This is a genomic window from Rathayibacter sp. AY1B4, from assembly GCF_002932815.1.
In the GTDB taxonomy this organism is placed as follows: Bacteria; Actinomycetota; Actinomycetes; order Actinomycetales; family Microbacteriaceae; genus Rathayibacter.
The window spans coordinates 57,095-171,624 of record NZ_PSWN01000002.1 but is presented as its reverse complement, the minus strand read 5'-3'; the positions used below and the strand labels follow the sequence as shown (position 1 = coordinate 171,624).

Sequence of the window (114,530 nt, the reverse complement as noted above, 5' to 3'; positions counted from 1 at the left end):
CAGACGGGCAGATCGAGCATGAGGGCCTTCCGAGTGGGTGGGGGCCGAAAGTCTCTCCCCGGGGAGCGGACGGCCGTGCCGGTCCGCGTCACCCGTCCCGCCCCCGGCACCGCGCAGGGGCGGTGCGTACTGACGGGAGCGGAAAGGCGGGATACTCCCCTTCGCGGATGCGATCCTAGCGCCGATCCGGCGGGATGCGGCCCCGGGGAGGCGGAGCGGGAACGAGGCGATCGGCGCGATGCGTCGAGCGGGTGCCGCGTCGCGAGCACCCGGGTGTTAAACGAGAAGAACCCCCGGTCAGACCGGGGGTTCTTCTCGTGTTGCCGTGGTGACCCCAGCGGGATTTGAACCCGCGTTACCGCCGTGAGAGGGCGACGTCCTAGGCCGCTAAACGATGGGGCCGCGTTTTTGCAACTCGAAGAGTGTTGCACACGGATCCGCATCGATGCAAATCGAGCGCCCGGCCCACCCGGTCTCCGCTCGGCCGGGGCCTTGCCCGCCGCCTGCCGAGGCGGTTGGCTCGGGGCATGAGACTGACGAAACTCGAGCACGCCGCCGTCCTGATCGAGGAGGACGGCGCCCGGCTGGTGATCGATCCGGGGTCCTTCACCCGGCCCGTCGAGGGGACGGCCGACACCGTCGCCGTGGTGCTCACCCACGAGCACGCCGACCACTGGACCCCGGAGCAGCTGCAGCGCCTGCGCGACGCGGCCCCGTCGCTGCGGATCCTCGGCCCGGCCGGGGTCGCCGCCGCCGCCGAGGGCTTCGACGTCGAGACGGTCGCCGACGGCGATGTCGTGACGGTGGGCCCGTTCGAGCTGCGCTTCTTCGGCTCCCGTCACGCGGTGATCCACCGCAGCATCCCCGTGATCGACAACGTGGGCGTCCTGGTGAACGGCCGGGTCTACTACGCCGGCGACTCGTTCACAGTGCCGGAGGGCCTCGATGTCGAGATCCTCGCTGCTCCCTCGGGAGCACCGTGGATGAAGATCGCCGAGGCGATGGACTACGTGCTCGAGCTCGCCCCGCGGCACGCCTTCGCGACCCACGAGCAGGTGCTCTCGGAGGCGGGGCGCTCGCTCGGCCACGACCGGCTCGGCTGGGCGGTGCGCGAGGGCGGCGGCGAGTACCACGCCCTCGAGCCGGGCGACGTGCTGGAGCTCTGACGGCGGGACTCGCCCGCGATCACTCGTACCATCCGGGCGCCCGCTCCTCGTGCCGTGGCTCACCGGACCGGCGGAGCCGCCGTCGCCCGAGCGCGAGAAGCAGCAGGGAGAGGCCCAGAGCGAGGATGCTCGGCGGGACGGCGACGAGGAGCGCCGGGCCCGGAGCGACCGCCTGCAGGACACTGCTCGCGCTCGGCTGCCCGTCGGCCACGCCGACCACGAGCGCTATCGACGGCGACACGACGATTAGGGCTGCCAGCCACGCTGGAACCAGGACGAGGGCCGGAGCGAGCGACGGTGTCGACGTCGATCGCCGAAGTGCCAGCGCCGCACACCGGAGGACGAAGACGAGCGCTCCAGGAAGGAGCCCGACCGCCGCGAGGAAGAGGAGGAGGGAGGCGAAGCCGGGTTCCACGAGCGCTCCGAGTCCCGCCAGCGCCGCCGTCACGCCGACCGGGAGGAGGGAGACGGCTGCGGCCCACCCGAGAACGCGCAGCGCGCGGGGCTCCGCGCCATCGGAGACGTCGATCACGAGGTCCTCGAGGGGGCCGGCGAGCGTCGGCCGCCGGTGAAGCGAGGGGTCGACGACCCCTCACGGCCTGCTGGAGTCCTGGCGGTGCAACGACGACGGCCGGGCCGGGGGCGCGCCCCGGCCCGGCCGTCGATCCGATCCCTCACCGGATCAGTAGTACTCGCCCTGGCGGTAGTCCCAGGAGTTGAACTGCTCGGCGAGGTTCAGCATGATGCGCTCGTAGTCGAGGCCGCGGCGGATCAGCACGGGGCCCGGGGTGATCGAGCGCTCGCCGCCCTGCACGGGGATGAGGGCGCCCGAGGCGTCCACCATCGAGACCATGACGCCCTGCTCGTGGCGGGAGTCCTCGTCCTTGTCCGGCTGGATCGAGGAGACGTAGGAGTCGGCCGAGACGATGACGTCGGCCTCGTTCTCGATCCGCTCGCCGATGTTCGCGACGCGGCCGCGGTTGCCCACGCCCGAGGGGTTGGCCGAGCTGGCGAAGGTGAGGGTGCGGTCGCGCTCCCACATGGTGGCGACCAGCTGCTCGGCCGGGCGGCCGAAGCGGATGACGAAGCAGCTGGTGCCCCGTCCGTCGCGGACCAGCTCGCGGGCGTCCTCGTCGATCAGGTCGACGGCCTCGGCCTTCCACGGGAGGATGCAGCCGAGCAGGACGTCCTGGTCCCAGTGCTTCTGGTAGAAGGCGAGGACCTCCTCGTTGAGCTCGGCGAGCTCGGTGAGCTGCTCGATGCTGGAGCAGAGCACGACGCCCGGCTTGTTGCGGTTGCGCTGCTTGGCCGAGAACTTGCGCTCGAGGCCCGCTCCGTCGGTCGTCATCAGGATGTAGCCGACCTTGGTCGCGCAGACGACCAGTCCACCGGGGGCGTAGAGCGCGTCCACCGCTTCCGCAGGAGCCTGCTCACGCCATTCGATCACCGTCGTGCTGGTCATTCTTTCCCTTTCGTGGTGTCCAGAGACGCCATGGGCGGGGCCCCGGCCGAGCGGAAGCCTAGCGGATCGCCTCCCGTCGTCCGCGGCGGTGATGCCGCGAACGGACGCGCACCGGGCTCCGGATCGACTCCGGTGCCCGGTGCGCGCCCGTCCGCGCCGCGCGCGCCGACGGGACGGCTCAGGCGAGGGCCGTGAGCGAGCCTCGCGCGAGCGTGTTGACGGTCAGATGGAAGCCGACCAGCGAGGCCGGAGTCGACTCGTCGACCGGCAGCGTCGGCACTCCGAGCGCGTGCACCGTGAAGAGGTAGCGGTGCGGGCGGTCACCGGGCGGCGGGGCCGCACCGGCGTAGGCGAGCGACCCGAGGTCGTTGAGCGCCGGGCGCCCCACTTCCGTCGAGCCGGCGGCCAGCTCGGTGACCTCCTTCGGGATGTCGACCAGGACCCAGTGGTGGATGCCGCCGAGGGTCGGCGCATCGGGGTCGAACACGGTCACGGCGTACGACTGCGTGCCCTCGGGGCCGGCGCTCCAGCGCAGGGACGGGCTGGTGTCGCCGCTCCCCTGGGCCTCGGCGAGCCGCTCGCCGTCGGTCACGTCGTCGCTGGACACCTCCAGGGGCGCCGTCGCGGGCAGGAAGTCGAGCGGGTGCGGGGGCGTGCTCCTGGTCAGATCGGTCATGTCGTTCTCCTTCTCTCTCAGTCGGTGACTCGGCCGCGGACGCCGTCGAGCCAGTAGTCGGAGTGGCGGTCCGCGGTCGCCGCGTCGCGGAACGAGTACGTCTTCAGCAGCCAGCGGAAGCGGGTCTTGTCGCGGTCCTGGACGTCGACGAGCTGACGGCTGTGCAGGCCGTCCTGGTTCGCGATGATCAGCAGGTCCGCGTCGCGGATCCGGTGGTACTGCTCGCTGACCTTCGAGAGCGCATCGCGGAACTGCCAGAGCGCCCACAGGTGCGGCAGGTCGTCCGGGTCGGCCGGCACCGTCCGGGTGTCGTAGTAGCGGAAGCTGTGCTCGTTCTCGAGCAGAGCGTGCTGGTCCGACACGATCTGGTTCTTGTTCTGGGCGCGCGAGAGCTCGTCGAACGGGGTGATGTAGACCGCCTCGCGCAGGAGCGCCTGGTTCTCGGGTGAGATGAAGCGCAGGATCTCGCGGCCGTCGACGTACTTCGTGTAGACGAGGTCGGTCTCGGGCGTGCGCAGTCCCAGGAGCGAGATGAAGTCGGCGCGCACCGGGTGCGCGGTCCGCTCGTTGTGCCAGTACAGCTCGCCGTCGGTCTTCTGCGTCTGGGTGTTCGAGAAGCGGTTGTCGGCGTAGACGTCCTGGAAGAAGTCGCCGTTGTTGCGGGTGGCGTACGCGAGCAGCGGCGAGCCGAGGTACTGCGACTGCAGCTCGAGCAGGCCCTCGCCGACGAACGTCAGCTTCTTGCGGTACTTGTCCTCGAGCGCGTCGTCCTGGTCGAGCCAGGGGATCTCGTCGTCGACCGGGTTGTTCGAGATCAGGTGCGCGTAGGTGATCTTCTCGTCGCGCTCGCGCCGGATGCGGGCGAGCGCGTCGACGAAGCCCTGCGGGACGTCGCCGCTGTCGATCAGCGCGGCGATCGCGTCGCGGAAGCGGTCGTAGTCCTTGTAGGGGTCGATGGCGACCGCCAGCAGCGACTGCTGGAGGGTCGATCTGTCGGAATCGGAGAACGTGTAGATGGGCTGCATTGCTTCACTCCTTGCACGTGGATGAGGGACGCCGTCGGCGGGCTCGTCCCGGACTTCCTCTGTCACTCCGCTTCCGCGGTGACGGCCCTCCTCTCCTGTCGTCGCATCGAGACGGCCCCGATCGTCTGCGCGAGGACCGCGAGGACGACGAGGACGATGAGGGTCGGCGCGGTCCCTCCCGTGAGGGGGACGAGTATCCCGGCGCCGACGAGCAGGACGGCCTGGAGGATCCCCTGGTTGCGCTCCAGTCCGCGCATCACCGCGACCCGGGCGCCGTCCTCGAGCGCGTTCATCGCCGGCGCCAGGGCGATCATCGTCGCGGGCCGCACGAAGCCGCCCGCGATCCCGAGCAGGGCCAGGCCGGCGATCGCGGCGCCGAGCACCCCGAGGGTGGTCAGGGCGAGGCCCAGCACCTGGGTGAGCGCCGTCAGCCGGAAGACCAGGGGCGTGCCGGCGATGAGCGGCGAGAGCCGGGCGGCGGCCAGGCCGGCGAGCGTGTAGAGGCCGAGCACCAGGCCGAACGCGGGCAGCGTCAGACGCAGCTCCTGGAACAGCAGCAGCGGGATCACGAAGGTGTAAGCGGCGAGCAGGACGGCGCGGTTCACGGAGTAGTAGAGGGACCAGAAGCGCACCGCGGCGGGCAGGACGGCCGGCCGCACGGCGCGCGCCGCCACTCCCGAGGCGGCGCTCGCGCCGAGCGGCAGGCGGGCAAGGAGCACCACGGCCAGCGCGGCGCACGACACGAGCGCGCTGAGGAGGAACGGCAGCCGGTCCCAGAGCGCGAGCGAGGCGGCCCCGAGCACTCCCGCGCCGAAGGAGGCGAGGAACATTCCGCTCTGCACCCCCGTCTCCTGGCGGCGAGCATCGGCTCCGGCGCGCAGCGAGGAGGCCAGCGCGGCGTCCCGCCCGGCCGTCAGCGAGAAGCCGCAGCCGGCGAGCAGCTGGCTGATCACGACGGCGACCGGATCCGCGTCCAGCACGATCACGACGAGGCCCAGTGCCTTCACGCCCTCGCCGACGACGAGCGCGCCCGCCGAGGACAGGCGGCGTGTGAGCGGCGAGAGCGGGCCGTCGGCGAGCGCCGCCACCACTCCGTAGAGCGCCAGCAGCAGCGCCACGGCCAGGATCGGGTAGCCCCGCGCCAGCAGGAACACCGCGACCACGGGCAGGTGGAAGTAGGCGCGCGAGACGATCCGGTAGACCGTGATCAGCCCGGCGGCGCTGCGGCCGCGCGGGGCGTCCCCGCGCCCGAGGTCAGACAAGGGAGGGCACGACGACGCGCAGTGCGTCGGCGCCCACGTCGCCCTGACGGACGATCGACGCGCCGCCCACGAGGGAGACGATCGTGCTGCTCATCGTGGAGTCGGGGGCGGTGGTGCTGCGGATCAGGTAGTCGCTGTCGCCGCCGAGGTGCTCCGCGGCGAGGTCGAAGTCGACGAGTCCGGTCGACACCGTGCCGCTGATGTTGGCGGAGGTGGCCGCGAGCGGCAGGCCCGCGAATATCGAGAGCAGGTTGATCGGGGCGCTGAGGTTGTGCACGACCGACACCGTGTCCTGGCCCGAGGTGACCCAGTCCGGGACGACGGGCTTGCGGCGCAGGATGACGTTCAGCGGCCCCGGCCAGAACGCTGCGACGAGCGCGTCCATGTCGGCCGTCTCCGGGGCGAAGGCCCAGGTCGCCCAGTCGCGGGGCGCGGAGACGAAGAGGGTGAGCGGCTTCGCGCCGTCCCGCTTCTTCATGTCGTAGAGGCGGAAGCAGGCGCTGCGCGAGAAGGGGCTGGCGAACACGCCGTAGTTCGTGTCGGTCTGCGCGATGACGGTCGCGCCCTCGCGGAGCTCCTGCCCGACGCGCCGGAGCTCGTCGAGATCGGTCGCGTCGATGATCTGTGCCGTCATGGGTAGTGCTCCTGCTGCGCTCGGGCGCGTCCGGGCGGGGCCGGATCGCGTCGCTGTCGTGTGGCCCGCTGACGGCGGCGCCCCACGGAGGGCGCTTGGCGGGTCGGACGGCGGAGGCCGTCCGGATGCCGGTGACCACGGAGGAGAGATGCGGCTGCGTCCTCCCCCCGAGGACGTCTGCCCGGTGAAAGTAGCACCGTGCGCATCCGGCCCGCGTGTTCGCGACGCTGCATGACGAAGGAAGTCGTCGACGTCGGGGAGCAGGGTCGGGGATCGGTATGTTCCGCTGACGCGCCGCATCTCCGCGGCGTTCTCCCGGCTCCGCGGATCCGCGCGATCGTCCGTCTGGCGGCGCACCACGGCCGGGGCTGGACGGCTCGCGGCGACCCGGTCTCCGGGCCCTCCCGCTCCTCGACAGAAGGACCGCCCATGACCGACTACTGGCCCGTGCTCCTCATCCTGCTCACGATCGTGGCCGTCGTGGTCCTGATCGTCGTGCTGAAGGTCGAGCCGGTGATCGCCCTCCTCGTCTCGGCCCTCGGGCTCGGCCTCGTCTCGGGGCAGGGCGGCGAGGGGACGGTGACCGCGATGACGTCCGGATTCGGCGCGGTCCTCGGCGACATCGGCCTGCTGATCGCGCTCGGCCTGCTGCTCGGATCGCTCCTGGAGGCGCTGGGCGTGGCCCCGCTGCTCGCCCGCTGGCTCGTGAAGCGCTTCGGTCGGCGCGCGCTCCCGGTCGCCTACGCGCTGACCCTGGGCGTCGCCTTCCCCTCGATCTACTCCGACGTGCTGGTCGTGATGAGCGCACCGCTGACTCGTCTGGCCTCGCGGGGGCTCGGTGCCGGTGGCTACGGGCTGCTGGCCGGCTCCTCCATCGTCGGGATGATCGTGGGCGTGGTCTTCGTCGTCCCCGGAGCCGCCGCGCTGGCCACGGCAGGCATCGCGGGCGCTCCCCTGCCGTCGATGGTCGCCATCGGCGCCCCGCTGGGCATCGTCACCATCGTGCTGACCGTGCTGGTGTACAGCGCCCTGGTGAAGCGCGGCGGCTGGCGGGACGAGCGCGACCTCGAGGGCGGGGCGGTCCCGGGGCCCGCTCTCGAGCCCGAGGCGGGCGCGGCCACGGGAGGCACGGCGCTCGCGACGCGGCGGGTGCCGCTCGCGCTGGCCGTCGCTCCGATCGCCCTCACCATCGTGCTGATCGCCGCGAACTCGCTCACCCAGCTGGCCGAGCTCGACGTCCCCCTCCTGCGGTTCCTCGGCGACGCGCACATCGCGCTGCTGGCCGGCTTGGTGCTGGCCTACGCGACGGCACTGCGGACGCTCCCGAAGGGCGCCGTGGCCACGGCACTGGGCGGAGCACTGACCCGCAGCGGCCCGATCGTCGTCCTGACCGGGGTCAGCGGCAGCCTCGCCGCCGTGGTCGGAGGAACCGGGGTCGGCGACGCGCTCGCCGGCGCCTTCGACGGGCGGGCCCTCTCGCCGATCCTGCTCACCTGGGTCGTCGCGGCCGTGCTGCACGCGGCGATCGGCTCGGTCTCGACGGCCGCGATCACCGCGGTCGGCATCGTCGCCCCGCTGATCCCCGTGCTCGACGTGAACCCGGCGCTGATCGCCCTGGCCGCCGGCTCCGGCGCGCTCTTCCTCGGGATGGTCAACGCCAACGCGTTCTGGCTCTTCAAGTCCGTGCTCGGCCTCACCGTGCGGGGCACGTTCACCGCCTACTCGCTGACGCTCTCGATCGCCTCGGTGATCTCGCTGCTGGCGCTGCTGGTGGCGGGAACGTTCGTCTGAGCGTCGGCCGGCCCCCACGAGGCCACGCTCGCGAGGTCGGCGCCGAACTCGACCCGGAGGCGCACGGGCGCGCCCCCGCGCAGCACGCCCGGCAGCCACAGGCGCGCGTCGTCCCACATGCGGTCGAAGGGCACCTCGTCGACCGGGACGAACGCGGCGGCGAGCTCGCTCGACTCGGTGACCTCGCCGGCGACCCGGCGGCAGAGGAAGACGTGCGAGCGCTGACTCCACGCCGGCCGGTGGGGGAAGGAGTAGTCGAGCACGCCGCGCGGCTCCAGGTCGGCCGGGAGGGCGACCAGCCCCGCCTCCTCCTCCAGCTCGCGGACGGCCGCGTCGACGGGCGACTCCCCGGGCTCGAGCTTGCCGCCAGGGGCGACCACGCGGCCCTCGCCGAGGCCCCTGCGCTTCCGGCCGAGGAGCACCTCCGCGCCCCGCGGGCCGTCGCGGAGGACGTAGACGACGCAGACCTCGGGCAGCCCCACCGCGCACCTCCGCTCGCCGGGGCCGGGAGCCCGGCACCGCCGTCGTAGGCTAGCCCGGTGACGACGACCGCGCTCGAGCGCTTCCAAGCCCTGCTGCGCGTCGAGACGGTGTCCCACTCGGACGAGACGGCCACCGATTGGAGCCGCTTCGAGGCGTTCCGCACGCTCGTCGCCGAGCTCTACCCGGCACTGCACGCGGCCCTGGACTTCGAGACAGTCGCCGGCCACTCCCTCCTCTGGCGCTGGCGCGGTGAGGAGCCGGGCGAGCCGGCCGTGCTGATGGCCCACTACGACGTGGTCAGCGTGACGGCGGCGGAGTGGTCGCACGACCCTTTCGCGGCCGAGACGGTCGTCGCCGCGGACGGCCACACCTCCGTCGTGGCGCGCGGCGCCCTCGACGACAAGGGCTCCCTCGTCGCCCTCCTCGAGGCGGTCGAGGCGGCCGTCCTGCGGGGCGAGCGGCCCCGGCACGACGTGTACCTCCTCTCCACGCACAACGAGGAGACGGCGGGCGACGGCGCCCCCTCGGTCGTCGCCCTGCTCGGCGCGCGCGGGGTCCGCCCGCGCCTCGTGCTCGACGAGGGCGGGAACGTGCGGCGCGGCATCCTGCCCGGCGTCACCACCCCGATCGCCGTGATCGGCGTCACCGAGCGCGGGATCATGAACCTCGAGCTGACCTGCCGCGACGTCGGCGGCCACGCCTCCGCTCCGCCGCCCCCGCCCGGGCTGCTCGCCACCCAGCGGCTCGCGAGGGCGATCCACCGCCTGACCGAGAACCCGTTCCCCTCGACCCTCCCGGAGCCGATCGCCCAGCTGGTACGCGCGGCGGCCGACCACGCGGACGCGGCCCACGCCGTCTGGTACGCCCGCCCGCACGAGTACCCGGACGCCGTCGTCGGCGCGCTCGCCGCCCACTCCAACCGCTCGGCCGCGATGCTGCGGACGACGGTCGCGATCACCGAGCTGCGCGGCAGCACCGGAGCGAACGTCCTCGCCTCCAGCGCCAGCGCCACCGCGAACGTGCGGATCAACCCGGGCGGCACCGTGGCGGGCGTGGTCGAGCGCATCCGCGCCGTCATCGACGACCCGGAGGTCGAGGTCGAGGTGAAGGTCGCCCACGAGCCCTCCCCCGTCTCCCCCACCGGCGAGCCCGGCGACGGCGGGCCGTACGACCTGCTCCGCGCGGTCGTGCAGGAGTCGTTCCCGGACGCGGTCGTCGCCCCCTACGTGCAGACCGGCGGCAGCGACGCCCGGCACTTCCACGCCATCAGCGACCACGTCTACCGCTTCATCCCGTTCGAGATCAGCCCGCGGCAGCAGCTCGGGATCCACGGGGTCGACGAGTCGGTCGAGGCCGACCAGTTCGAGCGCGCCATCGAGTTCTACGCGCGGCTGCTCGCCCGGCTCTGATCGCGGCGGTCCTCCGGGGTCCGGGAGGACCGCGCAGCGACCGGCAACCTGGGAGAACCGTTCGATGACGCGCCGACCGGTGTTGGCCCGGAGTTCACCCCGCGATGATGGACTGATCGCAGCGGGGTCGCCTCCGCTGGAGCAGTGCGCAAGTGCCGACGCCGGGTCGCGTGATCCGGCTCCCGCCGATCGTGGAACCCGAGGATCATGTCCCTCCGCCAGGCCGAGTACCCCCGGCCCAACCACTTCATCCTTCACCTGAGCGACACCCACTTCATCGCCGGAGACGGCGGCCTGTACGGCTCCGACGTCGACAGCGAGGCCCAGCTGCGGCTCCTGTTCGACGAGCTGGAGGCGTCCGGCGGACGTCCGGAGGCCATCGTCATCACGGGTGATCTCGCCGACAAGGGCGAGCCGGAGGCGTACGCGAAGCTGCGCGCCGTCGTCGAGCCCGCGGCCGCACGCCTCGGCGCCGAGGTGATCTGGGTGATGGGCAACCACGACGACCGCGGCGCGTTCCGCTCGGGGCTGCTCGACCAGCTCCCGACCACGCAGCCGGTCGACCGCGTGCACGACGTCAACGGGCTCCGGATCATCGCGCTGGACTCCACCGTGCCCGGCGCCCACTACGGCGAGATCTCGGACGCGCAGCTCGACTGGCTGGCGGAGGAGCTCTCCAGCCCGGCCCCGCACGGCACGATCCTCGCGCTGCACCACCCGCCGGTGCCGAGCGTGCTCGACCTGTCGGTCCTCGTGGAGCTGCGCGACCAGCCCGCCCTCGCGGAGGTGCTCGAGGGCTCCGACGTCCGCAGCATCATCGCGGGCCACCTGCACTACTCGTCGACGGCGATGTTCGCCGGCATCCCGGTCTCGGTCGCGTCGGCCACCTGCTACACCCAGGACCTCAACGTGCCGGTGGGAGCGACCCGCGCCCGCAACGGCGCCCAGGCGTTCAACCTGATCCACGTCTACGACGGCACGGTGCTGCACTCGGTGGTGCCGATCGGCGCCTCGACCGAGGTGTCCTACGTCTCGGCGAACGAGACGCAGCGGATCCTCGCGGACCACGGCGTCGAGATCGCCGCGGCGACGGCGGCCCCGGTCGCCCGGGACGAGGAGCTCTACCCGCCGCTCGTGGAGCGGGTGGGCGTCAGCGCGTAGCGACGCGTCGGGGCGTCGGGGTCGCCCCGACGCCTCCGGGCGCCGCGTCGACCGCGTCCTCGGACACGGCCGGCGGTGTCAGCGCCCGCCGGCGCGGTCCCGCGCGAACAGCCATCCGGCGAACGCCAGCGCCGCGGCCAGCGCGACGCCCACGCCGACGCCCGCTCCCACTCCGATGCCCGGGAACACGAGCGAGCTCGCCAGGCCGAGAAGCAGCCCGGCCACCGCTCCCCCGACGGCCCAGCCCACGGTCAGTCCTCGCGCTCCCACGGAGCCGGGATCGGGTAGTACTCCTCGAGGAACCCGATGACGGCCTTGGTGCGCGCCTCCGCCGAGATCTCGGGGAAGCTGCCGTCGTTGAGGCAGAAGAAGTCGACTCCGCGGTTCTTGAGGAGCTTGCGCATGTCCTTCAGCCCCTGGTGCATCGTCGTGTCGACGTACTTCACCGAGGCGTTCTCCTGCACGACCGCGCGGCCGGTCATCAGCGCGTAGTAGTGGTAGAGCGAGTTGGTGACGGAGACGTCGCTCGCGGAGCGGAAGCGGCTCGCGGCGGTCGCGGTGAACTCCGGCTCGAACTCGGCCTCGAGCTCGGCCATCACGGTCTTGCGGAGGGGCGTGGCGGCGTGCTCGAGGTGACGGGTCGTCATCGCGCCGAAGCGCTCGCGGAGCAGGCGCCGGTTGACGCGGGCCGCGTTCTCGAAGCCGCTGCGGGAGGCGTTGGAGTCGCCCATGCCGATGCGCGTCGTCGCCTCGATGAACTTCGTGATGCCCCCGGGCGAGAAGAAGATCGACGGATCGACCGGGCGCCCGAAGAACATGTCGTCGTTGGAGTAGAGGAAGTGCTCCGCCAGCCCCGGGATGCGGTGCAGCTGGCTCTCGACCGCGTGGGAGTTGTGCGTCGGCAGCACCGAGAGGTCGCGGAAGTGGTCCTCGCTGCGCACGAGGGTGACGTCCGGGTGCTCGTCCAGCCAGCGCGGGCGCGGGGAGTCGGTGACGATGTAGATGTGCCGGATCCACGGCGCGTACATGTAGACGCTGCGCAGGGCGTACTTGAGCTCGTCGATCTGACGGAAGCGCGCCGGAGCGTCGTCGCCCTCGCCCACCACGTAGCTCGCCATGCGGGCCGCCCGGGCGCGCTGGAACTCCAGGTCGGTGCCGTCGACCCACGAGAAGACGATGTCCACCTCGAAGCGGATGTCGCTGACGAGCGGCTCGAACATGCCCTCGAACGTCGGCCAGGTGCGGCCGTACGCTTCGACGTGGGCGTCGATGGCTTCGGCGACGGGGAGGCTGTTGCGCATGAGCGCGTTCTCGGCGGGAGTGATGATCTCCTCCTCGCCCACCTTCCACAGCTCGAGGCGGACGCCGCTGCGGGCGCCGTAGCGCAGCGATCCCGTGGAGGAGACGCGCGGACGGAAGAGCTTGAAGACGGAGGCGCGCGGATACGGCGCGAGCACGCCCTCGGCCAGGAGCTGGGGCGGGGTGCCCCGCTTGTCGACCGTCTTGGCGTAGAAGGGCTCGGTCGCGAAGGCGCGCGCCAGCAGCGTCGCCAGCTCGGCGCCGAGCACGCGGTCCACCGCGAGGAAGGGCGAGCCGTCGGTGCCGCGGATGAGGCGGTAGGGGAATTCGGCGGCATCGAGGACCTCGCCGATGGCGATCAGGTCCTCGGTCCAGGCCGCGCGGGGCGTCGTACTCGAGTTCACCAGCGAGAACAGGCCGGCATGGACCACGACGTCGTCGCGGTCGAAGTGGCGCGGGCGCAGGAGCGGTGACGGAAGAGCACGGACGGAAGGCATGATTCACATTATCCGCCGTGGATTTCGTCCGTGTGACCGGGCCGTCGGCTTGACAGCGACCGCGGGGCCGCACGGTCAGCGCGAGAGCGACCCCAGACGGTCCCCCGCCTTCTCCGCGGCCTTCGCGGCCCGCCTGGCGCGGTGCCGCTCCTCGGCGGCGACGACCCCCAGCGCGAAGGCTCCCTCCCCGCTGCGATCGGCCTCCTCCAGGATCAGCGCACGGGCGGCGAGCGCGTCGCGCTCCTCCCCCAGGGCGTCGGCGAGGTCCTCGCCCGCCTCGGCGAGCGAGCGGCGCCGGGCGCCGACGGCCTCGGGGACGACCGCCCGCCACGCCTCCACGGTGTAGCGGAGCCGCTTCGCCGCCTTCCGCAGGTCGTGACGAGCCTCGAGCGAGCCGCCGGCCGCCGCGGAGCCCGCCGCGGAGATGCGCGCGAGGTCCTTCGCGACGGAGCGGCGCACCAGCGCCGTCGCGCTCGAGCCGGCCCGCGCGGTGCGGGGCGGATCCGCGAGCAGGGCGTCGAGCGAGGCGAGGAGCGCGAGGTAGCGGCCGCCGCGCAGAGTGCGGTCGACGCGGCGCAGCGCCGAGGCGTGCCGGTGCTCGATCTCCTCCAGCAGGGCGGTGGGGGTGCTCGGGGCACCCTCGACGGCCGCCAGGGAGGTGCGGAACCGCTCGGCGAGCACCTCCTGGTCGCGGGCCGCGCCGAGGACCCCTCCCAGCCACCGCAGCTCGTCCCGCACGGGGTCGGTCGCCGCACGGTCGAGCACGGAGCGGGAGGCGGCGAGGACGGACCGGAGCCGGCGCGCGAGCACGCGCATCCGGTGCAGGGCGTCGTCGGCCTCGAGGCGCACCCGCGGGTCGACGGCGCGCAGCTCTCGCAGGAGCGAGCGGACCGCGGCGAGCGCCGCCTCCCCGCCGTTCCGCGGATCCGGGACCGTCTCCTCGATCGGGCCGCCGGTGGCCCGGGCGAGCTTGGAGGCGCTGGCGGCCGGGCGGGCGCCCGCGGCGAGGAGGCGCTGCTCGATCGCGTCGAGGACCCGCTCGCCCTCGTCCCCAGGGACGTCGACGAGCTCGACCTCCCACTCCCTCCAGCGCCGCTCGCGGCCGGTGCGCTGGTCGCGCGCGGTCACCAGGTCGTCGGCGATCTCGGCGAGCTCCCGCCCGTGGGAGTCGAGGGCGCGGGTGATCGAGCGGACCGTCTCGAGCAGCGCCAGCGGCTCGAGCGGCGCGCGCCCCACCTGCCCGAGCACCGGCTCGCGGACGGCGGACGGGACCGTGCGCGAGGCCGTGAGCTCCGCGTGGATCTCGGTGCGGCCGGAGGAGCCGGGCAGCTTGACGTGCCAGCCCTGGTCGGATCCGCCCTCGCGGCGGCGCATCGTGATCCGCGCCCGGGACAGAGCGCGCTCGGCGGTGTCGAAGTACTCGGCGCGGAGGGTCACCGGCTCCTCGGTGCGGACGCTCGCGACGCTCCCGGTGCCGGTCAGGTCGGGCAGCCGGGTGCCCGCGTCGACGTCGTACTTGCGCTCGACCTCGGTCTGCACTCTCCGCGCACCGCCCGCCCGGGACGTCGCCGACTCGTTCTCCGCACCGCTGGCCATGCTCCATTGTGATCACGCCCGGCGCCGCTGCGGCACCCCGGGGCGGCCAGGGGCGCCCTCGCCCTAGGCTGGAGCGATGACCGCGCCCGTTCCGCCCGTCGCCCGCCGCGTCCCCCTCGAGCGCCGCCACCACGGCGACGTGGTGGTCGACCACTACGAGTGGCTGCGCGAGAAGGAGAGCCCCGAGGTGATCGCGCACCTCGAGGCCGAGAACGCGTACACCGAGGCGGTGCTGGCTCCTCTCGCTCCGCTGCGCGAGCGCCTGTTCGAGGAGATCCGCTCGCGGACGAAGGAGACCGACCTCTCGGTCCCCGTCCGGGAGGGCTCCTGGTGGTACTTCTCGCGCTCCTACGAGGGCCGCCAGTACGCCGTGCACTGCCGAGCGCCGATCAGCGGGCCGGACGACTGGACGCCGCCGTCGATCGCCGAGGGCGGTCCGCTCGAGGGCGAGCAGGTCGTCCTGGACGGCAACGCGGAGGCGGAGGGGCACGACTTCTTCTCGCTCGGCAGCTTCGACGTCTCGGCCGACGGCCGACGGCTGCTCTTCGGCACCGACGTCGAGGGCGACGAGCGCTACACCCTCCGCATCCGCGACCTCGAGACCGGCGAGGACCTGCCGGACATCATCGAGGGCACCGGCGGCGGAGCGACCTTCGGCGCCGACGCGCGCTTCGTCTTCTACCCGACCGTCGACGAGTCCTGGCGCCCCGACACGATCTGGCGGCACGAGGTCGGCGCCGGGACCCCGGACGAGGTCGCCTTCGCCGAGCCCGACGAGCGCTACTGGATCGGCGTGGGCCTCACCCGCAGCCGCCGCTTCCTCGTCATCGAGATCGGCAGCAAGATCACGAGCGAGTGCCTGCTGCTGGACGCGTCCGACCCGACCGGCTCGTTCCGCTCGGTGTGGCCGCGCCGCGAGGGCGTGGAGTACGAGGTCGAGCACGCCGTCGTCGACGGGCGCGACCGCCTGCTGATCGTGCACAACGACGGCGCCCTCGATTTCGAGATCGTCGAGGAGCCGGCCGACCTGTCGCGCGACGCCGACGCCCGGGCCCGCGAGCGCCGCGTGGTGGTGCCGCACCGCGAGGGCCGCCGGATCGAGGGCGTCGACGCCTTCGCCGGGCACGTCGTGGTCTCGTACCGCGCCGACGGAGCCACCCGGCTCGGGCTCCTCCGCGAGGACGGCACCGGAGCGCGGCTCGAGGAGATCGTCTTCGACGAGCCGCTCTACGACGCGGGCCTGGCGGGGAACCCGGAGTGGGAGCAGCCCTCCCTCCGCCTCGCCTACACCTCGTTCGTCACCCCCTCGACCGTGCTCGCGCTCGACGTCGCGACGGGCGAGCGCACGGTGCTCAAGCAGCAGCCGGTGCTCGGCGACTACGACCCCGCGCTCTACGTGCAGCGGAGGGAGTGGGCCGTGGCGGAGGACGGCACGCGGGTGCCCCTCTCGCTCGTCTGGCGCCGCGACGCCGCCGATCCGGACTCGGCCCCCGCGCCGCTCCTCCTCTACGGCTACGGCTCGTACGAGGCGAGCATCGACCCGGGCTTCTCGATCGCGCGCCTCTCGCTGCTCGACCGCGGCGTCGTCTTCGCCGTCGCGCACGTCCGCGGCGGCGGGGAGATGGGCCGCTCCTGGTACGAGAACGGGAAGACGCTGGCGAAGCGGACGACCTTCACCGACTTCGTCTCCGCGGCGCGGCACCTGGTCGACACGGGCTTCACCACTCCCGACCGCCTGGTCGCGCAGGGAGGGTCGGCCGGCGGCCTGCTGATGGGCGCGGTCGCGAACCTCGCCCCGGAGGCGTTCGCCGGCGTCCTCGCGCAGGTCCCGTTCGTCGACGCGCTCACCTCGATCCTCGACCCGTCGCTCCCGCTCACGGTGATCGAGTGGGACGAGTGGGGCGACCCGCTGCACGACGCCGAGGTGTACGCCTACATGAAGTCGTACTCGCCCTACGAGAACGTCCGCGAGGGCGTGCAGTACCCCCGGATCCTCGCGACGACGAGCCTCAACGACACCCGGGTGCTGTACGTGGAGCCGGCGAAGTGGGTGGCCAGGCTCCGCGAGGTCGGCGCTCCCGCGCTGCTGCGCACCGAGATGACCGCGGGACACGGCGGAGTGAGCGGACGCTACGAGCGCTGGCGCGAGATCGCGTTCGAGTACGCCTGGACGCTGGACGTGCTCGAGCTGGCCTGAGCGCCCCGCCGCAAGCCCCTCCGCCCGTCGTCCGCGGCCAGTAGGGTTCGGGGTGCCGACGGAGGGAAGAGCATGAGCGCAGGCCTGTCGATCGACCGCATCGCCGCATGGGTGGCGGACCAGAGGTGGTACGCGAGCAAGGGGCGGCGCCCCGAGCTGGAGGTCCGCGGCGCCTGGTCGCTGCACCCCGGAGAGGCGGAGGTGGTGGACCACCTCTTCATCGACCGGGCAGGCACGAGCCCGGTGCTGTACCAGGTGCCGGTGACCGTCCACGCGGCTCCGGTGCCCGGGCTCGAGGACGCCCTCGTCTACTCCGACGACGCTCACTTCGTGTACGACGCTCCGCGCGACCCGGTGTTCGCCCGCGCCCTGCTCGGGATGATCGCCGACGGCGGCCGCTCCGACGAGGACGGCGCCCAGGGCGGCGCCCGCGCCGAGGGCCACCGGCAACCGGGTGCCGCGATCGGGGCGTTCGCGTCCTCGAAGGTGCTCAGCGGCGAGCAGTCGAACACCTCGGTGATCGTCCGCACCACCGCCGACGACGGATCCGACGCGACCCCGGTGATCGTCAAGGTCTTCCGCGCCCTCCACCACGGCGACAACCCGGACGTGACGGTGCAGTCGGCGCTCAACGCCGCCGGGAGCGCCCTCGTCCCGCCCGTGATCGGCAACGTGACCGGCGAGTGGGACGACGAGGGCGAGGAGACGGGCCGCGCCTTCGGGCACCTCGCCTTCGCGCAGGAGTTCCTCCCCGGGGTCCAGGACGCGTGGCGCGTCGCCCTCGAGGCGGTCGCCGCCGACTCCGACTTCACCGGACCCGCCCGCGAGCTGGGCCGCGCCACCGCCGAGGTGCACGCGAAGCTGGCGGAGGTCATGCCGACCGAGGACACCACGTCCGAGGTCGTCGAGCGGATGGTCGCGGCCATGCGCCGTCGCCTGCGCATCGCCTCGGCAGAGGTCCCCGTGATCGCCGAGGACTCGGAGGCGATCGACGCCGTGTTCCGCGCCGCCGAGACCGCGCCGTGGCCGAGGCTCCAGCGCATCCACGGCGACTACCACCTCGGGCAGGTCCTGTCCGTGCCCGATCGCGGCTGGGTGCTCCTCGACTTCGAGGGCGAGCCGCTGCGGCCCATGCACGAGCGCCGTCTTCCCGACGTGGCCCTTCGCGACGTGGCGGGGATGCTGCGCTCCTTCGACTACGCGGCGGGTGCGCACGAGCAGGCCGAGCCGGGCGCCTCGAGGGCGGCGTGGGCGGCGGCGAGCCGTGCCGCGTTCCTCGAGGGCTACGCCGAGCAAGCGGGCGACGCGGTGACCGCGCACCGGGCGGTGCTCGACGCGTTCGAGCTCGACAAGGCCGTCTACGAGGCGATCTACGAGGCGCGCAACCGGCCGGAGTGGCTGTCGATCCCGGTCGCCGCGGTGCAGCGCCTCGCCGGACGCTCGTAGGGTGGCAGGCATGAGCGACGACACCGACGACAAGAAGCCCCTGGACCCGCTGAGCGACTTCAGCATCCCGGGCGACACCGATCTGCACACGACCGGCGACGCCTCGGGCGCGGACGGCGACGAGGTCGCGGAGCCCGGAGCGGACGAGGACTGAGCCGCCTGCTCTGCGGGGCCGGCCGCCGGCTCGGCTCCGCGGAGCCGGCGGCCGGCCTAGCCCAGCGGGGCGAGCGGCTCGACCGCCGGCCCCTCCAGCACCGTCCCGTCGGCTGCGAAGCGGGAGCCGTGCAGCGGACAGTCCCAGCTGCGCTCCGAGTCGTTCCAGGTGACGATCCCGCCCAGGTGCGGGCACACCGCCGACACCGCGCAGCGCCTCCCCTCCACGGTGGAGACCGCGACGGGCTGCAGGCCGTCGCGGGCGAGCGAGCCCTGGCCCTCCGCCGGCACCACCCCGGCCGAGCGGGGCGCGCGGAGCGCTGCCGACCAGCCGCGGGCGTACCAGGCGCCCACCGCCAGCCCGGCGCCGAGCCCCTCCGCCATCACCCGCGGCAGCGTGGGCCGGCGGTGCAGCGTCCTCGCCCAGGCCGGCGTCCTGCCCTCGAGGTCGGCGACGAGCGTCATCGCGGCCTGCACCGCGTTGGTCATCCCCCACTTGTCGTAGCCGGTCGCCAGGAAGATCCGTCCGCGGCCCCGCGGCAGCCAGCCCACGAACGGCACACGGTGGAACGGCTCGTAGTCCTGGGCGCTCCACTGCGCGACCGGCTCCGCCCCCGGGAAGGACCGCCGCGTCCAGGCGACCAGGTCGTCCACCGCCTCCGAGGTGACGGGCCGGCGCCCCACCGGGTGGCCGTTGCCGCCGATCAGGAGGAGCCGCTCGCCGTCGCGCTCGGCGTCGCGCACCGAGCGGGACGGCTCGTCGACCGAGAGGTACATGCCGTCGGGGATCGGCGCGTCGGTGCGGAACGCGACCGCGTACGAGCGCAGCGCTGCGATCTTGGCGAAGTAGAGGCCGCGGTCGAGGATCGGCGCCCCCGTGAGCAGGTAGGCCCGGTCCCCGGTCACCGGGCCCGCGCTGGTGCGGACCCGGACGGGAGCGGTCGCTCGCATCCCGAGGGCCCGGACGCCCTGCACCAGCGTGCCCCCGGCGGCGCGGAAGTCGGCGGCGAGCGCCGTGAGGACGTCCATCGGGTCGAACTGGGCCTGGTCGTCGAGGGCGACGGCCGCCGTGCTGGGGAACGGCACGTCGAGCTCGCCGACGAGGCGGGTCGCGAGGCCGAAGCGGCGCGCGGTCGCGTGCTCCTTCAGGACGGCGTCCACGCCCTCGGGCGTCTGCGCGTAGCTGTAGGCGGTGCGCCTCTGCACCGGCACGCCCGCGCCCTCGCAGTAGTCGAGCAGCCAGCGGAAGCCCGCGAGGTTCGCCGCGACATAGGCCTCGGTCACCGCGGGGATGTTGCGCTCCGCGATCCGGGAGAGGTGCGCTCCCTGCAGGAGGCTGAGCTTCGCCGTCGTGTTCCCGGTCGTGACCGCGCCGACCTCCCGCGCCTCCAGCACCAGCACGCGCCGGCCGGTCCGCTGCAGGAGGAGCGCGGTGACCAGCCCGGTGAGTCCGGCGCCGACCACGACGTCATCGAAGTGCGCGCCCGGGACGAACTCGTCGGAGGGGATCGGAGCCGCGCCCGCCCGCCAGAGGGAGCGGGGCCGCGGGGCCGTCGTGGTAGTGTCCTCCGGAGTCATCGGGAGTCCCTCCGTTCAGGGGCCGGACGGCCCGCGAGCGACGCTACGCGGAGCCTCCGGGACCGTCACGGTGTTGACACGTCGCGGGACGCGGGCTCAGAGCCAGCCCCACCGCTTGAAGAGCCGGTGCAGCACCACGCTCGAGGCGAGCATCGCCGCGAGCGCCGCCGGGTACCCCCACGCCACGTGCAGCTCGGGCATCACGTCGAAGTTCATGCCGTAGATGCTCGAGATCATGGTCGGCGCGAAGAAGATGGCCGCCCAGGCGGAGATCCGCTTGACCTCGTCGTTCTGCTGGTTGCCCACCTCCGCGAGCTTCTTCATGTCCTCGTTCTGGCGCTGGGCGACGAGGGTCGCGTTCACCGCCAGGATCTCCCGCAGCGTGGTGCGGAAGCCGTCGACCCGCTCGGTGACGAGCGCGACGTGGTCGGCGACGTCGCGGATGTAGCGGCGCAGCTCCACATCCGACTGGAACACCTCGAAGTCGGTGACGAGCCGCCCGAGCATGCCGGTCAGCGGAGCGACCGCACGCTGGAAGTCCAGCACCTCCTGGCTGAGCTCGTAGATGCGGCGGGACACCGCCGGGTCGCCCTCGAAGACCTGCGCCTCGATCTCGTCGATGTCGTTCTCGAGACCGGCAACGACGGGCGAGTACTGATCCACGACGGCGTCGAGGATCGCGTACAGCACGGCGACCGGGCCGACGCGCAGCAGCTCCGGATCGGCCTCCATCCGCCGCCGCACCAGCGAGAGGTCGGGCTTCTCGGAGTGGCGGACCGTGACGACGAAGTTCGACCCCACGAACAGGTGGAGCTCGCCGAAGTCGACCTCCTCGCGCTGGTCGGAGTAGCTGGCGGCGCGCAGCACCACGAACATGTCGCTGCCGTACCGCTCGAGCTTGGGCCTCTGGTGCGCGCTGATCGCGTCCTCGAGGGCGAGCGGGTGCATCGAGAACTCGTCCTCGAGCGCGGCGAGCTCGGCCGCGTTCGGCCGGTACAGCCCGATCCACGCCATCGCGTCGGGCAGCTTCTGCAGGGCGGCGAGCGCCTCCGGGATGCTGCCGGGTGAGACGACCCGGCGGCCGTCCTGGTAGATCGCGTTGTCGACCGTGCTGGTGCGGGCCGGCTCGTCGTCCGGGCGCAGACGCTGGATGGGAGCGGTGTCCTCGGCGGCGGCGCGAGTGCGCGAGCCCAGACCCAGGATCGTCGCGGGGACGCGGGGCAGCTTCACGACCATCTCCTCTGCTCGACCGACGCCCTATTGTGCACCTCCCGGTGAACGGGAGGTGTCCGCTGCGCCGTCGGTGTCGGAGGGCCTCACTAGCCTGGAGTCGCTCCCCCGGACGACGCAGAGGAAGGACGACCGTGAAGCTGCTGCACACCTCGGACTGGCACATCGGCCGCACCTTCCACGGGCACTCCACGACGGCGGCGCTCGCGACCGTGCTCGAGGCCCTGGTCGAGACGGTGCGGGCCGAGCGCGTGGACGCGGTGCTGATCGCCGGCGACGTCTTCGACTCCGCCGTGCCCGCCGCGGAGCACTACACCCTCCTCACCCGCACGCTCGAGGCGATCCGCGCGGCCGGCGCCGAGGTCGTCCTCACCAGCGGCAACCACGACTCCCCCGCCCGGCTCGGCTTCCAGGCCGGGCTCCTGCGCGGAGCGGGCGTCCACGTCCTCACCGACCCCGAGGCGTACGCCGAGCCGGTCGTGCTGCGCGACGCGTCCGGGCTCGAGGTCGGCGTCCACGGCATCCCCTTCCTCGAGCCCGCCCTCTACCGCCACCGGCACCCGGAGGAGCAGCTGCGCCGCCACGAGGACGTGCTCGCCTTCGCGATGGCGCGGGTGCGCGCCGCCGCCGAGGCGGCGGGCCGTCCCTGGGTCGTGCTCGCGCACTGCTTCGCGGTCGGAGCCCCGGCCGCGGTCCTCGAGCGCGACATCACGGCGGGCGGGCTCGACTACGTCTCGGTCGAGCACTTCGCCGCGGCCGACTACGCGGCGCTCGGGCACATCCACGGACGCGCCGAACTGCTGCCGGGAGTGCGCTACTCCGGAGCGCCGCTGCACTACTCGTTCGGCGAGGCGTCGAAGCCGCGCGGCGCCTGGCTGGTGACGATCGGGCCCGAGGGGCTCGAGGGCGTCGAGTGGTCGCCGCTCCCCGTGCCGAGGAGGCTCAGCGTGATCGAGGGCGAGCTCCAGCAGCTGCTGCGCGATCCCTCCCTGGCCGAGGTGGAGGGCGACTGGGTCTCGGCGGTGCTCACCGATCCCGTGCGCCCGCTCGACGCGATGGCGCGCCTGCAGTCGCGCTTCCCCGGCTGCGCCACGCTCGAGCACCGGCCCCCGCACGCCGCGGCCGAGCCGCGCGCGTACGCCGAGCGGATCCGCGGGCGGAGCGACGTGGAGGTCGTCGACGACTTCCTCGCCCACGTCCGCGGCGGTCACGGCGCCACGGAGACCGAGCGCGCCCTCACCCTCGACGCGCTCGCGGCCGTCGAGGCCGAGGCTCTGCGGTGAGGATCCGCCGACTCGCCTTCGCCGGGCTCGGACCGTTCCGCGCCGAGCAGTGCGTCGACTTCGACCGGCTCGAGGACGTGGGCGTGTACCTCATCGCCGGGCGCACCGGAGCGGGCAAGTCGACGATCCTCGACGCGATCGCGTTCGCGCTCTACGGCTCGGTCCCCCGCTTCGACGGCACCGCCTCGCGCCTCCGGAGCGACCACAGCGGCCCCGAGGACGAGACCTTCGCCGAGCTCGAGTTCGAGGCGGCGGGGCGCGTCTACCGCGTCCGGCGCTCGCCCGAGTACGAGCGGCCGAAACGGCGCGGCACCGGCACCACGACCCAGCCGGCGAAGGTCGAGCTGCTGGAGCAGGTCGACGGCACCTGGGTCGGGCTCTCGTCGAGCGCGAAGGAGGTGGGCGCCGACATCGGCCGGATCGTCGGCCTGACGAAGGACCAGTTCCTCCAGGTGATCCTGCTGGCGCAGAACCGCTTCCACGAGTTCCTGCTCGCGAAGAACGACGACCGGCAGCGTCTCCTGCGCACGCTCTTCGCGACCGAGCGCTTCGATCTGCTCCGCCGCCGCCTGCTCGAGCAGCGCGACGCGAGCGCCGTCGGGCTCGAGGAGGAGCGCGCGGCCGTGACGGCGCTCGCGGACGAGGCCGTCCGGCTCCTCGAGGACGGAGCCGAGCCGCCTCTGCCGGACGCCGCCTGGTTCGCCGGGCTGCCGGCGCGGCTCGCCGCTCCGCTCGAGGCGGCCCGGGCCGGCTCCGCCGCGGCCGACGCGGCGCACGAGGCCGCGGGCGCCGCTCTCGACGAGGCCCGGCGCACCGCCCGGGGCCAGGAGCGGCGCCGGCGCGCCCTCATCGAGGCGGAGGAGCTCGTGGTCGCCGAGGCGCACGTCGAGCAGCAGCGGGCCGCGATCGAGCGCGCGCGCCGGGCCGACGGCGTGCTGCCGCTGCTCCGCTCCGCCCGGGCAGCCGCCGAGAAGGAGCGGGCCGCCCGGCAGCAGCGCGACCTCGCGGCCGACGCCTACGGGGACGCGTCCGGGGGCCCGACCGCCGAGACGGCCGAACGGCTCGCCGCTGTCCTCGGCGCCCTCACCGAGGCGCTGGCCGAGGAGCGCCGGCTCCCCGACGCGGAGCGCGTCGCCGAGCGGTCCGCGCGCGCCGAGCAGGCGGCGGCGACCGCGCTCGCCGGGATCGAGGCGGAGCTGCGCGAGCTGCCCGCTCGCGTCGACGCGCTCGCCGGCGAGGAGGAGTCCCTGGCCGGGGAGGCCGCCGCCGTCCCCGCGCGCGTCGACGAGCTCGCCGCGCTCGAGCGGAGGATCGCCGCGGCCCTCGAGCGCGATCTCACTGCGGCGGGTCTGCAGCGGCTCGGCACGGCCTACGCCGACGCGGCGCGCGTCCACGGCGAGCGCGCCGCGGCGCAGGCCGCCCTGATCGCGCGCCGGTTCGCCGGGTTCGCCGGGGAGCTCGCCGAGCGGCTGGAGCCGGGCGAGCCCTGCCCCGTCTGCGGCTCGTGCGAGCACCCCCGCCCGGCCGAGCACGACGGCCCGACGACGGTCGGCACCGACGACCTCGACCGGGCCCGCGTCGCGGTGGAGCGCGCCGCCGCCGCCCTCGACGGCGCCCGCGAGCGCGAGGGAGCCGCGGCTCGGGCTCTCGCGGCGCTCGAGGAGCGTGTGGGCGAGGACGCGGATCCGGAGTCGCTCCGCCCGGCGCACGAGGAGCGGCTCGCCTCGGCGCGCCGCGCCGCCGCCCGCATGGAGGAGCTGCGGCGCGAGCGCACCCGGCTGCGCACCCGGATCGACGCTCTCACGACCGGACGGGACGCCGCTCGCGAGGAGCACCGCGCCCGCGCCGACGAGTCCGCCCTCGCCGCTGAAGCGCTGCGGCTGCTGCGGGAGCGCGTCGAGGCCTTCCGCGACGGCGCGACGAGCGTCGCCTCGCGGGTCGAGCAGCTGAGTGCCCAGCGCCGCCGTGCCGTCGCCCTGGTCGAGGCCGAGGAGGCGGCCGTCTCGCGGTCCGAGGCCGCCGCCGCCGCCCGGGAGGAGCTCGCCGAGGTCCTCGCCGAGCGCGGCTTCACGACCGCCGAGGAGGCCGAGTCGGCCGCGCTCGCCAGCGGGGACCGGGCACGGGCCGAGGCCGTCGTCGCCGAGCACGAGCGACGGCGGAGCGCGACGGAGGCGGTGCTGTCCGACCCGGAGCTCCGCGGACTGCCGGGCACGGCCGTCGACCTCGCCGCCGCCGAGGAGCGCTCGCGCGAGGCCTCCGCCCGTCGCGACGAGGCGCGAGCCGGCCTCTCCGTGCTCGAGCACCGCTCGGAGCGCCTGGCCGAGCTCGCCGCGACGGCCGCGGGCCGCCTCGCCGTGCTGGGTGAGCGTCTCCACCGCCACGAGGAGCTGCGCGCGCTGGCCGAGACCGTCTCCGGCCGGGGGCAGAACACGCGCCGGATGGACCTCGAGGCCTTCGCCCTCGCCGGACGCCTGGAGGAGATCGTGACCGCGGCGAACCTCCGCCTCGACGCGATGACCAGCGGCCGCTACGCACTCGCCCACGACGACTCGCTCGCCTACCGCGGCGCCGCCTCCGGCCTCGGGATCGACGTGCTCGACGCCTTCACCGGCGTCCGCCGGCAGCCCGCCTCGCTCTCCGGCGGCGAGACGTTCCTCGCCTCGCTCGCCCTCGCCCTCGGCCTCGCCGACGTGGTGACGGCGCAGTCCGGCGGCATCTCGCTCGAGACCATGTTCATCGACGAGGGCTTCGGCTCGCTCGACGCCGAGACGCTCGAGACGGCGCTCAGCACGCTCGACGAGCTGCGGTCGGGCGGTCGGACGATCGGCCTGATCAGCCACGTCGACGCGATGCGCGAGCGGCTGCCGATCGGCCTCCGCGTCGCAGTCGGGCCGCGCGGCGACTCGACGATCCTCACCGGCTGAGCGGCCGCTCCCGGGCGAAGGGGCGACGACGGCCCGCTCCCTCCTCTCGCACTGCAGCAGCGAGCGCGCCCGCGCCCGCTGCTAGGGTCGTGCGCAGTGACACGGGGTGCCCGCCAGGGCTGAGAGAAGACCCGTTGAACCTGATCTAGTTCGTACTAGCGAAGGGATGTCGCGAATGAGCATTCGCACGCCTGTCCACCCGACCCTCCCCGCCGACACGGCGCCCGACCCGGCGTCCGTGGGTCGCGATCTCGCCGAGCTCCGCGCCGCCGGGCCCCTGGTGCAGTGCATCACGAACGCGGTCGTCACCGGCTTCACCGCCAACAGCCTTCTGGCCCTCGGCGCCAGCCCGGCGATGTGCGACCTGCCCGGCGAGGCGGGCGTCTTCGCGGGCCTCGCCTCCGCGGTGCTCGTCAACCTCGGCACGCCCGGAGCGGAGCAGCGCGAGGGTGCTCGCGAGGCGGTCGCCGCGGCCGGACGCGCCGGCACCCCGTGGGTGCTCGATCCGGTCGCCGTGGGCCCGCTGCCCGTCCGCACCGCTCTGGCGGTGGAGCTGCTCGAGGCGCGGCCCGCGATCATCCGCGGCAACGCCTCCGAGATCCTCGCCCTCGCGGGAGCCGGTGCGGGCGGCCGCGGCGTGGACGCCGTCGACACCGCCGAGCAGGCGCTCGACTCCGCCCGCGTCCTCGCCCGCCGCACCGGCGGCGTGGTCGCCGTCTCGGGAGCGGTCGACCTCGTCACCGACGGCGAGCGGATCGTCCGGGTCACGGGGGGCCACCCGCTGCTGACCCGCGTGACCGGCGGCGGCTGCGCGCTCGGCGCCGTGATGGCGGCGTTCCTCGGCGCGGGCGCCCGCCCGCTCGACGCGGCCGTCAGCGCTTCCGCGGTCTGGGGCCTCGCCGCCGAGCGGGCCGCCGCCGCGAGCAGCGGTCCCGGGTCCTTCGCCGTCGGCCTCCTCGACGCCCTCGCTGCCCTCCAGCCGGCCGACGCCGAGGCCGGGGCGCGGATCGCATGAGCCTCGACCTCTCGCTCTACCTCGTCACGGACACCGCCCAGTGCGGCCCGCGCGGCGTGCCCGCGGTGGTCGCCGCCGCCGTCCGGGGCGGAGTCACGACCGTGCAGATCCGCGATCACGACGCCCCCGCCGCCGAGCTCGTCGCCCTGACCCGGGCCGTCGCCGCCGTCCTCGACGAGCGCACGACCCTGCTGGTCGACGACCGCGTCGACGTCGCCCTCGCCGCCCGCCTCGCGGGCGCCCGCGTCCACGGCGTCCACCTCGGGCAGTCCGACCTCCCCGTCACCGCCGCCCGCTCGCTGCTCGGACCCGACGCGGTGATCGGGCTGACCGCGAACACCCCCGAGCACCTCGCCGCCGTCCGCGCCCTGCCCGCGGGGACGGTCGACTACCTCGGCGTCGGCGTCATCCGGCCCACCGCGACCAAGCCCGACCACCCCGCTCCCCTCGGTGTCGACGGGTTCGCCGCCCTCGCCGCGGCCACGGCGCTGCCCTGCGTCGCCATCGGCGGAGTCGGAGCCGCGGACGCGGGGCCACTCCGCCTCGCCGGTGCGGCCGGCCTCGCGGTCGTGTCGGCGCTCTGCACGGCCGCCGACCCCGCGGCGGCCGCCCGCCTGATCCGAGCGGAGTGGGACCGGTGACCGCCGTCGCCCGCGTCCCCCGTGTCCTCAGCATCGCCGGCACCGATCCGACCGGCGGTGCAGGCGTCCAGGCCGACCTCAAGTCGATCGGCGCGCTCGGCGGCTACGGCATGGCGGTCGTCACCGCGCTCGTCGCGCAGAACACGCACGGGGTCCGCTCCGTGCACCTGCCACCCGCCGTGTTCCTCCGCGAGCAGCTCGACGCGGTGAGCGACGACGTCACGATCGACGCGGTGAAGATCGGGATGCTCGCCACGGCCGAGTACGTCGGAGTCGTCGCCGAGTGGCTCGACGAGGTCCGCCCGCCCGTCGTGGTCGTGGATCCGGTGATGGTCGCGACCAGCGGTCACCGGCTGCTCGCTCCCGAGGCGGAGGACGCCGTGCGCGACCTGCTCCGCCGCGCCGACCTGGTGACGCCGAACCTCCCCGAGCTGGGCGTGCTGGCCGGAGAGCCGACCGCCTCCGACTGGCCGGCCGCGCTCGCGCAGGGGGCGATGCTCGCCCGCGCCCTCGACGCCGCCGTGCTGGTGAAGGGCGGCCACCTCGACGGCCCCGCCACCCCGGACGCGATCGTCACTCCCGACGGCCTCGTGCGCGAGGTCCCCGGCGAGCGCGTCGCCACCTCGAACACGCACGGCACCGGGTGCTCGCTCTCGTCCGCGATGGCGACGCTCCTGGCCGGGCGCGACGCCTCCTCCGACGCCCTGGTCGAGGCGCTGACGGAGGCCAAGGAGTGGCTGACCGGCGCCCTGCGCGCCGCCGACGCTCTCGAGGTCGGCTCCGGCAACGGCCCGATCGACCACTTCCACCGGCAACGTCCTCCGGCGTTCTGCGCGGACGTCTGGGAGCGGACGCGGACCCTCCGCGACGAGATCGACGCGCTCCCGTTCGTGCGGGCCCTCGGCGACGGCTCCCTCGGGCGGGAGGACTTCGAGTGGTACCTCGAGCAGGACGCTCTCTACCTCACCGAGTACGCCCGCGTCCTGGCCGTGGCGGCGCAACGCGCGCCGACCACCGCCGAGCAGGTCTTCTGGGCCGAGGGCTCGGCGTCCGCCCTCGCGGCGGAGGCGCAGCTGCACCGCGACCGGCTCGGGACCAGGGACGCGACTCCCGCGCCCGTGACCCGCGGCTACACCGACCACCTGCTCGCGGTCGCCGCGGGCGGCGGCTACGGCGAGATCGTCGCCGCCCTGCTCCCCTGCTTCTGGCTCTACGCCGACGTCGGGTCGCGCCTCGCCGCCTCCGGGCACCCCGAGCACCCCTACGCGGACTGGCTGCTCACCTACGGCGACCCGGTCTTCGCGACGGCCACCGAGCGGGCGATCGAGTTCACGGAGCAGGCCGCCCGCGACGCCTCACCGAGGGAGCGCGCCGCGATGAGGGACGCGTTCCTGCGGTCGAGTTCGTTCGAGAAGGACTTCTTCGCCGCACCGCTCGCCCGGACCGGCTGAGCTCTCAGCCGGTCCGGGCGGGTGCGCTCAGCCGATCGCCTCGCGCAGGACGTGCATGAGGGCGTCCAGCTGCACCGTGTCGGCCGAGGCCGTCTCGGCGTCCGCGCCGTCGAGCGCCCGGGCGGCGAGACCGGCCTTGGCGTCGATGAGCTCGGCGATCTTCGCGTCGATCGTGTGCGCCGCGATGATCCTCCACGCCGTCACCGGCTCCTCCTGGCCGATGCGGTGCACGCGGTCGATCGCCTGCGTCTGCTCGGCCGAGGTCCACGACAGCTCGGCGAGCACCACGTTGGACGACGCCTGCAGGTTCACGCCGACTCCCGCCGCGGTGAGCGAGCAGACGGCGACCGAGACGTCGGGGTCCTCGTTGAAGGCGTCGATCTGCGTCTGGCGGAACGCCGCGGTCTGGTCTCCCCGGATCGAGACGGACGTGAGCTCGCGCTTCTCGAACGTGTCCTCCGCCTGGTCCATCACGTCGATGTGCTTCGCGAAGAAGACGACCTTGCCCACCGAGCGGGCCAGCTGCGAGGCGTAGTCGGCGGCCAGCGCCGCCTTGGCCTGGCCGATCCGGCGCACCATGGTGAAGACGTTCTCGCCGGTCTTGGCCGACTTCGACTCCTCGAGCTCGCTCTGCGCCACGATGCGGATGAACCGCTCGCGCTCGTCGTCGTCGAGCTCGTGCGTGATCGAGGAGGTGACCGCCCTGAAGCGCTGCAGCATGCGGGCGCCGAGCTCGCGCTCGGCCTTCTGGATGGAGCGGCCGAGGTCGTCGTCCAGCTCGACGGGCAGATCGACGATCCGCTTCGACGGCAGGTCGGCGGCGACGTCGATCTTCTTGCGCCGGACGATGCCGAGGTCGATCACGGCCTCGCGCGCCTCCGGGTAGAAGCCCGTGTCGGCGGGGGTGAGGCCCGTCTCCTCGAGGCGGCCCATCAGCTCCGGTCCCGGCTTGGTCTCGTCGATCCAGCCGAGGAAGCGCCAGATGGCGCGGAAGTCGTCGACGTCGTTGATCAGCGGGGTGCCGGTCAGCGCGATCATCAGCGGATCGTGCCCCGGAGTGGTCTCGCGGATCCTCGACGCCAGCGCGAGCACGCTCTGCGAGCGCTGCGAGCGGAGGTTCTTGATGAAGTGCGCCTCGTCGACGACCATGCCGCGGAAGCCCAGGCTCCCGAGCCAGCCGATGTGCCGGTCGAGGATGTCGTAGTTGACGATGACAACGTCGGCGAACGCGTCGAGCGTGCCGCCGTCTCCGTGGATCACCGTGGCGCGCCTCTGCGGCGTCCAGTGCTCCACCTCGCGCGCCCAGTTCATCTTGACCACGTTCGGCACCACCGCGAGCAGCGGGTACGCCCCGACCACCGAGGCGGCGAGGAGGCTCTGCGCGGTCTTGCCCAGACCCGGCTCGTCGGCGAGCAGGAAGCTGCGGTGCCCCTCGCGGGCGCTCTCGATGAAGCGCGCCTGGTGCGGCATCAGCTCGCGGCCGCGCGGCGAGACCCGGTCGAGCTTCGGCGGCTCCGGGAGCTCCATGCTCGCGGCCCGTCCGCCCGCTCCGTACTCGAACGCCTTGAAGAGCGGCCCGAGCAGCTCCCAGTCGTCGAGCCGGCGGCGCGGCGCCGGGGCCGAGGCCTCGGCGATCGAGAAGTCCGGCGGGAGGAAGGGGTTCGCCAGCTGCCGGGCGCGCACCGACTGCGGCACGACCTGGTTGACCGGCACCTCGGGCTTGGGCTCCGGCTCGGTCACGATGAGCAGCTCGTCGGGGCTGAGCTCCGCGCCCGCCTCGAGCAGCCAGTCGCGGCGGAGCTTCTGCGCGGCCGCCGTGACGCCGGCCTCCGATTCGAGCAGCGCGATCAGGCTGGTGTCGCGGGCGGCCGTCTTGGCCAGGATCGTGGCGATGCCGTCGAGGCGCTTCATCTCCTCGGCGCGCTGCGCGTCGCTGAGCGAAGGATCGACCTTGACCCGCTTGCGCTCCTCGCGCATCAGGAGGGCGATCACCAGGAACTTCGTCCGGTTGGTCGGCCCGACCTTGCCGGTCTGGGCCTTCGCCTCCACCTCGCGGACGCGGCGGGCGAGGATCGGGATGATCCCCGCGTTGTCCACGCCGCGCGAGCGCGATCGGGGTCGGCTCCCGGCGGCGTTCGACGCTCGTCGCGTCTGACCGGACTGACGCTGGCCGCTGCGAGCCATGCTCCTCCTCGATGTGTGACGGGGGGCGGAGGAGGGGTTCCCGCGCGCTGCCGTCGCCGTGCATCCGCCGGATCGCCTCCGGGGAGGCGTCGGGCGTCGGTGCATCCGGTGGCCGTCGGGAGCTCCGAGCAACGGGTCTGGGACCCGGTCGCAGCATCCCCGGCGTGCGGGTGCGGCGCCAGTCTACTCCTCGGGACGGTCCGGGCGGCGCTCAGACGCGCGGACGGTCGCGCTCGTCGTCATTCCGGGGTCGGGACGCGGATGACGAGGCCCGCCGCCACGAAGACGCCGACCGCGGCGAGGCTCAGCGAGGACCAGATCGCGTCCGGGAACGCGAACGGCAGCACCGGGTTCCACAGCACGAGCACGGGGACGAGCCCGATCAGCCAGAGGAGTGCGCGCGCCTGGATCGCGAACCAGCCGATGACCGCCGCGAGGATCGCGACCGGGTAGCGGATGAAGTCGTAGGCGTCGGAGCCGACGAGGGCGAGCCCGGCCAGCAGCACGATCGCGCCGAGGATCCCGGGCGCGAGCGCCATGCGGGCGCGGTCGCGCGAGGGGTAGCGGGCGGCGGTCGCGCGGGACGGCTTGCGGGTGCTCACCCCTCGATCGTAGGCGGGCGCATACCCCGCCCGGGTACCGCCTGCGGCGCGTAGGCTGGAGGAGTGATCGAGGACCTCAAGAAGCGCTCGCTGCACCGTGCCCGGATCCTGGGCGGCCAGATGCGCGGCCTCGAGCGGATGATCGAGAACGAGGACTACTGCGTCGACATCGTCACGCAGTCCCTCGCGATCCAGAAGTCGCTCGGCTCGCTCAACAAGCTCATCGTCGAGAACCACCTCCGCACGCACATCACCGCGATGTTCGAGGAGGGCGGAGACGCCCGCGAGGCGGCGATCGCCGAGCTCGTGAAGATCTTCGAGCTCTCCAACAACCGCTCGTGACCGCCGGCCTCGTCGCTGCGGCGCGGGTGCGCCCGCTGCTGCTCGACGGGGGCCTGGGCACGGAGCTGGAGGCGCAGGGCGCCGCGGTGGACTCCTCGCTCTGGAGCGCCCGGGTCCTGCTGGAGGAGCCCGGCCGGGTCGTCGCCGCGCACCGCGCCTTCGCCGAGGCGGGCGCCCGGGTCGCGGTGACCGCGAGCTACCAGGTGTCCGCGAGCGGATTCGCAGCCGCGGGGCTGCCCCCGGGCCTCGTCGAGCGCGCCCTCCGGGAGAGCGTCGACCTGGCCCGGCGCGCGCAGAGCGGCTGGGTCGCCGCCTCCGTCGGCCCTTTCGGTGCGAGCCTCGGCGACGGCTCCGAGTACCGCGGCGACGACGGCCTCACCGTCGGCGAGCTCGCCGCCTGGCACCGGCCGCGCCTGGAGACCCTGGCCGCGGCCGGGCCCGACCTGCTCGCCGTCGAGACCATCCCGTCGGTGCGGGAGGTGCGGGCCGTCGTGGAGGCCCTCGCGGGCTCCTCGGTCCCCGCCTGGATCTGCGTGAGCGGCCGTTCGGGCCGCACCGCGGCCGGCGAGCCCCTGGCCGAGGCGTTCGCCGTCGCCGCCGCCTCCGAGGAGGTCGTCGGCGTGGGAGTGAACTGCTGCCCGCCCGGCGACGTCGCCGAGGCGGTCCGCATCGCCCGCTCCGTCACCGGCAAGCTGGTCGTCGTGTACCCGAACAGCGGCGAGGAGTGGGACGCCGTCGAGCGTCGCTGGGCAGGCGACGCGGCCTTCGACCCCGTGCTGGTCGCCTCCTGGCGTGCGGCGGGAGCGGATCTGATCGGCGGCTGCTGCCGCGTGGGACCTGCGGCGATCGCTGCCCTCGGACGAAACCTGGAGGAGGAGTCGTGACCACCCTGAGAGCCGTGCGCGGCGACCTCACCCGCGAGCACGTCGACGCGATCGTGAACGCGGCGAACTCGTCGCTCCTCGGCGGCGGCGGCGTCGACGGCGCGATCCACCGCGCGGGCGGACCGGAGATCCTCGCCGAGTGCCGCCGGCTCCGCGGGACCGAGCTGCCGGACGGTCTGCCCGCCGGCTCCGCGGTCGCCACGACCGCCGGCCGCCTCCCTGCCCGCTGGGTCGTGCACACCGTCGGTCCCGTCCACTCGCGGTCGGAGGACCGCAGCGCCGTCCTCGCCTCGGCCTACCGCGAGTCGGTGCGCACCGCCGTCGGTCTCGGTGCGCGGACGCTCGCCTTCCCGGCCGTCTCGGCGGGCGTCTACGGCTGGCCGATGGACGACGCGGCGCGCATCGCGGTGGAGACGGTCCGCGAGGCGACCGCGGACGGCGCACTCGACGAGGTCCGGTTCGTCCTCTTCTCCGCGGACGCCCTCGCGGCCTTCGAGGCCGCCCTGGCCGCGGAATGACGGAAGGGGAGCCGACCCTGCGGTCGACTCCCCCTCCACGGTGCTCCGCTAGGCCGTCTTCGGCCGCGCGAACTCGTCGTAGGGCAGCGTGATCGGGCGGGTCCGCGGAGGCATCCGCACGACCGCCTCGAGCGCCGGGCCCAGTGCCTCGCGCCACGCGCGGTAGCCGTCCTCGTTGAGGTGCAGGCCGTCCGGCGAGTACTGCTCGAGCAGCCCGCCGTCCTCGCCCGCGAGCACCGGCCACAGGTCGAGGTAGCCCGCGTGCGCCGTGGGCGCGAACTGCCACAGGTGGCGGTTGATCTCGCGGATCTGCGGCGCGAACTCGTGTCCGCGCGGCAGGACCGAGGTCACCAGGATGCGCACGTCCGGGAGGTCGCGCCGGAACGTCGCGACGATCGTCTCGATGTTGCGCACGACGTGCTCCGTCGTGCGGTGCCAGGCGAGGTCGTTGGTGCCGATCAGCAGCACCACCGTGTCCGGCTCCTGCGCGACCAGCTCGGCGAGCCGCGCGACGACGTCCGCCGTGGTGGCCCCTCCGACTCCCTCGTCGACGACCGTCGACTCCGTCAGCCACTCGCCCCAGGCTCCCGCCTGGATGATGCTGTCCCCGATGAAGAGGACCTTCCCCAGCTGGAGTCCGCGCCCCGCGTCCGTACTCGACCGTTCGCTCATCGTGCTCCTCTCGTCGGCGTCCCGGGCGGCCTCGCCGCCGCCGGACCCCTCCATTGTCACCGCTGCACCCGGCGCCCGCCAGGGGAGCGCTCGTCGCCGGAGTCCGGCAGGTCGGCCGCGGTGGCCGTGATGCGGTTGGCCATGCCGTTGAAGATGATGCCGTGGAAGGGCAGGATCGCGAACCAGTAGAGCCTGCCCGCGAGGCCCTGCGGGAAGAACACCGCGCGCTGCGTGTAGACCGAGCCGCCGTCTTCGGAGGGCTCGGCGCGCATCTCGAGCCAGGCCCCACCGGGCACCTTCATCTCGGCGCGCAGGCGCAGGAGCTTCGGCCGCTCGATCTCCTCGACGCGCCAGAAGTCGAGGGCGTCGCCGGCGTGCAGGCGCGCGGAGTCGCGGCGCCCGCGCTGCAGGCCCACTCCCCCGACGAGGCGGTCCATCCAGCCGCGGATCACCCACGCGAGCGGGAAGGAGTACCAGCCGTTGGTGCCGCCGATGCCCTCGATGACGCGCCAGAGCTTGGCCGGGTCGGCCTGGGTGCGGCGCTCCTTGAGGTCCACGTAGACCGTGTGGCCGGCCCACTCCGGGTCGCTCGGCAGCGGATCGCTGGGAGCGCCGACGACCTCCGCGTTCTGCCAGCTCGTCTCGATCTCGCCCGCCTGCATCTTTCCCAGCGCGAGCCGGACGGCGCGGCGGTAGGAGGTCAGCCCGCCCTCGGGGTCGGGGATGAGCGCGCGGATGTCCTGCTCGTGCACGACGCAGTCGTACTGCAGCGAGGCGATGATGGGCACGGCGAGCGAGCGCGGGATCGGCGTGACCAGGTTGACCCACTGCGAGGCCAGCCACGGGGTGAACACCGGCAGGGACGCGATCGGCCGCTGCGGGAGCCCGGCCTCGACCGCGTAGCCGTTCATCATCTGGCCGTAGCGGAGCACGTCGGGCCCGCCGATGTCGAAGGTGCGGTTGAGCGTGGCGTCCTCGAGCGACGCGGAGCCGATCAGGTAGTGCAGCACGTCGCGCACGGCGATCGGCTGGATGAAGTTGCGCACCCACTGCGGCGCGGGCATGTACGGCAGCACGTCGGTGAGGTGGCGCACCATCTCGAACGAGGTCGACCCGGAGCCGATGATCACGCCCGCCTGCAGGGCGATCGTCGGCACTCCCGACTCCATCAGGATCCGGCCCACCTCCGCGCGCGAGCGGAGGTGCTTCGAGAGCTCCTGGCCCTCGGGGTGCAGGCCGCCGAGGTAGACGATGCGGCCGACGCCGGCCGACTCCGCGGCCGTGGCGACGTTGTGCGCGGCGCGGCTCTCGACCTCCTCGAAGTGGGCGTGGTCGTTGCCCGAGCCCATCGAGTGGACGAGGTAGTAGAGGACGTCGACGCCCTCGACCGCGGCCTCCAGCGACTCCGGATCGCCGAGATCGCCCTGGGCGACCTCGACCTCCTCCGCCCACGGCACGTCGACCAGCTTGCGCGGGTCGCGCACCAGGACGCGCACCCGGAAGCCCGCCTCGAGGAGGCGCGGCGTCAGCCGGCCGCCGATGTAGCCGGTCGCGCCGGTGACGAGCGCGAGGGGGCGCGCCGAGTCGGAGGGGGTTTCGCTCATGCGGCCACGGTACGCCGATGGCTCCGGGACCTCTCCCGCTGGTGCGGGCCCGCGGCCCCTGCTAGGCGGCGCCCGGCATCCCGCTCAGTCGATGCCGAGGACCTCGCGGACCTGCACCACGTCGTGGTTCATCTGGCGGATGAGGGGCTCGACGCCCTCGTAGGCGACCTGGCCGCGGATCCGGCCGACGAACGCCACGTCGACCACGCGGTCGTAGAGGTCGAGGGTGTCGAGCGTCTGATCGAGCACGTACGCCTCGACCTGCTTGGGCGGCACCCCGACGAAGGTCGGGTTGCTGCCGACCGAGATCGCGGCGGGATGCGTGACGCCGTCGGTGGTGAGCCGGCCCGCGTAGACGCCGTCGGCCGGGATCAGGCCCTGCGACTGCGGCGAGAGGTTCGCGGTCGGGAAGCCCAGCTCGCGGCCGCGCTTCGCTCCGTGCACGACCACGCCGCGGACGACGGGCTCGTGCCCGAGCAGGCGCGTCGCGTGCTCCACGTCGCCCTCGGCCAGCAGCTCGCGGATCCAGGTGGAGGAGACGCGGCGCCCGTCCTCGGGCCGCACGTCGTCGATCAGCTCCACCTCGAATCCGTGCTGCCCGCCGAGCACGCGCAGCAGGTCGACGTCGCCCGCTCCCCGGGCGCCGAAGCGGAAGTCGGAGCCGACGAGGACCACGCGGGCCTCGAGTGCCTCCACCAGCACCTGCTCGACGAACTGCTCGGGCGAGAGCGCCCGGAACGCCTCGTCGAAGGTGAGCAGCAGGGTCGCGTCCACGCCGGTCCCGGCGAGGAGCTCGAGCTTCTGCTCGTTGCCGACCAGGACGGGCGGGCACTTCTCCGGCGCGATCACGCTGAGCGGATTGCGGTCGAAGGTGACGACGACGGCGGCGAGCCCCTGCTCGCGGGCCCGCTCGTGCAGCCGGCCGATGACGGCCCGGTGCCCGGAGTGGACGCCGTCGAACTTGCCGATCGTGACGGCGGAGGGTCCGATCCCTGCCAGGTCGCCGGGGCGGGTCTCGACGCGCATCAGGCGGCCGCCGGGGCAGTGCGCCGCCCCTGCACGCGGAGCCACCAGAGGCCGAGCACGGGCAGGACGAGCGGGATGAGCAGGTAGCCGGCGCCGAAGGCCGCCCACACCGTCGACTGGCCCCCGAACGGGTCGGCGCTCGCGAGCCCGAGGAGCTGCGGAGCGAGGAGGCTGAGCGCGCCGACCACGAGCACGCCCACCAGCTCGAAGGTGATCGTCACCCACGCGACGCGCTGCCAGGCGCGGCCCGGGACGATCAGGGCGACCGTCGCGACGATGTACACGACGGCCGAGAGCGCCGAGAGCGAGAACGCCAGCGGCGCCTCGTCGAACCGGTCGATGATCTGGAAGACGGAGCGCCCCGTCGCGGCGAGCGCGAGGATCCCGTAGACCACGACCAGGAGGCTGCCGATCCCGCGCGAGCGGGCGGAACGGTTCGGCTCTCCGCTCCCGGGGGCCGAGGGAACTGAGGGGTCGTGAGCGGCCCGTCCGGACGCATCGCTGGCTGGTTTCGACATCGCACGTCCATGCTAGGCGCTCGCCGGGCCGGGCCCGGTGGCGGGCCCGATCAGGCGCTCTGGAAGAACCAGATCTGGTGCATCCGGTAGACCATGACCGCGATCGAGAGGCAGGCGACGCCCAGGATCACGGTGCTCCAGCGGCTCCGCTCGATGAGCGCCCAGAACCCGGCCGCGAGCGGCAGGAGCAGCGCCGAGATCAGGTAGATGTAGTACTCCGGCAGGCTCCCCGACGGGCGGTTGCCGACCAGCGGCGACACGATCGCGACCGCCAGCTGGACGATCAGCAGCAGCTCGACGATCGCCGTCGCGCCGACCGAGACGTCCGAGGGACGGCGGGCGAGCAGCCCGAGCACGAGGCAGAGCAGGCCGGCCGCGACGGCGATCCCCACCTGGAGGATCGTGAACCACTCGATCACGAGGCGGCCGTCCGCAGGTCCTCGGTCGGGAAGTTGACGACGCTCTTGAGCTGGGTGCCGCGCCGCTCGGCGAGGCCGATCAGCCGCTCCCCCGGGCCGACCGCGGCGAGGAGGACCTTCGCTCCCGCCACCGCCTCCGGGGCCGGGATGCGCTTGCCGTTCGCGAGATCGCCCGCCTCCTGGGCGTCGAGGCGCAGCAGGGGGAACAGCTCGCCCGCCACGAGCGTCGGCGGCAGGAGCGCGGCGGGGACGTCGAGCTCGTCGATCTCGCCGGCCTGCGCCACGGAGAAGGGGCCGACCGCGGTGCGCCGCAGCGCGGTCAGGTGGCCGCCGACTCCGAGGGACGCGCCCAGGTCGCGGGCGAGCGCGCGGATGTAGGTGCCGGAGGAGCAGGTGACGCGCACGTCCAGGTCGAGGAACCCCTCGACCGGGCGGCTCGCCAGGACGGCGAACTCCGAGACGGTCACGGGGCGGGAGGCGAGCACGACCTCCTCGCCGTCGCGGGCGCGGGCGTAGGCGCGGCGGCCGTCGACCTTGATCGCGCTGACCGTGCTCGGGACCTGCTCGATCGCTCCGGTGAGGGCCGCGATTGCGTCGGACACCGACTCCGGGGCGAGGGCCGCGACGAGGGCGGGCTCCGCCGAGGCGAGCACCTCGCCCTCCTGGTCGTCGGTGGTGGTGGAGGAGCCCAGCCGGATCGTCGCCTCGTACTGCTTGTCGAGGCCGACGAGGTAGGTGAGCAGGCGCGTCGAGGGGCCGAGACCGAGGATCATCAGCCCGGTCGCCATCGGATCGAGCGTCCCCGCGTGGCCTACCTTGCGGGTCCCCGCGCGGCGGCGGGTCCGCGAGACGAGGTCGTGGCTGGTGATGCCGCCGGGCTTGTCCAGCAGGAGGATCCCGTTCGGAGCCGGGGCGGGGGTCTCGAGCACGGGTGCGAGGATACACGGACGGATCGGGAGTACCCCCGGGGTGGAGCCGGAGCCCTCGCCCGCCCGTCCTAGGCTGTCCGGATGAGGATCGCAGTACTCGGAGCAGGCGCCGTCGGCGGCACCATCGCCGCCCTTCTCGACCGCGCCGGGCACGACGTCGAGGTCACCGCCCGAGGCGACCACCTCACCGCGATCCGCCGGTCGGGGATCCGGCTCGACGGGGCGTGGGGCGAGCACACCGCCTGGGTCCGCTGCGGCGAGTCCCTCGACCTGGTGCCCGATCTCGCCTTCGTCTGCACGAAAGCGCAGGACGCCGAGGACGCGCTGCGCACCAACCGCCGCACGGTCGACGGCACCCTCGTCGTCGTCGTCCAGAACGGACTGGACGGACTCACCGCGGCGGCCCGGCAGGTGCGCGACGCCCGGCTCGTGGGTGCTCTCGCCCTCTTCGCCGCGAGCCACCTCGAACCCGGCCGCGTCACCGTCACGGCTCCTGCCACGACCACGCTCGGCGTCCCCGGCCGCCCGGCCGACGACGACGTCCGACGGGCCGCCGCCGTGCTCGGCGAGGCGGTCCCCACCGCCGTCACCGACGACTTCACCGGAGCGCAGTGGACGAAGCTGCTGATCAACGAGGTCAACGCCCTGCCCGCGATCACCGGGCTCTCGGTCCAGGAGACGATCGACGATCCGGGGCTGCGGCGCGTCCTCGCCCGGTCGATGCGCGAGGCCGCCCGGACGGGCCTCGCGTCGGGCGTCCGCTTCGGCTCGCTGCAGGGACTCTCGAACACGTCCGTCCGCGCCCTGGCCACCGCTCCCCTGCCCCTGGTCGAGTTGCTCCCCCGCCGGATGGCCGCGCGGATGGGCGAGGTGCCGAACCCCGGGTCGACGCTGCAGAGCGTCCGCCGCGGAGTGCCGAGCGAGATCGACCACCTGGCCGGGGCCGTGGTCCGCACCGCTCACCGCGGCGGGCGCGAGGCACCGGTCAACCAGCTGCTGGTCGACCTGGTGCACGAGGTCGAGCGGGCGGGCGCCTTCGTGCCGCCGGCGGAGGTCGTGCGCCGCGCCGCCCTGGTCTGAGCCCGCGGCCCTGTCGGACCGACGCCGCCCGCGGCGGCGGCCTCCGTCCCGAGGCTCAGCAGGAGTCGGCGAAGAGGCGCCGGGGCTGCTCCGGATCGCGGATGTCGACGAGGATCCCCGCCAGCCGGCGCGGGTCCGTCGTGGCGCGGTACGCCGCGTCCACCGGCGGCTCCTGCGTGTCGAGGCGGATGCTGGTGCTCCACGCGCCGCGCAGCTCCGGCCGGAGGGCGAACTCGCCGTCGACGAGCAGCACCGCGTCGCGGCCGGCGGTCCGCCAGCGCGCCTGCCGCGCCTCGTCGCGCACCGCGTCGAAGCCCGCGAGCACGAACCCGGTGCTGCCGCCGAGGGTGAACGGATCGAGCAGCACGCGGCGCAGGAGCTCGTAGTCGTACCCGGCCGCGTAGGAGCGCTGCTCGTCGGGCACGGCGGGGTCGTCCCGATCGGCGCGGGGACGTCGGAAGTCGGCGAGGTGCGCGACGATCGCGTCCTTGCCGGCCCGGCGGAGCGCCTCCGCGAGGTCGAGCGCGAACGCCGCGCTCACCGCGGGGTCGTCGCCGTCGATCCCGACCTTGACCCGTCCGCGCCCGTAGTTGTGCAGCACCTCCGCCGCGAGAGCGTCGAGCACATCGGCCTTCTGCGGAGCCCACCTGGTCATCCGCCCACGATACGCGCCGCCGCCTAGTGTGGGCTGATGCCCTCCGACCCTCTCGCCGACGCGATCACCGCCTGGTTCCGCACGAGCGCCCGCGACCTGCCGTGGCGCCGCGAGGGGTTCCCCGCCTGGGGCACGCTCGTCAGCGAGTTCATGCTGCAGCAGACCCCGGTGGTCCGCGTCGTCCCGCGTCTGGCGGAGTGGCTGGAGCGCTGGCCGACACCCTCCGCACTCGCCGCCGTCCCGCCCGGCGAGGCGGTGCGCGCCTGGCAGTCCCTGGGCTACCCGCGGCGGGCCCTGCGCCTGCACGCCTGTGCCGTGGCGATCGCCGAGGAGCACGGCGACGTGGTCCCCGACGACGTCGAGACCCTCCTCGCGCTGCCCGGCATCGGCGACTACACCGCCCGCGCCATCGCCGTGTTCGCCTACGGGAGGCGGCACCCCGTGGTCGACACCAACGTCCGCCGGGTCCTCGCGCGCGCGGTCGACGGAGCGGCGGAGCCCGGCCCGCCCCGCGCGAGGGCCGACCTCGCCGCGATGTCGGCGCTGCTGCCCGAGTCGCTCTCCGAGGCGGCGGCCTTCAACGCGGGCGCGATGGAGCTGGGGGCGGTCGTCTGCACCGCCCGCGCTCCGCGCTGCGACGAGTGCCCGATCCGCGACCTCTGCCGCTGGCGGGCGGAGGGGTACCCCGAGCACACCGGGCCCGTGAAGGCGAAGCAGAAGCGGTTCGAGGGCTCGGACCGCCAGGTCCGCGGCCTCATCCTCGCCGAGCTGCGCGCCGCGCACGGCCCGGTCACCGCGGCCGAGGTGGAGTCTCTCTGGCCGGACGCCGACCAGCGCGGTCGCGCCCTGGCCGGGCTCCTCGCCGACGGCCTGGCGACGGGCGGCCCGGAGGACGGCTACCTCCTCCCCGGCTCCTGAGGGCCCGTCGACCGCCGTCCGCGTCGGAGGAGGCGGGTAGGGTCGGCGCCGTGACCGGTCGCCGCCTCCGCCTCCCCCGCCCCGACGCCGCCGTCGAGCGCGCCCTCGACGTCGACCTCGCCCAGGACGTCCAGCGCGCCCTCGCCGCGGTCCGCGTCGAGAACGACATGCCCGGCCCGTTCCCGCCGGCCGCGCTGGCCGAGGCCGAGCACGCGGACGCCGGAGCGGACGACGAGGACCGCGTCGACCGGACGGACCTCCCCTTCGTGACGATCGACCCGCCCGGCTCGCTCGACCTGGACCAGGCCCTGCACCTGGAGCGCACGTCGGAGGGCGTCGTCCTCCGCTACGCCATCGCGGACGTGCCCGCGGTCGTCCGCACCGGCGGAGCGCTCGACGCCGAGACGCGCCGCCGCGGCCAGACCTACTACCTCCCGGACGGCCGCGTCCCGCTGCACCCCGCGGTCCTCTCCGAGGGGACCGCGTCGCTCCTGCCGGACGAGACGCGCCGAGCGCTGGTCTGGACGCTGACCCTCGACGAGCGGGCGGAGCCGCGCTCGGTGCACCTCGAGCGGGCGCTCGTGCGCAGCGTGGCCCGGCTCGACTACGAGGGCGTGCAGCGCAGCGTCGACGCGGGCGATCCGCACCCCTCCCTCGCCCTCCTCCCCTGGTTCGGACGCGAGCGCCTGGCGCGCGAGGCCGAGCGCGGAGGAGCGAGCCTGACGCTGCCCGAGGAGGAGATCGTCGCCGCCGACGGCGGCTACCGGGTCGAGCGCCGCGCTCCCCTGGCCGTCGAGGGCTGGAACGCCCAGGTCTCGCTGCTGACCGGCATGGCGGCGGCGACGATGATGCTCGACGCGGGGGTGGGCATCCTCCGGACCATGCCCGAGGCCGACCCCGCCACCGTCGCGGCCTTCCGCTCCCGAGCCGCGGCGCTCGGCGTCCCGTGGCCCGAGGAGGAGGCCTACGGCGCCTACCTGCGCCGCCTCGACACCGCCGACCCCGCCCAGCTCGCCATCATGTACGCCGCGGCGAGCCTGTTCCGCGGCGCCGGCTACACCGCCTTCGACGGCGCCCCGCCGGAGCATCCCGAGCAGGCGGCTCTCGCCGCGCCGTACGCGCACGTCACCGCGCCGCTGCGGCGCCTGGTCGACCGGTTCGGCCTCGCCGTCTGCCTCGCGGTGTCCCGCGGCGGAACGATCCCGTCGCAGCTGCGCGAGGCGCTGCCCCTGCTCCCGCCGCTCCTCGCCGCGAGCGACCGCCGGGCCGGAGCCGCCTCCCGTGCGGCGACCGCGATCGTCGAGGCCGCCGTCCTCCGCGGCCGCGAAGGAGCCTCCTTCAGCGGGATCGTCGTCTCCTCGGCGCGCACCCGCTCCTCGGTCCAGCTGCTCGACCCGGAGATCACCGTCGACGTCCCGGCCCCGCTCACGCCGGGAGCCCGTGTCGTCGTCGTCCTGGAATCGGTCGACGTCGCCACGGGCTCCGCGGTGTTCGGGCTCGGCGCCTAGTCCTCGTCGTCCTCGCGGGGCTTCACATAGGGGTCGGCCTCGCCGGCGTAGTCCGCCTGAGCGGCGAGCGACTGCACCTGCGAGTCCTGGCTGCGCGCGGCGGCGAGCAGATCCTCGATGTGCTTCGCGTTCTCGGGCACCGCGTCGAGGATGAACTCGAGCGACGGCGTGAGCCGGGACGTGATGTTCCTGCCCACCTCGGTGCGGAGCATCCCGGTGGCGGCCTTGAGGGCCGCGGCCGAATCGGCGCGCTCCTCATCGGTGCCGTAGACCGTGTAGAACACCGAGGCGTGCTGCAGGTCGCCGGTCACCTGGACATCGGTGATGGTGACGAAGCCGAGGCGCGGGTCGCGGAGACCGCGCTCGAGCCGCTTCGCGACGATCACCTGGATACGTTCGGCGAGCTTCCTCGCCCGGGCCGGATCTGCCATGGCTGGTCCTCACATCTCTCTCGGCGAACCGTTCAGCTCGCCATTCAACCACTCTCCGCCCGGACGACCGGTCGCGTCCGAGGGGGCCTTGCTTCTGGGGCGTGATGCCCCTCGACCGCGCGTCTGCGACGGCGCGGGTGGGGTGCCTTCTCGCGGCTCCCTGATCCTCGGGGACCGGGGTGGGAAGGCTCAGGTGCTGGATCGGGAGCCGGACGTCGCCCGCAGGCGCGCTGCTCGCGAGCTGCTCGCTCGGCGGGCGCACCGACCGAGACGGGAGCGCCTGATCTTCGACGGTCTCCCACGCCCGGAGGTGCGGAAGCGCCCTCTGGAGGGTGCGCACCTCCGGGACACGGGCGGCCCCCGATTCCTCCCGCAGGGCGCGAGAGGACGAGAGTCCCCTCCCGATCCCGCACGAACAGCGCCGTGAGACGCCGGAAGGCCCGGGCGGACCCGGGCCTTCCAGTGGAGCGGATCAGCCTCGCGGCTTCTCCTTCATCTCGATCGTCTCGATCTCGTCGCCGATCTGGATGTCGTTGTACTTTCCGAGTCCGATACCGGCCTCGTAGTCCGTACGGACCTCCGTGACGTCGTCCTTGAAGCGACGCAGCGACTCGATGGCCAGGTTGTCCCCGACCACGACGCCGTCACGGATGACGCGCGCCTTCGAGTTGCGGGTGATCGTGCCGGAGCGGACGATGACACCCGCGATGTTGCCGAACTTGGAGGAGCGGAACACCTCGCGGATCTCGGCGACACCGGACTGGACCTCCTCGAACTCGGGCTTGAGCATGCCCGTGAGCGAGTTCTCGACCTCTTCGATCGCGTTGTAGATGACCGAGTAGAAGCGGATGTCCACTCCTTCTCGAGCAGCGCGCTCGCGGGCCTTCGGGTCGGGGCGGACGTTGAAGCCCACGATGATCGCGTTGTCGATCGTCGCGAGGTTGACGTCCGACTCCGTGATCGCACCGACACCGCGGTGGATGATGCGCAGCTGCACCGAGTCGTCGACCTCGATCTTGACGAGCGACTCCTCCAGCGCCTCGACGGCACCGGACACGTCGCCCTTGATGATGAGGTTGAGCGACTCGACCTTGCCCTCCTCGAGAGCACGGGTGAAGTCCTCGAGCGAGATGCGCTTGCGGGCCTTGGCCAGCAGGGCGTTGCGCTGAGCGGCTTCGCGCTTCTCGGCGATCTGACGGGCCGTGCGGTCCTCCTCGGTGACGAGGAAGGTGTCGCCGGCGCGGGGCACGGACGAGAGTCCCTGCACCTGCACCGGACGCGACGGCACGGCTTCGAGGACGGCGTTGCCGTTCTCGTCCGCCATCGCACGGACGCGGCCGTAGGCCGTTCCGGCGACGATCGCGTCTCCGACGCGCAGCGTTCCCGACTGGATGAGCACGGTCGCGACCGCACCGCGTCCCTTGTCGAGCTTCGCCTCGATCGCGACTCCGCGCGCCTCCTTGTTGGGGTTGGCGCGCAGGTCGAGACCGGCGTCCGCGGTGAGCAGCACGGCGTCCAGGAGGTCCTGGATGCCGGTGCCCGCGCGAGCCGACACGTCGACGAACATGACGTCTCCGCCGTACTCCTCGGCGACGAGCCCGAACTCGGTGAGCTGCTGGCGCACCTTGGCCGGGTTGGCGTCGGGCTTGTCCACCTTGTTCACCGCGACCACGATCGGCACGTTGGCCGCCTGGGCGTGGTTCAGCGCCTCGATGGTCTGCGGCATGATGCCGTCGTCCGCCGCGACCACGAGGATCGCGATGTCCGTGACCTGGGCACCGCGGGCTCGCATGGCGGTGAACGCCTCGTGACCCGGGGTGTCGATGAAGGTGATCGGGCGCTCGATGCCCTCGTGCTCCGCGACGACCTGGTACGCACCGATGTGCTGCGTGATGCCGCCCGCCTCGCCGGCGACGACGTTGGCGTTGCGGATCGCGTCGAGCAGGCGCGTCTTTCCGTGGTCGACGTGACCCATGACGGTGACGACCGGCGGACGGATCTCGAGGTCCTCGTCCGTCTCGTCGTCGAGCTCCTGCTCGAGGTCGAGACCGAAGCCCTCGAGGAGCTCCTTGTCCTCGTCCTCGGGCGAGACGACCTGGATCTTGAAGCCGAGCTCGGAGCCGAGCACCTCGAAGGTGGCCTCGTCGAGCGACTCGGTGGCCGTCGCCATCTCGCCGAGGGCGAAGAGGACGGTGACCAGGTTGCCGGGGGGCACCGGCACGCCGGTCATGGCCTCGATCTTGTCGGCGAAGTCCGAGATCGACGCGCCGCGGCGCAGACGGATGACCGTCCTGCCGTCGCCGCGGGGGACGCTGACGCCGCCGAGCGACGGGGCCTCCCTGAGCTCGAACTCCTGACGCTTCGTGCGCTTGGACTTCCGGGCCTTGCTCTTGCCGCCACCGCGACCGAAGGCTCCTGCGGTTCCACCGCCGGGGCCGCGACCGCGACCGCCGCCGCCACCGGGACGCGGGGCGAAGCCGCCACCGGCACCGGGAGCGCCGCCGGGGCGCTGGAAGCCGCCGCCGGCCGGACGACCGGCACCGCCGGGACGTCCTGCTCCGCCGCCGGGTCCGCCGGGACGCTGGCCGAAGCCGGCGGGGCGCTGGCCCATGCCGGGTCCGCCGGGTCGGGGCGCGCCGGGGCGCGGAGCAGCGGGGCGGGGGATGTTGCCCGGGGTCGGACGCGATCCCATGCCCTGCGAGCTGGCGAAGGGGTTGTTGCCGGGGCGCGGGGCGGCGGGACGCTGTCCCATGCCCTGGTTGCTGGCGAACGGGTTGTTGCCCGGGCGCGGGGTGCCGCCGGGGCGGTTGGAGCCGCCCGAGGCGCCGCCGGGGCGCGGGGTGTTCGCGGCGGGAGCCGGACGCGGGGTCACGGGCTTGGGTCCGCCGGGGGTCGCGCCGGACGCCGGCTTCTCGGCGGCGGCCGGAGCCGCGGGGGCCTCGGTCGGAGCCGGAGCGGCGGCCTCGGCGGGCGCGTCCTTGGCTGCCTGGGCGCGCTGAGCGGCCGCAGCCTCCTGGGCTGCCTGAGCCTGGGCCTGGCGCTCGGCGACCGACATCGGCGGTGCGGGCGCCGGAGCGGGCGGCTTGGCCGGGCCGGGCGTGGGCGCGGACGGACGGGCGCCGGAGGGGCGCGGGGCCCCGGGACGGGCACCGGCGGCGGGGGCGGCCGGGGTCGCCGACGCTCCCGCGGAGGAACCGCCCTGGCCCTGGAGGGCCTGGCGGAGCTTGCGCGCCACCGGGGGTTCGATGCTCGAGGACGGGCCCTTGACGAACTCGCCGAGCTCCTTCAACTTCGCAAGTGCGACCTTGCTATCGACACCCAGTTCGGATGCGATCTCGTGTACGCGTGGTTTTGCCACTTCTCTCCTGTCTTGGGCCTGCACCCAAGACGGGGGCAGGCGTCACGAACGGACGGGTCTCATTTCGAGCCGCTCATCAGTCTTCGCTCATGATCAGTTCACGGGCCGTTCTGCCTGTTCTCTATGGTGTGATCGTGCGCTGCTCCGGCCCCTCCGGTCGAGGGGCCGAGCCGGTCGGATCGTGCGATGTACTGCTCCAGCTCGCTCGCGTCCACGCTCTCGCGTGTCCGGAACGCTCTTCCGAACGCGCGGCGCTTGACCGCGAGCTCGTAGCAGTCGGCAGTGTCGTGGAGCCACGCTCCCCGACCAGGACGGACGGCACGCGGGTCTACCGCGAGGACGTTCGAGTGGAGGACCAGCCTCAGAAGAGAGGCCCGGGGGGCGCGCAGACGGCAGCCGACGCACGTTCTGACGGCTTCCACTCTACTCCCTCCCCTCCGGGACCGCTCCCCCGCACGGCCGATGCTCGGGGATCACTCCCCGTCCATCACCGAATCGGGCTGGATGTCGATCTTCGCGCCGGTCAGCTTGGCGGCGAGGCGGGCGTTCTGGCCCTCCTTGCCGATGGCGAGCGAGAGCTGGTAGTCGGGGACGAGCGCCCGGACGGCCTTGAGGCTCTGGTCGATCACGAACGCGCTGGTCACCTTGGCGGGCGAGAGCGCGCTGGCGACGAAGGTCGGCAGGTCGGAGGAGTAGTCGACGATGTCGATCTTCTCGTTGTTGAGCTCGGCGGTCACCGCGCGCACGCGCTGGCCGAGCTCGCCGATGCAGGCGCCCTTGGCGTTCACGCCGGGCTCGGTCGCGCGCACCGCGATCTTGGTGCGGTGGCCGGCCTCGCGGGCGAGGGAGACGATCTCCACCACGCCGGACGCGATCTCGGGGACCTCGAGGGCGAACAGCTTGCGCACCAGCGACGGGTGGGTGCGGGACACCTGGACCGACGGGCCCTTGGGTCCGCGGCCGACGCTCGTGACGTAGACGCGGATGCGGCGTCCGTGGCTGTAGTCCTCGCCGGGCACCTGCTCCTCGGGCGAGAGGATCGCCTCGATGGAGCCGAGGTCGACGTGGATCATCCGCGGGTTGGGGCCCTGCTGGATGACGCCGGCGACGATGTCGCCCTCGCGGCCCTTGAACTCGCCGAGCACGTGCTCGTCGGCGATGTCGCGCAGGCGCTGGTTGATGACCTGCTTCGCGGCGAAGGCGGCGATGCGGCCGAAGTCGCGCGGGGAGTCCTCGGCCTCGCCCACGACGGCGCCCTCCTCGTCGAGCTCGGGCACGAAGACCGAGACGTGACCGGTCTTGCGGTCGAGGTGCACGCGCGCGTCGACGGCGGTGGCCTTGTCGGCGTCGTCGGCCTGGCCGATGTGCTTGAGGTAGGCGGTCAGGATCGCCTGCTCGATGATCTGCACGAGTTCCTCGAAGGGGATCTCGCGCTCGCGCTCCATGAGTCGCAGAACGCTCAGGTCGATGTCCACGGGCGGGCCTTTCTCTCTATTCACTTGGATGCCGCGGTGGTGACCGCGGTCGTTCGCCTGCCGGGCTCTCACCCGGATCAGCCCTCAAGGGTACCCGACGCGGCCCGGGGTTCCACCCGCGGATCCTGCCGACGCACGGAGGGCCCCGCCTGCCACGGGAAGCGGTGGCGGGGCCCTCGGCGTGTCGGGTCTAGGCGCCCAGCCGGGCGAGCGCCTCGGCGACCGGGAGCTGCTCGCGCTCGCCGGACCGGCGGTCCCACAGCTCGACGATCCCGTCGGCCGCTCCTCGGCCCGCGATGACGATCACGGGCACCCCGATCAGCTCGGCGTCGCCGAACTTGACGCCGGGCGAGACCTTCGGGCGGTCGTCGATCAGCACGTCGCGGCCGGCGGCCTCGAGGGAGGCGCCGACCGACTCGGCGAGCTCGAGAGCCGCCGCGTCCTTGCCGGTCGCGATGACGTGCACGTCGAACGGCGCGACGTTCGCGGGCCAGAGCAGTCCTCGGTCGTCGTGGGTGGCCTCGGCGATGATGGCGAGGATGCGGGTCACGCCGATGCCGTAGGAGCCCATCGTGACGGTGACGAGCTTCCCGTTCTCGTCGAGCACCTTCAGCCCGAGGACGTCGGCGTACTTGCGGCCGAGCTGGAAGACGTGGCCGATCTCCATGCCGCGGGCGGTCTCGATCGGGCCCGAGCCGTCGGGCGCCTCGTCGCCGGTGCGGACGTCCGCGACCTCGACGGTGGCGTCGCCGTGGAAGTCGCGGCCGGCGACCAGGTCGAGGACGTGCTGCCCGGAGACGTTGGCCCCGGTGATCCAGGCGGTGCCGTCGACCACGCGCGGGTCGAGCAGGTAGCGGACGCCGGTCGCCGACTCCTCGCCCAGGACGGCTCCCTCGGCCGACCAGGGTCCGATGTAGCCCTTGACCAGTCCGGGGTGCTTCGCGAAGTCCTCCGCGGTGGCGGCCTCGACCTCGGCCGGGGCGAAGGCCACTTCGGCGCGCTTGAGGTCGACGTCGCGGTCGCCGGGCAGGCCGACGATCACGAGCTCGCGGGTGCCGTCGAGCGCGGTGAGCGCGAGGACGACGTTCTTCAGGGTGTCGGCGGCGGTCCAGGCGCGGCCGTCGGGGCGGGGCTGCGTCGCGTTCGCCAGGTCGACCAGGGTCTGGATGGTCGGGGTGTCGGGCGAGTCGAAGACGCGCGCCTCGGGCAGGCCCTCGACGGGCAGCGCCGCGGGGACGGGCGTGCGGTACGCCTCGACGTTCGCCGCGTACCCTCCCGCCGACCGGACGAAGGTGTCCTCGCCGACGGGGGTGGGGTGCAGGAACTCCTCGCTCCGGGAGCCGCCCATCGCTCCGGCGTCGGCCTGCACGATCACGTACTCCAGGCCCAGGCGGGCGAAGATCCGCTCGTAGGCGTCGCGCTGGCGCTGGTAGCTCGCGTCGAGGCCGGCGTCGGTGTAGTCGAAGGAGTACGCGTCCTTCATCGTGAACTCGCGGCCGCGCAGGAGGCCCGCGCGGGGCCGCGCCTCGTCCCGGTACTTGTCCTGGATCTGGTAGATCGACAGGGGCAGGTCCTTGTAGGAGGAGTAGAGGTCCTTCACGAGCAGCGTGAAGAACTCCTCGTGCGTGGGAGCCAGCATGTAGTCGGCGTCCTTGCGGTCCTTCAGGCGGAACACGCCGTCGCCGTACTCGGTCCAGCGCCCCGAGAGCTCGTAGGGCTCGCGGGGCAGGAGCGCGGGGAAGTGCACCTCCTGGGCGCCGGCGGCCTCCATCTCCTCGTGGATGATCCGCTCGATGCGGCGCTTGACGCGCAGTCCCAGCGGCAGCCAGGCGAAGACGCCGGGCGCCTGACGGCGGATGTAGCCCGCGCGGACGAGGAGGCGGTGGCCCGCGACCTCGGCGTCGGCGGGATCCTCCCGGAGCGTGCGGACGAACAGATGCGAGAGACGGGTGACCACGAGGGACGATCCTATCCGCTGCGCTCCCCCGGCTCGCGAGGGCGCCGGGAGCCTCAGTCGGGGATCCGCGAGAAGACGACCGCTCCGCCCGTGCCGTCCAGCAGCACGTCATCGGGGGTGCCGCCGATCGTCATCGGGCCGGAGAGGAGCGCCCGGAGCCGGATGGCCTCGGGGCTCGGCGTGTCGGAGCAGGTGTCGGATCCGGTCACCTCGTCGCCGGGGATCAGCACGCCGTCGTCGATCCGGTAGGCGGCGCTGACCACGAGGCAGCCGGTGCCGACGACCAGGGTCGGCGCACCCCCGACGCTCTCGGAGCGGAGGCGGACGCGGGCGTCCTCGACCCAGGCCGTGTACGGGGTCTCCCCCTCGGCCGCGGTCAGCACCCAGCGGTCGCAGCCGAAGGGGTCCTGCGGGCTGCGGCTGTCGATGCACTCGCCGGCCTCGGAGGACGGGCCGCTGCGGAGCGCGGCGACACCGGAGGCGAGGAGCGCGGCGGCGACGACCACGAGCGCGAGGCGCAGTGCGGGGCGGACCACGTCGATCCGCCCCGCGCCGTCAGTTCGCGCCGACGGTGACGACCGGGGCTCCGGTCGAGGTGTCGTCGGCCGGCATCTCGGCGGCCAGGCGGTTGGCCTCCTCGATGAGGGTCTGGACGATCTCGGCCTCGGGGACGGTCTTGATGACCTCGCCCTTGACGAAGATCTGGCCCTTGCCGTTGCCGGAGGCGACGCCCAGGTCGGCCTCGCGGGCCTCGCCGGGTCCGTTGACGACGCAGCCCATGACGGCGACGCGCAGCGGGACGCTCATGCCCTCGAGGCCGGCGGTGACGTCGTTGGCGAGCGTGTAGACGTCGACCTGCGCGCGGCCGCAGCTGGGGCAGGAGACGATCTCGAGCTTGCGCTCGCGGAGGTTCAGCGACTGGAGGATCTGCAGGCCGACCTTGACCTCCTGCGCGGGCGGGGCCGAGAGGGACACGCGGATGGTGTCGCCGATGCCCTCGCCGAGGAGGATGCCGAAGGCGGTGGCGGACTTGATCGTCCCCTGGAACTCGGGGCCGGCCTCGGTGACGCCGAGGTGGAGGGGCCAGTCGCCGCGCTCGGCGAGCTGGCGGTAGGCCTTCACCATGACGACGGGGTCGTTGTGCTTGACCGAGATCTTGAAGTCGTGGAAGTCGTGCTCCTCGAAGAGGCTGGCCTCCCAGACGGCGCTCTCGACGAGGGCCTCGGGGGTGGGCTTGCCGTACTTCTGCAGGATGCTCGGCTCGAGCGAGCCGGCGTTGACGCCGATGCGGATCGAGACGCCGGCGGCCTTCGCGGCGGCGGCGATCTTGCCGACCTGGTCGTCGAACTTGCGGATGTTGCCGGGGTTCACGCGGACCGCGGCGCAGCCGGCGTCGATCGCGGCGTAGACGTAGTTGGGCTGGAAGTGGATGTCGGCGATGACCGGGATCTGGCTCTTCTTGGCGATGATCGGCAGCGCCTCCGCGTCGTCGCGGCTCGGCACCGCGACGCGGACGATGTCGCAGCCGGACGCGGTGAGCTCGGCGATCTGCTGGAGGGTCGCGTTGATGTTCGTCGTCGGTGTGGTGCACATCGACTGGACGCTGACCTGCGCGTCACCGCCCACGAGCACCTTGCCCACCTTGATCTGGCGGGACTTGCGGCGGGGGGCGAGGGTCATGGGGACCTTGGGAAGACCCAGATTCACTGCTGGCACGCGCCCCATCGTACGCGCGCCGCGGGACCCCTCGTCCGCTCGCCGCACCTTCCCAGCCGCCGCCCCTCCTGCGCGCCTCGGAACCCGTCCACCGCACCTGCTCTCAGCCCGAGACCGCACGACGATCCGCGGTCGCCGCACCCCGAGCCGAACCGCCGATCCCGTCCGAGCGATTCACCGCAGACGCTGCCAGCCCGCTCGCTTCACAGAGCGGACCGCGCCACGCCGGTCAGCGACCGCCCTCCCACCCTCGAGGCGAACGGGTGAATCGCGTCCCAGCGATTCGCCCTAGCCGTTCGCACCCCGCTCCACCCACGCCCCCACCCCGAGAAGCCGACCGCGCCACGCCGGGCGAGGCCCGGCGTGGAATCCAACTCAGAACAGCGTGATCGGCTTGACGATGTCGGCGTAGATGAGGAGGGCGCTCATGCCGCCGAGGACGAGGACGACGACGTAGGTGAGCGGGAGCAGGCGGGCGATGTCGACGGGGCCGGGGTCGCGGCGTCCGAAGAGCTTGGCGATCCGGCGGCGCAGGCCCTCCCAGAGGGCGCCGGCGATGTGGCCGCCGTCCATGGGGAGCAGCGGCACCAGGTTGAAGACGAGGAGGGCGACGTTGAGCGAGGCGAGGACGCCGACCATCGTCTGCACCTTCGACACGACGGGGAGCTGGTCGGAGGCGGCGATCTCGCCCGCGATCCGGCCGACTCCGACGACGCTGATCGGGCCGTTGGCGTCGCGCGCCTCCGAGCCGAACGCCGCCTGGGCGACGTCGATGAGGCGCTGCGGCAGGTTGAGGATGACGTGGGCGACGCTGGTGATGTTCGACCAGACCGTCTCGGGCACCGCGGTGATCGGCTGCTGCGCGAGGGCCGATGTGGGCGAGATGCCGATGAAGCCGACCGTCTGCGTCTCGATCGCACCGGAGGCGTCGGTGACGGGGGCGCCGTTCGCGTCGGTCACCGCGACCTCGTTCTCGGCGGGGGTGATCGTGAGGGTCAGCGGGGCGCCGTCGCGCTGGACGGACACGCTGAGCGGGACGCCCGCGGAGCGCTGGATGATCGGGGTCAGGTCGTTCCAGGTGCTCACCGGAGTGCCGTCGATCGCCGTGATCGTGTCGCCCGGCAGCAGGCCGGCCGCGGCTCCGGGTGCCAGCGGGTCGTCGGCGGTGCAGGTCGCGGTCGCGCGCTGCGACTCCGGGACCACGCACTGCGAGACCGCGGCGAGGGTGCTGGTGCTCTGCGGGATCCCGATGCCGCAGAGGAGGACGGTGAAGAGGACCGTGGCGATCACGAGGTTCATGAAGGGGCCGCCGGCCATGACGATCACGCGCTTCCACACGGGGAGCCGGTAGAACGCGCGGTGGTCCTCGCCGTCGCCGATCGTCTCGGCGCTGGCGGCGCGGGCCTCGTCGATCATCGTGGCGTAGGCGCCGCGCCGGGGCTCCTCGAGCTGGGCCTCGGAGGACGCCAGGCCGTTGAAGAAGCCGGTGCTCGACTCCGTGGGCCGGTCCCCCGGGTGCTTCGGCGGGTACATGCCGATCATGGCGATGTAGCCGCCGAGCGGGATCGCCTTGACGCCGTACTCCGTCTCGCCGCGGCGCCGGGAGAAGAGGGTCGGCCCGAACCCGATCATGTACTGCGTGACCTTGACCCCGAACAGCTTGGCGGGGAGGAGGTGCCCGACCTCGTGCAGGGCGATGGAGAGGGCGACGCCGACGGCGATGATGACGACGCCGAGGACGAAGAGCAGCACGGATTCCACCGACACACTGTAGGCCGGGCCCGCCCGTCCACGCTGGGGTGCGCCTGCACGGATCCGATGAACTCCGCGGCCGAGCGGATCAGCGGCGCGACGTCCGCCGACACGGATCCGCGGAGACGGAGCCCGTCCGGATGACCCCTGGTCAGACTCCGGCGATCCGCTCGTCCGCCGTGCGGCGCGCCCAGTCCTCCGCCGCGGCCAGCGACTCGCGGGTCAGCGCGCCGTCGACGCTGTGCGCGTCGACCACCGCCTCCACCGTCTCGAGGATGTCGAGGTAGCCGATCCGCCCGGCGTGGAACGCCTGCACGGCCTGCTCGTTCGCCGCGTTGAACACGGCCGGGTAGGAGGCGCCCGCCTCCCCGACGCGCTTCGCGAGCCGGACCGAGGGGAACGCCTCCTCGTCCAGCGGCTCGAACGTCCAGGAGTGGGAGCGGGTCCAGTCGAGCGGGACGCCGACCCCGGCGACGCGGTGCGGCCAGTCGAGGCCGAGCGAGATCGGGAGCCGCATGTCCGGCGGCGAGGCCTGGGCGATCGTCGAGCCGTCGACGTACTCGACCATCGAGTGGATCACCGACTGCGGGTGCACGGTGACGTCGATCCGGTCGTAGGGGACGTCGAAGAGCAGGTGCGCCTCGATCACCTCGAGCCCCTTGTTGACCAGAGTGGAGGAGTTGGTCGTGACGACCAGGCCCATGTCCCAGGTCGGGTGTGCGAGCGCCTGCGCCGGAGTGACGTCGCGGAGGGAGGCGCGGTCGCGTCCCCGGAACGGCCCGCCGGACGCGGTCAGCACGAGGCGGCGGACCTCGCGGTGCTCGCCCGCGAGGAGGGCCTGGGCGATCGCGGAGTGCTCGGAGTCGACCGGCACGATCTGGCCGGGACCGGCGAGCGAGGTGACGAGCTCGCCGCCGACGATCAGCGACTCCTTGTTGGCGAGGGCGAGCGTCCTGCCCTCCTCGAGCGCCGCGAGCGTCGGGCCGAGCCCCACCGAGCCGGTGATCCCGTTCAGCACGACGTCCGCATCGACCGAGCGGATCAGCTGCTCGGCCTCCTCCGCGCCGAACGCCGTGTGCTCGACGCCGAACGCGGACGCCTGCTCGGCGACGGCCGTCCGGTTCGAGCCGGCGGCGAGGCCGACGACCTCGAACCGCTCGCGGTTCGCGCCGATGACGTCGAGAGCCTGCGTGCCGATGGACCCGGTCGAGCCGAGGATGATGACCCTGCGCATCCGCCCATCCTGGCACGGAGCACCCAGCGCCTCCCGGTCAGCTGATGGCGAGGATGTCGACCACGAAGACGAGGGTGTCGGTCCCGCTGATCCCCGCGTTCTGGTTGCCCTGGTCGCCGTAGCCCTTCGACGGCGGGATGGTGACGAGCACCTGCGAGCCGACGGTCTGGCCGACCACGGCCTCCTTGAAGCCCTCGATCACGTCGCCGGTGCCGAAGGCGGCGGGAGCGGGCTTCCCCCAGCTCTGGTCGAACACCTCGCCGGTGCCCCAGACCACGCCCTGGTACTGCACGATCAGCTGGTCGCCGTCGGCCACGGTCGTGCCGCTCCCCTTCTTGAGGACGGCGAGCTGCAGGTCGGCGGGCGGGTCGGTCGACGGGATGGTGACGGTGGGCGCCCCGTCCTCGGCGAGCGCCACCGTCGGCAGGCCGTCGACCGGGGGCTGCGGCTCGCCGTCGGCGGCGGTCGGCACGATCTGCTCGACGTCGATCACCATGACGATCGAGTCGGTCGCGGCGATGCCGAACTGGCTCTGCCCGGCGTCGCCGAACGCGTCGGCCGGGGGAACGACGGCGACGACGCGCGAGCCGACGGTCGCGCAGTTGACGGCCTTCACGAGGCCGGCGAGGTACTGGTCGGTGTCGACTTCGAAGGCCGCACGGCCACCGGACGCGTAGCTGCTCGCCGAGAACTCGGCACCGCTCGTCCCGTTGTAGAGCGTGTAGTCGACCAGCACGGTGTCGCCCTCGGCGACCTCCTCGCCGGTGCCCTCGATCGCGACGGAGCGCTCGGTGGCGTCCACGCTGACCGGGCTGGGGAACACGGTGACCGGCTTGGTGGCGAAGTCGCCGCTGGTCTGCACCGCGGCGGTCGCCTCGCCCTCGGTCGCGCAGCCGAGCGGGGTGGTGGAGGCGGACGGCGCTGCATCCGGCTCCCCAGGGGTGCAGGCCGCCAGGCTCAGGGAGGCGCCGAGGACGGCGAGGATCGCGAGGGTTCTGCGCACAGGGGCACCTTTCGTGACCGGCGGCGGCCGGTGGACGTTCGGGGATCGCCTCCATCCTGCACGGCGCGCCTCGCAACGCGCTGGGTGCGGGTCCTCGAACGGTCCCAGGCCTACCATCGGGGCATGCGTGAATTCTCGGTCCCCCAGTCCCGAGAGCTCGTCACCGAGCTCCCCGGCCCGCGCTCCGTCGCCCTCCAGGAGCGCCGCGTCGCCAGCGTCTCCCGCGGCGCCGGGACGCTCGCGAACATCTACATGGACCACGCGTCGGGCGCGGTCCTGGTCGACGTCGACGGCAACCGCCTGATCGACCTCGGCTGCGGCATCGGAGTGACCACCATCGGCCACGCGCACCCCGCGGTCGCCGCGGCGGCCGCCGCGCAGGCCGAGAAGCTGACGCACACCCTCTTCACCGTCACTCCGTACGAGAACTACGTCCGGGTCGCCGAGAAGCTCGCCGAGATCACCCCCGGGGACTTCGAGAAGCACTCGATCCTGGTCAACTCCGGCGCGGAGGCGGTCGAGAACGCCGTCAAGATCGCGCGGAAGTTCACCGGCCGCCGCGCCATCGCGACGCTCGACCACGCCTTCCACGGCCGCACCAACCTCACGATGGCGATGACCTACCGCCCCTGGCCGGAGCGCGCGGGCATGGGCCCCTTCCCGGGCGAGATCTACAGCCTCCCGATCAGCTACCCGTTCCGCGACCCCGAGGGCATGACGGGCGAGGAGGCGGCCGAGCGCACCATCGACTACATCACCACCCACATCGGCGCGCAGGAGCTGGCCGCGCTCTTCGTCGAGCCGATCCAGGGCGACGGCGGCATCATCATCCCGGCGCCGGGCTACTTCCGCCGCCTGTCGGAGTTCTGCACCGAGAACGGCATCGTCTTCGTCGCGGACGAGATCCAGGCCGGCATCGCCCGCACCGGCACCTGGTACTCCATCGAGCACCACGGCGTGGTCCCGGACCTCATCACGACGGCCAAGGGCATCGCCGGCGGCTTCCCGCTCGCCGCCGTCACCGGCCGCGCCGAGATCATGGACGCCGTGCAGCCCGGCGGCATCGGCGGCACGTTCGGCGGCAACCCCGTCTCCACCGCCGCGGCGCTCGCGACGTTCGAGGCGATCGAGTCCGAGGGCCTGCTGGAGGAGGCGCAGCGGGTCGAGCGCCTGCTGCAGGCGCGGATCGGCGACTGGGCCGAGCGCTTCGCGGTCGTGGGCGAGGTCCGCGGCAAGGGCGCGATGTGGGGCGTCGAGCTCGTCCACCCGGGCACGAAGAAGCAGTACCCGGAGGCGCTCACGGCGATCCTGAAGCACGCCACCACGAACGGCGTGATCGTCCTCGACGCGGGCAGCTGGGACAGCGTGCTGCGGATCATGCCGAGCGTGGTCATCAGCGAGGAGCTCATCGACGACGCCGCGACGGTCATCGAGGAGGCGCTCGCCCAGTTCGGCTGATCCGCCGCATGACCGGAGCGGCATGGACGCCCCGGTAGCTTCGTCGGAATGCGGATCGACGACGACCACGAGAGGCCGACTCCCCCGGGGATCGGCCTCTCCGCGCGTCTGGCGCGCCTGTCCATCGGCGGCGTCGGCCGGCTGGTCTACCGGCCGATCGTGGAGGGGCGCGACAACGTCCCGGCCGAGGGACGCGTGATCCTGGCGGCCAACCACCTCTCGTTCATCGACTCCCCGGTGCTGACGCTGCTCGCCCCGCGGCCGGTGCAGTTCCTGGCCAAGTCGGACTACTTCACGGGGACCGGCGTGCGGGGCGCCCTCTCTCGCGCCTTCTTCACGAGCGTCGGAGCCGTCGCGGTCGAGCGCGGCGCCGGCCAGGCCGCTCAGGAGGCGCTGGACCTCGGCCGGGCGATCCTCGAGCGGGACGAGGCGTTCGCCGTCTACCCCGAGGGCACCCGCTCCCGCGACGGGCGCCTCTACAAGGGCCGCACCGGAGTGGCATGGCTCGCCCTCACCACGGGCGCGCCGGTGGTCCCCGTCGGCATGATCGGCACGCAGGAGCTCCAGCCGGTGGGCACGAGGGTGCCGCGCCTGCACCGGATCACGGTCCGCTTCGGGGCTCCGCTGGACCTCTCGCGGCACGGCTCCGCCGACTCCGGCCGCGCCCGACGCCACGCCACCGACGAGGTGATGGCGGCCGTCCACGCGCTCTCCGGGCAGGAGCTCGCCGGTGCGTACAACGAGTCGCCGCCGACGACCACGGTCGAGCGCATCCGCCGGGCGCTCCCGCACGAGCGCCGCTGAGCCTCAGCGCGCGGACGCCTCCGGCTCGTGGGCGACGGGGAAGTTCACCGAGTTGGCGATGAAGCAGAGCCGGGAGGCCTCGGCGTGCAGCGTCTGGGCGATCGCCACCATCGACTCCTCGGCGACAGTGACGCGGGGCCGGAGGGTCACCGAGGTGAAGCGGCCGCTCTCCCCCTCCTGCAGCATCGAGCCCACCGCGTCGTCCGTGTAGCCGGTGACGACGACTCCGTTCTTGACCGCCACGTGCAGGTAGGAGAGGAGGTGGCACTGCGCGAGCGCCGCGAGGAGCAGCTGCTCCGGGTTCCAGCGGTCGGCGTCGCCCCGGAAGGGCGTGTCGGCCGAGGCGAGGATGGGCGCCGGGCCCTCCGCCGTGACGGTCAGCTGGCGCCCGTACTCGCGGTAGCCGCTCGTGCCGGTGCCCCGGTCGCCCTCCCAGACGACGGACACCGCGTACTCGTGCTCGGACTTCATCGGGCTCCTCCTCGACGGCGGTGGATCAGGCCGGTCGCGCCGGTCTGGACCCCTGGACGCGGAACCGCCGCGGGTAGACTCCGAGGACCATGACAGACACGCTCGCCCCCCAGGTTCCCACGTCCGCAGTCCCCCAGGAGCGGCGCGTCGCGACCGAGATCCCCGGGCCGCGATCCCGGGCCCTGCACGAGCGCCGCCTCGCCGTCGTGCCCACCGGCGTCGGCACCGCGCTCCCCGTCTACATCGACCGCGCGCACGGCGCGATCCTGGTCGACGTCGACGGCAACAGCTTCATCGACCTCGGCGCCGGCATCGGCGTGACGACGATCGGGCACACCGACGACTCCGTCGTCGCGGCCGCCGCGGAGCAGCTCGCGCGACTCACGCACACCCTCTTCACCGTCACTCCCTACGAGCCCTACATCCGCGTCGCGGAGCTGCTCGCCGAGCACACCCCCGGCGACTTCGCCAAGAAGACCGTCCTGGTCAACTCCGGTGCCGAGGCGGTCGAGAACGCTGTCAAGATCGCGCGCAAGCACACCGGGCGCCCCGGCGTCGCGGTGCTCGACCACGCGTACCACGGCCGCACGAACCTCACGATGGCCATGAACTTCAAGGCGCTGCCCTACGGCCTGGGCTTCGGACCCTTCGCCAGCGACGTCCACCGCGCGCCGAGCTCGTACCCGTACCACGACGGCCTGTCGGGAGCCGAGGCCGCCCAGCGCGCGATCTCGTACCTCGAGAAGACCGTCGGCGCCTCGGCCCTGGCCTGCCTCGTCGCCGAGCCCATCCAGGGCGAGGGCGGCTTCATGGTCCCCGCCGACGGCTTCCTCCCGGCGCTGCAGGAGTGGTGCACGGCCAACGGCATCGTCTTCGTCGCCGACGAGATCCAGTCGGGCATGGCCCGCACCGGCGCCTGGTTCGCCAGCGAGCACCTGGGCCTCGTCCCCGACCTCGTCCTCTCGGCCAAGGGCATCGCCGGCGGCCTGCCGCTCGCGGGCGTGACGGGCCGCGCCGAGATCATGGACTCGGCGCAGGCCGGCGGACTGGGCGGCACCTTCGGCGGGAACCCCGTCGCCGCCGCCGCCGCCGTCGCGGTCTTCGAGCGCATCGAGCGCGAGGGCCTCCTCGCCGAGGCCGACCGGATCGGCGCCCGCCTGGGCGCGGCGCTGCGAGGCCTGCAGGAGCGCTACGACATCATCGGCGACGTCCGCGGCATCGGCGCGATGATGGCGATGGAGCTCGTGCAGCCCGGTACCGCCGGCACCACGAAGGAGCCGAACGCCGTCGCGGTCCAGGCGATCATCGACTACGCCGCCCAGCACGGGGTCCTCGTGCTGAGCGCCGGCACCTACGGCAACGTGGTCCGCTTCCTGCCGAGCCTCGCCCTCACCGACGAGCTGCTCGACGACGCCGTGTCGGTCATCGCCGACGCGTTCGCCACCCTCTAGGCGCGATCCTCCGAAGGCCACCGCGGGCGCCGATGCGCTCCCCGGTGGCCTTCGGCGTCTCCGGGAGCGCGGGACCGGTCGGCGCATCGGGCAGGATGGGGGGATGCCAGCAGGAACCTTCACCGTCGCCGAGTCCGTCGAGCTGGCCGTCGTCGAGCGATCCGGGTTCGTCGAGTCGCGCCACGCCGGCTCCGCCGTCCTCCTCGACTCCGAGGGCCGCGTCGCCCGCAGCCTCGGCACCCCGACGGCTCCCGTCTTCCCCCGCTCCTGCCTCAAGCCGTTCCAGGCCCTCGCGGTGATGACCGCCGGAGTCGAGCTGAACGGCGCGGAGGCGGTCATCGCCACCGCGAGCCACGCCGGCATCCCCCAGCACGTGGCGCTGGTGCAGAACCTGCTCTTCCGGGCCGGCCTGGACCACACCGCCCTGCAGTGCCCGGCCGACTGGCCCGGCGACTCCGGGACCCGCGCTCAGCTGCTGCGGGCGGGCGCGACTCCGGACCCGCTCTACATGAACTGCTCGGGCAAGCACGCGGCGATGCTGCTGGCCTGCGTGCAGAACGGCTGGAGCACCGAGGACTACCTCGAGCGGACGCACCCGCTGCAGCAGCACATCGTCGACACGATCGAGCGCCTCACCGGCGAGCGCGTCGTGGCCTCGGGGATCGACGGCTGCGGAGCTCCCGTGCACGCCCTTCCTCTGACCGCGCTGGCGAAGGGCGTCTCGCGGATCGTGTCCTCCTCCCCCGCCTCACCTTTCGGCCTCTACCGCCAGGCCGGCGTCCTCACGGCCGCGATCCTCGAGAACGCGTGGGCGATCGACGGCCCGGGCCGGGACAACACCGTCGTGATCGAGCGCCTGGGCGTGGTCGCCAAGCTCGGCGCCGAGGGCGTGCTCGTGATGGCCTCGCCCGACGGCACCACCGTCGCCCTGAAGATCCTCGACGGGAGCCTCCGCGCCGCGACCGTGGTCGCGCTGAAGCTCCTGGTCGAGGCGGACGCGGTGGACCGGACCGCGGCGAACGACGTGCTGGTGCGGCTGAACCCGGTCGTGTCGGGCGGCGGGCGCCCGGTCGGCGCGATCCGCGCCTCCTACGTCTGACCGCACCTCCCGGCACGCCCTGAGCTACTGCTCGCGCGCGAGGCGCTTCGCCCGGGCCGCCGCGGAGACCTGCGTGATCACCACCACGAGGATCGCCAGGACGAACACCGCCGATGCGATGACGTTCGCCTCCGCCGGGATGCCGCGCGCCGCCGCGATGTAGATGTACTTCGGGAACGTGGTGACCGATCCGGAGTTGAAGTTCGTGATGATGAAGTCGTCGAAGCTCAGCGCGAACGAGAGCAGCGCCGCGGCGAGGATGCCGGGCAGCAGCAGCGGGAAGGTGATCCGCCAGAAGACCTGGTTCGGCGACGCGTAGAGGTCGCGTCCCGCCTCCTCCAGCTTCGGGTCCAGGCTCGCCACCCGCGCCTTCACGGTGACCACGACGAAGCTGATGCAGAACATCGTGTGCGCCAGCACGATCGTGACCAGCCCCTTCTCGGCGCCCACGCTGAGGAACTGCGCGGCGAGGCCGGCTCCGAGCACCACCTCCGGAGTCGCCATGGGGAGGAACAGCAGCAGGCTGATCGCCGACCGGAACCGGAAGCGGAACCGCACGAGCGCGATGGCGATCATGGTGCCGAGCGCAGTGGCCAGCACGGTGGCGATCACACCGACCAGCAGGCTGTTCCCGAAGGCGGTCATCACCTCCTCGCTGGTCCAGGCCGACACCCACTTGTCGAGGGTGAACCCGCGCCAGGCGAGGTTGCTCTTCCCCGAGTCGTTGAAGGAGAAGACGAAGGTGTACCCGATAGGGATGAGCAGGAAGAGCAGCGCCAGCGCCGTGTAGACGCCGAGCCCGAGGCCCCGGAAGCGGCGGCGGCCCCGGATCGGGGCGGGGGGTGGCGCGCCGAGCGCCTCCTGGGCGCTCGCGAGCGGACGGTCGGCCGTCGCGGTCACAGGAGGTCCTCCGTTCCACTGCGCTTCACGTAGAAGCCGACGATGACCAGGATCACGGCCATCAGCACGATCGAGAGCGCGGCGGCCGCCGGGTAGTTCTCGAGCGTGAGGAAGTTCGCCTCGATCGCGTTGCCCACCATCGAGGTCTGCGACGAGCCGAGGAAGTCCCGGCTCGCGTTGATGTAGTCGCCCGCCGCGGGGATGAAAGTCAGCAGCGTGCCGGAGACGATGCCCGGCATCGACAGGGGGACGGTCACGCTCCAGAACACGGAGGCGGGGTGCGCGTAGAGATCCGACCCGGCCTCCAGGAAGCGCACGTCGAGGCGCTCGAGCGTCGTGTACAGCGGCAGCGTCATGAACGGGATGAAGTTGTAGGTGATGCCGAAGATCACGGCGATCGGCGTCCCCGTGAGGTGGCCGTCGCTCGGCAGGACCGCCACGGCCTTGAGCGCCTGCACGAGCGGGCTCTCGTCCGCGAGGATCTGCTTCCACGCCAGCGTCCGGAGCAGGAAGCTGATGAAGAAGGGCGCGATCACCAGCGTGAGGAGCAGGTTCTGCAGCAGCGGCCAGGGCCGCGCCTTCACTCCGATGAAGTAGGCCAGCGGGTAGCTGATCACCAGCGCGAGCACCGTCGCGATCAGCGCGTAGCCGAAGGAGCGGACCACGTGCGGCCAGTAGTCGCCCATCACCACGAGGTAGTTCTGCCAGGCGAACCCGGGGGCGTACTCGCCGATGTCCCCGTCCGGCACCTCGGCCTGGAACGAGGTGAGCACGAGCGAGATCAGCGGCGCCAGGAAGAACAGCAGCATGTAGGCGATGCCCGGCAGCAGCAGGACGAGCGCGATCGTCGACCGCCGGCGGACCGGAGCGTCCTGAGGATCCGCCTGCCCCGTGGCGAAGGCGGCGAAGGCCATGCCTACGCTCCCCCGCTGCGACCGGCCAGGAGCCCCCGGCGCTGCACGGCGATGGCGCTGGTGGAGTCGTCCGCCTCGAAGCGCGGGACCGAGCCCGGTTCGTCCGCGAGTCCGAAGCCGTGCTCGGTGCTGAAGCCGACCCACACCTCCGCTCCCTCGCCGACGACCGGCCCGAAGACCATGTTCTGCGCGAAGACGACCACCGGGCCCAGGCCCGGCATCCGGATCGTGTACTGGGTGCTGACCCCGCTGAAGGAGACGTCGACCACGCGGCCGGGCCCGAGCACGTTCCGGCCGGAGTCCGCCGGCGGCTCCTGCGTCAGCAGCAGGAGCTTCTCGGGGCGGACGCCGACCGTGATCTCCCCGCTCGTGCGGGCGCAGCGGGCGACGGGCACGACGATCCGGTGCCCGCCCGCGTCGACGGTGAGTGCGCGGTCGGTGCTGACGACCACCTCACCCGTGAAGAGGTTGGACTGGCCGAGGAAGTTCGCGACGAACGCGGTGCGCGGGAGCTCGTAGAGCTCCTCCGGCGCGCCCATCTGCTCGATCCTGCCCTTGTTCATCACCGCGACGGTGTCGGCCATCGTCATGGCCTCCTCCTGGTCGTGCGTGACGTGGAGGAAGGTGAGGCCCACCTCCTCCTGGATCGACTTGAGCTCCAGCTGCATCTGCCGGCGGAGCTTGAGGTCGAGGGCGCCGAGCGGCTCGTCGAGGAGGAGCAGGGCGGGCCGGTTGACGAGGGCGCGCGCGAGGGCGACCCGCTGCTGCTGACCACCGGAGAGCTGCGCGGGGCGGCGCTGGGCGAGGTGGTCGAGCTCGACCAGGCGGAGCGCCTCGTGCGCCTTGCCGACGGGGTCGGCGATCCTCCGCCGCTTCAGGCCGAAGGCGACGTTCTCGAGGATCGACATGTGCGGGAACAGCGCGTACGACTGGAACACGGTGTTGACGGGCCGCTGGTACGTCTTCGTCTCGGTGACGTCCCGCCCGCCGATGAGGATCCGGCCGGCGGAGGGCTCCTCGAGCCCGGCGACCAGGCGCAGCGTCGTCGTCTTGCCGCAGCCCGAGGGGCCCAGCAGGGCGAAGAAGGAGCCCGCCGGGATGGTGAGGTCCAGGGAGTCGATGGCCGTGAAGCCCGGGTACTGCTTGCTGATCCCGACCAGCTGGAGGTCGGCGCCGCTCTCGGCGAAGGTCCCGATCGCCATCAGATGCCCAGGAGCACCTTCTGGAACTCGGCCTGGTACTCCTTCTCCTCCGCGGCGGTCAGGGTCCGGAACACGTGCGCCTGCGCGAGCGTGTCCTCGTCGGGGAAGATCAGCTGGTTCTCGGCCAGCTCCGGATCGATGCTCTCCATGACGTCCTTCGCTCCATCCACGGGGGTGATGTAGTTGACCCAGGCGGCCACCTCGGCGGCGACCTCGGGCTCGTAGTAGTAGTTCATCAGGGCCTCGGCGTTGGCCTTGCGCTCGGAGCCCATCGGGACCACGAAGGTGTCGTTCCAGAGTGCGCCGCCCGAGTCGGGGAAGGCGAACTCCCACTTGTCGCCGGCCTCGGCGTTGATCAGGGTGATGTCACCGGACCAGCAGATCGCCGCGAGGGTGTCCTCGTTCTGCAGGTCGTTGAGGTACGCGTTCCCCTTGATGTTGCGGATCTGACCGGCGTCGACCTGCTCGCGGAAGACGTCGATCGCGTTCATGTACTCGTCGTCGCCCCAGGAGCCGGCGATGTCCGTCCCCTGAGCGAGCATGATCAGCCCGATCGTGTCGCGCATCTCGCTCAGCACGCCGACGCGGCCGCGGAGCGACGGATCCCACAGCTCCTCGATGCTCGAGAGGCCCTTCGGCAGCTTCTCCCTGTTCCAGCAGATGCCCGAGAACCCCGCCTGGTACGGGAGGGAGAGCCGGCGGCCCGGATCGAAGTCGGGGTTCGCCAGCGAGGGGGTGAGGTTGGCGATGTTCGGGATGTTCGCGTGGTCGAGCTCCTGCACGTAGCCGCGGCGGACCAGGCGCGAGACCATCCACTCCGTCAGGCAGACCGTGTCGGCGCCGATGTACTGCCCGAGTGCGAGCTGGTCCTTCACCTTGCCGTAGTACGAGTTGTTGTCGTCGACGGCGACGTTGTAGGTCACCGCGATGCCCGTCTGCTCCTCGAAGCCCTGGAGCGTGGGGTGGTTCCCGTCGTCGTCCTCGTCCATGTAGGCGGGCCAGTTGTCCCACACCAGGCGCGGGTCGCCGGCCGATCCGTCGGCGGCGGCGGTCGGAGCGGCACGGGTCTGCGGGGCGCAGGCGGCCAGGGCGAGGGCACCCGCTCCGAGGCCGATCCCGCCGAGGACCGCCCGACGCGAGAGGACCGCCCGGCGCTCGCGCTCGTGCGAGCGTGCCGCGGCGACGGCCCGGCGGAGGACGGGATCCCTCGGGAGGGGACGGGTCATGGCGGGGGCTCCTGACTGCGTCGGGGCTCGTGCCTCGGGGGCCGAACGTGGGGAAATACTGGCACAGCGCTCATCCGCCTGTCACGGCGAACGGAGGAGAACGCTCATCCGGAAACATGATCGTCACGAATTCCGCACCCGGAGGCCGTGTCGACCGCCGATTCGGTCCCCGGAGGCCGTGCCGTCAGCGGGTGAGGGGCGGGCGTCCCGAGCCGCCGGCGGACCCGTCGACGCGCTCGACCGCCATCTCGACGGAGGAGAGCAGGATCCGGCTGCCGAGCTTCGCGCGGTAGCGGCGGCCGGCCTCGAGCGGGAGCGGCGCCTGGGTCGGCGCGACCAGCACGGACCCGTTGGCCGACCAGCGGTCCCTGACCCAGAGCCCACCCTCGTCGAAGCCGAACTCGAGGTGGGTCTTGGAGAGGGATCGCGACGGATCCGGGATCGCGAGGATGTGCCGGAACGTCTCGTTGGGGTCCGGGAGCGGCTGGCGTCCGATCAGGCCGTTGCCGGTCACGATCGCGTGCTGCCCGGTCGCGAAGCTGAGGCGCACGAGCCCCTGCGAGGGCGGCGCCATCGGTGCGCCGGGGGCGGGACGCCGGTGCCGGCCGGGGGCCAGGCCCGGCAGCCAGGCACGGCGGGACGGGTCGAGGACCGTCGTGTCGCCGGACGACGAGGGGCGGGACGCACCCGTCGTGGCATGCGCCGCCACCGACGAACCGCACTCGCCGCAGAGGATCGCCCCGGGAGCGAGGTTGGAGCCACACGTGCTGCAGATCACCGAGAACGCCCTTCCGCTCACCATCGTACCCAGCGCCGGCGCGGGGAGCCCCGAGCCGGCCGAACCCGACGCGAACCGGCAGGCGCAGGACCGTCGTACGGCCGTTCGGCGCGTGCGGGCGGTCCGGCGGCACCGCGACCGCGGCCGTCCCGTGCCGGAGCGCTGCTCGTCAGACCGGTGCGCCGGCCTCCTCGTCGCCGGTGACCGCGAGGACGTCGACGACGATCACGGTGACGTTGTCGCGCCCGCCGTTGTCCAGCGCGGCGTCGACCAGGGCGTCGGCCGCCTCCTGAGCGGAGCCGGTGCCGCTGAGCAGGTGGCCGACGCCGGCATCGGTCAGCTCCTTCGTGAGTCCGTCCGAGCAGATCAGCAGACGCGATCCGGCGAGGACGGGCACGAGCCGGTAGTCGGGGACGGGCGCCTCGTGGAAGCCGACCGCGCGGGTGATCACGTTGCTGTGCGGATGCACGTCGGCCTCGTCGCGGGAGATCAGGCCCGCGTCGACCAGCTCCTGGACGATGGAGTGGTCCACGGTGAGCTGCACGAGGGTCCCGGCGACGCTCAGGTACACGCGCGAGTCGCCGATGTTGAAGACGGACCAGTAGGGCTCTCCCCCGACCACCGTGAGCGCGATCCCGGTGACCGTGGTCCCGGTGCCGACGTCGGCCGTGTGCGACTGCCGGGCGATGTCCCCGACCGCCTCCCGAAGCGCCCGGTCGATCTCCTCCGCTCCGACGGTCGCGCCGAGCGCCGCGGTGGACAGGCGCGACACGACCGCGTCGCTGGCGACCTCTCCTGCCGCGTGCCCGCCCATCCCGTCGGCGACAGCGAAGAGCGGGCTCTTGGCGAGGTAGCTGTCCTCGTTCGCGCTGCGCACGTGGCCGGTCTCGGTGCGCGCGGCCCAGCCGAGGGTCACTTCGGCCGAGGGCGCGTCGGAGCTCCAGGCGGAGACGGGGACGGTGACGGACGCGCGGCTGCGGCCGATCTGCGTCATCGCTGCTCCTCGCATCCCCGTGGCCCGCGGCCGTCCGGTCCGACGGCCCGCGACCGCCGGCTCCAGGGGTGCCCGGCCGCCCCCCGATGGTAGTCGCTGACGGCCCTCCGCCGAGCCGGCCGCCATCGCTGTCGCCCGATGTCCGTCGCGCAGACGGGACCACGCTCCGACCACCGGATCCGATGCCGGAGCGAGCTCCGACGTGCGGATCCACTTGCCCGGGCCCCCGTGGACTGCCAGAATCGCCGCATGGCCCCGTCTCGCCCACCCTCTCAGCGTCCTGTCCAGCTCGACGAGGTGTCGAAGGCGATCATCGAGCAGCTGCAGGCCGACGGTCGGCGCTCGTACGCCGAGATCGGCAAGGCCGTGGGCCTGAGCGAGGCGGCCGTCCGGCAGCGGGTGCAGAAGCTCACGGAGTCGGGCGTCATGCAGATCGTCGCGGTGACGGATCCGATGCAGCTCGGCTTCTACCGCCAGGCGATGATCGGTGTGCGCGTCACCGGCGACACCCGCGACGTCGCGGACCGGCTCGCCTCCATCCCCGCCGTCGACTACGTCGTGCTGACAGCCGGCTCCTTCGACATCCTCGCCGAGGTCGTGTGCGAGAACGACGACGATCTAATCGCCCTGCTCAATCAGGAGATCCGGTCGCTTCCCGGCGTGCTCTCGACCGAGACCTTCGTCTATCTGAAGCTCCACAAGCAGTTCTACAACTGGGGAACGCGGTAAAAGATGACCACCGAGACAGCCTTCTCGACCTCCGGCCTCGAGTCGGGCGATCCCGTCCGCGGGACCGACGCGCCAGGGGGGATCGACGACGCCTCCCTGCAGAAGAAGGCGAAGGACCACCTCTGGATGCACTTCACCCGTCAGTCGACGATGGACTCCGGCGCGGGCGTGCCGATCATCACGCGCGGCGAGGGACACCACATCTGGGACAGCACCGGGCGCAAGTACTTCGACGGCCTGTCCGGCCTCTTCGTCGTCAATGCGGGACACGGGCGGCGCCGACTGGCGGAGGCCGCGGCGAAGCAGGCGTCCGAGCTCTCCTTCTTCCCGCTCTGGTCCTACGCGACCCCCTCGGCGATCGAGCTGGCCGACCGGCTCGCCGACCACGCGCCGGGCGACCTCAACCGGGTCTTCTTCTCGACCGGCGGCGGCGAGGCTGTGGAGACGGCTTTCAAGCTCGCCAAGCACTACTGGAAGCTGCAGGGCAAGCCGGGCAAGCACAAGGTCGTCTCGCGCTCGGTCGCGTATCACGGCACTCCCCAGGGAGCGCTCGCGATCACGGGCATCCCCGGGATGAAGTCGATGTTCGAGCCGCTGGTGCCGGGCGGCTTCCGCGTCCCCAACACCAACTTCTACCGGGCTCCCGAGCACGGCGACGACCTGGAGGCGTTCGGCCTGTGGGCGGCGAACCGCATCGAGGAGATGATCGAGTTCGAGGGGCCGGACACGGTGGCCGCCGTGTTCCTGGAACCCGTGCAGAACTCGGGCGGCTGCTTCCCGCCCCCTCCCGGGTACTTCCAGAGGGTCCGCGAGATCTGCGACAAGCACGACGTGCTGCTGGTGTCCGATGAGGTGATCTGCGCGTTCGGCCGCATCGGGCACATGTTCGCCTGCGACGAGTACGGCTACGTGCCGGACATGATCACCTGCGCGAAGGGGATGACCAGCGGCTACTCCCCCATCGGCGCGACGATCGTCAGCGATCGGATCTACGAGCCCTTCCGCCACGGTCAGGTCGTCTTCCCGCACGGCTACACCTTCGGCGGCCACCCCGTCTCGGCCGCGGTCGCGCTCGAGAACCTCGACATCTTCGAGGAGGAGGGCCTGAACGAGCGCGTGCGCGAGAACTCGCCCGTCTTCCGGTCCACGCTCGAGAAGCTGCTCGACCTGCCGATCGTCGGCGACGTCCGGGGCGACGGCTACTTCTTCGGCATCGAGCTGGTGAAGGACAAGGCGACGAAGGAGACGTTCGACGAGGACGAGTCGGAGCGGCTGCTGCGCGGATTCCTCTCGAAGGGGCTCTTCGACGCGGGGCTGTACTGCCGGGCGGACGACCGCGGCGATCCCGTCGTCCAGCTCGCGCCGCCGCTCACCATCGGCCCGCGCGAGTTCGACGAGATCGAGCAGATCCTCCGGAGCGTGCTCACCGAGGCCTGGTCGCGGCTCTAGCGCCCTCACGCGGCGCGCTCCCGCCGATCGGCGGCGAGTGCGGCCGCGACTCGGCGCGCACCTGCGTGGTGCGGATCGAGAGCGACGGCCTCGTCGGCGAGCCGTCCGGCCTCGTCGGCACGGCCCTCACCGGCCAGGATCCGGGCGAGGAGGACGAGCACTCCGGCTCGCTCACTCGGGGGTGCGACGACGGCGGCACGGCGGAGCAGCGGGGCGAGCGCTCCCGCCGCGCCGGGGTCACCGCTCCGCGCGGACCGCAGCACGCGGTCCGCACCGCGGCTGCGCTGCACGGCCACGACGAGCGCAGCCAGGCCCGCAGGCCGGACCTCGGGATCGGGACCGGTGAGAGCTCGCCGGACGAGGTCGTCGACGCCGTGCAACAGCACGTCGGGCAGTTCGGCGCGCGGGTGGCGGTCGAGGAGACGGTCGACCGCGGCGGCCACCGCTCGCGGGTCGTCCCGGTCGCCGGCCTCGAGCCCGTCGTCGCGGCCGGACGACGGGAGCACGGCGACGCGGAGGGCGAGGCCGGGGAGCCGGCGCGCACGCTCCTCGAGGGCGGCGACGAGTCCCTCGCACGACTCCGGACCCGCCTCGCCGGGATGCACCAGCGCGAGTGCTCGCTGCACCCGCCCGAACCGGCCGAGCGCACCGAGGCTGGCCCGCGCGATCAGGGACGGATCCGCCCCCGACAGCTCGAAGCGGAGCGAGCCGCTCGGCGCGCCGGCCCGGAACGGGACGAGCACGAGGCTCGCCTCGGCCGCACCCCGCCGGGACCCGTGAGCGGCGTGGAACAGGGCGGCGTCGTCGGGTGAGGCCGGGACACGCGAGGCGGGAGCGGGGTGGAGGAAGATCGCTGAGGAGGTCATGCTGCGATCCTGCCGACCCTCGCACCCGCCGGGAGCGACGGCCCTCGGGATCATCGGAAGGATCTCGAGATCGCCGCCTGTGGAGGGAGAGGTCCCATCGACACCGAATCGCCGGCGCACGGATGGCGCCCTCCGGCCCCCAGGAATTCCTCCACAGGGACCGATCGGCCGAGTTCTGCACCGGTGTCCGATTCCCGCCGGTCGGTGGGGAGTCCCGCGGATACTCTCGACGCATGAGAACGACTCCCCTTCACGTCCGACGGACGACGAGCCCCCTCGGCCGCATCGAGGTGGGCAGCGACGGCGATGCGATCGTCTCGCTCGCCATCGAGCAGGCCGGTCTGCTCCCGCACGAGCACCTCCCGGAGTCGGACCTCCCGGTGCTCCTGCGGGCCGTCGAGCAGCTGGACGAGTACTTCGACGGGACCCGCCGCTCTTTCGATCTGCCGGTCGCTCTGCGCGGCACGCCCTTCCAGCTCGAGATCTGGCAGCGGCTCCAGGCTCTGGGCTTCGGGGAGATCACCTCCTACGGCGCACTGGGCACGGCCGCCGGTCGCCCCCGAGCGGGCCGGCCGATCGGCGGAGCGGTCGGTGCGAACCCGGTGCCGATCATCGTGGGCTGCCACCGCGTCCTCGCGAGCGACGGACGGATCACCGGCTTCAGCGCGGGCGAGGGCGTCGCCACGAAAGCCTGGCTTCTCGATCACGAGGGGATCCCCCACCGATGAGCACGGCCGACGGACTCGTCGAGGGAGAGGACGGCCTGGTCCGCTGCGCCTGGAGCGGCGCGGATCCGGAGTACCGCCGCTATCACGACGAGGAATGGGGCACCCCGCTGCACGGAGATCGCCTGCTGTTCGAGAAGATCTCCCTCGAGGCGTTCCAGTCCGGCCTCTCCTGGATCACGATCCTCCGCAAGCGGCCGAGGTTCCGCGAGGCCTTCGACGGCTTCGATCCGGCCCGGGTCGCCCGGTACGACGACACCGATGTCGAGCGGCTGATGGAGGACAGCGGCATCATCCGGAACCGCGCGAAGATCATCGCCACCCGGGACAACGCCCGGGCCGTGCTCGCGCTCCTCGAGCAGAGAGGCGAGGGCGCGCTCGACGAGCTCGTGTGGTCCTTCCACGATCCGGACGTCGAGGACCGGGTGGTCCGAGCCGCCGACGTCCCTGCGACGACGCCCGGGTCGACGGCGCTCGCGCGAGCGCTGAAGGCCGCGGGGCTCCGCTTCGTCGGACCGACCACCGCGTACGCGCTGATGCAGTCGGCCGGAGTCGTCGACGATCACCTCACCGGCTGCTGGCGCCGACGCTGACGCCTACGACTCCGGCACGACGAGGTCGAGCTCTCCCGTGTGCCGGTTCTCGGCGAGCAGGAACCCGCGCCCGGCCGCCCACGCCGAGAGCTCGCCGAGTGACTCCGTCGCCACCCGGTCCTCCGCCAGCGCCCTGACGAAGCGCCCCTTGCCCTGCTTGTTGAAGTGGTTCAGCGACCGGAGGGCGCCGTCGGCCCCGCGCGAGCGGACGCGGACGAAGAACCGCCCCTCGCCCGCGGGAACCGGTCCGAGCGCCGCGTACGCCTCGCTCCGCAGATCGAGGACGAGCCCGTCGAGCGCGCTCAGCACCCGCCCGGCCTCCGCTGCCCACCAGCGCTTGAGCGGCCTCCCCGGGAGACGGGAGTCGTGGGACAGACGGTAGGCAGGGATCAGGTCGAGGGCGCGGATCGGCCCCCAGAGCGCGGACTGCACGATCGCCGTCCGACCGAGCACCTCCCGTGCACCGGGATCGAGGCTGCGCGCGTCGAGCGCATCGAAGAGCACCCCGTCGAAGCGGTCGACCGCGGGGAGGCCTGCCGCGGTCGCGAGCGCCGCGTTGCGATCGATCTCGCCGAGCTGACGCGGACCGAGCTTCAGCGCCCGGGCCGAGAGCTCGCGGTCCCCGGCCAGCGCGATCAGCGCCTCCGCCAGCTCGCGCCGCTTCGGGTGGAGCTCGGGGAAGGCGAGCGACTCGAGCACGAACGGCTCGTCGCCGCCGTCGCGCTTCGTCTCGGACGGTGGCAGCAGGACGTGCACAGGACTCCTTCGGAGAAGAGGGACGGGCGGCACGACGAAGGGGCCGGACGATCGCGATGATCGTCCGGCCCCTCCGTGCCGCGGTGAGCGGCGGTGTACTAGACCAGCGATGCCTGACGGGCGACCACGGTCACCACGTCGTTCTCGACGGACAGGAAGCCGTCGTCGGCCTGCGCGGTGAGACGCGTTCCGTCCAGGGCCGTGACGCGAACCTCGCCGGTGGCGAGGATCGCGAGCATCGGCTCGTGGCCGGCGAGGATGCCGATCTCGCCCTCGACGGTGCGAGCCGTGAGCTGCTTCGCCTCTCCTGACCACACCTCGGCGTTCGCGGACACGACGCTGACCTTCAGGGTCCCGGCCATGATCAGCCGTTCTCCTTCTGGATCTGGGTCCACTTCTCCTCGACGTCCGAGATCGAGCCGACGTTGAAGAACGCCTGCTCGGCCACGTGGTCGAACTCGCCCTTGGTGATCGCGTCGAACGACTCGATCGTGTCCTTCAGCGGGACGGTCGATCCCTCGACACCGGTGAACTTCTTCGCCATGTAGGTGTTCTGCGAGAGGAACTGCTGGATCCGGCGCGCACGCGACACCGTGATCTTGTCCTCCTCCGACAGCTCGTCGACACCGAGGATCGCGATGATCTCCTGCAGCTCCTTGTTCTTCTGCAGGATCTGCTTCACGTTCGTCGCCACACGGTAGTGGTCGGCGCCCAGGTAGCGGGGGTCGAGGATTCGCGAGGTGGACGTGAGCGGGTCGACGGCCGGGTAGAGGCCCTTCGACGCGATCTCACGGGAGAGCTCGGTGGTCGCGTCGAGGTGGGCGAAGGTGGTCGCCGGCGCCGGGTCGGTGTAGTCGTCGGCGGGGACGTAGATCGCCTGCAGCGAGGTGATCGAGTGTCCGCGCGTCGAGGTGATGCGCTCCTGGAGCACACCCATCTCGTCGGCGAGGTTCGGCTGGTAGCCCACCGCGGAGGGCATGCGGCCCAGGAGGGTCGACACCTCCGAGCCGGCCTGCGTGAAGCGGAAGATGTTGTCGATGAAGAGCAGCACGTCCTGCTTCTGCACATCGCGGAAGTACTCCGCCATGGTCAGGGCCGACAGGGCGACGCGCAGACGCGTTCCCGGCGGCTCGTCCATCTGGCCGAAGACGAGAGCGGTCTTGTCGAAGACGCCCGCCTCCTCCATCTCGGCGATGAGGTCGTTGCCCTCACGGGTGCGCTCGCCGACGCCGGCGAACACGGACACTCCACCGTGGTCCTGCGCGACGCGCTGGATCATCTCCTGGATGAGGACGGTCTTGCCGACGCCCGCTCCGCCGAACAGGCCGATCTTGCCGCCCTGCACGTACGGAGTGAGCAGGTCGATGACCTTGATGCCGGTCTCGAACAGCTCGGTCTTGGACTCGAGCTGGTCGAACTGCGGGGGCTTGCGGTGGATGGGCCAGCGCTCGGTGATCTCGAACGACTCTCCGTTGATCTTCCCGTCGGCGTCGGCGTTGAGCACCTCGCCGATCACGTTGAAGACCTTGCCCTTGGTCACGTCGCCGACCGGGACCGAGATCGGCAGGCCGGTGTCGTGGACCTCCTGGCCGCGGACGAGTCCGTCGGTGGGGTTCAGGGAGATGGCCCGGACGAGGTCGTCGCCGAGGTGCTGCGCGACCTCGAAGGTCAGCTTGCTCGAGACGCCCTCGACCTCGACGTGCGTGTAGAGCGCGTTGTAGACCTCGGGGATCGCGTCGTGGGGGAACTCGATGTCAACGACGGGGCCGGTGACGCGGGCGATGCGGCCGATGGCCCCGCCCGACGTCCCGGTCGCCGCCTCAGGTGCGGTCAGTGTCATTGCTACTTCCTTCTGTGGTCTCACCGCTCCCGGAGGGCGGAGTCGAAACTGTGTGGAGCGGAGCCCTCTTACTTGGAGGAGGACAGGGCGTCGGCGCCGCCGACGATCTCGGCGATCTGCTGCGTGATCTCGGTCTGGCGGGCGTTGTTGGCGAGACGGGTGTAGGTCTTGATCAGCGTGTCCGCGTTGTCGCTCGCCGACTTCATGGCCTTCTGGCGTGCCGCGTGCTCCGAGGCCGCCGACTGCAGCATCGCGTTGAAGATGCGGCTCTCGACGTACACGGGCAGGAGGCGGTCGAGGACCGTCTCGGGGTCGGGCTCGAACTCGTAGAGCGGGTACAGCTCGCTGTTCTGCTCCTCGGCGCCCTCGACGACCTCGAGCGGCAGCAGCCGGACGACGGTCGGCTGCTGGGTGACCATGCTGACGAAGCGGTTGTAGACGAGGTGGATCTCGTCCACGCCGCCCTCCTCGTCATCGAGGTTGTACGACTCGACGACCGCGTCCGCGATCTCCTTCGCCGTCTCGAACACGGGCTGGTCGGTGCCGCCCGTCCAGACGCGGACGCTGGCCCGCTTCCGGAACGAGAAGTACGCGTTCGCCTTGCGGCCGACCAGGTAGAAGACGACCTCCTTGCCCTCGCTGCGCAGCAGCGCGGCCAGCTCCTCGGCCTCCTTGAGCACGCTCGAGGAGAACGCGCCGGCGAGGCCGCGGTCGGAGGTGAAGATCACGATCGCGGCCGTGTCCAGCTTCTCGCGCTCGGTCGTGAGCGGGTGCTCCACGTTCGAGTAGGTCGCGACAGCGGACACGGCGCGCGTGATCGCGTTCGAGTACGGCGCCGCGGCAGCGACGCGGTTCTGCGCCTTCTGGATGCGCGAGGCCGAGATCAGCTCCATGGCCCGAGTGATCTTCTTGGTCGTCTGGGCCGAGCGGATCTTCGACCGGTAGACCCGGAGTTGCGCTCCCATGTGTCTCCTGTTGTCCTAAAAGTGGCGAATCGACGGGGTGCCGCTGGTCAGCGACGGCCCTTGACGATCTTCTCCTGGCCGACCTCGTCGGCCGCGATGGCCTGATGCTCCTCGCGCCCGACCGAGGCGAGCGGCTTGCCCTCACCGGTCTGGAACTCCAGCTTGAAGCCGTCGACGGCACGGTTGAGCTCGGCGACGGTGTCGTCGGAGAGCACGTTGGTGTCGCGGAGGGTGTTCAGCACCTGGGTGTTGCGGCCCAGGTAGTCCAGGAGCTCGCGCTCGAAGCGCAGCACGTCGGGGACCGGAACCTCGTCGAGCTTGCCGTTCGTTCCGGCCCAGATCGAGACGACCTGCTCCTCGACGGGGTACGGCGAGTACTGCGGCTGCTTGAGCAGCTCGGTGAGGCGGGCGCCGCGGGCGAGCTGACGGCGCGAGGCGGCGTCGAGGTCGGAGGCGAACATCGCGAAGGCCTCGAGCGAGCGGTACTGCGCCAGCTCGAGCTTCAGCGTGCCGGAGACCTTCTTGATCGACTTGACCTGCGCGTCGCCGCCGACCCGCGAGACCGAGATGCCCACGTCGACCGCGGGACGCTGGTTGGCGTTGAAGAGGTCGGACTGGAGGAAGATCTGGCCGTCGGTGATCGAGATCACGTTGGTCGGGATGTAGGCCGAGACGTCGTTCGCCTTGGTCTCGATGATCGGGAGACCGGTCATCGAGCCGGCGCCGAGCTCGTCGGACAGCTTCGCGCAGCGCTCCAGCAGACGGGAGTGCAGGTAGAAGACGTCACCCGGGTACGCCTCGCGTCCCGGCGGGCGGCGCAGGAGGAGCGACACGGCGCGGTAGGCCTCGGCCTGCTTCGACAGGTCGTCGAAGATGATCAGGACGTGCTTGCCGCCGTACATCCAGTGCTGGCCGATGGCCGAGCCGGTGTAGGGGGCGAGGTACTTGAAGCCGGCGGGGTCGGAGGCGGGGGACGCGACGATGGTCGTGTACTCCATCGCTCCGGCGTCCTCGAGCGCGCCCTTCACCGAGGCGATGGTCGAGCCCTTCTGGCCGATGGCGACGTAGATGCAGCGGACCTGCTTGTTCGTGTCGCCCGACTCCCAGTTGGCCTTCTGGTTGATGATCGTGTCGATCGCGATGGCCGTCTTGCCGGTCTGGCGGTCGCCGATGATGAGCTGGCGCTGGCCGCGGCCGACCGGGATCATCGCGTCGATGGCCTTGATGCCGGTCTGCAGCGGCTCGTGGACCGACTTGCGCGACATGACGCCGGGAGCCTGGAGCTCGAGGGCGCGGCGGCCCTCGGAGGCGATCTCGCCGAGTCCGTCGATCGGGTTGCCGAGCGGGTCGACGACGCGGCCGAGGTAGCCGTCGCCGACGGGGACCGAGAGGACCTCGCCGGTGCGGGTGACCTCCATGCCCTCCTCGATGCCGGAGAACTCGCCGAGGACGACGACGCCGATCTCGTTCTCGTCGAGGTTCTGGGCCAGGCCCAGGACACCGTTGGAGAAGCGGATGAGCTCGTTGGCCATGACGCCGGGGAGGCCCTCGACGTGGGCGATGCCGTCGGCGGCGTCGATGACGTAGCCGACCTCGGTGGTGGAGGCCTTGCCCGGCTCGTACGACGAGACGAAGTCCTTCAGCGCGTCGCGGATCTCATCCGGGCTGATGGTGATATCTGCCATGGGAATTCCTATTCGTTGGGTCCGTGCGAGCCGAAGAGGTCGTCGGGGCCTGACCTGGATGGTGCGGGGGTCGAGGGCAGTGCCCTCTGAGGATACGTGCGCCCGTCAGGACGCGAGCTGGAGCTTCAGGTCGGACAGCCGTGCGGAGACGGTTCCGTCGATGACCTCGTCGCCGACGTGCAGGCGCATCCCGCCCAGGAGGGAGGGATCGACCACGACGTTGACGGAGACCGGTCGGCTGTACTGGCGCGTGAGCGCCGAGCGGAGCCGGTCGAGCTGCTCGGGGGCGATCGGTGCGGCGACCGAGACCGTGGCGAGGATGAACCCGCCCTGGTCGGCGACCACGCCTGCTGCGAAGCGGACGAGCTCCGGGATGCGGCGACCGCGCGGGTGCGCGATCAGCTGCCGGAGGATCGCCAGCGTCTCGGCCGCGGCCTTGCCCTCGAGGAGGCGCTGCACGAGCGCGACCTTCGAGTCGGCGGCGGCGAGCTTGCTGCCGAGCGCGAGCTCGAGCTGGGCGTCGGAGGCGACGACCTCGCCGAAGGAGTGGAGCTCCTTCTCGAGGTTGACGCCCTCCGGAGCGGACGACGCGATCGCGCGGACCCCGACCTCCTCGACCCCGGCGACCATGTCGCTCGGGCTCGACCAGCGGTGGCCGACGATCACGGTGAGCAGGCGCTTGGCCGGCTCGCCGAAAGGACCGAACACGCGGGCGACGAGAGCCTGCTTGCTGCTCGAGTCGGCGCTCGGGTCGGCGAGGGCCGCGCGCAGCTGCGCCTGGCCGTCGATGACCCGTGCGGCCTCGAAGAGCTGCTGGGCCGTGTCGAGGGACGCCTGACCGGCGAGGGCGGAGAGCTCCGCCTTCGCCGATGCGAGTGCCTGCCTGGACGCGCTGCCCATCAGTTGTTCGCCTTCTCCGAGGCCTCGAGGTCGGCGAGGAAGCGGTCCACGATCGCGGACGCCTTCGCGTCGTCGTTGAGGCTCTCGCCGATCACGCCGGAGGCGAGGTCGATGGCGAGGGTTCCGACTTCGGAGCGGAGCGAGACCACGGCGGCCTGACGGTCCGCCTCGATCTGGGCGTGCGCGTTGTGGAGGATGCGCTCGGCCTCGACCTGCGCCTGCTCCTTCTTCGCCGCCACGATCGCGTTGCCGTCGGCGTTCGCCTTCTCACGGATCGCTCCGGCCTCGGCGCGGGCCTCGGCCAGCTGGGCGGTGTACTTCTCGAGGGCGGCCTCGGCCTGTCGCTGGGCCTCGTCGGCCTTCGCGATGTTCCCCTCGATCGCGGCGGAGCGCGCGTCGAGCATCTTCTGCAGGCGCGGCAGGACCAGCCTCCAGAAGAAGAACAGCAGGATGAGGAAGATCACCCCCGACCAGAAGAAGTCGTAGAACTCCGGGATCAGAATGACCGCGGGGACGTCACCTTCTTCCGCAGCGATGTTCACAGCGGTGCTGAACACGACTACGCCGCGAAGATGAAGTAGGTGGCGAGGCCGATGAGCGCGAGCACCTCGGTGAACGCGATGCCGAGGAACATCGTGGTCTGGAGGCGGCCCGCCATCTCGGGCTGGCGCGCCATGGCCTCGACGGTCTTGCCCGCGACGATGCCGACACCGATGCCGGGGCCGATCGCTGCGAGGCCGTAACCGACCGTCGCGATGTTGCCGGTGAGTTCGGCGAGAACGGTGACTGAGTCCACGAGTGGGTCCTTTCAGTGGGGTGATCGTGAGAACGGGCGGGAGCCCGTGAGTAGTGGGGTCAGTGCTCCTCGGCGACGGCCAACTGGATGTAGACCGCAGCGAGGAGGGTGAAGATGTAGGCCTGCAGCACGGCGACGAGGAGCTCGAAGAGCGTGAACGCACCGCCGAAGGCGAAGGTCACGACGCCGAAGAGCTTGAAGCCCGGGTCGATCTGGGAGCTGAAGAGGAAGAACTGCGTGGCCGAGAAGCACAGCACCAGCAGGAGGTGGCCGACGATCATGTTCATCACAAGCCGCAGTGCGAGCGAGAGCGGACGGATGATGAACGTCTGCAGCAGCTCGATCGGCGTGAGGATGAAGTAGATCAGGAACGGCGCTCCGGGCGGGAACAGGGCGTTCTTGAAGAAGCCCATCCCCCGGTCCTTGATGCCCGCGTAGATGAACGTCACGTAGGCGACCAGGCCGAGGAAGAGCGGCATGCCCACCACGGAGGTGCCCGCGATGTTCAGGAACGGGACGATGCCGGTCAGGTTCATCGAGATGATCGCGAAGAAGATCGTCACGAGGATCGGGAGGAACCGGCGCGCGTCCTTCTCGCCGAGGATGTCCTTGGCGATGGTGACGCGGACGAAGTCGAACGCGAGCTCGACGACGTTCTGGAAGCGGCCGGGGACGAGGCGCAGCTTGCGCGTCCCGAGCCAGAAGAACAGCATCAGTGCGATGACCGCGATGAAGCGGACCAGCATGACGCGGTTGATCTCGAAAGGGGTTCCCTCGAAGAGGAAACCAGGCGGGAAGAACTCGGAGATCGACGGGGTGTGGAAGTCACTCTCACCGGTCGAGGACGAGACCAACAGGGTCACAGCGTTAGCAAACAGCGCTAGCTCCTGGAATTCGGGGCGTGGCACGTTGCAGCCGACCGAATCGAATCATTCGGACGCAACGCTCTCGCGACGACGAAAGGTGGGGTTTTCCGCTCGGACGGCGATCGTGCTCGACGACCGCCATCAACGATGAGACGATCTGAGGACACGTTCGCCTGCGGGATTCGTCCCTACTGTAGCAACAGAACGGCCTGAGAGCCGAATCGTGGTCCTCTCAGGAACCGTTCGGCTCGTCCTCATCGAGCGATGTCGCTGACGTTCGGCATGCGCGAGCGCGAGACGACGAGGACGTCGATCACCAGGGACCCCAGGACGGCGACGATGATCGTGACGAACATCGCGATGCTGTTCAGCCACGGCTGATCGCGCAGGACCAGGGCGGCGATCACGAACAGCACGAACTTGGCGAGCCACGTGCCGAGGACGACGGCGAAGAACCCGCCGATGTCGAGGCGGTTGGCGACGAGGATGCTCGCGGCGGTGAGGAGCACCATCACGCCGCCGACGATCGCGCCGAGGAGGGCTCCGATCGCGCCCTCTCCCCCGGCGGCGATCCCGCCGACGACGGTGCCGAGAACGGCCAGGGCGAGCACGAAGAGGCCGCCCACGACCAGCGCGCGGCGCAGGACGGGGACGGACGCGGGCTGCGGACGGGGGGTGGCCGGGGAGGCTCCGGTCATGATGCTTCCTTCCGCGCCGTGGTCGGCGCTGTCGTGTCCCGGTCGATCGGGAGTCCGGCCGGCGGACGGAGCAGCTCCGTCGAGGACGCGCGGTCGAGGGGGTCGAGGACGGGTGAGGCCTCCGCGGACTGCGCCGCCGCCTCGAGCCGCTTGCGGCGGCTGAGCGGGGCGAGCGTGACGACGGTGCAGAGCAGCAGACCGACTCCGAGGAAGACGAGCGGGACCCACAGCACGTCGACCACGAACATCAGCAGGCAGCTGACGGCGACGACGGCGGTCCACGCGTAGAAGATCAGCACGGCGTGCAGGTGGGAGTGCCCCATGTCGAGCAGGCGGTGGTGCAGGTGCTTCCGGTCGGCGCTGAACGGCGACTTTCCCGCGCGCAGGCGCCTGATCACGGCGAGGCCGAAGTCCATCAGCGGCACCACGAGGATCGCGAACGGCAGGATGATCGGGATGAACGCGGGCAGGAGCTCCTTCGCCGCGAGCTGGGCCGGGTCGATCTGGCCGGTGACCGCGATCGCCGAGGTGGCCATCAGCATCCCGATCAGCAGTGCGCCGCTGTCGCCCATGAACATCCGCGCCGGACGCCAGTTGATGGGGAGGAATCCGGCGCAGGCGCCGACGAGCAGGACCGCGATGAGCGAGGCCAGGTTGAAGTAGTCGGTGGGCGAGGTCTGCTGCACCAGCAGGTAGCTGTAGAGGAAGAAGACCCCGTTGGCGATCAGGGCGACGCCCGCCACGAGGCCGTCGAGGCCGTCGATGAAGTTGAGAGCGTTGGTGACCAGGACTATCGCGAGCACGGTGATGATCAGCGACATCCACGGCGAGCCGACGGTCAGGCCGCCGATCGGCAGGGAGACGATCTGCACGCCCTTCCAGGCGATCAGGCCGGCGGCGATCAGCTGACCGGCCAGCTTCGTGGTCCAGTCCAGGTCCCAGATGTCGTCGGCGACGCCGATGAGGACGATGAGCAGGCTCGCGCCGAGGATCGCGAGGATCGGCTCGGGATTGGCGAACACCAGCCGGAAGTAGGGCAGCTGGGAGGCGATGCCGAAGCCGACGAGGATCCCGAGGAACATCGCGATGCCGCCCAGGCGGGGGGTCGGCCGCGTGTGCATGTCCCTGACGCGGATCTTCGGGTAGAGCCGGTACTTCAGGCTCAGCTTCCAGATGACCCACGACAGCGCTCCGGTCACGAGCGCGACCGCGAGCGAGACGAGGGCGAAGGTGATCACCGGTTACTCACCCGGAGCGGCGTCGGTGCGGGCGGCGCCGGTGCCGGTGTTGGGCGTCGGCGCGTTCGTGCTCGACGAGCCCGTGTCCGGCGCATCGGCGGAATCGACGGGAGCGGAGTCGTCCTGCAGGCGGGCGCCGGAGGCCCAGTCGGGGCGCGCTGTCGGGGTCCGCTCGAAGGCGTACGGGTCGCTGCCGGTCGCGGTCTCGGCGGGCTCCTGCTGGTCCCCGGCCTGCGCCGCGCCGACCGTGGAGGCGTCCGGCTCCGACGTCTCGGCGCGGGGCGCGTCCGGATCCGGCAGCAGGTCGCCGACGACCTCGCGGATCCGCTCGGCCGACACGACGCCCTGGCGCAGGATGCGCAGGGTGCCGCCCTCGAAGCTCAGCGCTGTCGCGTCGACGATCGTGGAGGACTCGCTGGCGCCCGCGGGGCGGTCGCTGTAGCGCGATCCGGCGGCGCCGGCGTCGAGATAGACGTCGACGGAGTCGCCGAGCTGGTCGAACGCCTCCTGTGCGGTCGTGGCCGAGGGCTGCCCGGTGCGGTTGGCGGAGGAGACCGCCAGCGGGCCGGTCTCGGCGAGGAGCTCGATCGTGACCGGGTTGTCCGGCATGCGCAGCGCCACGGTCCCGCGCGTCTCGCCCAGGTCCCAGACGAGTGAGGGCTGGGCGTGCAGGACGATGGTGAGCCCGCCGGGCCAGAACTCGCGCGCGAGGTCACGCACCGCCTCCGGCACGTTCTCGGCGAGGGCGTCGAGGGCGGCCACGTCCCCGATCAGGACGGGCGGCGGCGACTGCCTCGTCCGTCCCTTCGCGTCGAGCAGGCGCTGGACCGCGGCGGCGTCGAACGCGTTGGCCGCGACGCCGTAGACGGTGTCGGTGGGGATCACCACGAGCTCGCCGCGGCCGATGGCCGTCCGCGCGAGACGGGTGCCGGTCAGGAGGTCCGTGTCGACGGAGCAGTCGTAGATGCGTGCCATAACGGGTCGATGATACCGGCGCGGTCCGTGTCCGGACCGGCTGCGGCGCGGCGGTCGCGTCAGCGCCGCCCGAGGCCGGGGCTCGGCGGCCGTCGCAGCGGCGCCCGACCCGCGCCGGCCGAGGCCGCCGGAGCGCTTCCGTGAGGCACTCGGCCCGGCGTGGCGGGCGCCTCCGCCGACAGGACGCCCACGAGCGCCACGGAGACGGCGAGCGTCGCGAGCGAGTGCTGATCGCCGAACCATGTGGTGTTGTCGGCCATCCCGTGCAGGAACGTCCAGAGTACGGCGACGGCGAGCGCCCCGACGGCGACGGCCTCGTTCCGGGCGACCCGGAGGAGCAGGCGCACGACGGCGACGGTGGCGAGGAGGAGGAACGCGAGGACGGGGAGCGCGATCAGGAGCCCGCCGTTGGTCCACGCGGTGACGAGGAGGTTGTGAGGCGGGCGCGGCTCGCTGTGCTGGGTGAACTGCGACCCGCGCGCCAGCCACAGCTCCTGCCATCCGCCGTACCCCAGCCCCAGCAGCCAGTTGTCGGGGAACGCACTCGCAGCCAGGCGCAGGAAGTCGCCGCGGGCCCCGAGCGTGAGCAGGCCCGCCTCCGCCAGCTGAGGGAAGGACACGGCGACGGCGTACACGGCCGTGATCCCGGAGGGGATGGTGATCATCCAGGCGACCGGACCGAGGCTGCGTCCCTTGAGTCCGCGGATCGCGGCGACCAGCAGGGGCAGGACGATCGCGAGGACGATCGCGGTCTTGGACAGCGTGAAGAGGGCGCCGACCAGCCCGGCGACGGCGACGAGCAGGAGGAGCCTCCCCCGCTGCCGTCTCCAGACGGCGAAGGCCAGCGCGCCGGTCGTGGCCATGTACATCGAGGCGATGTTGCCGTTGAGGAAGAACCCTCCCGACTTCTCCTGCAGGACGTTGTTGAAGGACGTCGTGAAGATGTCCCGCACGTAGGTGTCGGAGAACAGCACCGCGTCCGGCCACCGGAGGTAGGCGGTCTCCTGCACGGGATCGAGCTGGAAGAGGATCGTGAGCGTCACCTGGAGGAGGAACACGGGCGCCGCCCAGTTGAGGGCGCGGCCGACGACACGCCAGGCGCCGTCGCCGAGCCCGCGGACGGCCAGGTACGGAGTGAGGAAGGAGACGACGGAGACCACGTCGCGCAGCGCGGCCGCGCGTGCTCCGGAGTAGGTGAGCGCGAAGAGGGTGCCGGCGATCACGAGGAGGACCACGACCACGAACCGGTCGATCCGCCCGCCGCGCAGCCGCGCCACGGAGTACGGAAGGAAGAGCAGGCTCCAGGCGACCGGAGCGGTGACGGGGCCCAGGGTGTAGAGCTGCACGACGCTCAGCGCCAGGAGCACCGCGAGGAAGACGAGGACGATCCGCTCGTGCCGCCGCTGAGCGGGATCCGCCGGCGCGCGCGACGGCCGCCCGCGGGTCTCCGTAGCGTCGGTGACGCGGGTCGCGGCGATGACGGAGGGACGAGAGGCGGTCGGGCGGCGGAGGAGGGCGTCGTCGGCGTGGCGACCCATGTCAGAGCCGTTCCGCGGAGGTGCCGGTGGCGGCCTCCGTCTGGCGGAGCGGAGGAGCGGCGCGCCGATTCCGGGACGACGGGCCGACCTCTCGCGGCGGGAGGGTCGTCCGCGGGCGCCGGTCCGGGGCGGGAGGCGGATCGAGCAGCACGGGAGAGGCGGTGGCGTCGGCGGACGCGGGCGGGAGAGGGGATGCAGGTGGCATGTCGCGCCGACACTAATCGCGCGGCACGAGCCTCGACGGGCTTGGCGCGGAACGTCGATCCGCGTGCGCGCGGCGGCCCCGCGCCTCAGCCACGGGGGTCTGCCAGCAGCTCGTCCGCGCGGCGGGCGATGCCCGGCCAGCCGAAGTCCGCCGCTCGGCGCCGCGACGCCGCAGCGACCTCCGCGCGTCGCCGGGGATCGCGCAGCGAGGCGATGAGGGCGGGGAGCTCCGCGAGGACGGCGTCCGCGACCTCCTCCTCCGTGCCCGGTGGGACGAGGACGGATCCGTCGACCACTCCGTCGGAGGTGCGCAGGATCTCGGGGAGGCCTCCGCGCTCGACCGTCACGACGGGGATCCCCCGCGAGAGCGCCTCCACCACCACCATCCCGAACGGCTCGTTCCAGCGGCAGGGGTAGAGCAGGAGCGCCGAGGAGCCGAACAGCTCCAGCAGGTCCTCGTGCCGGAGGAACGGGAGCCGGCGCACGGCGCCGGGCAGGGTGGCGACCGCCTCGTCGAGCGCTCGGACGTACGGGGTGGGCGTCGCATCGTCCCCGAGGCCCGATGCGCCGGCGATGACCAGTCGCAGATCGGCGCCGTGCTCGGTCCGCATCCGCCTCACGATCTCGACGGCCTCGCGGGCTCCCTTCTCGGCCACCAGTCGCCCGGCGAAGACCGCCTCCGCAGTCCCGCCGAGCGGCGCCGGCGGGACCTCGGGCGGAGGGACGACCCCGTTGTACAGGACGGCTGTGGTGATCAGGCCGTACCGGTCGACCGCTCGGGCGCGCAGGAACTCGCTGCAGAAGATCCACTCGTCGACCGCGTCGAGGTAGCGCCGGGCCGCGGCGGGATCGGGCGGCAGGTGATCGAGCAGGTCGTTGTGCAGGTGTGCGACGATCCGCCCCCGGTAGCCCAGGCGGCGCAGGCGCACGGCGTAGCGGGGGCGGTTGTGGATCCAGACCGTCGGGACACGGCGCAGCGACGGAGCGAGCACCAGCAGCCAGAAGCGCCCGCCGAAGGACAGCCGGCGCAGCTCGGCGCCGGGGTCGCTGTCGCGTCGATGCGCCAGGAGGAGTGCCGCGCGCCGCTGGACCGCGTAGATCCGCCGGTACAGACGATGGGGCCTGACGTCCACGCCCGGTGACGCCGACGACCACGGCGCGTGCACGGCGATCCGGAGCGAGGACCGGGACACCGTCTCGCGGACCCAGGTCGCCACGGCTCCCCCGCTGCCGTCGAAGCGCTCCTCGGCGGCCAGCACCACGGCGACCTCGACCGGGGCGGCGGCGCCGGGCCGGAACCGGGCGGGCAGTCGTGACAGGACGAGCGATCGCGCCTCGGCGATGTCGCGCCCCGGCGCCAGGAGGGCGGTCGCTCCCAGCACGAGGCCCGCGAGCGCCAGCTCCACCGGGAGCAGCCGCAGGGGCGCGCCCTCGGGGAGGATGCGGAGCAGAAGCAGCACGATCGCCATCGGTGCGGCGAGCAGCGGCCCCGCCGCGCACGCGCGCAGGAACGCACCGAGGCGCACTCCGAGCACCACCCGCAGCACGGCGCAGGTGACGGCGAAGCCGAGAGCGCTCGAGAGCAGCAGCCCGCCGATCAAGCCGTCGAGTCCGAACAGCACTCCCCCGCCGACGATCATCGGGACCGTGATCGCGGTCTTCACGATGTTCACGACCAGCCCGAACCGCACCCGGTCCATCGCCATCAGGATGAAGCCGACCGGATTGCCGATCGCCCGCACCGCGCCCACCACCGTCAGTGCGCTCGTCATGCCCGCGATCCAGCCCCAGCCGGGTCCGTAGAACAGTCGCACGATCTCCTCGGAGCGCAGCGCCACCAAGATCAGCGGCGGGATGCTCGCCATGCTGAGCACCGCGGTGACGCGGAGGTGGTTCCGCGCGACGCGCTCGCGGTCGTGCTGGATCGAGGAGAACACCGGGAACATCACTCGCGTCACGATCGGGTTGACCCTCGCGGGGAGGTTCACGGCGAGGTTGTATCCCAGGGTGTACCCGCCCAGCTGGGCCGGTCCGAGCAGGCGGCCGATCGCGAGCGAGCCGGCGTTCGACCCCAGGTAGTTGACGATGCCGTCGAGGGTCTGGAAGACGCCGAAGGAGAGGAAGCGGGCGGTCTCGCGGATCCGGAACCGGAACCGCAGCCGGAACCAGCGGCGGGCCTGCACGAGGGCGAGCACGGAGCGCAGAGCCGCGGTCGCGACGAGCCCCCACGCGTAGGAGAGCGCCCCCGCGCCCGAGACCGCGAGGCAGACCGTCACGGCGAAGCCGCCGACGAGAGCGATCGTCTCGGACACGGCGACCGCTCGGAACCGGATCCCCTTCTCGAGCACCGCTCTCGGCACCTGCCCGGCTGCGCTGCCCACGAACACGAGCGAGGCGACGGTGAGGACCGGCGCCGCGGCGGCGGACCCGAGCAGGGAGGCGATCGGTGCGGCGCCCAGGAGGACGGCGACGGTGACCAGGAGCCCGACGGAGAGGTTGAGCCAGAAGACCGACGAGAGCTCGAAGCTGGTCGCCCGCCGGCGCTGGATGATCGCCTGGGCGACCCCCATGCCGAGGAAGATGTCGACGAACGCGTTGAGCAGGGCGACGATCGCGATGATCCCCATCTCGGAGGGGTCCAGCAGTCTCGCCAGGAGCGCGAACTGCCCGAGCTGCACGACGAGCGCGACGGCGAACGAGACCGCCGTCCAGGCGGTCGCGTCGACGGTGCTCCGGCGCAGGCTCACCTCTCCCGCCCGGCGGAGGCCGGACGGAGGCCAGGTCGCGGATCGTCGGCGCGGTGCTCGGCGCGGCTCATCCGCGATCTCCGTCCGTCGTCGACGCTGACCGCCCGGCCGTCCGGTCGTAGAGGTCCTCGAGGTCGCGGATCCGCTCGGCGAGGTCGAACGAGGCGAGCACGCGCTCCCGCCCGGCCGCGCCCATCCGCGTCGCGCGGTCCGGGTCCCGGAGCAGGGCGGCGAGCGCCCCGGTCAGGCCGGGCACGTCCCCCTCCGGGACGAGCAGCCCGGTGACGCCGTCCTGGACCGCCTCCGGGACGCCGCCGTGGCGGTACGAGACGACAGGGACGCCTGCGAGCGCGGCCTCGAGGAAGACCATGCCGAAGCCCTCGGAGTCGCCTGTCGCCGCGGTCCGCGACGGTGCGCAGAAGACCGCGGCGCCGGCGAGGAGGCGAGCGACCTCGGCGGGGGGCAGGGAGCCGGTGAAGGTCACCCGCAGGCGCAGCCGCGCCGCCTGCTCGACGAGTGCCTCCCGCAGGTGGCCGTCGCCGACGACGGTCAGGGGGACGTCGCGGATCGGTCCGGGGAGGGCGGCGACCGCCTCGAGCAGATCCGGGACGCCCTTCTTGTCGGTGAGGCGTCCGACGAAGACGATTCCCGCGCGCTCCGCAGCCGGTGCGGCCTCGGGGCGGGAGGTCGGGACGCCGATGTAGCCCACTCCAGTGCGCCGCGGGTCCGCCCCCAGGCGCAGGAGCCCGTCGGTGATGAAGCGGGAGACCCCGATCACCGCGTGCGCGGTGCGGAAGACGGCGCGGGCCTCGAGGGCGCGGTGAGCGCGGGCGAGGGGTCGGAGCAGGCGCGGAGCTCCGGTCGCGAGCGGCCAGCTGGTCACGTCGTAGCCGTGCCCCGTCACGACGAGCGGGAGGCGCCTCCTCCGTGCATATCGCGCGATGGAGACGGCGTCGATGAGGAAGTGCGCATGGATGAGGGCGGGCCGGTGCTCATCGACGATCGCGTCGAGCCGTCGTGACACTCCGAACCACCGCAGGAGGAGGGACCGCCGCCCGCGAGGGGTGATCGGATCGTGCAGGACGATGTCCGTGCGGTCGTGGAGGACGCCCGAGCCGGTGCGCTCGAGGCCCACTCCGAGGGCGCGCCAGCGCTCGAGTCCGTGCATCTGATTGCGGACGAACGTCTCGGAGTCCTGCAGCCACGCGCGCTTCCAGACCAGGACCAGCGGCCTCTCGCCGGCGACGCCGCCCGCGTGCTCAGCGGACGGCACGGCGCACCCGGTAGCGGAGGGCCGCGACCACGCTCGGCAGCACCCGCACGGCGTCGCCCAGATAGCGCCGCCAGAGCCTGCCGGGCTCCCGGCTGAGCCGGTGCGCCCACTCGAGGCCGAGGCGCTGCACCACGAGCGGCGCCCGCGGGATCTCGCCGGCGAGGAAGTCCACGGCGGCGCCGACGCCGAGGCACACCGCTCCCGTGCCGCCGACGGTGAGCAGGCGCTCGCGGACCTCCTCCTGCTTGGGGGAGCCGAGGCAGAGCGCGACGATGCGGACGTCGGCCGTGCGCAGAGTCGAGGAGAGGCGGGCGAGGTAGGCGTCGTCCGCGAGCTCGGCCGGCTCCGGCGAGACGACGACCGGAACCTGGAGCCCGGCGAAGCGCTGCTGCAGCTCGGCGGCTGCGCGATCGCCGACTCCGGGGCGTCCGCCGATGAGAGCGACCGGCGCACCCTCGAGCGCCGCACGGCGGCAGACCTCGGTGAAGAGGTCGATGCCCGTCACGCGGCTCGCCGTGCGGTGGCCGTACGAGCGGGCCAGCCAGACCAGAGGCGCCCCGTCGAGCACCACGAGGGACGCCCGGCCGTAGTACCGCCGGAACTCGCCGGAGTGCTTCCAGCGCACGAAGTGGTCGGTGTTCGGCGTGACGACCAGCTCGTCGCGGCCGCTCCGGGACAGCTCGAGCACGGCCTCCGCCGCCTCGTCGAGCGTGGTGATGCTGGCCGGCATCCGCTCGATGCGGCCGGTGATGTAGGAGGTCATGCCGGTGCTCCTCGGGGGTCGGTGCGGGAGGGAGGGAACGGAGCTGGTGTGCGGAAGGGGCCGGTCGCGGCCGCCTGCACGGGGACGGTCACGTCGTCCACCGGGTGCTCCTCCGATCGGAGAGCCGGCGGCGGGTGTCGTGCACGGCGTAGAGGATCCGGCTGAGCGCCGTGAAGGCGGCGGGGACGCGCTTGAGCACCAGCCCCAGGACGAGCAGCCGCGGCGACCGCGCGGAGCGGAGCACGCGGACGTCGCGCAGCGCCTCGGACCCGAGCCGGACGCCGGTCTCGACGAGCGCCGCGTCGGAGTTCTGGCGGATCGGGGTGAGCGCGACGGGGACGGCGTAGAACCAGGTCGTGAACCAGTCCGACAGCGGGCGCGGCACCTCCTCGAACGTTCGGGCGAGCGCCGCGCGCATCTCCTCGGCGCAGACCAGGAGGTTCCGGAGGTCCGGGTCGCGCCGACGGGTGATCGAGGACGCCGTGTGGACGTAGGAGTAGAGGATCTCCGGCACGAAGAGCACCCGTTCCGACGCCTGGACCGCCCGCAGCACGCCGACGAAGTCGGACTGGGAGCTCAAGCGCGGGAAGAGCTCCTCCTGCAGGACGGCGCGGCGGAAGAGCTTGTTCCAGAGGAAGCCGTGCAGGCGCCCGGACGCCATCCGCTCGAGAGCGAGTTCGGACGAGACCAGTTCGCGCCGGTCGAGCCCGTCGATCACGCGTCCGGAGGTCGACTGCCGGGTGCGGTAGAGCGCCCGGCAGACGACGACGTCGGCCGCCGTCCGCTCGGCCTCGGCGGTGAGGGTCCGGAGGATCTCCGTGTCCCATTCGTCGTCGACGTCCACGAACCAGACGAACTCGGAGTCGATGCCGTCGAGGGCGCGGTTCCGGGCGGCAGCGACGCCGCCGTTCTGCTCGAGGAGCAGGACCCGGGCGTCCTCGCGTCCCTCGGCCCACTTCTCGAGCACCTCCGCCGTGCCGTCCGAGGACGCGTCGTCGACGAGGACGACCCGCATCCCCGGTCCGAGAGTGAGTGCGAGCCGCGCGAGGAAGCCGTCGAGCCGGGCGATCGCGTTGTAGCAGGGAGCCACGACGGTCACCGAGTGCACGCCCCCGCTCACCGTCGGCCCCCGAGCTCGCGGTAGGCGGCGACGACGGGTCCGAAGACGGCGTCGGGTGAGGCGGCCTCGTCCACCCACGCCTTCGCGCGGTCGGCCTGCATCAGGAGCCCCTCGGGTCGCTCCAGAGCGGCGGCGAGGAGCTCGGCGATCCGCTCCCCGTCGGCGTCGGCGGGGAGCAGGAGGCCCCGACCGTCGGCGAGCAGCTCGCCCACACCGCCGACGTCGGTCGCCACGACCGGGCGACGGCGGGCCATCGCCTCCAGCATCACGAGCGGAGTCCCCTCCCACCGCGAGGTCGACAGGAGGAGGTGCGCCGCGTCCAGCGCTCCGGTCACGTCCGCCGACGGACCGGCGAAGTCGACCACTCCGGCTCCCCGGGCGCGCTCGCGCAGCACCGGCAGCATCGGACCGTCGCCGAGCCAGGTGCCGGTGACGGGCCGGACCCGGGCGAGGGCCTCGACGGCCGCGAGGAAGCGGACCGGGTCCTTCTGCTCCGCGAGCCGCCCGATGCCGAGGACGCGGACGACCGGCTCGGCGAGTTCCGGCGCGAGCGCGGGCTCCGCGGTGACGTTCGCCGGGGCGTTGCCGGTGACCACGACGCGCTCCTGCGGGCGGCCGTAGCCCTCGACGACCATCCGCCCCACGGAGGCGGAGACGGCGAACACCCGCCGGGAGCGGAAGGAGAGCGCTCGCCTGTCGATCCCGGGCAGCTCGGTGTGCGCGTGCTCGACCACGGGGACACCGAGCGCGGCGCCGACGAGGAGGGCCAGCAGAGCCTCGCGGCGCTGGTGGGCGTGCAGGACGTGCGGGCGGAACCGGCGGACGGCGAGAGCGAGCTCGCGGAGATCGGCCGCGAAGCCCTGTCCGGGTCTCGGCACCACGAAGACGGGCGACTCCTGCGCGGCGCGGTCGCTGAGCGGCCCGGGACGCCCCCAGTAGGCGGTCTCGCAGCCGTGCTCGCGGCTCCACGCGCCCAGGGAGAGGGCCACACGCTGCGCTCCGCCGTCCTCGAAGGAGTCGAGGACGTGCAGGATCCGCAGGGATCGGGAACGGGCGGCCCTCATGAGAGCGCCCCGTCGGGAACCGCGCCCGGGAAGCGGACGTCGAGTTCGGCCAGGACGGCGTCGACGTCGCGGCCCATCGTCCCGCGGTCGACGTCGTAGTGATCGGCGAGGAGGTCGACGACCTCGTCCCGGGGCCGGCGCTGCCGGATCACGGCCTCGAAGACCGAGGCGGCGCTCAGCGAGAGCACGATCGGGGGCACCGACGGGCGGGACAGGTCGAGCACGTAGACCTGACGGTCCGTGCGCTCGACGGCGAAGCGCTGGGCCGGCGGCGCGCTGCCACCCTGCGCCTCGGCGGAGCCCTCCACCGGATGCACGGCGCTCGCCGCGGGGTCGGACGAGGCCGGGAGGTCGCTCACCGGCGCCGTGGCCACCGCGATCGCCTCGAACGAGGACGCCGGGCCCTGCTCCTCGCTGCGGCCGCTCAGCGCCACCCGGGCGAAACCGGTGAGGGCGGAGGGGAGGCCTCGGAGCGCCCGCAGGGTCCGCTCCCCCCGGAGCCGGAGCCGACGCCGGACCGTCGTCGCCTCGGGATGGCTCGCCTCGAGATCCGCGCGGGTGGGGAAGGCGGCTCTCAGCAGCAGGCCTCCCTTCAGGCGCCAGGGAGCGGACGCCACGGCGTGCAGCCAGTTGAAGGTGTGCCGGTCGGAGCTGCGGCGCACGTCCCAGAGAGTCTGGGCGTGCCGGTAGCGCTCCTCGGGCGCGGAGGGGACTCCCCAGGAGGTGAGGAGCTCCGTCATCGGCGTCTGCGCGCCGAGCTCGACGGCCGCGTCGCGGATCGCCTCGCGCTCCTCGCTCGGAAGGCCGGCGCCGTGCGCCTTCAGAACCGCCAGCGCCGTGGTCGCCGAAGCGGAGCGCGCGCTGCGCAGCTGGTGCAGGGCGTGCAGCACGAGGTGGTGCGCGCGCCCGGGGATCCGCAGGGTCTCGTCGCTCAGCGGCAGATCCTCGGCGGCCGCCCAGAGGCGGTCGAAGACGATCCGCTCCTCCTCGAAGGCACCCGGGAAGGAGCGGTGGACGTCGACGTCGCACGGCCACGAGGGGTGGACGAGCGTGATCGAGTGGTCGACGAAGAGCGTCCAGCTGAGAGCCTCGGCGCGGCGGCGCCAGCCCATCGAGGCGAGCAGCCCGAGAGCCTCGTCGAAGCGCTCGGGGTCGACCCAGAGGTCGACGTCGGCCGACGTCATCGGCGCGCGGATCCCCTGGCGGTGCAGACCCTCGCCCTTCACCACGAGGCTGCGGACGCCGTGCGTCCGCAGGGTGTACTGCACCAGCACGGCGGCCAGGCGCAGGGCGACGGCGTTCGGCAGCATCGCGTCGGCGGAGGCGCCGACAGCCGGGACCGGTTCAGGCGACACGGACGCGTCCCTCCGCGAGGGCGAGGATCTCCTCGGCCGCGACGGACCACGGGCGCTCCCGCGCGAGCTCGGCGGCTCCCCGGGAGAGAGCCGTCCACTCGCGCCGGAGCCGGTGGAGGGCGTCCTCGTACTCCTCGCGCGTCGCGTCGTCGGAGAGGACCACGCCCGCCCCCGCCGCGCAGAGATCGGCCAGGACGCTCGACTCGATCGCGAGGACCGGCAGCCCGCTCGCCAGCGCGTCGAGTCCGGCGGCCGCGCCGGTCGTCGACGGCGTCAGGTGGGCGTACACGTGGGAGTGGCGGAGCACCTCGACGACGCCGTCGCGGTCCTGCTCGCCGACGGAGCGCAGCCCCGACGCGAGGTCGTCGGCGATGCCGCCGCCGTCGTCGATCACGGTGACGTACTCGGTGCCGTCCAGCCGGGCGAGGAGATCGAGCCGCTCGGCGCCCCGGTCGAGACCGAATGCTCCCACGGCGGCGAAGCGGAGGGGCCCGTCGGGGGCGGACGGTGTCGGGAACGACGCGTCCGGCAGGCCCAGGGGCACGACCGTTCCCGCGAGGGCGGACGCGAGCCGCTCCGTCGGGGTGACGACGACAGCACCGCGGCGCTCCTCCTCGAACCGGAGGCGCGGGAGCGCCGGGAGGTCGTCGGCCAGGAGGACGGTCGTCGGAGCGAGCCCGGCGAGCTCCACGGCCGTCCCCGGGAGAGCCACCACGAGGTCGGGCCGCTCCGGGGCGAGCAGTCGGCGGGCCCGGCGCGTGACGACGGCGAGCCCGACGGACCCGGCGCCCCTCCGGCTGGCGGGCTCGAGGAAGCGGGCGAGCACGCTGGTGCGGAGCTCCGCCCCGCTGAACCCCTCCGGGTCACCGGTCACCACGACCACGCGGTGTCCCTGGCGGCGCCAGGCGCGCTCGAGCGGAGCCGCGTGCCAGGCATCGAGGGCGACGATCCCGATGGTCAGCACGGGCGGACTCCCCCCGTCAGGGGGAATCGGCGGCAGGGACCGGGAGACGTAAGGAGCGCGGAGTCCCGCTGGTCGATGACCTCGTGCACAGGGCGGTACCTCTCTCCGTCGCGGCAGGCGGAGCCGCGGACGTCGGAGAAGTTATCCCCGTGCCCGGCGGCCTCCGAGTGGGAGGCGCGATACGGACGCGGAGGCGGCGTGCGCGCCGCTCACGGAGTCGGATCGCGTCGGCAGCGGTCGCTCGACCGTCAGTCCCCGCCACGGGTTCCGCGCCCGCTGCACCGGCATGCGGAGGCACCGAGGCGCCGCCGATAGAGTCGGCTCCGTGACCCTCTCCCCGCAGATCTTCACGCTCCCCTCGGCGGTGCAGCGGACCCCCGCCGCCGCTCCTCACCCGGGGCTGCTCCGATGAGGGGCATCGTCCTCGCGGGTGGTTCGGGGTCGCGGTTGTGGCCGATCACCAAGGGCATCTCGAAGCAGCTGATGCCGATCTACGACAAGCCGATGATCTACTACCCGCTGTCGACGCTGATGATGGCCGGGATCGACGAGGTCCTCGTGATCACGACCCCCGAGTACAACGACCAGTTCCGCGCCCTGCTGGGCGACGGGTCGAGCCTGGGCATGCGGATCGAGTACGCCGTGCAGCCCTCCCCCGACGGGCTCGCGCAGGCGTTCCTGATCGGCGAGGAGTTCATCGGCGACGAGTCCGTCGCCCTGGTCCTGGGTGACAACATCTTCCACGGCACCGCCCTGGGCACCGCCCTCGCGGCGAACACCACGATCGAGGGCGCCGTCATCTTCGCCTACCAGGTCGCCGACCCGCGCGCCTACGGCGTCGTCGAGTTCGACGAGCACTTCCGAGCCGTCTCCATCGAGGAGAAGCCCGAGCAGCCGCGCAGCAACTACGCCGTGCCCGGCCTCTACTTCTACGACAACGACGTCGTGGCGATCGCGAAGACGATCACGCCCTCGGCCCGCGGCGAGCTCGAGATCTCGACGATCAACGAGCGCTACCTCGAGGCGGGGCGGCTGAACGTCCAGGTCCTCGACCGGGGAACGGCCTGGCTCGACACCGGGACCTTCGATTCCATGATCGAGGCGACCGAGTTCGTGCGCGTGATCGAGCAGAGGCAGGGATTCAAGATCGGCTGCATCGAGGAGATCGCCTGGCGCAACTCCTGGATCGACGACGCCCGCCTCGCCGAGCTCGCCGCACCGCTGGTCAAGAGCGGATACGGCGCCTACCTCCACCGCCTGCTCAGCCTCGAAGGCGTGAACGCGGGCCGCTGAGCCCGGCCTCCCCCGACCTTCCCGACCTCCAGGAGAACCCGTGCGGATCCTCGTCACCGGCGGTGCCGGCTTCATCGGCAGCAACTTCGTCCACCTCACCCTGCGCGAGCGTCCCGACGCGCGGATCACCGTGCTCGACAAGCTCACCTACGCAGGCAGCCGCGACTCCCTCGCCCCCGTCGCCGACCGAGTGCGGCTGGTCGAGGGCGACGTCGCCGACGCCGAGCTGGTGGACCGGCTGGTCGCCGACGCGGATCTGGTGGTCCATTTCGCCGCGGAGTCGCACAACGACAACTCCCTGCACGACCCGACGCCCTTCCTCGCGACGAACGTCATCGGCACCTTCGCGCTCCTGCAGGCAATGCGCGCGCACGACGTGCGGTACCACCACATCTCGACGGACGAGGTGTACGGCGACCTCGAGCTCGAGGACCCCGCGCGCTTCACCGAGCACACCCCCTACAACCCCTCCAGCCCCTACTCCTCGACCAAGGCAGCCAGCGACCTCCTCGTGCGCGCCTGGGTGCGCTCCTTCGGCGTGCGCGCCACGATCTCCAACTGCTCCAACAACTACGGCCCCTACCAGCACGTCGAGAAGTTCATCCCCCGCCAGATCACCAACGCCATCGACGGCATCCGCCCCAAGCTCTACGGCACCGGCGCCAACGTCCGCGACTGGATCCACGTCGACGACCACAACACCGGCGTCTGGGCCATCATCGACCGCGGCGAGATCGGCGAGACCTACCTCATCGGCGCCGACGGCGAGAAGAGCAACCTCGACGTCGTCACCCGCATCCTCACCGCCTTCGGACAACCCGAGGACGCCTTCGACCACGTCACCGACCGCGCCGGACACGACCTCCGCTACGCCATCGACTCCACCCGCCTGCGCACCGAACTCGACTGGCGCCCCCGCTACACCGACTTCGACGCCGGACTCGCCGCCACCATCGACTGGTACCGCGCCAACGAGGACTGGTGGCGCCCCGCAAAGGCCGCCACCGAGGAGAAGTACGCGGTGCGGACAGCGTGACCGGACCGTACTCGAGGTCGGCCGCTGCGCGGAACCGGGGACCAGTGGCCTCGGCCGGATCGCCCTGCCTCCGTCACCGGAATCCGCGCGCCGCCGGACTCCGGGGGACGGGGCGTGCCGCATGCTGATCGTCGCCGCCGCCCTCGCTCTGCTGTTCCTGGTCGTCACCTTCCCGCGGCGCGCCGTCGGCCTCCGCGGCTACGCCGTCGGCCTCTCGATCTTCGTCCTCGGCATCGGCGCGAGCACCTCCGCTCCGGACGCCGTCCGCTACGCCTCGACGGGCGTCGCCGCGGTGTTCCTGATCCTGGCCTGGGCGTTCGGCGAGCGGACGCGGCCGAGGAAGCGCACGCGGCTCCTCCTGCTCGCCTGGTTCGTCTGGACGACCGGGGTGAGCCTCCTGATCTCCTCGAGCTCCCCGGCGACCGTCCTCGCCCTCATCGCGGTGCCGCTGCTGCTGTTCCCCGTCGTGTCCCGCCTCGGCGAGCAGGACCTGGTGCCGCTGCTGCGCTGGACGGCGCTCACCGTCCTCGTGCAGGTCGCCGTCGGCATCGCCGAGCTCACCGTCCTGCCCGAGCCGGTCTGGGGCTACCGCAACCTCACCACGGCGGGTCTTCCCGTCATCCGGTACAACCCGTTCCTCCCCGGCCTGATCCGGATCCAGGGCACGACCGGCCACCCGATCATCTTCTCGCTCATCGTGATGTTCGGCTTCTTCCTGATCCTCGCTCTCGGGTCGAAGCTGTCCCGAACGGTCCGGCTCGTCTCGCTCGCTGCTGCGGTCGCCGGCCTCGTCCTCTCGGGGACGCGCAGTGCGTTCGTCGCAGCGGCCATCGGCTTCGTCGTCTACCTCTTCTTCGCTCCCAACACCCGGACGCGGGTGAAGAACGTCCTGATCGTCATCGGGGCGGGAGTCGCGATCTTCCTCGGCGACTTCGGGCTCTCGGCCGTCGCGACTCAGGCGGCCACCTCGGACTCCTTCGGCCACCGCCTCGAAGGATGGGCGAGCGCGGATCAGCTCCTGCACCGCGGCTCTCCCACCGGAGCGATCGGCAGCGGCTTCTTCTCGGAGCTGAGCATCTTCGCGCAGGGCCTGCTGCAGCAGGACGGCTTCCTGGTCATCGACAACCACTTCATCTGGACGCTCGCGATCAGCGGTGGCATCGGGCTCGCCCTCATGGTGCTGGCGATGGGGGGCGCGTGGATCGGCTCCGACCGCCTCGGCCGGGCCCAGGTCGCCGTGATGCTCGCGATGGCCTTCTCCTTCGACCTGATGACGTGGGTCGTCTCAGTGAGCGTCTTCGTGATCTCGCTGACGCTGCCGCCGGACCTGATCGCGCTCGCCCGCCCGGCTCCGCCCCGCGAAGCGGAACCGCCTCCGACGCGGCGGGGGACGCCGAGTCCTCAGCGCGGAGGGGACCGCACCCGCGTGAGGACCCTCCCCCGCTCCTCGCGGTGACAGCACGCTCCCCCTTGCCCGACCAGACCGCACCTGACCAGCCGATCGGAGCTCACATGCCTGAGATCATCGACACCGAGACCTTCGTCATCGGCGATTCGACGAAGACGAACTCCCTGGGCCGTGCGCTGAGCATGGCGCTCACCGCGGCTGAGCTCGGACGCGTGCGGGTTCTCGCCTTCGAGGACGGGGAGCTCTGGGCCGGAGCGGGACAGTTCCCTGCGGAGGTCGTTCCTTTCGGGCGGAGGGATCTGTCGCGCATCGAGCGGGACGTCCGCGCGTCAGCGTCGGAGCGGAGGACCATCGTCTGGTTCTCGAAGGGGACGGACCCCCTGCCGCGTCTGGCCCGGCGCCTCTCCCGCATCCCGAACACCGTCGTGGTCGCGGATTTCGACGACGACGACGTCTCGATCATGGAGGCCTTCCGATCCGAGTCCCTCCTCAACCGGGCGAAGGCGAATCCGCTGCGCCGGAAGGCTCCGTCCCGGCTCCGTCGGAGCCAGGCCAGGATCGCGCGCCACGCCGGCCTCGTCACCTTCTCGAGCGCGGGACTCCGCGGGGTGTACGCCGAGCGCTTCGATCTCGGTGACGCGTCCGCGGTCATCCCCCATACCCGGGTGTCGACGACGCGTGATCGGCCGCGCGGGCCCTCCACCGACGGCCGTCTGACTCTGGGCTTCATCGGGACCGTCCGCAGCTACAAGGGCGCGGACACTCTGAACGCCCTGCTGCGGGCCGATCCGGACGTCGGCATCGTCACCTTCGCCCAGTCATGGACGCCGCCCTCCGATGTGGCGGCGCAGTGGGTCATGCGGCCTCCTAGGACACCGCTGTCCGAGATCTACGCGGACGTGGACGTGCTCGTCCTTCCCATGGACATCCGCAGCCCGGCAGCGCTCTACCAGCTCCCCGCGAAGCTCGTGGACGCGGCCGTGTTCGGGACTGCCGTGGCGGCGACGCCGACCCCGCCGATCGAGGAGTTCGCCGCCGGAGCCTTCCTGCCGGTCACCGACTGGTCGGATCCCGTCGGCGTCCTCGCAGCGATCAGAACCGCCGACAAGGAGCAGCTGGGAGCAGCGCTCCAGGCGAGGTTCACCACTCTTCTCTCCCCCGAAGCAACAGCCGACACTCTCGACACCGCTGTCCAGAAGGCACTGATCAGAAAGAGCACCCACCGTGCATGAACGACCGGCAGCCGTCCAGGTCCCCCTTCTCTCCGTGAAGGTCACTCCGATGACCGCTGCGGGAGTCGCCGACCTCGTGTCGAGCGAGCCCTCCGGGCCGACGCTGATCCTCAACCACAATCTGCACAGCAGCTACCTCCACCTCAAGCACGCCTGGTTCCGCAGGTTCTACGAGCGCAGCGACATCGCGGTGATCGACGGGTGGCCCGTCCTGGCCCTGGCCTCCCTGAAGCGCCGGGTCACGACCGAGGAGCGCATCGGGTCGACCGATTGGATCCACGCGCTCTGGTCCGACACGCGCTCGCCCGGCCGCCGGGTCTTCATCCTCGGCGGCACCGAGGAGATCAACGCCGCGGCCGTCAGCGCCTGGAGCAGGGCGCGTGCCGTCGACGACGTGGCCGGGACGTCCGGGTACTTCGCACGGGAGGACGAGGAGTCGGTGGTCGACGCGATCCGCAGCCACGCGCCGACCCTCCTCATCGTCGGCCTCGGAATGCCGAAGCAGGAGCGATTCCTGGACGAGCACTGGGACGACCTCCCCGACGCGTACATCGCCACCGTGGGCGGGGCCGTCGACTACATCGCAGGCGCTGTCGAGCTGAGTCCGCGCTGGCTCGGCTCGGTCGGCCTGGAGTGGGCGTGGAGGTTCCTGCACGATCCGCGGCGCCTCTGCACCCGGTACTTCGTGGAGCCGTTCGCGCTGGCCGGACTGATCCTCCGCAACACGCTCCGCGGAGCGGGGACCCGATGAGCCTCACCACCCGCGACGTGACCACCGTCGTCCCGACCCTCGGCAGGCCTGCGCTCGCCCGCGCTCTGCAGTCGGTGCGCGGACAGACGGGCGCTGGAGGCCGGACGGTCGTCGTTCTCGACGACCCCTCCCGAGAGGACCACGTGCGGAGTCTCCTCGAGGACGAGGTCCTCCTGGTGACGGCGGGCAGAACCGGCGGGGCGAACGCCCGCAGCACCGGAGCCCGAGCGGCCGAGACCTCGCACGTCGCGTTCCTCGACGATGACGACTGGTGGGAGCCGGAGAAGCTCGCCCGCCAGGTGAAGGCGCTCTCCGAGTCCTCGGCCGATCTCTGCTACACCGCCACCTACTTCCACGAGTCGGGCGACGGCGTGCGCCGGCTGCCGACGCGCGAGCTCGCGGCGGGTCAGTCCGTCGCGTCCTATCTCGTCGCCCGTCCGAGCCTCAAGCACGGCACGGGGTACATCCAGACGAGCTCCCTGCTCGCGAGCAGGCGCCTCCTGGACGAGCACCCGTGGGACCCCTCGATGAAGAAGCACCAGGACTGGGACCTCGTCGCGCGGTGGGCTGCGGCCGACGCGCGGATGACCTACGTCCCCCTCGCTCTCGTGCACGTCCAGCAGGGTTCCGCCGCCTCGATCTCGAAGACGGCGGACTGGCGCGCGAGTGCCGCCTGGCTCGCCCGCCACGGCGACGCCCTGGACTCCCGCGCCTACGGAGACTTCGTCGCCACGCAGATGCTGCGGGGCGCCCTCAGCGCCCGCGATCCGCGCGGAGTCGCCGCCTCGGTCGCGGAGCTGTCCCGCCGCCGACCCCACGTCGCCGCGATGATCGTGGGTCTCCACGGTCTCGTGGAGAAGTAGATGCGGGGAGCCGCTCCGAACGGTCCGCGGCGCTCGAAGCCGATCCTGCGCCTCCTCGGTTTCGTCCTGATCCCCCTGATCAGCGCCCTGAGCCCGCTGATCGTCATCCCCTCCATCACCAGCTCCTTCGGAGCGACGGCGTGGGCGTCCGTCGCCGTCGCCCAGTCCATCGGGTCCGCCGCAGCGGTCGTCGTCGAACTCGGCTGGGGCCTGAACGGCCCCCAGCGGATCGCCCGGATGGGGCGGCGGGCTCGATCGCAGACCTATGCTCTGGCCACGGCGACGAAAGTCCTCGTCTTCCTGCCGCTGGTCGTCCCCGTGGTGATCGTCACCGGCCTGCTCGCGCCGGCGGATCCGGTCGCGGCCGCGTGGATCGCCGTCGCAATCGCACTGAGCACGCTGTCGCCGGCGTGGTTCTTCATCGGCGCAGGCCAGCCGCGGAACATCCTGCTTTTCGACGCCCTGCCCAGACTGGCCGCCAACGGGCTCACCGTGCTCCTGATCAGTGCCGCGGGAGCGCCGCTGGCGGTCTACCCGCTGCTACTCGCCGTCGGTACGATCGTGCCTCCGGTCCTCGGCTGGTCCGCTGCAGGGAGCCGACTCGGGTTCCTGCGCTCTCTGGGCCCGCGCCGGATCCTCCGTGCCGTCCGCGCGCAGAACGTCGCCCTCCAGGGACGACTGGCCAGCGCGGCCTACATCGCCCTGCCGGTGGCGATCGTCGGAGCGGCCTCGCCAGGAGCTCTCGTCGTCTTCTCCGCCGCGGAGCGGCTCCAGCGCCTGGTGCTGGCGCTGCTCGCCGCCTTTCCCAACGCGCTGCAGGCATGGGTCGGGGCGCCCGGATCCGATACCGACCGCTTCCGCCGCATCGCGCGCGCCGTCGGCGCCAACGCCGTCCTCGGGCTCGTCGCCGGAACCGGCTTCGCCTTCTTCGGGGGCTTCGCGTCGCAGATCCTGTTCAGCGGCGAGATCACCCTCCCGCTCCCCATCACCGCTCTCTGCGGAGGGGTCATCGCCATCACCTGCGTGTCGCGGGCTACCGGCGGTCTCGGCCTGGTCGCTCTCCGTCGCCTGAAGGCGCTGCGCAACAGCGCGCTCGTCGGAGCGGCGACGGGGCCGGTGCTCATCTGGCTGCTGTCCCGGACGTTCGGCGCGCCCGGGGGTCTGGCCGCCGAGGTCGTCACCGAGCTCACCGTCCTCATCGTCCAGATCGTCTTCCTGCTCCGCGCTCGGAAGCGCTGAGCCCGCACCCCGGAGCGGACGATCCGCGTCTCCTCCTACCCTTTCGAGGGTCACCGGCCTCGAGGCTTCGTCAGTCCGGCCCGATCGCTCCTCACCGTGGATACCGTCGCAAGCGCACCGCATCGGCAATCCCGGGAGGACGCGCCATCATGCTCGACGCCCCTGAAGCGACTCCCCTGCACGACCGCTCTCACCGACGGCCGAACCGGTCCTCCTCCTCGCGCCGGCGGTTCCTCCGCTTCGGCAAGGCGCTCGCGGTGTCCTCCGTCATCGCTCTTCTGGCCGTTCTCGGCGCGGTGTCACCGGCCGGCAGCGCAGCCGCCGCGGGCAGCGGCCCCACGGCCGCCGACGTCACGACGGCGCACCCGAGGCTCGAGCTCGACCAGCAGTCGGTCGTCGATCTGCGAGCGTCGGTGTCGTCCGATCCCGCCGTCACCGCCGTATGGAACCGCGTCCGCGCGGAGGCCGACCGGATGCTCACTGAACCGGTTCTGAAGCGGAGCTCTCCGGACGGCATCCGCATCCTGGAGACGTCGCAGACCCTCGTCCAGCGCGCCCGGACTCTGGGCATCAGCTATTTGGTGACCGGGTCCCCCGCCTACGCGGACCGGCTCTGGCTCGATCTCGACGCGGCATCGAAGTTCGCCGATTGGAATCCGGATCACTTCCTCGACACCGCCGAGATGACGCAGGGGATGGCCATCGGCTACGACTGGCTCTACGCCCGCTGGACACCCTCCCAGCGGAGCACACTGAGCTCCGCCATCCAACGGCTCGGCCTCCAGCCGTCCGTGCCCGTCTACTCCGCGCCGGCGAACACCTCCGGCCCCTATGCGTACGGCGGCAATTGGGCCGTCGTCACCAACAACTGGAACATCGTGGCGAACGGAGGGATGATCGCCGGTGCAGTCGCGACGGCGCAGGACAATGCGGGCCTCTCCGATCGGATCCTCGGCTACGCGACCCCCAGTCTCCGCCGGGGCCTCGCGCAGTTCGGGCCCGACGGCGGGTACGCCGAGGGGCCGACGTACTGGGAGTACGCGACGCGGTATCTCGCCTCTGCGTTGAGCACACTCGATGTCGCAACCGGGACGGACTGGGGCCTGGCAGCCTCGCCCGGCGTCAGCACGACGGGCTACTTCCCCGTGCAGATGCTCGGGGCGTCGAAGGAGATGTACGACTTCGGCGACAGCGACTCGACGCAGCTCAACCCGCCGTCGCAGCTGTACCTGGCGAAGAAGTTCGACAACGCCGACTTCCTCTCCGTCGGCGGCAAGCAGACCGGCAGCGATGCGCAGCGGCTCATCTGGTACCAAGCCGCCACGACCGCCGCGGCCGGCCCCGGGGCGTCGAGGGACTCCTTCTCCGCAGCCGCCGGCGTGAGCACGATGAGATCGTCCTGGGACGCGGACGGCACCTCCGTCGGCTTCCGCTCGGCCAGCAGCCCCACGAGCGGGCACCAGCACCAGGACTCCGGCTCCTTCATCCTCGACGCTCTGGGCGAGAGGTGGTCCTCCGACCTCGGACGGGACGACTACAGCCTCGCCGGCTACTTCGAGGGCGAGTCCCGGTGGACCTACTACCGGAACAGACAGGAGGCGCACAGCACCCTCCTCGTCGACCCCTTCAGAAGCTCGACCGCCTACGCGACCGGGCGGTCGACGATGGTCCGCTCGGACGCCAACGCCTCCTCGTCGCTGGCGGTCAGCGACCTGTCCGCCCTTCTCCCGGGCGGCACCACCTGGCAGCGGGGCGTGAAGCTCTTCGACGGACGCGACCAGTTCCTCGTGCAGGACGAGGTCGAGCGGTCCGGCCCCGTCGAGGCGCTCTGGTCCATGAACACCGAGGCCCTGATCGACGTCTCGGACGACGGCCGCAGCGCCACCCTCTACCGCGACGGCCAACGGATGCTGGCCCGCATCGTCACCGAGGACTCCTTCCGGTTCTCCGTCATGGACGCCGCTCCCCTGGCCACCTCACCGCGACCGGCGGGTCAGAGCTCGAACCTCGCCGACAGGAAGCTGACCATCGCGGCCTCCGGGACCGACAGCGTCCGGATCGCCGTGCAGTTCTCCCCGCTCCACGGCGACGCCCCCGTGGCAGCGGCAGCCCCGGTCGTCGGCCTGTCATCGTGGTCACTGGATGCGGTCGGGACGAGCCGGGCCACCGGCGTGACGGTGGGCGGCACCCCCCTCCCGTCCTTCGCGGGCGACGACGTCGCCTACACAGCAGCAGTCGACCCGACCGGCCCGGTGCCTGTGGTCGCCGCGCAGGCCGCGGCCGGATCGGTCGTCACCTCGACCTCGCCCGCCGCCGTTCCCGGCTGGGCCTCGACCACCGTCACAGAGCCCGGCAGGACTCCGACCACCTACCGCGTCCTCCTCACACCGGGGCCGATCCGGATCGAGAGCGCGGTCGCCTCCCGGACGACGGCGGGGTCACCGGAGGTGACCTTCGACGGGACCGAGGGAGCGTACTGGTCCACGTGGGGCGACAACTCGATCACGTGGCAGCTCGCGCGCGCCACGGCGGTCGAGCGCCTCGACCTCTCCTGGGTCGCCAACTCCAGTCGACTGTCGAAGTTCGATCTCCTCAGCTCCCCCGACGGCCGGACGTGGACCGCTCGTACCTCCGGGTCCTACCTCGGGACCGGCGGATGGGCCTCCGTCGCTGCGGCGATGCCCTCCGATACCCGGTTCGTCCGCCTGGTCGGTCACGGGGACGGCACGAAGGACGTCTGGACGGCGCTGCGGGAGGTCAGGATCTACAGCTTCACCGAGGACGCGCACGTGCACGTGCCGGACAAGAGCCTCTCGTTCGCGACGGCCGCGATCTCCGCGTCCGAGGTGCAGGCCGGCGCAACGGCCGCGGCCTCGGCGACGGGTACCGGGCCGGACGGGCGGACGCTCCCCGCGTCCTCGGTGAGGCTCACCTGGGGCTCCTCCGATCCCGCCGTCGCCTCCGTCGACCGGTCGGGTTCGGTCACCGGGCGCACCGCGGGGACCGCCATGATCGGCGTGCTCGTCGAATCGGGCGGCGTCATCCGCTCGGCGAGCGTTCCGGTGACGGTGGTCGACAGGACGAAGGTCCGTCTCTACCCGACCGCCGACTCCTACGTCCAGGGCGGAGCATCAGCGGGCACCAACTACGGCGCCATCACCGGAATGCTCGTCAAGACCAGCGCCTCCACCACCACCGACCAGAGCTACACCCGCGTCGGCTACCTCCGCTTCGACCTCAGCGCCCTCCAGGGCCGCACCGTCACCGGCGCCACCCTCACCACCACCGCCGCCATCACCGACAACGGATCCCCCGTCCTCCTCGACTTCCACGACACCCCCACCACCTGGACCGAGAAGGGACTCACCTTCACCAACCGCCCCGCCCTCGGCCCCATCCTCGGCAGCACCCTCGTCGACACCACCAAGACCACCCGCACCACCGACCTCACCGACGCCCTCGCCGCCAAAGCCGCAGCCTCCACCCCCACCCTCTCCCTCGGCATCGACCAAGCCCACCTCCCCCCGGGAACAGCAGGCAGCGTCGTCCGCATCGAGACCCGCGAATCCACCACCACCCCCTACCTCGACATCACCTTCGGCGACTGAGATCGGACGGCCCGGGTGGCCAGGCCGGAGCTCCGCGACGCCTCAGCGCACCGCCACCGTCGCGCGGTCGCGGCCGGTGAGGTCGCGCTGCGTGGTCGCTCCGCGCCAGCCGTCGGCGGTGAGCAGGGCGCGGATCTCGGCGCCCTGCAGCTCGCCGTGCTCCATCACCAGCACTCCCCCGGAGCGGAGCAGGCGGAGGGCGGTCGCCGAGAGCGAGCGGACGACGTCCAGGCCGTCCTCGCCGCCGTAGAGAGCCGAGGGCGGGTCGAACAGGCGCACCTCCGGGTCGCGCGGGACGGCGGCGGCCGGGATGTAGGGCGGGTTCGAGACGACGACCGAGACGGTGCCGTCCAGCTCGGGAAGCGCGCGGGCGAGGTCGTCGAAGACGATGCGGGCGTTCTCGAGCCCGAGCCGCTCGCGGTTGCCGCGGGCCCAGATGAACGCCTCGGGAGCGTTCTCCACGCCGATCACTCGCGCGTGCGGCACCTCATGCGCGAGCGCGAGCGCCAGGGCTCCGCTGCCCGTGCCGAGGTCGACGGCGATCGGCTCCGGGTCGACGACCGCGCGGAGCGCGTCGATCGCGATCTGCGCGACGCCCTCGGTCTCGGGTCGCGGGACGAACACGCCGGGTCCGACCGCGAGCTCGAGCGAGCGGAACGGTGCGATCCCGGTGATGTGCTGCAGGGGCTCGCGAGCCGACCGGCGCTCGATAGCGCTCGCGAACGCCGCGGCGTGCTCCTCGTCGACGCTCAACCCCGTGATGAGGCGCGCCTGCAGCCGGCCGCGGCCGAGCCCGAGCAGGTGCCCGAGAAGCAGCTCCGCATCGACGTCCGGCGTGTGGACGCGGGCGGCGGCGAGGCGGGCGACCGCGTCCGCGAGGAGGGTGCGCGCGTCGACACCGGTGGTCACGAGGGTCACGCCTCCTCGGAGCCGATGTCGGCCAGGCGGGCCTCCTCGTCGGCCTGGATGGCGCTCTCCACCACCGGGTCGAGCGCGCCGTTCATCACGCCGTCGAGGTTGTACGCCTTGTAGCCGGTGCGATGGTCGGCGATGCGGTTCTCGGGGAAGTTGTAGGTCCGGATGCGCTCGGAGCGGTCCATCGTGCGGATCTGCGTCTTGCGCGCGTCCGAGGCCGCCGCGGCGATCTCCTCCTGCTGGCGGGCCAGGATGCGGGCGCGCAGCACGCGCATGCCCGCTTCACGGTTCTGCAGCTGGCTCTTCTCGTTCTGCATCGACACGACGATGCCGGTCGGGAGGTGGGTGATCCGCACGGCGGAGTCGGTCGTGTTGACGGACTGCCCGCCGGGACCGGAGGAGCGGTAGACGTCGATCTTCAGGTCGTTCTGGTTGATCGCGACCTCCTCGGGCGCGTCCACCTCGGGGAACACGAGCACGCCCGTGGTCGAGGTGTGGATCCGCCCCTGCGACTCGGTCACGGGGACGCGCTGCACCCGGTGCACGCCGCCCTCGTACTTGAGGTGCGCCCACACGCCCTGCGAGGGATCGGTGGCGTTGCTCTTGATCGCGACCTGCACGTTCTTGTAGCCGCCGAGGTCGGACTCGTCGCGGTCCAGGATCTCCGTCTTCCAGCCCTTCGCCTCGGCGTAGTGGAGGTACATCCGGAGGAGGTCGGCTGCGAACAGCGCGCTCTCGGCTCCGCCCTCGCCGCCCTTGATCTCCATGATGACGTCGCGGCCGTCGTCGGGGTCGCGCGGGATGAGCAGGCGCCGCAGCTTCTCCTGCGCCACCCGCAGCGACTCCTCCAGCTCGGGGACCTCCTCCGCGAAGGCCTCGTCCTCGCGGGCGAGCTCGCGCGCGGCCTCGAGGTCCTCGCCGGCCTGGATCCAGGCGGAGTGGGCCGCCTTGATCTGGCTCAGCTCCGCGTAGCGCCGGTTGACCTTCTTGGCGCGGGCGGCATCGGCGTGAAGGGCCGGGTCGGAGAGCTGCGTCTGCAGGTCCTCGTGCTCGGCGAGGAGGACGCTGACGGATTCGAACATGGGGTCCTGGCTTCCGGAGGTGGTCGGGGTCGGGCTCATCGCCCGGGGACGCGAAAACGCCCGCGGCCGCCCCCGGTGACAGGGGCGACCGCGGACGTCGGGGCGCTAGTGGTGGCCGTTGCCGTGGCCGGCGGTGGCCGGGCCGACGGCCGACTTCGAGACCTGCATGAGGAACTCGACGTTGGACGAGGTCTCCTTCAGGCGCGACAGGATGATCTCCAGCGCCTGCTGCTGGTCGAGCCCGGCGAGGGCGCGGCGCAGCTTCCAGGTGATCTTGACCTCGTCGGCGCTGAGCAGCATCTCCTCGCGGCGCGTGCCGGAGGCGTTCACGTCGACGGCGGGGAAGATCCTCTTGTCGGCGAGGTGACGGGAGAGGCGCAGCTCCATGTTGCCGGTGCCCTTGAACTCCTCGAAGATCACCTCGTCCATCTTCGAGCCGGTCTCGATGAGCGCCGTCGCGAGGATGGTGAGCGAGCCGCCGTTCTCGATGTTGCGCGCCGCTCCGAAGAACTTCTTCGGCGGGTACAGCGCCGAGGCGTCCACGCCGCCCGAGAGCACGCGGCCCGAGGGAGGAGCGGTCACGTTGTAGGCGCGACCGAGCCGGGTGATGGAGTCGAGCAGCACGACCACGTCGTGGCCCAGCTCGACCAGGCGCTTGGCGCGCTCGATCGCGAGCTCGGCGACGGTCGTGTGGTCTTCGGCCGGGCGGTCGAAGGTGGAGGCGACGACCTCGCCGCGCACGGTGCGCTGCATGTCGGTGACCTCCTCCGGACGCTCGTCGACCAGGACGACCATCAGGTGGACCTCGGGGTTGTTCTGCACGATCGCGTTGGCGATCTGCTGCAGGACGATGGTCTTGCCGGCCTTGGGCGGCGCGACGATCAGGCCGCGCTGTCCCTTGCCGATCGGGGCGACCAGGTCGATGATCCGCTGGGTCAGCTTGCCGGGCTCCGTCTCGAGGCGCAGGCGCTCGGTCGGGTAGAGCGGCGTGAGCTTCTGGAACTCGACGCGCGCAGCGGCCTCCTCGACGGTCTGGCCGTTGATCGAGTCGACGCGGACGATCGCGTTGTACTTCTGGCGGCCGCCGCCCTCGCCCTCGCGGGGCTGGCGGATGGCGCCGACGACCGCGTCGCCCTTGCGCAGGTTGTACTTCTTGACCTGTCCGAGGGAGACGTAGACGTCGCTGACGCCGGGCAGGTACCCGGTGGTGCGCACGAAGGCGTAGTTGTCGAGGACGTCGAGGATGCCAGCGACCGGGATGAGGACGTCGTCCTCGCCGATCTCGGGCTCGAAGTCGTCGCCGATCGCTCCGCCGCGGCGCTTGCGGTCGCGGTAGCGGCTGCGGCGGCCGTCCTCGCCCTCGGCCTGCTGGCCGTTCTGGGGCTGTCCGGAGCCGTTCTGCTGAGGAGCCTGCTGGCCCTCGGACTGCGCGGCGCGCGCGCCCTGACCGTTCTGCGGCTGGGACTGCGCGGCGGGGCTCTGCTGAGCATCGTTCTGGCGGTCGTCCCCGCGGTTGCGGTTCCGGTTGCGGCGGTTGCGACCGCGGCCGGTGCCCTGCTGGTCGCCGTTCTGCTGCTGGTCGCCGCCCTGCTGCTCCTGCTGGTCGCCGGAGTCGGAGGAGTCGGCGTCGTTCTCGGCGGGCGCCTGCTCGGCCTGCTCGCTCTGCTCGGAGGCGCCCCCGCGGCTGCGGCGGCGTCCGCGGCGCTCGCGCTGGCCGCCCTCGCGGGAGGAGTCGTCCGACTCCGGCCCGTTGGGCAGCTCGATGTCGATGACGGGCTTCGCGGCCTGGTCGGCGTCGCGGTCCTGCTCGATGACGGGGAGGTCGGGGATCAGCGACTCGACGCCGGTCCCGCCGGGGATGTTGAGGTGCTCGCCGGCGGCGACGGTGCCGCTGGAGGCGCGGCGCGAGCTGCGTCGGCGGGGCGCGCGCTCGGCGGGCTCGGCGACCGGCTCGGCCGCCGCGGGGAGCTCGAGCTCGACGGGGGCCGACTCGGCGGCCGTCGCGGAGGGCTCGTCGACGGTGGGCGCGGCCTGCTCGAGGACGTCGGCCGTGTCGGCCTCGGTGCTCTCGACGGGCGTCGGCAGCTCCGCCGGCGCCTCGGGCTGCGGAGCGGACTGCTCGGCCACATCGGCCGGCTCGGCCTCGACGCCGGTGGCGTCGACGTCCGGGGCGACCGCTGCGTCGTCCGGAGCGACCGCGTCGGCGATCGCGGCGGGCGCGTCCTCGGCGGAGGCTGCGCGCAGGTCCGAGATGGCCTGGACCAGCTCGCCCTTGCGGAGCTTGGAGGCGCCGCCGAGGCCGAGCCGCGTCGCGAGAGCCTGGAGCTCGGCGACGCGCAGACCGGAGAGGTCGGCGGTGAGGTCCACGGTCGAGCCGTGGGTGTTGACGTCTGTCACTGGAGAGGGTTCCTTCCCCCCGGGAACGAGTGCTCACCGGGAGAGCTCATCGACCGTGCGGTGCCATCGCGTGTTCTGATCCACGCGATGCTCTCGGCCGCCGGGACCGACTGCCGCAGAGAGCGAGGAGAGGGCCCGGAGACCAGGCGCCGGTCTGCAAGAGGAGCAGGGGCGCCCTTCACACGATGTGATGGCCGTGGTTGTCGGGACGATCCGTCGGACAGATTCCGCTCGTTACGCGGTTCCTCGGGATGCGATCCCCACTGTAGCACCCTTGAAGTCGACGGCCAGCATGTGCGCGCGCCACGGCGTGGGGGCCTCCCGCTCCACCAGATCCGCGGCGGCGAGGCGCTGCGCGGGGTCGCTGCAGAGCACCAGGACGCTCGGTCCGGCACCCGAGACGACCGCCGCGTAGCCGTGCGAGCGCAGCAGCGCGATCAGCGCTGAGGTCTCGGGCATGGCGGCCGCGCGGTAGTTCTGGTGCAGCTTGTCCTCGGTCGCCGCGAACAGCAGCTCCGGGCTCTGGATGAGAGCGGCGATCAGGAGCGAGGAGCGCGAGACGTTGAACACCGCGTCCTCGTGCGGCACGCTCTGCGGCTGCAGCGAGCGTGCCAGCCGCGTCGACATGGTGTGCTCGGGCACGAAGACGACCGGGGACACGCCGCGGTGGACCATGAGCTTCTTGGAGCGCGGTCGCAGCGGCGAGTCGTCGGCGCCGGAGGCGTGCGGCTCGACCCAGGCGATGGTGAGGCCGCCGAACAGTGCGGGCGCCACGTTGTCGGGGTGCCCCTCCATCTCGGTGGCGATGCGGAGGAGGTCGTCCGAGTCGAGCTCGACGACGCCCTCGAGCAGGCCTTTCGCGGCCATGATGCCGGAGACGATCGCGGCGCCGGACGAGCCCATCCCGCGGCCGTGCGGGATGATGTTGCGCGCGATCACCTCGATGCCGGGCATCTCCTGCCGCTGGTCGGCGAACGTGTACGCGATGGCCTGCACGACGAGGTTCGTCTCGTCGGTCGCCACCTCGCCCTCGCCGACTCCGTGCACGGTGACCCGCGCACCCGTGGCCGCGACGGCCGTCACGTCGAGCTCGTCGTAGAACGAGAGCGCCAGGCCGAGCGTGTCGAAGCCGGGGCCCAGGTTCGCCGAGGTGGCGGGGACCTTGACGTGGACGGTGCGGCCGACGGGAACCGCCGAGGTCATGCGCCGGCCAGCCCCAGCACGTCCGCGATCGCGGCGGTGTCGACCGGGACGACGGTCGGCGTGATGTCCGCGCCGTCGGCCGTGCGGAGCGCCCACTGCGGGTCCTTGAGCCCGTGGCCGGTGACCGTCAGGACGACGGTCGCGTCCTTCGGGATCGCTCCGGCCTCGGCGCGCTCGAGGAGCCCCGCGACGCTGATCGCCGACGCCGGCTCGACGAAGACGCCGACCTCGCCCGCGAGGATGCGGTACGCCTCGAGGATCTTCTCGTCGCTGATCGCGCCGAAGTAGCCGTCGCTGACGGTGCGCGCGTTGAGGGCGAGCTCCCACGAGGCCGGGTTGCCGATCCGGATCGCGCTGGCGATCGTCTCGGGGTGGCGGACCGGGGCGCCGTGCACGATCGGAGCGGAGCCCTCGGCCTGGAAGCCGAACATGCGCGGGAGGCGGGTCGACTCGCCGCGCTCCAGCTCCTCCGAGTAGCCGCGGAAGTAGGCGGTGTAGTTGCCCGCGTTGCCGACCGGGACGATGTGGAAGTCCGGAGCATCGCCCAGCACCTCGACGACCTCGAAGGCCGCGGTCTTCTGTCCGGCGATGCGGTCCGGGTTCACCGAGTTGACCAGGTGGACCGGGTAGTTCTTCGCGAGGTCGCGGGCGATGTCGAGGCAGTCGTCGAAGTTGCCCTGCACCTGCAGCAGCTGCGCGTTGTGCGCGATCGCCTGGCTGAGCTTGCCCAGGGCGATCTTGCCCTCCGGCACCAGGACGGCCGCGGTGATGCCGGCGTGCGTCGCGTAGGCGGCGGCCGACGCGGAGGTGTTGCCGGTCGAAGCGCAGATGACGGCCTTCGCGCCGTGCTCGACGGCCTTCGAGATCGCCATGGTCATGCCGCGGTCCTTGAAGGAGCCGGTCGGGTTCATGCCCTCGTACTTGACCCACACCTTCGCGCCCGTGCGCGCCGAGAGGGCCGCCGCGGGGATGAGCGGCGTGCCGCCCTCGCCGAGAGTGATGACCGGGGTCGCCTCGGTGACATCGAGGCGGTCCGCGTACTCGTGCAGGACTCCGCGCCACTGCTTGGCCATCTCAGGCTCCTTCAACTCGTAGAACGGACGTCACGGCGCCGACGAAACCATGCGAATGGAGGGCGGTGACGGTGGCCGCCAGATCGGATTCCGCCGCGGCGTGCGTGCCGATGACCAGGGTAGCGGTCGGCTCGCGCCGCTCCGCACCGCCCTGCTCCTCCAGCGGGTCGGCGCCGGGCGGGGTCTGCACCAGGGTCTCGACCGAGACGCCGTGGTCGGCGAAGACGCCCGCGATCTGCGCGAGCACGCCGGGGCGGTCGAGCACCTCGAGGGTGACCTGGTACCGGGTCGTGACGTGGCCGATCGGGAGGACCGCGAGCCCGGAGCTCGCGCTGGTCACCAGGCCGGGGCCGCCGACGACGTGGCGGCGGGCGGCCGAGACGACGTCGCCGAGGACGGCGGAGGCCGTCTCGATCCCGCCGGCGCCGGCGCCGTAGAACATCAGGTCGCCGGCCGCCTCCGCCTCGACGAAGACCGCGTTGTTGGCCCCGTGCACGGCCGCGAGCGGGTGGGAGCGGTGCACGAGCGCGGGGTAGACCCGCGCGGACACGCCCTCCACGCCGGTCTTGGCGTCGGTCAGCCGCTCGCAGATCGCGAGCAGCTTGATCACGTAGCCGGAGTCGCGGGCCTGGTCGACCTGCGCCTTCGTGATGCCGGTGATGCCCTCGCGGTGCACCAGGGTGACCGGGACGTCGGTGTGGAACGCGAGGCGGGCGAGGATCGCCGCCTTCTGCGCCGCGTCGTAGCCCTCGATGTCGGCGGTCGGGTCGGACTCGGCGTAGCCGAGCTCGGTCGCGCGGGCGAGCGCGTCCTCGAGGCTCGCGTGCTCGGTGTCCATCCGGTCGAGGATGTAGTTGGTCGTGCCGTTGACGATGCCGAGGATGCGGTGGACCCGGTCGCCGGCGAGGCTGTCGCGCAGCGGCCGGATGATCGGGATCGCGCCGGCGACGGCCGCCTCGTAGTTGAGCTGGGCGCCCACCTGGTCGGCGGCCTCGAAGAGCTCGTTGCCGTGGGCGGCGAGCAGCGCCTTGTTGGCCGTGATCACGTCCGCGCCCGACGAGATCGCCGTGAGGATGTGGCTGCGGGCGGGCTCCAGCCCGCCGATCAGCTCGACCACGATGTCGGCGCCCAGGATCAGCGACTCGGCGTCGGTGGTGAGCAGGTGCTTCGGGATGTCGGCGGTGCGGGGCGCGTCCACGTCCCTGACGGCCACGCCCACGAGCTCCAGCGGCGCCCCCACGCGCTGGGCGAGCTCGTCGCCGTGGTCGAGCAGGAGGCGCGCCACCTGGGCACCGACGGACCCGGCGCCCAGCAGGGCGACGCGGAGGCTGCGGTACTCGATCATCGGGAGGTGGCCTTTCGTTCGATGCCGGCGTCGCGGCGGAGGAGGTCCTCCTCGGTCTCGCCGCGCACGAGGACGCGCGAGCGCCCGTCGCGGACGGCGACCACCGGGGGGCGCCCGAGGTAGTTGTAGTTGCTGGCGAGCGACCAGCAGTAGGCGCCGGTCGCGGCGACGGCGAGCAGGTCGCCCGGCCGCACGTCCGCGGGCAGGAAGTCGTCGTGGACGACGATGTCGCCCGACTCGCAGTGCTTCCCGGCCACCCGCACGAGGGCGGGCTCGGCCGAGGAGGAGCGGTCGGCGATCCGCGCCGTGTAGTCGGCGCCGTAGAGCGCCGGACGGGCGTTGTCGCTCATGCCGCCGTCGACGCTGACGTAGCGGCGGACCGCGGTCGAGCCCTCGGAGCCGACCGTCACGTCCTTCACGGTGCCCACCTCGTAGAGGGTGACGCCGGCGGGCCCGATCAGCGAGCGGCCGGGCTCGATCGCGATGTGCGGCACCGGGACGCCGCGGGCGGCGCACTGCTCGGCGACCGCGTCGGCGACGGCGGCCGCGATCTCGGCGATCGGCGTCGGGTCGTCGGCGCTGGTGTAGGCGATGCCGAAGCCGCCGCCGAGGTTGAGCTCCGGCACGGGGCCGTCCGCGAGCAGTGCCGCGTGGACGTCGAGCAGGCGCGACGCCGACTCCGCGAACCCGGCGGAGCCGAAGATCTGGGATCCGATGTGGCAGTGCAGCCCGAGGAACCGCAGGGAGGAGAAGGAGCGGATGCGGGCGACCGCGGCCGGGCAGTCGGCGAGTGCGAGGCCGAACTTCTGGTCCTCGTGCGCCGTGGCGAGGAACTCGTGGGTGTGCGCGTGCACTCCGCTGTTGACCCGGAGGCGCACCGCCTGCACGCGGCCGTGCCGCTCGGCCGCGGCTGCGACGCGCTCGATCTCGACGAGGCTGTCGAGCACGATCGTGCCCGCGCCCACCTCGACGGCCCGGTCGATCTCGCGGAGCGACTTGTTGTTGCCGTGGAGGCCGAAGCGCTCGGGCTCGATCCCGGCGGCGAGGGCCACCGCCATCTCGCCGCCGCTGGAGAGGTCGAGGTTCAGGCCCTCGTCGCGCATCCAGCGGGCGACCTCGGTCGAGAGGAACGCCTTGCCCGCGTAGTAGACGGTGACGCCGGTGCCGATGCGGCCGAGCTCGCGGGCGAAGACCTCGCGCATCTCGACGGCCCGGCGGCGGGCGTCGGCCTCGTCCACCACGTAGAGAGGAGTGCCGTGCTCGCGCACCAGCTCGGCGACGGGCACTCCGGCGATCCGGATCCCGCCGTCCTCGCCGCGCTCGGCGCTGTCCGGCCACACGCCGTCGGCCAGGGCGTTCGGGTCGGCGGGCGTGTGCAGCCACTCAGGCGCGAGCGGATGCCGGGGGGCGCGGGCGCGGGCGTCGACGGTGTCCACGGGTGAGACCTCACAGGAGAGAGTGGGAGCGTCACTGCGGGGCGAGCGGGTCCGGATTGACCCCTGAAGCCAGCGATGTCAGTGTTCGGCCCGCGGAAGACGCCGGCACAGGGCTCCGATCCTACCGGTCCGGGGCGGCGGCTCCGCGCGGGCTCAGGCGCAGGTGCCCGGTTCCTGCTCCGCGGGGTCGCTCAGGAACGTCGGAGAGAGCGCGAAGCTCGCGTTCAGCGACTCGTCGGCGACCTCGACCCCGGTCAGCGTCAGTCCGCGCGGCACCGAGTCCGCGATGCACACGGAGGACGGAGCGAGCAGGTCGCCGGAGACGGCGCCGAAGCGGTCGCGGAAGTCGGTCGCCGAGAAGGTCGCACCGGCGGCGGAGACCTCGGCCGGGGTCAGCCGGATGGCGCCGTCCACGGCGGCGAGCTCCATCCCCACGCCCGCGCCGAGCCGGAGGCCCAGCACCTCGGCGGAGGCGGTCACGCGCACGAGCGGAGCGTCCAGGGTCACCTCGTCGACAGGAACGGTGCTGCGCTCGGTGACGAGCCGCGACACCGAGGCCGCGTCGATCGCGACCGTCGTGCTGCCGGACACGACCGCTCCGACGCCGCTCACCGGCACCCCGATCAGGGTCGCGGCGACGTCGCCGTCGAGCTCGCCGAACGTCACGTCCGAGCTGCGCAGGTCGAGCCGGTCCAGCCGCCCCGAGACGAGCTGCGGGAGCACGGCCCAGCCCGCGACGTCGACGTCCACCGCCCGGTCCGCGGGCAGTGCGAGCGCCTCGCGGAGGCTCGCGGCGGCGCGGTCCGCGACGGCGCGGCGGGCGAGCGAGTCGCCCACCACCGCCGCGACCACGAGCAGCACCAGCACCACGACGACCACCACGGCCGCGCGTCCCCCGCGCCGGCGCCGCGGCGCCGCCCCCGACGCGCTCACATCCGGTCCGGGGCCGTGACGCCCAGCAGGGAGAGCCCGTTGCGGAGCACCTGCCCGGTCGCCTCGTTCAGGCGCAGCCGGGTCGAGTGCACGGCCTCGACCGGGTCCTCGCCCTGCGGCACGACCCGGCAGTTGTCGTACCAGCG

Annotated in this window: 103 protein-coding genes, 1 tRNA gene and 1 riboswitch (2 of these 105 running past the window's edge); of the genes, 34 read left to right on the top strand and 70 right to left on the bottom strand. The window is 72.5% G+C overall.

What is annotated here, in order from left to right; genetic code table 11:
* Together C5D66_RS01985 and C5D66_RS01980 are read right to left on the bottom strand one after the other, a co-directional pair.
* On the bottom strand, positions 1-20 hold the start of the coding sequence (locus C5D66_RS01985; RefSeq protein ID WP_104255122.1) for a TerC family protein. The gene continues 1,021 nt to the left of window position 1, outside the view; 20 of the gene's 1,041 nt are visible here — the first part of the coding sequence; it begins with the start codon at positions 18-20; the stop codon falls past the left edge of the window.
* A 306-nt stretch (positions 21-326) separates the two neighbouring features.
* Positions 327-402, bottom strand: a tRNA-Glu gene (locus C5D66_RS01980).
* A 125-nt stretch (positions 403-527) separates the two neighbouring features.
* On the opposite strand from C5D66_RS01980, the gene C5D66_RS01975 reads away from it, so the two are divergent.
* Entirely contained in the window at positions 528-1,166 is a 639-nt protein-coding gene (locus C5D66_RS01975) for an MBL fold metallo-hydrolase (protein ID WP_104255121.1), read from the top strand.
* A gap of 19 nt (positions 1,167-1,185) precedes the next feature.
* Here C5D66_RS01975 and C5D66_RS01970 read toward each other — a convergent pair whose 3' ends face one another.
* The 6 genes from C5D66_RS01970 to C5D66_RS01945 all read right to left on the bottom strand — a co-directional run bounded on the left by C5D66_RS01970 (position 1,186) and on the right by C5D66_RS01945 (position 6,225).
* The gene (locus C5D66_RS01970; RefSeq protein ID WP_104255120.1) at positions 1,186-1,698 is read right to left on the bottom strand and encodes a hypothetical protein; all 513 of its coding nucleotides are present in this window, start codon (positions 1,696-1,698) and stop codon (positions 1,186-1,188) included.
* A 150-nt stretch (positions 1,699-1,848) separates the two neighbouring features.
* Positions 1,849-2,628 carry an L-threonylcarbamoyladenylate synthase gene (locus tag C5D66_RS01965; protein ID WP_104223084.1) on the bottom strand — a complete coding sequence of 260 codons (780 nt, stop codon included), beginning with the start codon at positions 2,626-2,628 and terminating at the stop codon, positions 1,849-1,851.
* A gap of 178 nt (positions 2,629-2,806) precedes the next feature.
* The gene (locus tag C5D66_RS01960; RefSeq protein ID WP_104223083.1) at positions 2,807-3,304 is read right to left on the bottom strand and encodes a YbhB/YbcL family Raf kinase inhibitor-like protein; all 498 of its coding nucleotides are present in this window, start codon (positions 3,302-3,304) and stop codon (positions 2,807-2,809) included.
* 17 nt (positions 3,305-3,321) lie between these two features.
* Positions 3,322-4,329 (bottom strand): TauD/TfdA family dioxygenase, encoded by a 1,008-nt coding sequence (locus tag C5D66_RS01955; protein ID WP_104223082.1) that lies wholly within the window; start codon positions 4,327-4,329, stop codon positions 3,322-3,324.
* Positions 4,330-4,391: 62 nt separating this feature from the next.
* Positions 4,392-5,591 carry a hypothetical protein gene (locus C5D66_RS01950; RefSeq protein ID WP_104255119.1) on the bottom strand — a complete coding sequence of 400 codons (1,200 nt, stop codon included), beginning with the start codon at positions 5,589-5,591 and terminating at the stop codon, positions 4,392-4,394.
* Positions 5,584-6,225: an L-threonylcarbamoyladenylate synthase gene (locus tag C5D66_RS01945; RefSeq protein WP_104225616.1), complete on the bottom strand. Its 642-nt coding sequence runs from the start codon at positions 6,223-6,225 to the stop codon at positions 5,584-5,586. Before C5D66_RS01945 ends, C5D66_RS01950 begins: the two co-directional genes overlap by 8 nt.
* Positions 6,226-6,654: 429 nt before the next feature.
* Here C5D66_RS01945 and C5D66_RS01940 point away from each other — a divergent pair, with 429 nt between their 5' ends.
* Complete coding sequence (locus C5D66_RS01940) at positions 6,655-8,016, top strand: GntP family permease (protein WP_181028702.1); 1,362 nt, start codon at positions 6,655-6,657, stop codon at positions 8,014-8,016.
* Here the strand turns inward: C5D66_RS01940 and C5D66_RS01935 are convergent.
* Complete coding sequence (locus C5D66_RS01935) at positions 7,944-8,498, bottom strand: 8-oxo-dGTP diphosphatase (RefSeq protein ID WP_181028703.1); 555 nt, start codon at positions 8,496-8,498, stop codon at positions 7,944-7,946. The genes C5D66_RS01940 and C5D66_RS01935 overlap by 73 nt on opposite strands.
* A gap of 57 nt (positions 8,499-8,555) precedes the next feature.
* On the opposite strand from C5D66_RS01935, the gene C5D66_RS01930 reads away from it, so the two are divergent.
* Positions 8,556-9,908 (top strand): M20/M25/M40 family metallo-hydrolase, encoded by a 1,353-nt coding sequence (locus tag C5D66_RS01930; protein WP_104274271.1) that lies wholly within the window; start codon positions 8,556-8,558, stop codon positions 9,906-9,908.
* A 207-nt stretch (positions 9,909-10,115) separates the two neighbouring features.
* Positions 10,116-11,069 carry a phosphodiesterase gene (locus C5D66_RS01925; protein ID WP_104249612.1) on the top strand — a complete coding sequence of 318 codons (954 nt, stop codon included), beginning with the start codon at positions 10,116-10,118 and terminating at the stop codon, positions 11,067-11,069.
* Between the two features lie 78 nt (positions 11,070-11,147).
* Here the strand turns inward: C5D66_RS01925 and C5D66_RS17000 are convergent, their stop codons facing one another.
* The 3 genes from C5D66_RS17000 to C5D66_RS01915 all read right to left on the bottom strand — a co-directional run bounded on the left by C5D66_RS17000 (position 11,148) and on the right by C5D66_RS01915 (position 14,461).
* Positions 11,148-11,318 carry a hypothetical protein gene (locus tag C5D66_RS17000; RefSeq protein WP_159939285.1) on the bottom strand — a complete coding sequence of 57 codons (171 nt, stop codon included), beginning with the start codon at positions 11,316-11,318 and terminating at the stop codon, positions 11,148-11,150.
* Between the two features lie 2 nt (positions 11,319-11,320).
* Complete coding sequence (locus C5D66_RS01920) at positions 11,321-12,865, bottom strand: stealth family protein (protein ID WP_104233778.1); 1,545 nt, start codon at positions 12,863-12,865, stop codon at positions 11,321-11,323.
* Between the two features lie 75 nt (positions 12,866-12,940).
* A complete protein-coding gene (locus C5D66_RS01915; protein WP_104255114.1) occupies positions 12,941-14,461 on the bottom strand; it encodes a CYTH and CHAD domain-containing protein in 1,521 nt (506 codons plus the stop codon).
* 76 nt (positions 14,462-14,537) lie between these two features.
* On the opposite strand from C5D66_RS01915, the gene C5D66_RS01910 reads away from it, so the two are divergent.
* The 3 genes from C5D66_RS01910 (at position 14,538) to C5D66_RS16995 (ending at position 18,258) form a co-directional block, all read left to right on the top strand.
* Positions 14,538-16,658, top strand: a complete 2,121-nt coding sequence (locus C5D66_RS01910; RefSeq protein WP_104255113.1) for a S9 family peptidase — start codon at positions 14,538-14,540, stop codon at positions 16,656-16,658.
* 72 nt (positions 16,659-16,730) lie between these two features.
* The gene (locus C5D66_RS01905) at positions 16,731-18,104 is read left to right on the top strand and encodes a phosphotransferase (RefSeq protein ID WP_104255112.1); all 1,374 of its coding nucleotides are present in this window, start codon (positions 16,731-16,733) and stop codon (positions 18,102-18,104) included.
* 10 nt (positions 18,105-18,114) lie between these two features.
* On the top strand, positions 18,115-18,258 hold the full coding sequence (locus C5D66_RS16995) for a hypothetical protein (RefSeq protein ID WP_159914626.1): 144 nt from the start codon (positions 18,115-18,117) through the stop codon (positions 18,256-18,258).
* Positions 18,259-18,314: 56 nt separating this feature from the next.
* Here C5D66_RS16995 and C5D66_RS01900 read toward each other — a convergent pair whose 3' ends face one another.
* Together C5D66_RS01900 and C5D66_RS01895 are read right to left on the bottom strand one after the other, a co-directional pair.
* Positions 18,315-19,835: an FAD-dependent oxidoreductase gene (locus C5D66_RS01900; RefSeq protein ID WP_104255111.1), complete on the bottom strand. Its 1,521-nt coding sequence runs from the start codon at positions 19,833-19,835 to the stop codon at positions 18,315-18,317.
* 96 nt (positions 19,836-19,931) lie between these two features.
* The gene (locus C5D66_RS01895) at positions 19,932-21,071 is read right to left on the bottom strand and encodes a magnesium and cobalt transport protein CorA (RefSeq protein ID WP_104223070.1); all 1,140 of its coding nucleotides are present in this window, start codon (positions 21,069-21,071) and stop codon (positions 19,932-19,934) included.
* A gap of 128 nt (positions 21,072-21,199) precedes the next feature.
* On the opposite strand from C5D66_RS01895, the gene C5D66_RS01890 reads away from it, so the two are divergent.
* The 5 genes from C5D66_RS01890 (at position 21,200) to thiD (ending at position 28,379) form a co-directional block, all read left to right on the top strand.
* Positions 21,200-22,348 carry an exonuclease SbcCD subunit D gene (locus C5D66_RS01890; RefSeq protein WP_104255110.1) on the top strand — a complete coding sequence of 383 codons (1,149 nt, stop codon included), beginning with the start codon at positions 21,200-21,202 and terminating at the stop codon, positions 22,346-22,348.
* The gene (locus tag C5D66_RS01885) at positions 22,345-25,272 is read left to right on the top strand and encodes an AAA family ATPase (protein ID WP_104255109.1); all 2,928 of its coding nucleotides are present in this window, start codon (positions 22,345-22,347) and stop codon (positions 25,270-25,272) included. Before C5D66_RS01890 ends, C5D66_RS01885 begins: the two co-directional genes overlap by 4 nt.
* Before the next feature lie 92 nt (positions 25,273-25,364).
* Positions 25,365-25,456: riboswitch (TPP riboswitch) on the top strand.
* A complete protein-coding gene (gene thiM / locus C5D66_RS01880) occupies positions 25,448-26,287 on the top strand; it encodes a hydroxyethylthiazole kinase (RefSeq protein WP_104246561.1) in 840 nt (279 codons plus the stop codon). (Overlaps the previous riboswitch by 9 nt.)
* Positions 26,284-26,928 (top strand): thiamine phosphate synthase, encoded by a 645-nt coding sequence (gene thiE / locus C5D66_RS01875; RefSeq protein ID WP_104255108.1) that lies wholly within the window; start codon positions 26,284-26,286, stop codon positions 26,926-26,928. The genes thiM and thiE overlap by 4 nt, the downstream gene beginning before the upstream one ends.
* Positions 26,925-28,379: a bifunctional hydroxymethylpyrimidine kinase/phosphomethylpyrimidine kinase gene (gene thiD / locus C5D66_RS01870; protein ID WP_258063836.1), complete on the top strand. Its 1,455-nt coding sequence runs from the start codon at positions 26,925-26,927 to the stop codon at positions 28,377-28,379. The genes thiE and thiD overlap by 4 nt, the downstream gene beginning before the upstream one ends.
* 27 nt (positions 28,380-28,406) lie before the next feature.
* Here thiD and C5D66_RS01865 read toward each other — a convergent pair whose 3' ends face one another.
* Both C5D66_RS01865 and C5D66_RS01860 read right to left on the bottom strand, forming a co-directional pair.
* A complete protein-coding gene (locus C5D66_RS01865) occupies positions 28,407-30,563 on the bottom strand; it encodes a DEAD/DEAH box helicase (RefSeq protein ID WP_104225603.1) in 2,157 nt (718 codons plus the stop codon).
* A gap of 239 nt (positions 30,564-30,802) precedes the next feature.
* A complete protein-coding gene (locus tag C5D66_RS01860) occupies positions 30,803-31,165 on the bottom strand; it encodes a DUF6804 family protein (protein ID WP_244229446.1) in 363 nt (120 codons plus the stop codon).
* Between the two features lie 63 nt (positions 31,166-31,228).
* On the opposite strand from C5D66_RS01860, the gene C5D66_RS01855 reads away from it, so the two are divergent.
* The 3 genes from C5D66_RS01855 to C5D66_RS01845 are packed head-to-tail and all read left to right on the top strand — an operon-like array spanning position 31,229 to position 32,909.
* Entirely contained in the window at positions 31,229-31,507 is a 279-nt protein-coding gene (locus C5D66_RS01855; RefSeq protein ID WP_104223062.1) for a metal-sensitive transcriptional regulator, read from the top strand.
* A complete protein-coding gene (gene mmuM / locus C5D66_RS01850) occupies positions 31,504-32,391 on the top strand; it encodes a homocysteine S-methyltransferase (protein WP_104274270.1) in 888 nt (295 codons plus the stop codon). The genes C5D66_RS01855 and mmuM overlap by 4 nt, the downstream gene beginning before the upstream one ends.
* Positions 32,388-32,909 carry an O-acetyl-ADP-ribose deacetylase gene (locus tag C5D66_RS01845; protein ID WP_104225600.1) on the top strand — a complete coding sequence of 174 codons (522 nt, stop codon included), beginning with the start codon at positions 32,388-32,390 and terminating at the stop codon, positions 32,907-32,909. The genes mmuM and C5D66_RS01845 overlap by 4 nt, the downstream gene beginning before the upstream one ends.
* Before the next feature lie 48 nt (positions 32,910-32,957).
* Here the strand turns inward: C5D66_RS01845 and C5D66_RS01840 are convergent, their stop codons facing one another.
* The 6 genes from C5D66_RS01840 to truB all read right to left on the bottom strand — a co-directional run bounded on the left by C5D66_RS01840 (position 32,958) and on the right by truB (position 38,077).
* Positions 32,958-33,581 carry a GDSL-type esterase/lipase family protein gene (locus tag C5D66_RS01840; RefSeq protein ID WP_104225671.1) on the bottom strand — a complete coding sequence of 208 codons (624 nt, stop codon included), beginning with the start codon at positions 33,579-33,581 and terminating at the stop codon, positions 32,958-32,960.
* Between the two features lie 56 nt (positions 33,582-33,637).
* A complete protein-coding gene (locus tag C5D66_RS01835; protein ID WP_104255106.1) occupies positions 33,638-35,185 on the bottom strand; it encodes an SDR family oxidoreductase in 1,548 nt (515 codons plus the stop codon).
* A gap of 84 nt (positions 35,186-35,269) precedes the next feature.
* Positions 35,270-36,211, bottom strand: coding sequence for a bifunctional riboflavin kinase/FAD synthetase (locus tag C5D66_RS01830; protein WP_104225670.1), 942 nt, complete (start codon positions 36,209-36,211; stop codon positions 35,270-35,272).
* The gene (locus tag C5D66_RS01825) at positions 36,211-36,729 is read right to left on the bottom strand and encodes a hypothetical protein (RefSeq protein ID WP_258063838.1); all 519 of its coding nucleotides are present in this window, start codon (positions 36,727-36,729) and stop codon (positions 36,211-36,213) included. The genes C5D66_RS01830 and C5D66_RS01825 overlap by 1 nt, the downstream gene beginning before the upstream one ends.
* A gap of 50 nt (positions 36,730-36,779) precedes the next feature.
* Positions 36,780-37,148: a hypothetical protein gene (locus tag C5D66_RS01820; protein ID WP_104223058.1), complete on the bottom strand. Its 369-nt coding sequence runs from the start codon at positions 37,146-37,148 to the stop codon at positions 36,780-36,782.
* Positions 37,145-38,077 carry a tRNA pseudouridine(55) synthase TruB gene (gene truB, locus C5D66_RS01815; RefSeq protein WP_104255105.1) on the bottom strand — a complete coding sequence of 311 codons (933 nt, stop codon included), beginning with the start codon at positions 38,075-38,077 and terminating at the stop codon, positions 37,145-37,147. The genes C5D66_RS01820 and truB overlap by 4 nt, the downstream gene beginning before the upstream one ends.
* An 81-nt stretch (positions 38,078-38,158) precedes the next feature.
* On the opposite strand from truB, the gene C5D66_RS01810 reads away from it, so the two are divergent.
* Complete coding sequence (locus C5D66_RS01810) at positions 38,159-39,157, top strand: ketopantoate reductase family protein (protein WP_104255104.1); 999 nt, start codon at positions 38,159-38,161, stop codon at positions 39,155-39,157.
* A 55-nt stretch (positions 39,158-39,212) separates the two neighbouring features.
* Here C5D66_RS01810 and C5D66_RS01805 read toward each other — a convergent pair whose 3' ends face one another.
* Positions 39,213-39,812 (bottom strand): hypothetical protein, encoded by a 600-nt coding sequence (locus C5D66_RS01805; protein ID WP_146083143.1) that lies wholly within the window; start codon positions 39,810-39,812, stop codon positions 39,213-39,215.
* A 36-nt stretch (positions 39,813-39,848) separates the two neighbouring features.
* Here C5D66_RS01805 and C5D66_RS01800 point away from each other — a divergent pair, with 36 nt between their 5' ends.
* Together C5D66_RS01800 and C5D66_RS01790 are read left to right on the top strand one after the other, a co-directional pair.
* Complete coding sequence (locus tag C5D66_RS01800; protein ID WP_104246569.1) at positions 39,849-40,730, top strand: A/G-specific adenine glycosylase; 882 nt, start codon at positions 39,849-39,851, stop codon at positions 40,728-40,730.
* 50 nt (positions 40,731-40,780) lie between these two features.
* Positions 40,781-42,238: a ribonuclease catalytic domain-containing protein gene (locus C5D66_RS01790; RefSeq protein ID WP_258063839.1), complete on the top strand. Its 1,458-nt coding sequence runs from the start codon at positions 40,781-40,783 to the stop codon at positions 42,236-42,238.
* Here C5D66_RS01790 and rbfA read toward each other — a convergent pair.
* From rbfA to C5D66_RS01740, 10 genes are all read right to left on the bottom strand, one after another.
* Positions 42,235-42,669 carry a 30S ribosome-binding factor RbfA gene (gene rbfA, locus C5D66_RS01785; protein WP_104223052.1) on the bottom strand — a complete coding sequence of 145 codons (435 nt, stop codon included), beginning with the start codon at positions 42,667-42,669 and terminating at the stop codon, positions 42,235-42,237. The genes C5D66_RS01790 and rbfA overlap by 4 nt on opposite strands.
* 472 nt (positions 42,670-43,141) lie before the next feature.
* On the bottom strand, positions 43,142-46,027 hold the full coding sequence (infB, locus tag C5D66_RS01780; RefSeq protein ID WP_104246572.1) for a translation initiation factor IF-2: 2,886 nt from the start codon (positions 46,025-46,027) through the stop codon (positions 43,142-43,144).
* Positions 46,028-46,125: 98 nt separating this feature from the next.
* A complete protein-coding gene (locus tag C5D66_RS01775) occupies positions 46,126-46,449 on the bottom strand; it encodes a YlxR family protein (protein ID WP_104225593.1) in 324 nt (107 codons plus the stop codon).
* A 51-nt stretch (positions 46,450-46,500) separates the two neighbouring features.
* On the bottom strand, positions 46,501-47,502 hold the full coding sequence (gene nusA / locus C5D66_RS01770; protein WP_104225180.1) for a transcription termination factor NusA: 1,002 nt from the start codon (positions 47,500-47,502) through the stop codon (positions 46,501-46,503).
* 190 nt (positions 47,503-47,692) lie between these two features.
* Positions 47,693-49,459: a proline--tRNA ligase gene (locus tag C5D66_RS01765; RefSeq protein WP_104225179.1), complete on the bottom strand. Its 1,767-nt coding sequence runs from the start codon at positions 49,457-49,459 to the stop codon at positions 47,693-47,695.
* A gap of 53 nt (positions 49,460-49,512) precedes the next feature.
* A complete protein-coding gene (locus tag C5D66_RS01760) occupies positions 49,513-49,995 on the bottom strand; it encodes a hypothetical protein (protein ID WP_104225178.1) in 483 nt (160 codons plus the stop codon).
* 19 nt (positions 49,996-50,014) lie between these two features.
* On the bottom strand, positions 50,015-51,175 hold the full coding sequence (gene ispG / locus C5D66_RS01755) for a flavodoxin-dependent (E)-4-hydroxy-3-methylbut-2-enyl-diphosphate synthase (RefSeq protein WP_173244694.1): 1,161 nt from the start codon (positions 51,173-51,175) through the stop codon (positions 50,015-50,017).
* A 375-nt stretch (positions 51,176-51,550) separates the two neighbouring features.
* Positions 51,551-52,936, bottom strand: coding sequence for an RIP metalloprotease (locus C5D66_RS01750; protein ID WP_258061194.1), 1,386 nt, complete (start codon positions 52,934-52,936; stop codon positions 51,551-51,553).
* Between the two features lie 142 nt (positions 52,937-53,078).
* Entirely contained in the window at positions 53,079-54,161 is a 1,083-nt protein-coding gene (locus tag C5D66_RS01745) for a 1-deoxy-D-xylulose-5-phosphate reductoisomerase (protein ID WP_104256707.1), read from the bottom strand.
* A gap of 37 nt (positions 54,162-54,198) precedes the next feature.
* Entirely contained in the window at positions 54,199-55,164 is a 966-nt protein-coding gene (locus C5D66_RS01740; RefSeq protein WP_181067882.1) for an FKBP-type peptidyl-prolyl cis-trans isomerase, read from the bottom strand.
* Between the two features lie 123 nt (positions 55,165-55,287).
* On the opposite strand from C5D66_RS01740, the gene C5D66_RS01735 reads away from it, so the two are divergent.
* Both C5D66_RS01735 and C5D66_RS01730 read left to right on the top strand, forming a co-directional pair.
* A complete protein-coding gene (locus tag C5D66_RS01735; RefSeq protein ID WP_104223043.1) occupies positions 55,288-56,622 on the top strand; it encodes an aminotransferase class III-fold pyridoxal phosphate-dependent enzyme in 1,335 nt (444 codons plus the stop codon).
* Positions 56,623-56,670: 48 nt separating this feature from the next.
* Positions 56,671-57,426, top strand: a complete 756-nt coding sequence (locus C5D66_RS01730) for a 1-acyl-sn-glycerol-3-phosphate acyltransferase (RefSeq protein WP_104223042.1) — start codon at positions 56,671-56,673, stop codon at positions 57,424-57,426.
* 3 nt (positions 57,427-57,429) lie between these two features.
* Here the strand turns inward: C5D66_RS01730 and C5D66_RS01725 are convergent, their stop codons facing one another.
* On the bottom strand, positions 57,430-57,897 hold the full coding sequence (locus tag C5D66_RS01725; RefSeq protein WP_104223041.1) for an OsmC family protein: 468 nt from the start codon (positions 57,895-57,897) through the stop codon (positions 57,430-57,432).
* A gap of 89 nt (positions 57,898-57,986) precedes the next feature.
* Here C5D66_RS01725 and gabT point away from each other — a divergent pair, with 89 nt between their 5' ends.
* Together gabT and C5D66_RS01715 are read left to right on the top strand one after the other, a co-directional pair.
* Entirely contained in the window at positions 57,987-59,348 is a 1,362-nt protein-coding gene (gene gabT / locus C5D66_RS01720; protein WP_104255047.1) for a 4-aminobutyrate--2-oxoglutarate transaminase, read from the top strand.
* Between the two features lie 103 nt (positions 59,349-59,451).
* Entirely contained in the window at positions 59,452-60,447 is a 996-nt protein-coding gene (locus tag C5D66_RS01715; protein WP_104255048.1) for an asparaginase, read from the top strand.
* 24 nt (positions 60,448-60,471) lie between these two features.
* Here C5D66_RS01715 and C5D66_RS01710 read toward each other — a convergent pair whose 3' ends face one another.
* The 6 genes from C5D66_RS01710 to C5D66_RS01685 all read right to left on the bottom strand — a co-directional run bounded on the left by C5D66_RS01710 (position 60,472) and on the right by C5D66_RS01685 (position 66,461).
* Positions 60,472-61,278, bottom strand: coding sequence for an ABC transporter permease (locus C5D66_RS01710; protein ID WP_181027101.1), 807 nt, complete (start codon positions 61,276-61,278; stop codon positions 60,472-60,474).
* A gap of 65 nt (positions 61,279-61,343) precedes the next feature.
* Positions 61,344-62,261: an ABC transporter permease gene (locus tag C5D66_RS01705; protein ID WP_104255049.1), complete on the bottom strand. Its 918-nt coding sequence runs from the start codon at positions 62,259-62,261 to the stop codon at positions 61,344-61,346.
* Between the two features lie 2 nt (positions 62,262-62,263).
* Positions 62,264-63,463: an ABC transporter ATP-binding protein gene (locus C5D66_RS01700; protein WP_104255050.1), complete on the bottom strand. Its 1,200-nt coding sequence runs from the start codon at positions 63,461-63,463 to the stop codon at positions 62,264-62,266.
* Positions 63,463-64,689: a PotD/PotF family extracellular solute-binding protein gene (locus C5D66_RS01695; RefSeq protein WP_104249589.1), complete on the bottom strand. Its 1,227-nt coding sequence runs from the start codon at positions 64,687-64,689 to the stop codon at positions 63,463-63,465. The genes C5D66_RS01700 and C5D66_RS01695 overlap by 1 nt, the downstream gene beginning before the upstream one ends.
* 184 nt (positions 64,690-64,873) lie before the next feature.
* The gene (locus C5D66_RS01690; protein WP_104223034.1) at positions 64,874-65,398 is read right to left on the bottom strand and encodes a hypothetical protein; all 525 of its coding nucleotides are present in this window, start codon (positions 65,396-65,398) and stop codon (positions 64,874-64,876) included.
* Positions 65,399-65,636: 238 nt separating this feature from the next.
* Complete coding sequence (locus C5D66_RS01685) at positions 65,637-66,461, bottom strand: PP2C family serine/threonine-protein phosphatase (RefSeq protein ID WP_104225583.1); 825 nt, start codon at positions 66,459-66,461, stop codon at positions 65,637-65,639.
* Between the two features lie 249 nt (positions 66,462-66,710).
* Between C5D66_RS01685 and C5D66_RS01680 the strand changes: the two genes are divergently transcribed.
* Entirely contained in the window at positions 66,711-67,190 is a 480-nt protein-coding gene (locus tag C5D66_RS01680) for an Lrp/AsnC family transcriptional regulator (RefSeq protein ID WP_104223032.1), read from the top strand.
* Positions 67,191-67,193: 3 nt separating this feature from the next.
* Positions 67,194-68,639, top strand: coding sequence for an aspartate aminotransferase family protein (locus tag C5D66_RS01675; RefSeq protein ID WP_104223031.1), 1,446 nt, complete (start codon positions 67,194-67,196; stop codon positions 68,637-68,639).
* 5 nt (positions 68,640-68,644) lie between these two features.
* On the opposite strand, the gene C5D66_RS01670 is transcribed toward C5D66_RS01675, so the two are convergent.
* On the bottom strand, positions 68,645-69,505 hold the full coding sequence (locus tag C5D66_RS01670) for a hypothetical protein (protein WP_104255051.1): 861 nt from the start codon (positions 69,503-69,505) through the stop codon (positions 68,645-68,647).
* Between the two features lie 233 nt (positions 69,506-69,738).
* Between C5D66_RS01670 and C5D66_RS01665 the strand changes: the two genes are divergently transcribed.
* Positions 69,739-70,233, top strand: a complete 495-nt coding sequence (locus C5D66_RS01665; RefSeq protein WP_104223029.1) for a methylated-DNA--[protein]-cysteine S-methyltransferase — start codon at positions 69,739-69,741, stop codon at positions 70,231-70,233.
* Positions 70,230-70,823, top strand: coding sequence for a DNA-3-methyladenine glycosylase I (locus C5D66_RS01660; protein ID WP_104232699.1), 594 nt, complete (start codon positions 70,230-70,232; stop codon positions 70,821-70,823). The genes C5D66_RS01665 and C5D66_RS01660 overlap by 4 nt, the downstream gene beginning before the upstream one ends.
* Before the next feature lie 3 nt (positions 70,824-70,826).
* Here C5D66_RS01660 and C5D66_RS01655 read toward each other — a convergent pair whose 3' ends face one another.
* The 20 genes from C5D66_RS01655 to C5D66_RS01560 form a co-directional block, all read right to left on the bottom strand.
* Entirely contained in the window at positions 70,827-71,579 is a 753-nt protein-coding gene (locus C5D66_RS01655) for a YaaA family protein (RefSeq protein WP_104255052.1), read from the bottom strand.
* 98 nt (positions 71,580-71,677) lie between these two features.
* On the bottom strand, positions 71,678-71,941 hold the full coding sequence (locus C5D66_RS01650) for a F0F1 ATP synthase subunit epsilon (RefSeq protein ID WP_104223026.1): 264 nt from the start codon (positions 71,939-71,941) through the stop codon (positions 71,678-71,680).
* A gap of 2 nt (positions 71,942-71,943) precedes the next feature.
* Entirely contained in the window at positions 71,944-73,419 is a 1,476-nt protein-coding gene (gene atpD / locus C5D66_RS01645; protein WP_104223025.1) for a F0F1 ATP synthase subunit beta, read from the bottom strand.
* Between the two features lie 68 nt (positions 73,420-73,487).
* Complete coding sequence (locus tag C5D66_RS01640; protein ID WP_104223024.1) at positions 73,488-74,384, bottom strand: F0F1 ATP synthase subunit gamma; 897 nt, start codon at positions 74,382-74,384, stop codon at positions 73,488-73,490.
* Between the two features lie 47 nt (positions 74,385-74,431).
* Complete coding sequence (gene atpA, locus C5D66_RS01635) at positions 74,432-76,069, bottom strand: F0F1 ATP synthase subunit alpha (RefSeq protein WP_104223023.1); 1,638 nt, start codon at positions 76,067-76,069, stop codon at positions 74,432-74,434.
* 105 nt (positions 76,070-76,174) lie between these two features.
* Positions 76,175-76,969 (bottom strand): F0F1 ATP synthase subunit delta, encoded by a 795-nt coding sequence (locus tag C5D66_RS01630; RefSeq protein WP_104232703.1) that lies wholly within the window; start codon positions 76,967-76,969, stop codon positions 76,175-76,177.
* Positions 76,969-77,526, bottom strand: coding sequence for a F0F1 ATP synthase subunit B (locus C5D66_RS01625; protein WP_258061195.1), 558 nt, complete (start codon positions 77,524-77,526; stop codon positions 76,969-76,971). Before C5D66_RS01625 ends, C5D66_RS01630 begins: the two co-directional genes overlap by 1 nt.
* 2 nt (positions 77,527-77,528) lie before the next feature.
* Positions 77,529-77,765: an ATP synthase F0 subunit C gene (locus tag C5D66_RS01620; RefSeq protein WP_055794702.1), complete on the bottom strand. Its 237-nt coding sequence runs from the start codon at positions 77,763-77,765 to the stop codon at positions 77,529-77,531.
* 59 nt (positions 77,766-77,824) lie between these two features.
* Positions 77,825-78,628: a F0F1 ATP synthase subunit A gene (atpB, locus tag C5D66_RS01615; RefSeq protein ID WP_068254016.1), complete on the bottom strand. Its 804-nt coding sequence runs from the start codon at positions 78,626-78,628 to the stop codon at positions 77,825-77,827.
* Positions 78,629-78,885: 257 nt separating this feature from the next.
* Positions 78,886-79,329: a hypothetical protein gene (locus tag C5D66_RS01610; RefSeq protein WP_104255053.1), complete on the bottom strand. Its 444-nt coding sequence runs from the start codon at positions 79,327-79,329 to the stop codon at positions 78,886-78,888.
* Positions 79,326-80,567, bottom strand: coding sequence for an MraY family glycosyltransferase (locus tag C5D66_RS01605; RefSeq protein ID WP_181028704.1), 1,242 nt, complete (start codon positions 80,565-80,567; stop codon positions 79,326-79,328). The genes C5D66_RS01610 and C5D66_RS01605 overlap by 4 nt, the downstream gene beginning before the upstream one ends.
* 3 nt (positions 80,568-80,570) lie before the next feature.
* Positions 80,571-81,542, bottom strand: coding sequence for an L-threonylcarbamoyladenylate synthase (locus C5D66_RS01600; protein WP_104255054.1), 972 nt, complete (start codon positions 81,540-81,542; stop codon positions 80,571-80,573).
* A 59-nt stretch (positions 81,543-81,601) separates the two neighbouring features.
* The gene (locus C5D66_RS01595; protein ID WP_104255055.1) at positions 81,602-83,080 is read right to left on the bottom strand and encodes an O-antigen ligase; all 1,479 of its coding nucleotides are present in this window, start codon (positions 83,078-83,080) and stop codon (positions 81,602-81,604) included.
* A gap of 290 nt (positions 83,081-83,370) precedes the next feature.
* Positions 83,371-86,031: an MOP flippase family protein gene (locus C5D66_RS01590; RefSeq protein ID WP_104255056.1), complete on the bottom strand. Its 2,661-nt coding sequence runs from the start codon at positions 86,029-86,031 to the stop codon at positions 83,371-83,373.
* Positions 86,032-86,098: 67 nt separating this feature from the next.
* Entirely contained in the window at positions 86,099-87,304 is a 1,206-nt protein-coding gene (locus C5D66_RS01585) for a glycosyltransferase (RefSeq protein ID WP_104255057.1), read from the bottom strand.
* Positions 87,291-88,067, bottom strand: a complete 777-nt coding sequence (locus C5D66_RS01580; protein ID WP_104255058.1) for a WecB/TagA/CpsF family glycosyltransferase — start codon at positions 88,065-88,067, stop codon at positions 87,291-87,293. The genes C5D66_RS01585 and C5D66_RS01580 overlap by 14 nt, the downstream gene beginning before the upstream one ends.
* Before the next feature lie 88 nt (positions 88,068-88,155).
* The gene (locus C5D66_RS01575) at positions 88,156-89,175 is read right to left on the bottom strand and encodes a glycosyltransferase family 2 protein (RefSeq protein WP_181028705.1); all 1,020 of its coding nucleotides are present in this window, start codon (positions 89,173-89,175) and stop codon (positions 88,156-88,158) included.
* 8 nt (positions 89,176-89,183) lie between these two features.
* Entirely contained in the window at positions 89,184-90,251 is a 1,068-nt protein-coding gene (locus C5D66_RS01570) for a glycosyltransferase family 4 protein (protein WP_104255059.1), read from the bottom strand.
* Positions 90,248-91,606 carry a PqqD family peptide modification chaperone gene (locus C5D66_RS01565; protein ID WP_104255060.1) on the bottom strand — a complete coding sequence of 453 codons (1,359 nt, stop codon included), beginning with the start codon at positions 91,604-91,606 and terminating at the stop codon, positions 90,248-90,250. The genes C5D66_RS01570 and C5D66_RS01565 overlap by 4 nt, the downstream gene beginning before the upstream one ends.
* On the bottom strand, positions 91,596-92,570 hold the full coding sequence (locus tag C5D66_RS01560) for a hypothetical protein (RefSeq protein WP_104255061.1): 975 nt from the start codon (positions 92,568-92,570) through the stop codon (positions 91,596-91,598). The genes C5D66_RS01565 and C5D66_RS01560 overlap by 11 nt, the downstream gene beginning before the upstream one ends.
* 408 nt (positions 92,571-92,978) lie before the next feature.
* Here C5D66_RS01560 and rfbA point away from each other — a divergent pair, with 408 nt between their 5' ends.
* The 8 genes from rfbA to C5D66_RS01520 all read left to right on the top strand — a co-directional run bounded on the left by rfbA (position 92,979) and on the right by C5D66_RS01520 (position 104,000).
* Positions 92,979-93,863, top strand: a complete 885-nt coding sequence (gene rfbA / locus C5D66_RS01555) for a glucose-1-phosphate thymidylyltransferase RfbA (protein ID WP_104223010.1) — start codon at positions 92,979-92,981, stop codon at positions 93,861-93,863.
* 40 nt (positions 93,864-93,903) lie between these two features.
* A complete protein-coding gene (rfbB, locus tag C5D66_RS01550) occupies positions 93,904-94,899 on the top strand; it encodes a dTDP-glucose 4,6-dehydratase (protein ID WP_104255062.1) in 996 nt (331 codons plus the stop codon).
* 121 nt (positions 94,900-95,020) lie between these two features.
* Complete coding sequence (locus C5D66_RS01545) at positions 95,021-96,355, top strand: O-antigen ligase (protein ID WP_104255063.1); 1,335 nt, start codon at positions 95,021-95,023, stop codon at positions 96,353-96,355.
* Positions 96,356-96,411: 56 nt separating this feature from the next.
* Positions 96,412-97,539: a glycosyltransferase family 1 protein gene (locus C5D66_RS01540; RefSeq protein ID WP_104255064.1), complete on the top strand. Its 1,128-nt coding sequence runs from the start codon at positions 96,412-96,414 to the stop codon at positions 97,537-97,539.
* 49 nt (positions 97,540-97,588) lie between these two features.
* The gene (locus C5D66_RS01535) at positions 97,589-98,290 is read left to right on the top strand and encodes a WecB/TagA/CpsF family glycosyltransferase (protein ID WP_146084774.1); all 702 of its coding nucleotides are present in this window, start codon (positions 97,589-97,591) and stop codon (positions 98,288-98,290) included.
* The gene (locus C5D66_RS01530; RefSeq protein ID WP_104255066.1) at positions 98,287-99,153 is read left to right on the top strand and encodes a glycosyltransferase family 2 protein; all 867 of its coding nucleotides are present in this window, start codon (positions 98,287-98,289) and stop codon (positions 99,151-99,153) included. The genes C5D66_RS01535 and C5D66_RS01530 overlap by 4 nt, the downstream gene beginning before the upstream one ends.
* Positions 99,154-100,392 carry a hypothetical protein gene (locus tag C5D66_RS16990; RefSeq protein ID WP_104255067.1) on the top strand — a complete coding sequence of 413 codons (1,239 nt, stop codon included), beginning with the start codon at positions 99,154-99,156 and terminating at the stop codon, positions 100,390-100,392.
* Between the two features lie 149 nt (positions 100,393-100,541).
* A complete protein-coding gene (locus C5D66_RS01520) occupies positions 100,542-104,000 on the top strand; it encodes a DNRLRE domain-containing protein (RefSeq protein WP_104255068.1) in 3,459 nt (1,152 codons plus the stop codon).
* A gap of 42 nt (positions 104,001-104,042) precedes the next feature.
* Here the strand turns inward: C5D66_RS01520 and prmC are convergent, their stop codons facing one another.
* The 9 genes from prmC to argS form a co-directional block, all read right to left on the bottom strand.
* The gene (gene prmC, locus C5D66_RS01515; protein WP_104255069.1) at positions 104,043-104,918 is read right to left on the bottom strand and encodes a peptide chain release factor N(5)-glutamine methyltransferase; all 876 of its coding nucleotides are present in this window, start codon (positions 104,916-104,918) and stop codon (positions 104,043-104,045) included.
* Positions 104,915-105,997 carry a peptide chain release factor 1 gene (gene prfA, locus C5D66_RS01510; RefSeq protein ID WP_104232724.1) on the bottom strand — a complete coding sequence of 361 codons (1,083 nt, stop codon included), beginning with the start codon at positions 105,995-105,997 and terminating at the stop codon, positions 104,915-104,917. Before prfA ends, prmC begins: the two co-directional genes overlap by 4 nt.
* A 105-nt stretch (positions 105,998-106,102) precedes the next feature.
* Entirely contained in the window at positions 106,103-108,394 is a 2,292-nt protein-coding gene (gene rho, locus C5D66_RS01505) for a transcription termination factor Rho (RefSeq protein ID WP_104274296.1), read from the bottom strand.
* Positions 108,395-108,628: 234 nt separating this feature from the next.
* Positions 108,629-109,597: a homoserine kinase gene (gene thrB, locus C5D66_RS01500; RefSeq protein ID WP_104255071.1), complete on the bottom strand. Its 969-nt coding sequence runs from the start codon at positions 109,595-109,597 to the stop codon at positions 108,629-108,631.
* Positions 109,594-110,670, bottom strand: a complete 1,077-nt coding sequence (thrC, locus tag C5D66_RS01495) for a threonine synthase (RefSeq protein ID WP_104223003.1) — start codon at positions 110,668-110,670, stop codon at positions 109,594-109,596. Before thrC ends, thrB begins: the two co-directional genes overlap by 4 nt.
* Position 110,671: 1 nt before the next feature.
* The gene (locus tag C5D66_RS01490; RefSeq protein WP_104223002.1) at positions 110,672-112,015 is read right to left on the bottom strand and encodes a homoserine dehydrogenase; all 1,344 of its coding nucleotides are present in this window, start codon (positions 112,013-112,015) and stop codon (positions 110,672-110,674) included.
* Positions 112,012-113,451: a diaminopimelate decarboxylase gene (gene lysA, locus C5D66_RS01485; protein WP_104255072.1), complete on the bottom strand. Its 1,440-nt coding sequence runs from the start codon at positions 113,449-113,451 to the stop codon at positions 112,012-112,014. Before lysA ends, C5D66_RS01490 begins: the two co-directional genes overlap by 4 nt.
* 153 nt (positions 113,452-113,604) lie before the next feature.
* A complete protein-coding gene (locus C5D66_RS01480; RefSeq protein WP_104255073.1) occupies positions 113,605-114,333 on the bottom strand; it encodes an LmeA family phospholipid-binding protein in 729 nt (242 codons plus the stop codon).
* A gap of 47 nt (positions 114,334-114,380) precedes the next feature.
* A protein-coding gene (gene argS / locus C5D66_RS01475) for an arginine--tRNA ligase (protein WP_104255074.1) crosses the window boundary here: on the bottom strand, positions 114,381-114,530 show its end. It continues 1,509 nt past the right edge of the window; the window shows 150 of its 1,659 coding nt (coding positions 1,510-1,659); its start codon lies off the right edge, out of view — the gene reads right to left on this strand; it ends in the stop codon at positions 114,381-114,383.

Excerpts from the sequence above, each read along its gene's own strand:
- C5D66_RS01610 (WP_104255053.1), bottom strand. The coding sequence starts at position 79,329 with ATGACCGGAGCCTCCCCGGCCACCCCCCGTCCGCAGCCCGCGTCCGTC.
- C5D66_RS01945 (WP_104225616.1), bottom strand. The coding sequence starts at position 6,225 with ATGACGGCACAGATCATCGACGCGACCGATCTCGACGAGCTCCGGCGC.
- C5D66_RS01490 (WP_104223002.1), bottom strand. The coding sequence starts at position 112,015 with ATGATCGAGTACCGCAGCCTCCGCGTCGCCCTGCTGGGCGCCGGGTCC.
- C5D66_RS01520 (WP_104255068.1), top strand. The coding sequence starts at position 100,542 with ATGCTCGACGCCCCTGAAGCGACTCCCCTGCACGACCGCTCTCACCGA.
- C5D66_RS01675 (WP_104223031.1), top strand. The coding sequence starts at position 67,194 with ATGACCACCGAGACAGCCTTCTCGACCTCCGGCCTCGAGTCGGGCGAT.
- C5D66_RS01595 (WP_104255055.1), bottom strand. The coding sequence starts at position 83,080 with ATGGGTCGCCACGCCGACGACGCCCTCCTCCGCCGCCCGACCGCCTCT.
- C5D66_RS01895 (WP_104223070.1), bottom strand. The coding sequence starts at position 21,071 with ATGGTCGTGAAGCTGCCCCGCGTCCCCGCGACGATCCTGGGTCTGGGC.
- thiM (WP_104246561.1), top strand. The coding sequence starts at position 25,448 with ATGAGCATTCGCACGCCTGTCCACCCGACCCTCCCCGCCGACACGGCG.
- C5D66_RS01905 (WP_104255112.1), top strand. The coding sequence starts at position 16,731 with ATGAGCGCAGGCCTGTCGATCGACCGCATCGCCGCATGGGTGGCGGAC.
- C5D66_RS01600 (WP_104255054.1), bottom strand. The coding sequence starts at position 81,542 with ATGGCACGCATCTACGACTGCTCCGTCGACACGGACCTCCTGACCGGC.
- atpA (WP_104223023.1), bottom strand. The coding sequence starts at position 76,069 with ATGGCAGATATCACCATCAGCCCGGATGAGATCCGCGACGCGCTGAAG.
- C5D66_RS01580 (WP_104255058.1), bottom strand. The coding sequence starts at position 88,067 with ATGACCTCCTACATCACCGGCCGCATCGAGCGGATGCCGGCCAGCATC.
- C5D66_RS01825 (WP_258063838.1), bottom strand. The coding sequence starts at position 36,729 with ATGTCGAAACCAGCCAGCGATGCGTCCGGACGGGCCGCTCACGACCCC.
- C5D66_RS01640 (WP_104223024.1), bottom strand. The coding sequence starts at position 74,384 with ATGGGAGCGCAACTCCGGGTCTACCGGTCGAAGATCCGCTCGGCCCAG.
- rbfA (WP_104223052.1), bottom strand. The coding sequence starts at position 42,669 with ATGGCAGATCCGGCCCGGGCGAGGAAGCTCGCCGAACGTATCCAGGTG.
- C5D66_RS01910 (WP_104255113.1), top strand. The coding sequence starts at position 14,538 with ATGACCGCGCCCGTTCCGCCCGTCGCCCGCCGCGTCCCCCTCGAGCGC.
- thrB (WP_104255071.1), bottom strand. The coding sequence starts at position 109,597 with ATGACCTCGGCGGTTCCCGTCGGCCGCACCGTCCACGTCAAGGTCCCC.
- C5D66_RS16995 (WP_159914626.1), top strand. The coding sequence starts at position 18,115 with ATGAGCGACGACACCGACGACAAGAAGCCCCTGGACCCGCTGAGCGAC.
- C5D66_RS01535 (WP_146084774.1), top strand. The coding sequence starts at position 97,589 with ATGACCGCTGCGGGAGTCGCCGACCTCGTGTCGAGCGAGCCCTCCGGG.
- C5D66_RS01725 (WP_104223041.1), bottom strand. The coding sequence starts at position 57,897 with ATGAAGTCCGAGCACGAGTACGCGGTGTCCGTCGTCTGGGAGGGCGAC.
- C5D66_RS01665 (WP_104223029.1), top strand. The coding sequence starts at position 69,739 with ATGAGAACGACTCCCCTTCACGTCCGACGGACGACGAGCCCCCTCGGC.
- C5D66_RS01695 (WP_104249589.1), bottom strand. The coding sequence starts at position 64,689 with ATGACCCGTCCCCTCCCGAGGGATCCCGTCCTCCGCCGGGCCGTCGCC.
- C5D66_RS01975 (WP_104255121.1), top strand. The coding sequence starts at position 528 with ATGAGACTGACGAAACTCGAGCACGCCGCCGTCCTGATCGAGGAGGAC.
- C5D66_RS01830 (WP_104225670.1), bottom strand. The coding sequence starts at position 36,211 with ATGCGCGTCGAGACCCGCCCCGGCGACCTGGCAGGGATCGGACCCTCC.
- C5D66_RS01670 (WP_104255051.1), bottom strand. The coding sequence starts at position 69,505 with ATGACCTCCTCAGCGATCTTCCTCCACCCCGCTCCCGCCTCGCGTGTC.
- C5D66_RS01530 (WP_104255066.1), top strand. The coding sequence starts at position 98,287 with ATGAGCCTCACCACCCGCGACGTGACCACCGTCGTCCCGACCCTCGGC.
- C5D66_RS01920 (WP_104233778.1), bottom strand. The coding sequence starts at position 12,865 with ATGCCTTCCGTCCGTGCTCTTCCGTCACCGCTCCTGCGCCCGCGCCAC.
- C5D66_RS01630 (WP_104232703.1), bottom strand. The coding sequence starts at position 76,969 with ATGGGCAGCGCGTCCAGGCAGGCACTCGCATCGGCGAAGGCGGAGCTC.
- C5D66_RS01540 (WP_104255064.1), top strand. The coding sequence starts at position 96,412 with ATGCCTGAGATCATCGACACCGAGACCTTCGTCATCGGCGATTCGACG.
- C5D66_RS01865 (WP_104225603.1), bottom strand. The coding sequence starts at position 30,563 with ATGGCTCGCAGCGGCCAGCGTCAGTCCGGTCAGACGCGACGAGCGTCG.
- C5D66_RS01570 (WP_104255059.1), bottom strand. The coding sequence starts at position 90,251 with ATGAGGGCCGCCCGTTCCCGATCCCTGCGGATCCTGCACGTCCTCGAC.
- C5D66_RS01835 (WP_104255106.1), bottom strand. The coding sequence starts at position 35,185 with ATGAGCGAAACCCCCTCCGACTCGGCGCGCCCCCTCGCGCTCGTCACC.
- C5D66_RS01955 (WP_104223082.1), bottom strand. The coding sequence starts at position 4,329 with ATGCAGCCCATCTACACGTTCTCCGATTCCGACAGATCGACCCTCCAG.
- C5D66_RS01840 (WP_104225671.1), bottom strand. The coding sequence starts at position 33,581 with ATGAGCGAACGGTCGAGTACGGACGCGGGGCGCGGACTCCAGCTGGGG.
- atpD (WP_104223025.1), bottom strand. The coding sequence starts at position 73,419 with ATGACACTGACCGCACCTGAGGCGGCGACCGGGACGTCGGGCGGGGCC.
- C5D66_RS01700 (WP_104255050.1), bottom strand. The coding sequence starts at position 63,463 with ATGGCGATCGGGACCTTCGCCGAGAGCGGCGCCGACCTCCAGCTGGTC.
- rfbA (WP_104223010.1), top strand. The coding sequence starts at position 92,979 with ATGAGGGGCATCGTCCTCGCGGGTGGTTCGGGGTCGCGGTTGTGGCCG.
- C5D66_RS01730 (WP_104223042.1), top strand. The coding sequence starts at position 56,671 with ATGCGGATCGACGACGACCACGAGAGGCCGACTCCCCCGGGGATCGGC.
- C5D66_RS01900 (WP_104255111.1), bottom strand. The coding sequence starts at position 19,835 with ATGACTCCGGAGGACACTACCACGACGGCCCCGCGGCCCCGCTCCCTC.
- thiE (WP_104255108.1), top strand. The coding sequence starts at position 26,284 with ATGAGCCTCGACCTCTCGCTCTACCTCGTCACGGACACCGCCCAGTGC.
- C5D66_RS01800 (WP_104246569.1), top strand. The coding sequence starts at position 39,849 with ATGCCCTCCGACCCTCTCGCCGACGCGATCACCGCCTGGTTCCGCACG.
- C5D66_RS16990 (WP_104255067.1), top strand. The coding sequence starts at position 99,154 with ATGCGGGGAGCCGCTCCGAACGGTCCGCGGCGCTCGAAGCCGATCCTG.
- C5D66_RS01925 (WP_104249612.1), top strand. The coding sequence starts at position 10,116 with ATGTCCCTCCGCCAGGCCGAGTACCCCCGGCCCAACCACTTCATCCTT.
- C5D66_RS01915 (WP_104255114.1), bottom strand. The coding sequence starts at position 14,461 with ATGGCCAGCGGTGCGGAGAACGAGTCGGCGACGTCCCGGGCGGGCGGT.
- thrC (WP_104223003.1), bottom strand. The coding sequence starts at position 110,670 with ATGGCCAAGCAGTGGCGCGGAGTCCTGCACGAGTACGCGGACCGCCTC.
- C5D66_RS01960 (WP_104223083.1), bottom strand. The coding sequence starts at position 3,304 with ATGACCGATCTGACCAGGAGCACGCCCCCGCACCCGCTCGACTTCCTG.
- C5D66_RS01715 (WP_104255048.1), top strand. The coding sequence starts at position 59,452 with ATGCCAGCAGGAACCTTCACCGTCGCCGAGTCCGTCGAGCTGGCCGTC.
- C5D66_RS01745 (WP_104256707.1), bottom strand. The coding sequence starts at position 54,161 with ATGCGCAGGGTCATCATCCTCGGCTCGACCGGGTCCATCGGCACGCAG.
- C5D66_RS01650 (WP_104223026.1), bottom strand. The coding sequence starts at position 71,941 with ATGGCCGGGACCCTGAAGGTCAGCGTCGTGTCCGCGAACGCCGAGGTG.
- gabT (WP_104255047.1), top strand. The coding sequence starts at position 57,987 with ATGACAGACACGCTCGCCCCCCAGGTTCCCACGTCCGCAGTCCCCCAG.
- C5D66_RS01810 (WP_104255104.1), top strand. The coding sequence starts at position 38,159 with ATGAGGATCGCAGTACTCGGAGCAGGCGCCGTCGGCGGCACCATCGCC.
- C5D66_RS01545 (WP_104255063.1), top strand. The coding sequence starts at position 95,021 with ATGCTGATCGTCGCCGCCGCCCTCGCTCTGCTGTTCCTGGTCGTCACC.
- C5D66_RS01805 (WP_146083143.1), bottom strand. The coding sequence starts at position 39,812 with ATGACCAGGTGGGCTCCGCAGAAGGCCGATGTGCTCGACGCTCTCGCG.
- C5D66_RS01705 (WP_104255049.1), bottom strand. The coding sequence starts at position 62,261 with ATGGCCTTCGCCGCCTTCGCCACGGGGCAGGCGGATCCTCAGGACGCT.
- C5D66_RS01680 (WP_104223032.1), top strand. The coding sequence starts at position 66,711 with ATGGCCCCGTCTCGCCCACCCTCTCAGCGTCCTGTCCAGCTCGACGAG.
- C5D66_RS01685 (WP_104225583.1), bottom strand. The coding sequence starts at position 66,461 with ATGACGCAGATCGGCCGCAGCCGCGCGTCCGTCACCGTCCCCGTCTCC.
- C5D66_RS01660 (WP_104232699.1), top strand. The coding sequence starts at position 70,230 with ATGAGCACGGCCGACGGACTCGTCGAGGGAGAGGACGGCCTGGTCCGC.
- C5D66_RS01940 (WP_181028702.1), top strand. The coding sequence starts at position 6,655 with ATGACCGACTACTGGCCCGTGCTCCTCATCCTGCTCACGATCGTGGCC.
- C5D66_RS01735 (WP_104223043.1), top strand. The coding sequence starts at position 55,288 with ATGCGTGAATTCTCGGTCCCCCAGTCCCGAGAGCTCGTCACCGAGCTC.
- prfA (WP_104232724.1), bottom strand. The coding sequence starts at position 105,997 with ATGTTCGAATCCGTCAGCGTCCTCCTCGCCGAGCACGAGGACCTGCAG.
- C5D66_RS01965 (WP_104223084.1), bottom strand. The coding sequence starts at position 2,628 with ATGACCAGCACGACGGTGATCGAATGGCGTGAGCAGGCTCCTGCGGAA.